The organism is Janthinobacterium pasteuri (assembly GCF_051380775.1).
In the GTDB taxonomy this organism is placed as follows: domain Bacteria; phylum Pseudomonadota; class Gammaproteobacteria; order Burkholderiales; family Burkholderiaceae_D; genus Janthinobacterium.
In genome coordinates this window covers 55,786-143,783 of sequence record NZ_JBNYXS010000015.1, presented here as the reverse complement: position 1 = coordinate 143,783, position 87,998 = coordinate 55,786, and the positions used below count along the sequence as shown (strand labels likewise).

At 63.7% G+C, this 87,998-nt stretch carries 71 protein-coding genes and 6 tRNA genes (1 of these 77 running past the window's edge); 43 read left to right on the top strand and 34 right to left on the bottom strand.

The annotated features are described in order from the left end of the window. On the bottom strand, nucleotides 1-216 hold a 216-nt coding region (locus tag ACQ4WN_RS16505), incomplete at its 3' end, for an IS1/IS1595 family N-terminal zinc-binding domain-containing protein (protein WP_436552516.1). Nucleotides 217-416: 200 nt separating this feature from the next. Between ACQ4WN_RS16505 and ACQ4WN_RS16500 the strand changes: the two genes are divergently transcribed. From ACQ4WN_RS16500 to aqpZ, 5 genes are all read left to right on the top strand, one after another. Continuing rightward, a complete protein-coding gene (locus tag ACQ4WN_RS16500) occupies nucleotides 417-1,592 on the top strand; it encodes an amidase family protein (protein ID WP_436552515.1) in 1,176 nt (391 codons plus the stop codon). Between the two features lie 35 nt (nucleotides 1,593-1,627). Continuing rightward, nucleotides 1,628-2,038, top strand: coding sequence for a hypothetical protein (locus ACQ4WN_RS16495; RefSeq protein WP_436552514.1), 411 nt, complete (start codon nucleotides 1,628-1,630; stop codon nucleotides 2,036-2,038). A gap of 65 nt (nucleotides 2,039-2,103) precedes the next feature. Then, nucleotides 2,104-2,559, top strand: coding sequence for an Ivy family c-type lysozyme inhibitor (locus ACQ4WN_RS16490; RefSeq protein ID WP_436552513.1), 456 nt, complete (start codon nucleotides 2,104-2,106; stop codon nucleotides 2,557-2,559). Continuing rightward, nucleotides 2,559-2,972 (top strand): GNAT family N-acetyltransferase, encoded by a 414-nt coding sequence (locus ACQ4WN_RS16485; RefSeq protein ID WP_436552512.1) that lies wholly within the window; start codon nucleotides 2,559-2,561, stop codon nucleotides 2,970-2,972. The genes ACQ4WN_RS16490 and ACQ4WN_RS16485 overlap by 1 nt, the downstream gene beginning before the upstream one ends. 150 nt (nucleotides 2,973-3,122) lie before the next feature. Continuing rightward, nucleotides 3,123-3,812, top strand: coding sequence for an aquaporin Z (gene aqpZ / locus ACQ4WN_RS16480; RefSeq protein ID WP_436552511.1), 690 nt, complete (start codon nucleotides 3,123-3,125; stop codon nucleotides 3,810-3,812). A gap of 42 nt (nucleotides 3,813-3,854) precedes the next feature. On the opposite strand, the gene ACQ4WN_RS16475 is transcribed toward aqpZ, so the two are convergent. After that, the gene (locus ACQ4WN_RS16475; protein WP_436552510.1) at nucleotides 3,855-4,685 is read right to left on the bottom strand and encodes an AraC family transcriptional regulator; all 831 of its coding nucleotides are present in this window, start codon (nucleotides 4,683-4,685) and stop codon (nucleotides 3,855-3,857) included. A gap of 127 nt (nucleotides 4,686-4,812) precedes the next feature. Between ACQ4WN_RS16475 and ACQ4WN_RS16470 the strand changes: the two genes are divergently transcribed. The 3 genes from ACQ4WN_RS16470 to ACQ4WN_RS16460 all read left to right on the top strand — a co-directional run bounded on the left by ACQ4WN_RS16470 (nucleotide 4,813) and on the right by ACQ4WN_RS16460 (nucleotide 8,347). After that, complete coding sequence (locus ACQ4WN_RS16470; protein WP_436552509.1) at nucleotides 4,813-6,054, top strand: MFS transporter; 1,242 nt, start codon at nucleotides 4,813-4,815, stop codon at nucleotides 6,052-6,054. Nucleotides 6,055-6,291: 237 nt separating this feature from the next. Beyond that, the gene (cysS, locus tag ACQ4WN_RS16465; RefSeq protein WP_436552508.1) at nucleotides 6,292-7,668 is read left to right on the top strand and encodes a cysteine--tRNA ligase; all 1,377 of its coding nucleotides are present in this window, start codon (nucleotides 6,292-6,294) and stop codon (nucleotides 7,666-7,668) included. A 127-nt stretch (nucleotides 7,669-7,795) separates the two neighbouring features. Continuing rightward, nucleotides 7,796-8,347 carry a hypothetical protein gene (locus ACQ4WN_RS16460; RefSeq protein WP_436552507.1) on the top strand — a complete coding sequence of 184 codons (552 nt, stop codon included), beginning with the start codon at nucleotides 7,796-7,798 and terminating at the stop codon, nucleotides 8,345-8,347. On the opposite strand, the gene dbpA is transcribed toward ACQ4WN_RS16460, so the two are convergent. The 6 genes from dbpA to ACQ4WN_RS16430 form a co-directional block, all read right to left on the bottom strand. After that, nucleotides 8,334-9,758 carry an ATP-dependent RNA helicase DbpA gene (gene dbpA / locus ACQ4WN_RS16455; RefSeq protein ID WP_436552506.1) on the bottom strand — a complete coding sequence of 475 codons (1,425 nt, stop codon included), beginning with the start codon at nucleotides 9,756-9,758 and terminating at the stop codon, nucleotides 8,334-8,336. The genes ACQ4WN_RS16460 and dbpA overlap by 14 nt on opposite strands. 109 nt (nucleotides 9,759-9,867) lie before the next feature. Further along, on the bottom strand, nucleotides 9,868-10,104 hold the full coding sequence (locus ACQ4WN_RS16450) for a hypothetical protein (protein ID WP_436552505.1): 237 nt from the start codon (nucleotides 10,102-10,104) through the stop codon (nucleotides 9,868-9,870). 205 nt (nucleotides 10,105-10,309) lie between these two features. Then, nucleotides 10,310-11,974 carry an acid phosphatase gene (locus tag ACQ4WN_RS16445; protein WP_436552504.1) on the bottom strand — a complete coding sequence of 555 codons (1,665 nt, stop codon included), beginning with the start codon at nucleotides 11,972-11,974 and terminating at the stop codon, nucleotides 10,310-10,312. A 116-nt stretch (nucleotides 11,975-12,090) separates the two neighbouring features. Then, complete coding sequence (locus ACQ4WN_RS16440) at nucleotides 12,091-14,547, bottom strand: TonB-dependent siderophore receptor (RefSeq protein WP_436552503.1); 2,457 nt, start codon at nucleotides 14,545-14,547, stop codon at nucleotides 12,091-12,093. A 153-nt stretch (nucleotides 14,548-14,700) separates the two neighbouring features. Continuing rightward, complete coding sequence (locus tag ACQ4WN_RS16435; RefSeq protein WP_436552502.1) at nucleotides 14,701-15,705, bottom strand: FecR domain-containing protein; 1,005 nt, start codon at nucleotides 15,703-15,705, stop codon at nucleotides 14,701-14,703. A 1-nt stretch (nucleotide 15,706) separates the two neighbouring features. Continuing rightward, nucleotides 15,707-16,225, bottom strand: a complete 519-nt coding sequence (locus ACQ4WN_RS16430; protein WP_436552501.1) for a sigma-70 family RNA polymerase sigma factor — start codon at nucleotides 16,223-16,225, stop codon at nucleotides 15,707-15,709. 218 nt (nucleotides 16,226-16,443) lie between these two features. Here ACQ4WN_RS16430 and ACQ4WN_RS16425 point away from each other — a divergent pair, with 218 nt between their 5' ends. Next, on the top strand, nucleotides 16,444-17,106 hold the full coding sequence (locus tag ACQ4WN_RS16425) for a hypothetical protein (protein WP_436552500.1): 663 nt from the start codon (nucleotides 16,444-16,446) through the stop codon (nucleotides 17,104-17,106). Between the two features lie 67 nt (nucleotides 17,107-17,173). Here the strand turns inward: ACQ4WN_RS16425 and ACQ4WN_RS16420 are convergent. The 5 genes from ACQ4WN_RS16420 to ACQ4WN_RS16400 form a co-directional block, all read right to left on the bottom strand. Continuing rightward, nucleotides 17,174-17,250, bottom strand: a tRNA-Met gene (locus tag ACQ4WN_RS16420). Between the two features lie 134 nt (nucleotides 17,251-17,384). Further along, nucleotides 17,385-17,461: transfer RNA gene (locus ACQ4WN_RS16415), tRNA-Met, on the bottom strand. A 56-nt stretch (nucleotides 17,462-17,517) separates the two neighbouring features. Further along, on the bottom strand, nucleotides 17,518-18,696 hold the full coding sequence (locus ACQ4WN_RS16410) for a methyltransferase (RefSeq protein ID WP_436552524.1): 1,179 nt from the start codon (nucleotides 18,694-18,696) through the stop codon (nucleotides 17,518-17,520). 58 nt (nucleotides 18,697-18,754) lie between these two features. Further along, on the bottom strand, nucleotides 18,755-19,609 hold the full coding sequence (locus ACQ4WN_RS16405) for a hypothetical protein (RefSeq protein ID WP_436552499.1): 855 nt from the start codon (nucleotides 19,607-19,609) through the stop codon (nucleotides 18,755-18,757). A 60-nt stretch (nucleotides 19,610-19,669) separates the two neighbouring features. Beyond that, the gene (locus ACQ4WN_RS16400; protein WP_034755039.1) at nucleotides 19,670-19,879 is read right to left on the bottom strand and encodes a hypothetical protein; all 210 of its coding nucleotides are present in this window, start codon (nucleotides 19,877-19,879) and stop codon (nucleotides 19,670-19,672) included. Between the two features lie 178 nt (nucleotides 19,880-20,057). On the opposite strand from ACQ4WN_RS16400, the gene ACQ4WN_RS16395 reads away from it, so the two are divergent. Continuing rightward, complete coding sequence (locus ACQ4WN_RS16395; RefSeq protein ID WP_436552498.1) at nucleotides 20,058-20,225, top strand: hypothetical protein; 168 nt, start codon at nucleotides 20,058-20,060, stop codon at nucleotides 20,223-20,225. Here ACQ4WN_RS16395 and ACQ4WN_RS16390 read toward each other — a convergent pair. The 3 genes from ACQ4WN_RS16390 to ACQ4WN_RS16380 form a co-directional block, all read right to left on the bottom strand. Continuing rightward, nucleotides 20,222-23,980 carry an AAA family ATPase gene (locus ACQ4WN_RS16390; RefSeq protein ID WP_436552497.1) on the bottom strand — a complete coding sequence of 1,253 codons (3,759 nt, stop codon included), beginning with the start codon at nucleotides 23,978-23,980 and terminating at the stop codon, nucleotides 20,222-20,224. The two genes, ACQ4WN_RS16395 and ACQ4WN_RS16390, sit on opposite strands and share 4 nt — an antisense overlap. Nucleotides 23,981-23,996: 16 nt before the next feature. Then, nucleotides 23,997-25,223, bottom strand: coding sequence for an exonuclease SbcCD subunit D C-terminal domain-containing protein (locus ACQ4WN_RS16385; RefSeq protein ID WP_436552523.1), 1,227 nt, complete (start codon nucleotides 25,221-25,223; stop codon nucleotides 23,997-23,999). A 67-nt stretch (nucleotides 25,224-25,290) separates the two neighbouring features. Then, entirely contained in the window at nucleotides 25,291-28,311 is a 3,021-nt protein-coding gene (locus ACQ4WN_RS16380; RefSeq protein WP_436552496.1) for a PAS domain-containing protein, read from the bottom strand. Between the two features lie 282 nt (nucleotides 28,312-28,593). Here ACQ4WN_RS16380 and ACQ4WN_RS16375 point away from each other — a divergent pair, with 282 nt between their 5' ends. The 10 genes from ACQ4WN_RS16375 to ACQ4WN_RS16330 all read left to right on the top strand — a co-directional run bounded on the left by ACQ4WN_RS16375 (nucleotide 28,594) and on the right by ACQ4WN_RS16330 (nucleotide 42,656). After that, complete coding sequence (locus ACQ4WN_RS16375) at nucleotides 28,594-28,965, top strand: YajD family HNH nuclease (protein ID WP_034755042.1); 372 nt, start codon at nucleotides 28,594-28,596, stop codon at nucleotides 28,963-28,965. A 138-nt stretch (nucleotides 28,966-29,103) separates the two neighbouring features. After that, nucleotides 29,104-29,421, top strand: a complete 318-nt coding sequence (locus ACQ4WN_RS16370; protein ID WP_436552495.1) for a hypothetical protein — start codon at nucleotides 29,104-29,106, stop codon at nucleotides 29,419-29,421. 158 nt (nucleotides 29,422-29,579) lie between these two features. Beyond that, entirely contained in the window at nucleotides 29,580-30,863 is a 1,284-nt protein-coding gene (locus ACQ4WN_RS16365; RefSeq protein ID WP_436552494.1) for a winged helix-turn-helix domain-containing protein, read from the top strand. Continuing rightward, a complete protein-coding gene (locus ACQ4WN_RS16360; RefSeq protein ID WP_436552493.1) occupies nucleotides 30,860-31,852 on the top strand; it encodes a DUF2804 domain-containing protein in 993 nt (330 codons plus the stop codon). The genes ACQ4WN_RS16365 and ACQ4WN_RS16360 overlap by 4 nt, the downstream gene beginning before the upstream one ends. 109 nt (nucleotides 31,853-31,961) lie before the next feature. Beyond that, a complete protein-coding gene (locus ACQ4WN_RS16355) occupies nucleotides 31,962-34,628 on the top strand; it encodes a bifunctional acetate--CoA ligase family protein/GNAT family N-acetyltransferase (RefSeq protein ID WP_436552492.1) in 2,667 nt (888 codons plus the stop codon). Nucleotides 34,629-34,733: 105 nt separating this feature from the next. Then, a complete protein-coding gene (locus ACQ4WN_RS16350; RefSeq protein ID WP_436552491.1) occupies nucleotides 34,734-35,408 on the top strand; it encodes a hypothetical protein in 675 nt (224 codons plus the stop codon). 178 nt (nucleotides 35,409-35,586) lie between these two features. Further along, the gene (locus ACQ4WN_RS16345; RefSeq protein WP_436552490.1) at nucleotides 35,587-38,166 is read left to right on the top strand and encodes a DUF349 domain-containing protein; all 2,580 of its coding nucleotides are present in this window, start codon (nucleotides 35,587-35,589) and stop codon (nucleotides 38,164-38,166) included. Continuing rightward, a complete protein-coding gene (gene moaE, locus ACQ4WN_RS16340; protein WP_436552489.1) occupies nucleotides 38,163-38,636 on the top strand; it encodes a molybdopterin synthase catalytic subunit MoaE in 474 nt (157 codons plus the stop codon). Before ACQ4WN_RS16345 ends, moaE begins: the two co-directional genes overlap by 4 nt. A gap of 121 nt (nucleotides 38,637-38,757) precedes the next feature. Beyond that, nucleotides 38,758-41,364: an ATP-dependent chaperone ClpB gene (gene clpB / locus ACQ4WN_RS16335; protein ID WP_436552488.1), complete on the top strand. Its 2,607-nt coding sequence runs from the start codon at nucleotides 38,758-38,760 to the stop codon at nucleotides 41,362-41,364. 170 nt (nucleotides 41,365-41,534) lie between these two features. Then, the gene (locus ACQ4WN_RS16330) at nucleotides 41,535-42,656 is read left to right on the top strand and encodes a polyamine ABC transporter substrate-binding protein (RefSeq protein WP_436552487.1); all 1,122 of its coding nucleotides are present in this window, start codon (nucleotides 41,535-41,537) and stop codon (nucleotides 42,654-42,656) included. A gap of 69 nt (nucleotides 42,657-42,725) precedes the next feature. Here ACQ4WN_RS16330 and ACQ4WN_RS16325 read toward each other — a convergent pair whose 3' ends face one another. From ACQ4WN_RS16325 to ppk1, 3 genes are all read right to left on the bottom strand, one after another. Continuing rightward, complete coding sequence (locus tag ACQ4WN_RS16325; RefSeq protein ID WP_436552486.1) at nucleotides 42,726-42,851, bottom strand: hypothetical protein; 126 nt, start codon at nucleotides 42,849-42,851, stop codon at nucleotides 42,726-42,728. Nucleotides 42,852-43,166: 315 nt separating this feature from the next. Further along, complete coding sequence (locus tag ACQ4WN_RS16320; RefSeq protein WP_436552485.1) at nucleotides 43,167-43,625, bottom strand: SixA phosphatase family protein; 459 nt, start codon at nucleotides 43,623-43,625, stop codon at nucleotides 43,167-43,169. 25 nt (nucleotides 43,626-43,650) lie between these two features. Further along, a complete protein-coding gene (ppk1, locus tag ACQ4WN_RS16315; RefSeq protein ID WP_436552484.1) occupies nucleotides 43,651-45,744 on the bottom strand; it encodes a polyphosphate kinase 1 in 2,094 nt (697 codons plus the stop codon). A gap of 271 nt (nucleotides 45,745-46,015) precedes the next feature. Between ppk1 and pstS the strand changes: the two genes are divergently transcribed. The 14 genes from pstS to ACQ4WN_RS16245 all read left to right on the top strand — a co-directional run bounded on the left by pstS (nucleotide 46,016) and on the right by ACQ4WN_RS16245 (nucleotide 60,522). Then, entirely contained in the window at nucleotides 46,016-47,065 is a 1,050-nt protein-coding gene (gene pstS, locus ACQ4WN_RS16310; RefSeq protein WP_436552483.1) for a phosphate ABC transporter substrate-binding protein PstS, read from the top strand. Between the two features lie 223 nt (nucleotides 47,066-47,288). After that, complete coding sequence (pstC, locus tag ACQ4WN_RS16305; RefSeq protein WP_436552482.1) at nucleotides 47,289-48,260, top strand: phosphate ABC transporter permease subunit PstC; 972 nt, start codon at nucleotides 47,289-47,291, stop codon at nucleotides 48,258-48,260. After that, on the top strand, nucleotides 48,257-49,153 hold the full coding sequence (gene pstA, locus ACQ4WN_RS16300) for a phosphate ABC transporter permease PstA (protein WP_436552481.1): 897 nt from the start codon (nucleotides 48,257-48,259) through the stop codon (nucleotides 49,151-49,153). Before pstC ends, pstA begins: the two co-directional genes overlap by 4 nt. 38 nt (nucleotides 49,154-49,191) lie before the next feature. Further along, complete coding sequence (gene pstB / locus ACQ4WN_RS16295; RefSeq protein WP_373629715.1) at nucleotides 49,192-49,974, top strand: phosphate ABC transporter ATP-binding protein PstB; 783 nt, start codon at nucleotides 49,192-49,194, stop codon at nucleotides 49,972-49,974. Between the two features lie 48 nt (nucleotides 49,975-50,022). Next, nucleotides 50,023-50,733, top strand: a complete 711-nt coding sequence (gene phoU / locus ACQ4WN_RS16290; protein WP_071078202.1) for a phosphate signaling complex protein PhoU — start codon at nucleotides 50,023-50,025, stop codon at nucleotides 50,731-50,733. A gap of 5 nt (nucleotides 50,734-50,738) precedes the next feature. Next, a complete protein-coding gene (locus tag ACQ4WN_RS16285; protein WP_034755074.1) occupies nucleotides 50,739-51,428 on the top strand; it encodes a response regulator in 690 nt (229 codons plus the stop codon). A gap of 11 nt (nucleotides 51,429-51,439) precedes the next feature. Further along, nucleotides 51,440-52,756: a phosphate regulon sensor histidine kinase PhoR gene (gene phoR, locus ACQ4WN_RS16280; protein ID WP_436552480.1), complete on the top strand. Its 1,317-nt coding sequence runs from the start codon at nucleotides 51,440-51,442 to the stop codon at nucleotides 52,754-52,756. Nucleotides 52,757-52,831: 75 nt separating this feature from the next. Beyond that, the gene (gene senA / locus ACQ4WN_RS16275) at nucleotides 52,832-54,028 is read left to right on the top strand and encodes a selenoneine synthase SenA (RefSeq protein ID WP_436552479.1); all 1,197 of its coding nucleotides are present in this window, start codon (nucleotides 52,832-52,834) and stop codon (nucleotides 54,026-54,028) included. 39 nt (nucleotides 54,029-54,067) lie between these two features. Next, complete coding sequence (locus tag ACQ4WN_RS16270) at nucleotides 54,068-56,014, top strand: UvrD-helicase domain-containing protein (RefSeq protein WP_436552478.1); 1,947 nt, start codon at nucleotides 54,068-54,070, stop codon at nucleotides 56,012-56,014. A gap of 228 nt (nucleotides 56,015-56,242) precedes the next feature. Beyond that, the gene (locus tag ACQ4WN_RS16265) at nucleotides 56,243-57,157 is read left to right on the top strand and encodes an NAD-dependent epimerase/dehydratase family protein (protein ID WP_436552477.1); all 915 of its coding nucleotides are present in this window, start codon (nucleotides 56,243-56,245) and stop codon (nucleotides 57,155-57,157) included. Nucleotides 57,158-57,510: 353 nt separating this feature from the next. Continuing rightward, a complete protein-coding gene (locus tag ACQ4WN_RS16260; protein WP_436552476.1) occupies nucleotides 57,511-57,894 on the top strand; it encodes a LiaF transmembrane domain-containing protein in 384 nt (127 codons plus the stop codon). Then, nucleotides 57,884-58,699 carry a LiaI-LiaF-like domain-containing protein gene (locus ACQ4WN_RS16255; RefSeq protein ID WP_436552475.1) on the top strand — a complete coding sequence of 272 codons (816 nt, stop codon included), beginning with the start codon at nucleotides 57,884-57,886 and terminating at the stop codon, nucleotides 58,697-58,699. Before ACQ4WN_RS16260 ends, ACQ4WN_RS16255 begins: the two co-directional genes overlap by 11 nt. Nucleotides 58,700-58,705: 6 nt before the next feature. Next, nucleotides 58,706-59,782 carry a sensor histidine kinase gene (locus ACQ4WN_RS16250; RefSeq protein ID WP_436552474.1) on the top strand — a complete coding sequence of 359 codons (1,077 nt, stop codon included), beginning with the start codon at nucleotides 58,706-58,708 and terminating at the stop codon, nucleotides 59,780-59,782. An 11-nt stretch (nucleotides 59,783-59,793) separates the two neighbouring features. Beyond that, nucleotides 59,794-60,522 (top strand): LytR/AlgR family response regulator transcription factor, encoded by a 729-nt coding sequence (locus ACQ4WN_RS16245; protein WP_436552522.1) that lies wholly within the window; start codon nucleotides 59,794-59,796, stop codon nucleotides 60,520-60,522. Here ACQ4WN_RS16245 and ACQ4WN_RS16240 read toward each other — a convergent pair. The 3 genes from ACQ4WN_RS16240 to ACQ4WN_RS16230 form a co-directional block, all read right to left on the bottom strand. Next, entirely contained in the window at nucleotides 60,511-62,799 is a 2,289-nt protein-coding gene (locus tag ACQ4WN_RS16240) for an ATP-dependent DNA helicase (protein WP_436552473.1), read from the bottom strand. The genes ACQ4WN_RS16245 and ACQ4WN_RS16240 overlap by 12 nt on opposite strands. Next, nucleotides 62,781-64,433 (bottom strand): VRR-NUC domain-containing protein, encoded by a 1,653-nt coding sequence (locus ACQ4WN_RS16235; RefSeq protein ID WP_436552472.1) that lies wholly within the window; start codon nucleotides 64,431-64,433, stop codon nucleotides 62,781-62,783. Before ACQ4WN_RS16235 ends, ACQ4WN_RS16240 begins: the two co-directional genes overlap by 19 nt. Before the next feature lie 94 nt (nucleotides 64,434-64,527). Next, nucleotides 64,528-65,232: an SMI1/KNR4 family protein gene (locus tag ACQ4WN_RS16230; RefSeq protein ID WP_436552471.1), complete on the bottom strand. Its 705-nt coding sequence runs from the start codon at nucleotides 65,230-65,232 to the stop codon at nucleotides 64,528-64,530. A gap of 148 nt (nucleotides 65,233-65,380) precedes the next feature. Between ACQ4WN_RS16230 and ACQ4WN_RS16225 the strand changes: the two genes are divergently transcribed. Together ACQ4WN_RS16225 and ACQ4WN_RS16220 are read left to right on the top strand one after the other, a co-directional pair. Next, nucleotides 65,381-66,598, top strand: coding sequence for an MFS transporter (locus tag ACQ4WN_RS16225; RefSeq protein ID WP_436552470.1), 1,218 nt, complete (start codon nucleotides 65,381-65,383; stop codon nucleotides 66,596-66,598). Beyond that, nucleotides 66,595-67,227 (top strand): helix-turn-helix transcriptional regulator, encoded by a 633-nt coding sequence (locus ACQ4WN_RS16220; protein WP_436552469.1) that lies wholly within the window; start codon nucleotides 66,595-66,597, stop codon nucleotides 67,225-67,227. The genes ACQ4WN_RS16225 and ACQ4WN_RS16220 overlap by 4 nt, the downstream gene beginning before the upstream one ends. A 26-nt stretch (nucleotides 67,228-67,253) precedes the next feature. On the opposite strand, the gene phaP is transcribed toward ACQ4WN_RS16220, so the two are convergent. The 4 genes from phaP to ACQ4WN_RS16200 all read right to left on the bottom strand — a co-directional run bounded on the left by phaP (nucleotide 67,254) and on the right by ACQ4WN_RS16200 (nucleotide 70,996). Beyond that, complete coding sequence (gene phaP / locus ACQ4WN_RS16215; protein ID WP_436552468.1) at nucleotides 67,254-67,865, bottom strand: TIGR01841 family phasin; 612 nt, start codon at nucleotides 67,863-67,865, stop codon at nucleotides 67,254-67,256. Between the two features lie 107 nt (nucleotides 67,866-67,972). Beyond that, nucleotides 67,973-68,167 carry a hypothetical protein gene (locus ACQ4WN_RS16210; RefSeq protein WP_436552467.1) on the bottom strand — a complete coding sequence of 65 codons (195 nt, stop codon included), beginning with the start codon at nucleotides 68,165-68,167 and terminating at the stop codon, nucleotides 67,973-67,975. A gap of 47 nt (nucleotides 68,168-68,214) precedes the next feature. Then, complete coding sequence (locus ACQ4WN_RS16205; RefSeq protein WP_436552466.1) at nucleotides 68,215-70,467, bottom strand: ATP-binding protein; 2,253 nt, start codon at nucleotides 70,465-70,467, stop codon at nucleotides 68,215-68,217. Between the two features lie 103 nt (nucleotides 70,468-70,570). Beyond that, nucleotides 70,571-70,996: a winged helix-turn-helix transcriptional regulator gene (locus ACQ4WN_RS16200; protein WP_436552465.1), complete on the bottom strand. Its 426-nt coding sequence runs from the start codon at nucleotides 70,994-70,996 to the stop codon at nucleotides 70,571-70,573. A 115-nt stretch (nucleotides 70,997-71,111) separates the two neighbouring features. On the opposite strand from ACQ4WN_RS16200, the gene ACQ4WN_RS16195 reads away from it, so the two are divergent. Beyond that, nucleotides 71,112-71,963, top strand: coding sequence for an SDR family oxidoreductase (locus ACQ4WN_RS16195; RefSeq protein ID WP_436552464.1), 852 nt, complete (start codon nucleotides 71,112-71,114; stop codon nucleotides 71,961-71,963). 75 nt (nucleotides 71,964-72,038) lie between these two features. On the opposite strand, the gene ACQ4WN_RS16190 is transcribed toward ACQ4WN_RS16195, so the two are convergent. From ACQ4WN_RS16190 to ACQ4WN_RS16175, 4 genes are all read right to left on the bottom strand, one after another. Continuing rightward, nucleotides 72,039-72,123: transfer RNA gene (locus ACQ4WN_RS16190), tRNA-Leu, on the bottom strand. Between the two features lie 70 nt (nucleotides 72,124-72,193). Then, nucleotides 72,194-72,278: transfer RNA gene (locus tag ACQ4WN_RS16185), tRNA-Leu, on the bottom strand. Between the two features lie 67 nt (nucleotides 72,279-72,345). After that, nucleotides 72,346-72,430: transfer RNA gene (locus tag ACQ4WN_RS16180), tRNA-Leu, on the bottom strand. Between the two features lie 327 nt (nucleotides 72,431-72,757). Then, nucleotides 72,758-72,842: transfer RNA gene (locus ACQ4WN_RS16175), tRNA-Leu, on the bottom strand. A gap of 387 nt (nucleotides 72,843-73,229) precedes the next feature. Here ACQ4WN_RS16175 and rnr point away from each other — a divergent pair. The 6 genes from rnr (at nucleotide 73,230) to udk (ending at nucleotide 79,449) form a co-directional block, all read left to right on the top strand. Continuing rightward, nucleotides 73,230-75,806 carry a ribonuclease R gene (gene rnr / locus ACQ4WN_RS16170; protein WP_436552463.1) on the top strand — a complete coding sequence of 859 codons (2,577 nt, stop codon included), beginning with the start codon at nucleotides 73,230-73,232 and terminating at the stop codon, nucleotides 75,804-75,806. A gap of 15 nt (nucleotides 75,807-75,821) precedes the next feature. Continuing rightward, the gene (gene rlmB / locus ACQ4WN_RS16165; protein ID WP_436552462.1) at nucleotides 75,822-76,565 is read left to right on the top strand and encodes a 23S rRNA (guanosine(2251)-2'-O)-methyltransferase RlmB; all 744 of its coding nucleotides are present in this window, start codon (nucleotides 75,822-75,824) and stop codon (nucleotides 76,563-76,565) included. Nucleotides 76,566-76,757: 192 nt separating this feature from the next. After that, nucleotides 76,758-77,507, top strand: coding sequence for a serine O-acetyltransferase (cysE, locus tag ACQ4WN_RS16160; protein ID WP_436552461.1), 750 nt, complete (start codon nucleotides 76,758-76,760; stop codon nucleotides 77,505-77,507). A 10-nt stretch (nucleotides 77,508-77,517) separates the two neighbouring features. Next, nucleotides 77,518-78,228: a YceH family protein gene (locus ACQ4WN_RS16155; RefSeq protein WP_436552460.1), complete on the top strand. Its 711-nt coding sequence runs from the start codon at nucleotides 77,518-77,520 to the stop codon at nucleotides 78,226-78,228. Nucleotides 78,229-78,241: 13 nt separating this feature from the next. Next, nucleotides 78,242-78,745, top strand: a complete 504-nt coding sequence (locus ACQ4WN_RS16150; RefSeq protein ID WP_436552459.1) for a DUF2199 domain-containing protein — start codon at nucleotides 78,242-78,244, stop codon at nucleotides 78,743-78,745. 59 nt (nucleotides 78,746-78,804) lie between these two features. After that, nucleotides 78,805-79,449, top strand: a complete 645-nt coding sequence (udk, locus tag ACQ4WN_RS16145) for a uridine kinase (protein WP_436552458.1) — start codon at nucleotides 78,805-78,807, stop codon at nucleotides 79,447-79,449. A 14-nt stretch (nucleotides 79,450-79,463) separates the two neighbouring features. Here udk and ACQ4WN_RS16140 read toward each other — a convergent pair whose 3' ends face one another. From ACQ4WN_RS16140 to ACQ4WN_RS16125, 4 genes are all read right to left on the bottom strand, one after another. After that, nucleotides 79,464-80,633 (bottom strand): HlyD family type I secretion periplasmic adaptor subunit, encoded by a 1,170-nt coding sequence (locus tag ACQ4WN_RS16140; protein WP_436552457.1) that lies wholly within the window; start codon nucleotides 80,631-80,633, stop codon nucleotides 79,464-79,466. After that, a complete protein-coding gene (locus ACQ4WN_RS16135) occupies nucleotides 80,630-82,768 on the bottom strand; it encodes an ATP-binding cassette domain-containing protein (protein ID WP_436552456.1) in 2,139 nt (712 codons plus the stop codon). Before ACQ4WN_RS16135 ends, ACQ4WN_RS16140 begins: the two co-directional genes overlap by 4 nt. A gap of 28 nt (nucleotides 82,769-82,796) precedes the next feature. After that, the gene (locus ACQ4WN_RS16130) at nucleotides 82,797-84,089 is read right to left on the bottom strand and encodes a TolC family protein (RefSeq protein WP_436552455.1); all 1,293 of its coding nucleotides are present in this window, start codon (nucleotides 84,087-84,089) and stop codon (nucleotides 82,797-82,799) included. A gap of 111 nt (nucleotides 84,090-84,200) precedes the next feature. Then, a protein-coding gene (locus tag ACQ4WN_RS16125) for a hypothetical protein (RefSeq protein WP_436552454.1) crosses the window boundary here: on the bottom strand, nucleotides 84,201-87,998 show its 3' portion. 3,318 nt of this gene lie beyond the right edge of the window; only the last 3,798 of its 7,116 coding nucleotides appear in the window; the start codon falls outside the window, past its right edge; the stop codon is at nucleotides 84,201-84,203.

The window sequence follows — 87,998 nt, the reverse complement described above, 5'->3', positions numbered from 1 at the left end:
GCGATAGCGCTGCAGTCCGTGCGCGTGGCCATGCCGGTGAGCATGGCTGCTGTTGCAGGCAGGACAGTGCAAGCGCTGCCGGGCCACGCTTTCGACGAGTGCCACGGCGGCGTCCTGGGACGCTGCCCCGCGCAGCAGGGCGATGCTCGCCAGGCGTTGACGCTGGCTCAGTGCGGTGAACTGGGCGATGAAGGTTTTCCACTGGGCTGACTGCATGGAAGACTCCCGTTTGTCTGTATGTACCGTCAGACAGCAGGGCCCCAGGAAAATTCTCGGAATTCCCCTACTTATCGGGGACAGAGCCTTTTTTTTTGCTTAAAAATTATTTCCCGTCGACAACAATTGAGTTGCAAGGGCTGCTATGCTATAGATAGTACATTATTGCGTTAGAAACACTGAAGTTTCCTGGAGATACCATGCAGCGTAGTCATATGGTGCGCAACAGCGCATATCGGGGCGCGACGCCTGCCACGACGGCCGGACCGGCGCGCGTGTCGCGCCCCGTACTGAGCCGTGCCACAGCGCCCGCCAGTCCCATGGCCCATCTGCTCGATGCGGGCGTGTTGCCGCAACAGCAGATGATGCAGGCAGGCAAGCTCAGTTCCCATGCGCTGACGTCACAGTACCTGGCCCGCATCCGTTCGCTGTCGAGCACCGGCGCGCGTGCTTATCCCGGCATTGAAATCAATCCCGATGCGCTGAAAATTGCCCTGGAAATGGACCGCGAGCGGCAGGTGCACAAGGTGCGCGGCCCCTTGCATGGCATCCCCATCGTCTTGCGCGACAATATCGCCACCGGCGACCGCATGAAGACGCGCACCCATGCGCCGCTGGCCACGCAGGCCACTTGCGATTCCTTTGTCGCGGCGCGCCTGCGCGCGGCCGGCGCCGTCATCATCGGCAAAAGCAATTTGCGCCAGTGGGCCGCCGTCAGCGTGCCGCATGCCAGTGCCAGCTGGGCCGGCCTGACCATTCTGGCCGTGGACAGCGCGGCGGACGGCTCCATCGTCGCTCCCGCATCGACGTGCGGCCTGGTCGCCATCAAACCCACTGGCAGGGCTGCCGCAGGGCAGGGCAGCGAGCCAGCCACGGCAGGACCGATGGCGCCCAGCGTGCGCGAGGCGGCCTGGCTGCTTGCTGCTCTGACCGGCGAGCGCCTGGCCGATGGCATGGTGCTCGATGTCGCCGGCTTGCATGGGCGCCGCATTGGCGTGGCGCGTCACCTGTTCGGCCAGTGTGCCGGGACAGATGCCGTGATCGAGCAGGCATTGCTGGTGCTGCGCGAACAGGGTGCGGAACTGATCGAGTCGCCGCCCGCGTCCGAGCCTGGCGGCATCGCAGCGTTGCTGTGCTCGCATGGACTCGATGCGCTGGTGGGACCCACATGCCATGGGGTAGTGCAGGCGCAGTCCGCCTTGCCGCATATCACGGTGCCTGCCGGCGTGGTTGGCGGCTTGCCCATCGGTTTGTCCTTCATCGGCCCTACCCACGGCGACATGCCGCTCATTACGATGGCATATGCCTACGAGCAGGCGACCTTGCACCGGCGCACACCCGCATTGCCGTCCAGCATCATACAGGCGCTGCGTTGACCATGATGATACTTTTCGCTTTCTTTCGATAAACTATGCTTGCAACCTTGCTGCTGAGTGCGGCCGTGGCCGCCACCCCGACTCCTTTTGATGCCGCGCAACTGTCTGGCAGCTGGTCCGACAGCGTGAATACCAGTAGTGTTTGCGAAGAAGCGCGGCACTTTACGCGCATGCAGCTGTCTGACGACCATCAGCGGCTGGCGATCTTCAACGACCGCACCTGGAAAAGCAAGCTGGGTGAGACCAACCGCTTTGCCGCGATCGTGGTGGCGGAGACGGAGCGCAGCCTGACCTTGCGCTATGACAATGAAACCCGCCTCAATGACGCTGGCAAGCTGGTGGAATGGCAGTTGATCATCGTCGCGCCCGGCGTGTACCGCTGGCGCGAGACGGGCTGGCCGGAAGGCAAGGTCAACGGGGTCGTCGGTATCCGCTGCTCTCCCTGATGCCGGTGTGCAAGCATGGCATTCTGCTATGCTGCCCGCATCACCCGATGTTTTTAGGAGATTGCATGGCCACACGTTTGCTGTTCCCCCTGTTCCTGGCCGCCGTGGCGCTGGGCGCCATGCCGGCGCAAGCGCGTACGCCCAAACTGTCGCTGATCGAGCAAGCGCAAAGCTGCGACGGTGGCCACACCTGCCCGTATTTCCCCGAGGTCTACAAGGCGGATTACGCCTTTCGCAAGGCCTTCAATGTGGGCTTGAAAAAGGCTGGCCTGAAGCGCCAGCGCTGGGTGCCGGATGGCGTGGCCAGTCCGCTCAAGCCCGTCGAGATCGATGGCAAGGCACGCCTGCTCAGCAGTGTCTGCGAACCGCACAATTGCGGCCACCACTACACCATCCTGTACGACCCGGTCGAGCGCAGCATGACGGGCGTGTATATGGGCAGCGATGCCAAGGGCGGCTTGCGCACGGTGTACTTCGGCGAGCCCAGCATCGCCGAAGCCGACCTGCTGTTCAAGAACTGATGCACGCGCCACTACGCATCTCCAGCGAACGCGGCGAGCTGGACGTGCCCATGATCCACCGCTACCTGAGCGAGCAGTCGTACTGGAAGCGTGGTGTGACGCTGGAAACGGTGCGCAAGGGGATCGCCAACGCGCTGTGTTTCGGCGGCTATGTGGATGGCCAGCAAGTGGCGTTCGCCAGGGTCATCACCGATTACACGGATTTTGCCTACCTGCGCGACGTGTTTGTGCTACCGCAATACCAGGGGTGCGGATATGGCAAGCAGATGGTTGCTGCCGTGCTCGGCGATACACGCTTGCGCGATGTCGTCTGGATGCTGGCGACCGATGATGCGCATGAGCTATACGCGAGCTTTGGTTTTGCGCCATTGGAGGTACCACAAAAATACATGCGCCGCCCCGCGCCTCAATAATTATCAAAAAAACCTTTAAGTAGCAAGAGAACTATTGGCATTATTATACGAAATAATGTTGCATTGATAATGTCATCGTGTCATTATTCGCGCTCTGCAGCTTGCGCTGCGTCCCTGGCACGTTTTCTTGTCACTGAAAAGGAATACATCATGAAACAATATGGCGCCGAATTCCTCGGTACGTTCTGGCTGGTGCTGGGCGGTTGCGGCAGCGCGGTGCTGGCCGCTGGCTTTCCCGGTCTTGGCATCGGTTTTGCCGGCGTTGCGCTGGCGTTTGGCCTGACGGTGCTGACCATGGCTTACGCTATCGGCCACATCTCGGGTTGCCACCTGAATCCCGCCGTCTCGATCGGCCTGTGGGCCGGAGGGCGCTTTCCTGCCAATCAGCTTTTGCCTTACATCATCGCGCAAGTGTTGGGCGCCATTGTGGCCGGCGGCGTGCTGTATCTGATCGCCAGCGGCCAGGCAGGTTTCGACGTCAGCAAGGGTTTTGCCTCGAATGGCTATGGCGCCCATTCGCCGGGCGGCTATTCGATGCTGTCGGCGCTGGTGATTGAAATCGTGCTGACGATGTTCTTCCTGATCGTGATCCTGGGCGCGACCGACAAGCGCGCTCCAGCCGGTTTTGCCCCGCTGCCTATCGGTCTGGCGCTGACCCTGATTCACCTGATCAGCATTCCCGTGACGAATACCTCGGTCAATCCGGCTCGCAGCACTGGCGTGGCCCTGTATGTGGGCGACTGGGCCACCAGCCAGCTGTGGCTGTTCTGGCTGGCACCGATCATCGGCGCCTTGCTTGGCGCGCTGGCCTACCGCTTGATTGCGGGCGAAAAAGCGTAAGGTGTAAAGATCAAAAAGCAGCCTGCGGGCTGCTTTCGGCGTTTACTCGGCGGCGCGCCACTCTCCCAGGTAGTGCTGCGGCGTACGGCCCAGGATGCGGCGGAACATGGCGCTGAAGGCGCTGGGGCTGGCATAGCCCAGCGCATGGGCGATGGTCGCCACGCCTTCGCCACGGTCCAGGCGGCAGAAGGCCTCGGCCAGATGCACTTGCTGCAGCCATTGGCGGTAGTGCAAGCCAGTTTCCTTGGGAAATAAGCGGATCAGGGTGCGCGCGCTGGCGCCCGCATCCTGCGCCCAGTCCTCGATGCTGCGCCTGCTGCCCGGGGCGTTCATGATGGCCGAGCACACGGCCACCAGGCGGCGGTCGCGGGGCCAGGGTATGGCGATGGGTACGGTATCGGCCGCCGTCAGTTCCGACAGGATCAGGTGCGCCAGCCAGTCGCCGCGACCCGCCAGCGCATATTCTATCGGTTCGGCCAGCAAGGCGAGGATTAGCTCGCGCAGCAGCCGGCTCACTTCCAGTACCTTGCAATCGGCGCCATACGGGGCCGCCACCTGCGCATCGATGTACACGGTGCGCATGCTCAGTTCGCTCAAGATGTGGACTTCATGCACGACACCCACGGGTATCAGCAGCGCGCGCCGGGGCGGCAGGATCCACACGCCGTGCTCGGTGGAGACGCGCATCACGCCTTGCGTCGCATACAGCAGCTGCGCCCGTACATGGCTGTGCGGCGCCGTGTAGTCTCCCGCCGCATATTGCCGGGACATGGCCGTCACGGGCCGCGGCACGTGCTGGTAATCGTGCGAGCTGGTGCTGCGGCTGAAGGGCACGCCGTCGGGGTGGGTCTGGGCGGGGTGGTGGGTGTACATGTGGGTCGCTGGATTGTCACTTGCTTGTCACTTAAGCGACGATTGTTGGAAGTTATCAGTTCAGTGACCATACTATACTGGCTTCTTTGCCGGGCCGCCCGCCGTGCCCGATTATTGCGGATGATACATGCACACAACCACACCTGCTCCAGCATTGGCCAAGTCCGTGCCGCCGGCCCCCTCGCTTCATCGTTCCCAACAACAATCTGGCCTGGCCATGCATATCCTGGGTGCTGTCGCCTTCGTGCATTTGCTCAATGACTTGATCCAGGCCTTGTTGCCGTCGATTTATCCGATGCTGAAAGCCGAGTTTTCACTCAGTTTTACCCAGGTCGGCCTTATAACCCTGACGTTCCAGTGCACGGCATCGTTGCTGCAGCCCTGGATCGGCTTATACACGGACCGCCGTCCGCTGCCATTCCTGCTGCCCATCGGCATGTGTTTTACCCTGGCCGGCGTGCTGATGCTGTCCATCGTCTCGACTTTCCCGACCCTGCTGATCGCCGCTGGCCTGATCGGCGTCGGCTCATCGACCTTCCACCCCGAGGCATCGCGCGTGGCGCGCATGGCCTCGGGCGGGCGCTACGGCTTTGCCCAGTCGCTGTTCCAGGTGGGCGGCAATGTGGGTTCCGCCCTGGGGCCACTGCTGGCGGCGGCCGTCATCGTGAATCGTGGCCACGGCAATATCGCATGGTTCAGCCTGCTGGCCGTGCTGGCCATCGGCGTGCTGTACAAGGTCAGCCATTGGTACAGCGGCCATCTGGCCAGCTTCAAGCCGAAGGCGGGCGGGCGTGGGCCGAACTTGTCGCGCAACAAGGTGATTGGCGCGCTGGGCGTGCTGGCCCTGCTGGTATTCTCGAAGTATATCTACATGGCCAGCCTGTCGAGCTATTACACTTTCTACCTGATCGACAAATTCCACCTGTCGCTCGGCGATGCCCAGCTCTACCTGTTCCTGTTCCTCGCCGCCGTAGCCGCCGGCACTTTCATGGGCGGCCCCATCGGCGACCGCATCGGCCGCAAGCGCGTGATCTGGATTTCCATCCTGGGCGCCGCCCCGTTCACCCTGCTGCTGCCGTATGTCGACCTGTTCTGGACGGCCGTCTTGACGGTGATCATCGGCTTCGTGATTTCCTCCGCGTTTTCCGCCATCGTCGTCTTCGCGCAGGAGCTGGTGCCGGGCAAGGTGGGCATGATCGCGGGGATCTTCTTTGGCCTGATGTTCGGTGTGTCCGGCATCGCCGCCGCCGCCATGGGCCACCTGGCCGACGTGTCGGGCATCGCCTATGTATATAAAATCTGCTCCTACCTGCCGCTGCTGGGCATCCTGACGGTGCTGCTGCCGCATATCGAGCAGGCGAAAAAATAGGCGGGCGACGCGGGAGGGCTTGACGGCTCGCCCGCGCGCATGCGATATTTGTCCCATGATCAATTCCATCCTCCCTCCAGTTCTTGCATCCGGCGCCGCTGCTGCGCTGTGTCCGTGTACCTGGCTTCGTGAGGATGCGGCCCGGCGCCGTTAAACTTTTTACTCCTCATTCGATGGCCGCAGTGTTGAAAAACCTGTGGCCATTTTCTTTTTCCGCAACGCGCATGAAAGTCCCGTATGACACTTCATCTGTACGACACGTATAGCCGCAGCCTGCGGCCGTTTGAACCCATCGCTCCGGGCCAGGCGGGCCTGTACGCCTGCGGTCCCACTGTCTACGATTACGCGCATATCGGCAACCTGCGCACCTACCTGTTCGTCGACGGCTTGCGCCGCGCGCTCGCGTTCAATGGCTTGCAGGTGCGCCACGTCATGAACATCACGGACGTGGGCCATTTGACGTCGGATGCGGACAGCGGCGACGACAAGGTCGAAGCGCGCAGCCGGCGCAGCGGCGAGTCGGCCTGGGACATCGCCGCCGCATTCACGCGCGCGTTTGAAGGCGATTTGCGCCAGCTCAATATCCTGCCGCCCACCGTCTGGTGCCGCGCCACGGACCACATTGCGGAACAGATCGCGTTCATTGGCGACCTGGAGGCCAAGGGCTATACCTACCGCACCGCCGACGGCATTTACTTCGACACCACGCGCCAGGACGATTATGGCAAGCTGGCGCGCCTGAAGCGCGATGGCCTGCAGGCGGGCAAGCGGGTGGACCTGGGAGAGAAGCGCGATATCTGCGACTTCGCGCTGTGGAAGTTCAGCGGCGTGCCGGGCCAGCGCCAGATGGAGTGGAACAGCCCCTGGGGCCTGGGTTTTCCCGGCTGGCACATCGAATGCTCGGCCATGGCGGAAAAGCACCTGGGCACGTATTTCGACATCCATTGCGGCGGCGAAGACCATGTGGCGGTCCACCATAGCAACGAAATCGCGCAAACGCAGGCACGCCACGGCACGCGCCTGGCCAACTTCTGGCTGCACGGCGCTTTCCTCAAGACGCAGGATGCGAAGATGTCGAAATCCTCGGGTGACTTCCTGCGCCTGCAAAGCCTGGTGGAGCAGGGAGTCGATCCGCTGGCCTACCGCTACCTGTGCCTGGGCGCCCATTACCGCACCAGCCTCAATTTCACGGACGACGCCCTGCGCGCCGCCGCCAGCGGCCTGGCGCGCCTGCGCGTGGCCGTGCATGGACTGGGGGAGACGGACCGCGAGGCAGATCCTGCATGGCTGGCGCGTTTTACGGGGTGCATCGACGATGACCTGAATTATCCGCGCGCGCTGGCCGTGGTCTGGGAGCTGCTGAAAAGCGGGCTGGCCGATGGCGTGAAAAAGGCCACCATGTCCCGCTTCGATGCAGCCCTGGGGCTCGATCTGCTGGCCTGGCAGCCGGCGCTGGTGGACGTGCCGCAGCCGGTGCAGGCATGGATGGCAGAGCGGGCCAGCGCCCGCGCGCAACGCCTGTGGGCCGAGGCGGACCGCTTGCGCGCACTGGCGCGTGCGGCTGGCTATGACATCGAGGATACGCCGCAGGGCCAGCAGGCGCGCGCCTTGTGAGTACCTTTTGCGTGCCGGCGAGGCATAATGTGCACCTGATGAACACTGGAGTCGCCGTGAAGCGTAGCGTGCTGTTAAATGGACAAGCCCGCACTGGGCGTGCGCAAAGTCTGCCAGGACGCTGCCGATGACTGAAGCCGACGCCTTTCCCGCGGCATTGGCGGAGACGCTGGCGCGGCTGCTGCCCGCGCTGTCCGCAGGCCAGCCGCACGCGCCGTCGGCACCGTTTGACGTGCATCAGGATGGCAGGCTGCTGCGCATTCCCGTGCGTACGTATTACCAGCGCGAGCAGCTGCTGGTCTGTACGCAGCTGGCAGGCGACGTGGGCGTGCTCGCCCTGTGCCTGGGCACGCGCCACCATGACGGCCATTTACGGGAAGCCTGTTTAAGACAGCTGCTGCTGCAGGAGCGGGCGTGGACGGTGCCGTTCGTCGTGCAGCTGTGCGGGGAATACGTGCTGGAGATTATCGCAGCAATTGGCGCGGCGCTGCCAGCCTGGAATGCCGATGCGCTGGCGTGCTATCTGCGGGAAAATCCCGCGTATGTGGAGACACTGGAGCGGCGCGCTGTCAGCTACTGGAACTGCTACTACCGCTGGCGCTATCCCGCATGGGAAGAATATCCGGGAGGCAGGGCCATGGCGGCCCTGCGTGCCTTGCAGGCGCTTACGCCTCGATAAAGCGCATCTTGAAGCTGCGGCCCTTGATGTTGCCGAAGTCGCGGCCCAGGGAGTTACCGGCGTTCAGGCGCTTGAAGGCTGCTTCTGCCACCGTACGATCGAGTGCCACGTAGGTCATGAACTCGAATACGTTGATCTTGCCCACTTGCTCCTTGGTCAGGCCCGCATCGCCCGTCAGCGCGCCCAGCAAGTCGCCCGGGCGCAGCTTGTCCTTCTTGCCGCCCATGATGCACAGGGTGACCATCGGCGCCGGCAGCGCCTCGATCCCGTCATCGTCAGCCAGTTCCTTCAGGTCGTGCCATTCGGCGGCGCTGTTCTGGTACTGCTCGATCAGCTTGACCCATTTTTTCTCGTTTGGCGCACACAGCGACAGGGCCAGGCCCTTCTTGCTGCCGCGGCCCGTGCGGCCGATGCGGTGGATGTGCACTTCCGTATCTTTCGAGACGTCGACGTTAATCACGGCGCCCAGGTCGGAAATGTCGAGCCCGCGCGCGGCGACGTCGGTGGCCACCAGCACGGAGCAGCTGCGGTTGGCGAACAGCACCAGGATTTCATCGCGCTCGCGCTGTTCCAGCTCGCCGTACAGGGCCAGCGCGGAAAAGCCTTGCTGGCGCAGTTCTTCGGCCAGTTCGCGGCAATGCACCTTGGTGTTGCAGAAGGCCAGGGTCGATTCCGGCTTGAAGTGTTTCAACAGCTTGCCGACGGCGCTATTGCGTTCGTCGAAGCCGATTTCATAGAAGCGCTGCTCGATCTTGTCGTTGTCATGCTGCGCCTCGACCGTCACTTCCAGCGGATTGACGAGGAACGATGCCGTGGCGCGGCGGATGTCTTCCGGATACGTGGCCGAGAAGAGCAGGGTCTGGCGGCGTGCGGGGCAGGCGCTGACGATGCCGGCGATTTCCTCGTAAAAGCCCATGTCCGTCATGCGGTCCGCTTCATCGAGCACCAGCGTTTGCACGTGGTTCAGATTGATGGTGCCGCGGCCCAGGTGGTCGCGCATGCGGCCCGGCGTGCCGACGACGATGTGGGCACCATGTTCCAGCGAGGCGATTTGCGGGCGCATTGGCGCGCCGCCCGTCAGGGTCAGGATCTTGATGTTGCCAGCCGCGCGGGCCAGGCGGCGCAGTTCATTGGCCACCTGGTCGGCCAGTTCGCGCGTGGGGCACAGCACCAGCCCCTGCACGGCAAACCAGGCCGGATTGAGCTTGTGCAAAATGCCGATGCCGAAGGCGGCGGTCTTGCCGCTGCCCGTTTTCGCCTGGGCGATCAGGTCGCGGCCATCGAGCACCGCCGGCAAGCTTTGCGCCTGGATGGTGGTCATCTCGTGGTAGCCGAGCGAGTCCAGGTTGGCCAAAAAGGCGGGCGTCAGCGGCAGGCTGGAAAAAGAATTGGTGGTAGTGGTGGTGTTCATAGGGGCGGAGCCGGTAAAAAGCGGGTGGATGGGCACAGTCTACAGGCGTTCTACGCCCTTGTGCGGATGGTGGTCTGGAAGCCGGCGGCAAACGGCCGCCGGCATGGGGTTAATTATCGGGCGCCCAGATAGGCAAGCCGGTGAGATCAAGGCCGGCGTCGCGCGTCCATACGGGCAAGCCAGTGGCATCGGTCGGCTCCAGCAATTCGAGCTGTACCTGCCTCAAAGCCACCTTGCGCACGCGCGTGCGGCGCTGCGGTTCCGGCGCCGGCTCTGGCGCCTCGTGCGCTGGCAGCGGGCCGAAGCCGGGCAGGTCGATGGTGGCGTTGTCTTTTTTATCTCTCATTTGCTAACCTCTGTCCTTGGCCTGCGAAAGCCAAGGGGCGGGCAACGTGCTGCCCGCCTATGTCTATACGCTTTAACTTCATCCACAAAACAAAAGCCCGGCTACTGGAGTCGGGCTCATTGTGAATATCATCGGCAGGAAAAGCAGACCTGCGGATTTAAGTGCGGCACGCAGTGTATCACAGGCGTGCCGCACTGTGTGGGGCTTAACGGAAGCTCAAGGCGCCAGTCAAGTCACCCGGCGGCAGCGCGCCGCGTGACGCAAACGCGTCGTTGCGCACTTTCAGGCCTTCGAGCAGCGGCAAGTCGTGCAGGCGCGTGATCAGGCGCAGGATCGACGTCGTGTCATAGAAGCTGTGGTCGACGGCGCCTTTTTTCGCGTACGGCGAGACGACGATGGCGGGAATGCGCGTGCCCGGACCCCAGCGGTCGCCCTTCGGCGGCGCCACGTGATCCCACCAGCCGCCGTTTTCGTCAAACGTGATCACCACGATCATGTCTTTCCACTGCGGCGATTCCTTCAGATGCTGGATGACGTTGGCCACGTGCTGGTCGCCCGACTCGATATCCGAGTAGCCCGCGTGCAGGTTCAGATTGCCCTGCGGCTTGTAGAACGTCACGGCGGGCAGCTTGCCCGCCACGGCGGCGGCGAGGAATTTGTTCGAGATCGGGCTGTCGCCCGTGCCGCCATCGCGCAGGTGCTCGGCGCGCGCGGCAGTGCCTGGGGCGAACTGCTTGAAGTAGTTCAGCGGCTGGTGGTGGAACTGGAAGTTCGGCTTGCTGCCGCCGCCTTTCTGGTCGAGCGCCGCTTGCCAGCCGCCGCCATACCACGCCCAGCTGACGCCCTTGCGCGACAGCAGGTCGCCGATGGTGTCATAGGTTTGCGGTGGCAGGGTGTTCGCGTCCGCCGGGTCGGCATGCAGCGGGTCGCCGTCGAAGGCGGGGCGGACATAGCTGGGCTGGTATGGCGGCGCCATAGTGTTGACGGCATAGCCGTCCGGCGTGAGGGCGCCGTCATTGACGTATTTTGGCTTGCCATCGAGCGCGGAGGCGGGGCACTCGGGCGAGATCGCCAGGCGCACGCCTTGCGGGCCGTCGGACAGCACGGAGATCTTTTTCTTCGCTGCCGTCTCGGCAGCATTGAAATATTCGTTGGCGCGCCCCGTGACGAGGAACTGATGGTTCATGTAGGAGCCGCCGAAGGCCGCCATGAAGAAGTTGTCGCACAGGGTGTACTGCTCGGCGATCTGCCACAGGTTCAGGTTTTTTGACGTTTCGCCGTAATGGCCCATCACCAGGCCGCCGCTGTCGGCCCACGCGGCAAAGCCGTCGTTCTTGCCGCCGTTGATTTGCATCTGGTTGTTATAGAAGCGGTGCACCAGGTCGCGCGTGATGATGCTCTCGGGCAGGGGCTTGCCGGCCGCGTCGCTCAATTTATAGGGCGCGTTCGGCAGGCCGGAAATCTGGTCTTCCTTGATCAGGTAATCGATGCCGCCGATGTTTTGCTGGTTCGGCACCAGGCCGCCCCAGATTTTCGGCAGGGTGGCCAGCGGCTTGCCGTCGCGGTCCAGCTGCTGCGCCTGTGCGGCCGTGACGGCGGACAGGGGCGCGCTGGTGCCAGGGAAATTGGCAAACAGGTTGTTGAAGCTGCGGTTTTCCAGGTAGATCACGACCACGTTCTTGACGTGGGCCTTGAGTTTCGCGTCGAGCGAGCCTTTGGCGATGGTCTTCTTCGCGGGCGCGGCGTCGGCCAGCGCTGGCAGGCTGGCGGCCAGGCCGACTGCGGAAGCAGCCTGGAAAATGCGCCGGCGCGAGGGATTGGCGGGTTGGTCGGCCGGATCGGCTGGCAGGGCGGGGGCGAGGTCCTTCACACATTCTCCTTGGGTGTTTCTATGGGCACGGGCGGTGGCGGCAATGGCCGGCAACGCCCGTGAAGCGGGAAAATTGTATCACCGGCCCCGCGCCCCTGTGAACTATTCAGCCCAGCCTAGAACTGATAACGCACGTTCAACGCCACCTTGCGCGCCGGACCATACATGCCCGAGTACCACCAGTCCGACACGGACGCCGTGTACTGCTTGTCGAACAGGTTGGCTACGTTCACGGTGGCAGACAGCTTGTCGTTGACGTCGTAGCGCGCCATCAGGCTGGCCACCGAGTACGCCTTCTGTTCCCAGTGCAGGGTGCTATTGATCTGCCACGCATCGATGTCGGAATACACGCGGCTCTGCCAGTTCATGCCGCCGCCCACCGTCAGGCGATGCAGCTCGCCAGGCAGCCGGTAACTGGTCCACAGTTTGACCAGGTGGCGCGGGAAGGTGCTCAGGATGGCCTTGCCGTCATTATTTTCCGTCTGGCTGTACGACCACGAGGCCGAGATGTTCCAGTCCGGCGTCAGTGCGCCCGTCGCTTCGAGGTCCACGCCCTGGGTTTTGGCGCCCTTGATGGTGCGGCTGGCGGAAATCTTTGTGCCAGGCACGTCGTAACCGGGATCCGACTCGGCCAGGTTTTTCTGGCGGATCAGATATAGCGCGGCGGCCGTGTTCAGGCGGCCATCGAACCAGCCGCTCTTGATGCCCGCTTCAAAAGTCTTGCCTTCGCGCGGCGCCAGCAGCTTGCCGTAGCGGTCTTGCGATGCTTGCGGCTGGTAGATGGTGGAGTAGCTGGCGTAGGCGCTGTGCGTGCCATCGATGTCGAACACCATGCCGCCATACGGCGTGATGACGCGGCTTTCCGAGGCTGGCGACGCGCTGTAAAAGGGCTCGGCAGGCGCGTCCGAGATGTAATTTTCGTCGTAGCGCAGCACCTTGGCGCCGGCGATCAATTTCAGACGCTCGGAAAGATGGAGGCGCGCGGCGGCATACACGCTGGCCTGGCGGCGCGTGCTGTCGTTGGTGGCATAGGTGTCGCCAAACACGGGCGTCGCCGTGTGATTCCAGCGGTACAGGTTGGCGGGGGTGCGCTCGATGCTCTTGTCGAAACGGCCATCCGTCGTGCTTTGAAATTCGTTGTAGTCCATGCCCAGCACCAGTTCGTGCTGGCGGCCGAATGCGCTGAACGGTCCGCGCACGTTGACATCCACGCTGTTGACCTGGAGCTGGTAATCGCGGTAATCGGCGTTCAAGCGCAGGCCATCGCCCGTGGCCCGGTCGGGCAAGCCGCCACTGACGTTCAGGTAGACGGCGCGCTCTTCCTGCGCGGACTGCACGCGGTTGGCCGATATTTTCAGCTTCCAGTCGTTTGCCAGCGCGTGTTCCAGGGTGGCGAAGAGGTCGGTCGAATTGGTGTCGAAACGGTTCGACTTGGCGGCCGGGCTGAAGGAGCGTGGCAGGTCCGTCATCACGCCATTACTGTAGAACAGGGGGAAGCCCAGGTAGGACAGCGAGCCCTTCGAACGCTGGCGCTGGTGCGTGACGCCGGCTGTCAACTTCGTGTCGCGTGACAGGTCCGCCTCGACCACGCCGTAGACCACTTTTTTGTCGCGGCTGTAGCCGTCGACGATGCTGTCGCCTTCCTCGTACAGCGCCACCAGGCGGCCGCGCACGGTGCCTGCCTCGTTGAGCGGACCCGAGATGTCGGCCATGGCGCGCCGCTCATCGTGGGAACCCAGCTCGCCCTCGACGGACGCCTCGAACTGCGCCATCGGCTTTTTGCGCACCATGTTGATGGCGCCCGAGGCGTCGCCCGCGCCCGTCATCAGGCCGGAGGCGCCGCGCAGCACTTCGATGCGGTCGTACAGCGCCATGTCGGCCAGGCTTTGCGACGGTATCGCATTGAGGCCCATGGTTTCCGAGTGCGTGCTGACGCCATCGAGCTGGTAATTGGTGATCGAATAGCCGCGCGAAGTAAAGCCCGTGCGCTCACTGCCCAGCGAGAAGAGGGTGATGCCCGGCGTTTGCGCCATCACTTGCGCGATGGTGCTCAAGCCCTGGTCCTGCATGCGCTGCTGCGTGATGACGCTGACCGACTGCGGCGTTTCCCGGATCGACAGGCCCAGCGGCGTGGCCGCGGCGATGGGCAGGGTGGAAACATACGCGCCCGAGCCTGCCGTCGCGTCCTGCTGCGCCTTGACCGATACTTCCGGCATCATCGACAGCGCCTCGCCACCCGCCGCGGCATCTGCCGGGCGCAGCACATAGCTGCCGTTGGCGCTGCGCTCGGCCTTCAGGCCCGTGCCGCGCAGCACGCCATTCAGGGCGGCCAGCACGTCGTGGCGGCCCGTGAGGCCAGAGGACGTTTTGCCGCGCGTCTGTTCCGGCGTGAAGCTGAGGATCACTCTGGAATGGCTGGCGACCTGGCGCAGCGCCGCTGCCAGGTCGCCAGCCGGCACCTGGAAGTCGAGGCTGGCCGCTGGCGCTGTAGCGCTTTCCTGTGCCAGGGCTGGCGCCTGCGCGTTCAGCAGCAGGGCCGAGCCGATGAAGACGAGTTCGATGGCATGCGCCATGCGCTTGATGCGTAGCCGTGACCGGGACCTGGAAGACATAACTGGAGACATGGTTACCTTGTGGTGTAGTCGTCAAAAAGAACGTTGCCTACACAGGTCACGCGAAAAGCGAAAGCGGGTACTGTTTTTTTATGCTGGCGTCAAAATAAATCTTCAACGCTGCTGGCGCGCTTCCACCTGGACCCAGTAGCGCGTGCGCAGGCGCACATCGACGGGCAGGGAGTCGGGCAGCGACAGCAGCACGGCGTCCAGGTCGGCCAGCGGGAAGACGCCGGAAATACGCAGCGCGGCGACGCCATCGTCGCAGCCCAGCAAGCCGTGGCGGTAGCGGCTCAGTTCATGCAGGAAGTCGCGCAGCGGCATGGCGTCGGCCAGCAGCAAGCCCCGGCGCCAGGCCCAGATGTCGGGCGAGACGGCGTGCGCGGGCAAGAGCTGTTGCGCCGTCATGCCACCGCCCTGGCCCGCCTGGATCACGCGGTTGCTGTCGCCATGGTGCGGCGTCAGTCGCACGGCGCCTTCTTCGACGGCGACCAGGGTGTTGCCGTCCGCCTGGCGCACCGAGTAGCGCGTACCCAGCGCCTGCGCCTGGCCTTGCGTGGTGTCGACGATGAAGGGGCGGTAGGGCAGGCCCGTTTCGCGGGCCGTGGCGATGAACACTTCGCCCTGCACCAGTTGCAGCAGGCGCTGCGTGCCCGTGTAGCGGATGTTCACGGCGCTGCCGCTGTTCAGGTGCACATGGCTGCCGTCGGGCAGCGTCAGCTCGCGGCGCTCGTTGACGCCCGTGGCAATGTCGGCCAGTGCGGCACGGGCCATGTCGGGTGCGTAGGGCGAGCGCGCGCCGAACCAGCCCGTGATGCCGATGGCCGTTCCCCACGCCAGCAGCTGCAGGCTGTTGCGGCGCGAGACGGGTGCTGCAGGACGCCGTGCCAGCGCCGTGCGGCACGCTTGCGCATCGAGTTCCCGCAAGCCGCCGCTGGCGCTTTCGATGTGTTTCCACGCCCGTTCATGATCGGGATGCGCCTGGCGCCACTGCTGCCAGGCCGATTTTTCCGCCGGGGTCGTTTCGCCACTCATCAGGGTGGCCAGCCATTCGGCTGCCTGCATGGCGATGGCCAGGTCGATGGGCTGGCCCTGTGCGTAGACGGTGGCGGTGCGCATGTCAGGCTGCGACAAAATCGGGCACGGCAAAAAAGCACAGCAGATTGGCCTTGCTCAGGTATTTTTTGACGGAATGCGTGGTGGTGTCCAGTTCGGTGGCGATCTCGGCGTAGCTCATGCCGTCCAGGTGGGCCAGCAGGAAGGCCGCCTTTGCCTTGGTGGACAGCTGGTCCAGCGCGCGGTCGATCAGTTGCAGCGATTCGAGCAGGATGAACATCGCTTCCGGCGAGGGCGCGCACGCTTGCGGCTGATGCAGCAGGGCGTCGAGGTAAGCCCGTTCGAGCTCTGCGCGCCGGCAGTGATTGGCCAGCAGGCGTTTGGCGATGGTGGCCAGGAAGGGGCGTGGCTGCGCGATCCCGGCACTGCTGCGCGCAACGAAAATGTTGATGAAGGTATCCTGCGCCAGATCGCCCGCCAGCCCCGCATCGTGCAGGCGGCGCTTCAGCCAGTGCAGCAGCCAGGAGTGGTGCTGGGCATACAGGGCCTGGAAATCGGACGGAGGTGAAGGGACGGACAGCATGCGGACGGGACGCCTTAATCTAAATGAGAATTGTTCGCATAATAGCCTGGCAGTGCGCGTCAGGCAATCAGGAAAACGCGGCGTTGCTGAAATGCGACTGCGCGCCCGGGCCGCGCACGGTGGTGGATTTGCGCTGCTGCACGGCAGATGTAAAAGTTTCCTTGGCGCAAGCTTTCATGTGAGAAAATGCGGGCTGTCGATGTGGTACGGAGCGAAAAATGATGTGGATGGTTGGCGGTGCCCTGATTCTTTTGGTCGCCAGATTTTTATGGTTGGCCTTTTTTCACCGGGTCAACGCGATGTCGCGCCAGGCGGAACTGATGAACTGGCTCGACATCGGCCGGGTGTCGAATGCTGATGGCGGCAAGGATATTTTATTGGCGAGAAATGAGCGCGGCGCCCGGATCGACTGGCGCACGGGCGAGGTCTGGTTGATGAATCCCAAGGTGGAGGAGCCGTTTGCCGATTTTCTCGCCGTCGAGCGCTGGCTCACCCTGCGCGACATGCCGAAGGCGGACAGGCCTGCGCCAGCCGCCCCGGAGGAGCCGGAACCGGAGCCGGCGCCTGAACCCGGACCGGTGCGCGATACCTTGCCGGCCTTCCAGCAAAAGGTCGACGATTGCCTGGCCAGGGCGCAGGGCGGCCAGGAATTGCTGGAAACGAAGCAGGCGTTCGAGGCGGGCAGCGAGCCTTACCTCGAGGCGTCGACGGAACTGAGCAAGACCGCGCTGGAGCTCGATGTCTCGCCGGCGATGGTGGCCACCTTTCATATCAGCGCGTTTGCCGCGCTGGCTGAAACGGCGGGCGCCGACAAGCTGGAAAGAGTGGCGGCCAGCCTGCATGCGGCGGCCAGGCAGATCAGGGCCAGCGTGACTGCGTAAAAGCATGGGCAAGCCCGGAATGAAAAAACCGCTGAATCCCTTGCAGGAGTCAGCGGTTTTTATGTATTGGTTGCGGGGACAGGATTTGAACCTGTGACCTTCGGGTTATGAGCCCGACGAGCTGCCAGACTGCTCCACCCCGCAGGCGAATTATAACCGAGTTTGTTGCATTGCGAAAGAGCGGATGGCATTTGCTTTGCATGATGCTCGCCGACATGGCGCGACGCAATGGAAAAAGCCGCTGATCCCTTTGCAAGAATCAGCGGCTTTCATGTATCTGGTTGCGGGGACAGGATTTGAACCTGTGACCTTCGGGTTATGAGCCCGACGAGCTGCCAGACTGCTCCACCCCGCAGACGAATTATAGCGGGGTTTGCTGCAATGCGCAATGGCCTTGCAGCAGATCTGTTATCAGGCTGCTGCGAGGCGCCACAACGACGTGATTTCCTTCGAGCGGGCCGCGTGCAGGCTGTCCGTGGCATCTTGCGCGCGCGGGTGCGTGGGTTTCACGTCCAGGCGGTCGACCACTTTCAAGCCCGCTTGCGCTATCCACTCGAGCAGTTGCGCGCGAGGGCGCAGGCCCAGGTGCTCGGCCAGGTCCGACAGGATCAGCCAGCCTTCGCCGTTTGCTTCCAGGTGCTCGGCCAGGCCGGCGAGGAAACCGCGCAGCATGCGGCTGTCCGGATCGTAGACGGCGTATTCGATGGGCGAGCTTGGGCGGGCCGGCAGCCACGGCGGATTGCACACGACCAGCGGCGCGCGGCCGGCAGGGAACAGGTCGGCCTGCACCACGTCGACTTTGTCGAGCAGATCGAAACGGGCCAGGTTTTCGCGCGCGCAGGACAGGGCGCGCGGGTCCTGGTCGGTGGCGACAATGCGTTGGATGCCGCGCTGCGCCAGCACGGCGGCCAGTACGCCCGTGCCGGTGCCGATGTCGAAGGCCAGGCTGGCGCGCGGGGGCAGGGGCGCGTCCGCCACCAGGCCCACGTATTCGCCGCGGATGGGCGCGAACACGCCGTAATGCGGGTGGATGCGCTGGCCCAGGGCCGGCAGTTCCACGCCCGTGCGGCGCCATTCGTGCGCGCCGATCAGGCCCAGCAGTTCGCGCAGCGAGGCGACGAACGCTTCTTCGCCACGGCCATACGCTTCATTGCACGCCAGTTTCACGTCCGGCGCGCGGCGCAGCGGGATCGTGTAATCGGCATCGAAGGGCAGCAGCAGCATGGCCAGGGTGCGGGCGCGTTGTGACTGGGCCTGGCGGTGCAAGTGAAACGCTTGCGTGGCGGATGGTTCAGGTTGCGCCAGCTTGGCGGCCTTGGCTTTTTTGCTGGGTTTGTCGTTTTTGTGGTCGGCGCGCCGCGCCAGCGCCTGCAGCAGCTGGCGTGCGTTCTGGAAGTCGCCGCGCCACAGCATGGCCGTGCCTTCGCAGGCCAGGCGGTAAGCCTGGTCGGCCGTCGTGCGGTCATCGGCGATGACGACGCGCTTGGGTGGCGGCATGCCGCTTTCCGAGCGCCAGCGGGCCGAATGCTCGGCGCCGTTTTCGCTCCAGTGGATCTGCGGATGAACGGTAGGTGAAGAGGTGTCGGACATGGGATTCAATCGATAGAAGGGGGCGCGCGGCATGGTCGCCTGCGCAGGCCGTCTTCCATTATACGTCGCTGGCCGTGCTGTCAGCGGTGTCCGTGCCATAGGCGAGTGCCAGTGCGCGGGCGCGCGCCTGGTCTTCGGGCGTGGATTCGGCAGCTTTCTTGCCGGCCTCGGCGGTATTGTCAGGCTGCACCAGCTTGAGCAAACGCAAGCTCAGCCTGCCCGCCAGGTCGCCATCCTTGCCACTGGCGCTGGCGCCATCGGATTGCTGATTGAAGATGCTGCTTTGCAATTGCTGGTCCAGCAGCTTGAACAGGTCGTGCAGATTGCCGGCGAAGTTCGTCGCAGGCAACTCTTTGGCGGGCAGGGTAGCGTCATCGGATGGCGGGACTTCCTGCGCATCGTCTTGCGTTTGCGCCAATGCGCCCGCGCTGATGTTCGATTGATATTGCACTTCCAGCTCGAAGTCGAAAGTCTGGCCATCGGCCGTGGTGATCTTGCCCTTGCCAATGAAATGGGCGTTTTCATCGAGGCTGAAGGCGGCCGCGCGGCTGCTGCCGCCAGCGCCCGAGACGCTGGCATTACCGCTGCTGAAGCTGGAACCGGCCTGCAGGTCGACCGAATCGAAGGCGATGCTGGCGCCGTCGCCGAACAACTGGCGCGTCATAGTGGAAAGGAAATCCTGCGCCACATCGACGGTGGCGTTGCCCAGCGCGTCCGTGCGCTGTTTCAGCCCCTTGGCCGACAGGTCCAGGCCGTTTTTCGACAGGGCTACCACGTCTTGCGCGGTACGCTGCATCAAGGGCGAAGCGGCCAGGCCGGCCGTGCCAAAGCCCGCTTTTTGCGGCGCTTGCCCTGCCAGGGGTGTGGCGGCAGGCTGGCGTGAACCGGAAACGAGAGCGGGAAGCTGGGACATGAACAAATTCCGAATGAGTAAGTACTCAGTTAACGGCAGTCGTGCCCCATTCTTTAACCATTAGTGGTGGTGCGACCAGCTACCGTCTGCCGACTCCAGGTAAGACTTGACGGCATCGGCCTGGCCCGTGGCGTGGCGCTTGAGTTCGCCGCATGCGCAAATGCCCTGATACGGCTGTATATGCGAGCAGGCGGAGACTTTTTGCAGGTAGACCTGCATGGATTTGTGACATTTTACGCACTTGAAGGTGAGGCTGCGGGCGGCTTTCATGGGTTTCCTTGAACTGTTGCGGGGCGTAGGCGGTGCCTGCGCGAAGGCGGCGATTTTAACGCACTCCGGCCATCGTTACACGTTGTTGCATCTGCGCCACGCGCAGGTCAACTGAATCCGCGCCATGACGTTGAACGTATACAGGAGGTCGTCTGACCGCCATTGAAGAGGTAGCACCATGGAAAAGCATGACAAGGAAAAGCCTGAACAGCCCGCCAAGGAGCTGGTCAGGAAGTGGTTGAAAACGGAGCTGGAACAGCGCCGCCCGCCGCCCGACCCCGAGCAGATCCGCCGCGAACTGGGCTGGGATTTGCTCAGGCTGGGACGGCAACCTGTGCCACGCTAGCGCACCGTTACCACGCTCTTACCGCCGGCGCCCGGCTGCACGAGGATACGGGTGGCGATGCGCTCCGTCATTTCCTGCACATGCGAGATGACGCCTACCTTGCGTCCCATCGCTTGCAAGCCGTCGAGCGCATCCATGGCCACGCGCAGGGTTTCCGTGTCCAGGCTGCCGAAGCCCTCGTCGATGAACAGCGATTCCACGCGCACCCGGTTCGAGGACAGCGAGGCCAGGCCCAGCGCCAGTGCCAGCGAGACGAGGAACGATTCGCCGCCCGACAGCGAGTGCACGGAGCGCAGCTCGCCGCCCATGTCCTGGTCGCGCACCATCAGGCCGAGAGACGGATTGTTCGGGTTGTCGATGCGTTCCAGCTGATAGCGGCGCGCCAGGTGGGCCAGATGCGCGTTGGCATAGCCGAGCAGCACTTCCAGCGTGAATTGCTGCGCATAGTTGCGAAATTTCTTGCCGTCGGCCGAGCCGATCAATTCATTCAGGCTGGCCCAGCGCCGCTCGATGACGGCCTGCGCCTCGATTTGCGCCAGCATAGCTTGCGCACTGTGGCGCCGTGCGTCATCTTGCGCGATGGCCAGGCGTAACCGCGTTGCCTCCTGGTTGGCCGCCTGGCGTTCCTGCACCAGTGCGTCGAGTGCCGAATGCAGCACGGCCACGTCCATTTCCAGTGCATCAGGCGGCTGTTGCACATGGGCCGCCAGTTGCTGCCGGCGTTCGGCCAGCACGGACAGCGCCGCCGTGTGGCGGTCGGCGATCAGTTGCAGGGCGTCCCGTTCGGCGCGCATGGCTTCCGGTGCGATGGCCAGATGCGCGCGCAAGCGGGCCATGTCGGCGGGTGCATGGGCCGGATGGGCAAGCTGGAACCGGTGCAGCCAGTCCTCCAGCGCTGCCCCGGCATCGCTGTCTTGCTGGCGCAAGGTATCGAGGCGCCGGGCAGTTTGCGCGCACGCTTCGTCGAGCCGCGCGCGCACCTGGCTGGCCGACTGCGCCGCCGCTTGCTGCTGCGCCAGCTGATCTTTTGCACGCGCGACGGCGCCTGCCAGCGCACCTTCCACCTCGGCCACGGGCAAGCCATCCCACAGCGCCGCGCGCTGCGCTTGCAGCGCCTTCAGCTGCGCGTCCAGGGCGGCGTATGCCGCATGCGCTTCCAGTGCCAGCTGCTGCGTCGTGTGCGCGGTCGCATTGGCCGCGTCCAGCTGCGCGGCCAGGGTCGCCAGCGCGTGGCCGCGGCTGTCCTGGTCCGCCTGCTGTTTCAGCCATTGCCGGCTTTCCGTTTCGCGCGCCGCGCGGAAGGCGGCAGGGCCGGCGCGCCAGCCATCTTTCCAGTCTTCGGCGCCATCCGTGTCGGCAAAGGCGCCATCGAGCTGCGCCAGCAAGCCATCGAGGGCGCTGCGCGACGTCTCCGCCTTGTCCTTGCTTGCCGCCTGCTGCGCCTGCAACTGCGCCAGCCGTGTTTGCGTCTCGGCGACGGCGGCCGTCAGGCGCGCGTGTTCGGCGCCGGCCAGTTCGTGCGCCGCCTGTGCCTGCTCGCGCAGCGCGCTGGCCTGGCGCAGCGCCGCCTCCTGCTGCGCCAGCGCCTGCAAGCCGGCCGCATTGGCCGCCAGTTGCTGTGTGAACCAGTCCGCGCGCTGGTTTGCCGGCGGCAGTTGCAGGGAGTCGGCATGCGGCTGCCACTGCGCGTTCAAGTTGTCGATGGCGGGTGGCAGGGCCGCCAGTTCGGCATCCGTTTGTGCCTGTTCACGCGCATAGCCGGCCAGTGCCGCCCTGTGCGTGGCCAGCCGCTCCAGTTTGCCGCGCGCCTGCGTGCGGCAGGCCTGCACTTCATCCTGCAAGCTGGCCAGCATCGCCTGCAAGGCGTGGTCGGCATGACTGTACGGGTGCTCCAGCGCGCCGCAGACGGGGCAGGGCTGGTCTTCCTGCAAATTGGCGCGCAGTTGCTCCACGCTGGCCGCGCATGCAGCTTCCGCGCCTTTCAATGACTTTTCCGCCTGCGCCAGGCGCGCTTCCAGCAGCGCCGTTTGTGCCGCTTGCGCCGCCAGCGCCGTGTTTTCCGCCTGCACAGCCTGGGCCAGTTGCGCGGCCCTGGCTTGCCCGTGCGCCAGTTCCTGCTGCTTGCGCGCCAGCTCCGTCCACGTCTTTTCCGCCGCATTCAACTGGCGCGCATGGTCTTCCATCTGGCCGCGCTGTTCCTGCAACAGCTGCCCATCGATGGCTTGCACGGCGACAGCCGCTGCGCGCCGCTCGGCATCGCGCACGGCCAGCGCTGATGCGGCAGCGGCCAGCGCGGCCTGCTCTTCACGCGCCGAATCGCTGGCGTGGCGCACCAGCTGCGCCGCTTCGGCCATGCTGGCGTCGGCCGCATCGGCTTGCGCGGCCGCTTGCCCGGCCTGGGCAAACAGCTGGTCCGACAATTGCCACGATGTGGCCAGCGCTTGCCATTGCTGGTGCGACGCCAGCCACAGGCGGCCCGTTTCCTGTTCCGCCTGCGCGGCGTGCTGGCGCTGTTGCAGTGCATGCAACGCGCTGCGCGCCGATTCGTTGGCCTGGTCGGCGCCTTGCGCGGCTTGCCTTGCCTGGCCATGCGCGGGCAGTTGCGCGAGGATGCCGGCGTCGAGCGCCTTGGCTTGATCGAGCAGGGGCGCCGCATCGCGCTGCACCGTTTCCTGCGTCTGCAAGGCGGCTGCCGCTTGCTGCACGCTGGCAGCCAGTTGCGTTTCGGCGGCGATGGCTTGCGCCGCCTGCATGCGCGACGCTTCCAGCGCGGCGCCGGTGCCGGCGATGTCGCTGGCCAGGCGCGCCACGTCGTCGACGAGGGCGCGCGCCGGCTGCAGCAATTCCCACTGCGCCAGCGCCGTGCGGCGTTCTTCTGCAGCGGCGCGCTCAAAGGCGGCGCTATCGAGCGCCTCTAGCGCGGCGCTCACCTGGCTTTGCAGCTTGTGCGTCTCCTGGTGCCAGCGCTGCTGCAGTTCCAGCACCGCCTTGCGCAAGTCGATGTGTTGCAGCGTGGTGTCGGCCGCGCTGCACAGCGCCTCGGTGTCGGTGCGCTCCTCCGGCGACAAGGGGCGCTGGTCGGCCAGTTTTTCGCCCAGGCGTTCGAGGGCCTGTTTTTCCTTTTTCGCCCGCTCGAAGGCGCGCATGGAAATATCGGTATAGATGCTGCTGCCCGTCAGGGTTTCCAGCAACTCACCCCGTTCATTGTCTTCCGTCTTGAGGAAAGTGGAAAACTCGTTTTGCGCCAGCAGCACGGCGCGCGTAAACTGGTCGAAGGACAGGCCGATGCGTTTTTCGATCTCTTCCTTGACCTCCGTCTTGGTGCCGCCGATGGGTTGCAGCGCTGGCAACTGGTGCAAGCTCATGGCGGTCGCTTGCAGCGCCCCTTCGGCCCGGGTGCGCGAGCGGCGCACGCTCCAGCGCGCGCGGTAGCATGCGCCGTCGTTGCCGACGAAATCGACTTGTGCGTAACCGTCCGGCGTGCCGCGGCGCAGCAGCGTGCGCGTATCCTGCGCGTTGACGGTTTCCTTGCCCACGTCGGGCAGGGCGCTGCCCCGGCCCAGCACTTTCAGCAGGCGCGGCGTGGCATCGTACAGGGCCAGGCACAGTGCGTCGAGCAGCGTGCTCTTGCCCGCGCCCGTGGGGCCGCTGATGGCAAACAGGCCGGCGGACGCCAGCGGCTCCTGCTGGAAGTCGACTTCAAATTCGCCGGCCAGCGAGGCCAGGTTCTTACCGCTGATTTTCAGGATTTTCATGGTTCTTCAGGAGCAGTCAGGCGTCGGGCAGCAGCAGTTCGGCCAGTGCCGACAGTTGTTCGGGCGGCGCGGGCCGGCCGTATTTTTGCAGATACAGGCGGCGGAAGATGTCGTCGGGTTGCAGCTGGCCCAGTTGGTCGAGCGTCATGCTTTCCGGCGCGCTGCTGCGCGCGGCGCTTGACGTTTCGATCTTTGCCAGGCGCACGCGCTTGCCCTCGAGCGCCGCCTCGATGCGCGTGCGCAGGCCCGGTTCGGGTGCGTCCAGGCGCACGCGCACTTCCAGGAAGGGGTGCGCTTCCGGTGGAGCAGCGGGCACGTCGAGGGCTGCCAGCTGCGCCAGCACCTCGTCTATCGGCGCCGGCGTGGCGGGTACGCGCAAGAGCGGCACGGCGCGCGGCACCTCGATGGCGCGCACCGACTGCAGCGTTTCGCCATCGATATCGAGGCACAGCACCTGGTGGCGGTAATTTACTTCGGCGAACGACAGGGGAATCGGGCTGCCGCAATAGCGGATATGTTCTTGCCCGCCGACGGCCTGCGCCTTGTGCAAATGGCCCAGTGCCGCATACGCGATGGCGGTATCAAAAATTCCCGACGGCAGCATCTCCGTGCCGCCGATGACGATGCGGCGTTCGGAGTCGTTCGACATTTCGCCGCCCACCATGTGGCAGTGGCCCATGGCAAGGATGGCTTGTCCGGGCTGGCGGCGCGCCAAGGCCAGATCCGTCAACTGGCGGTACAGCAGGGCGATGCCGCCCAGGTAGGCATCCTGGGTATCGCCGGCCGCCAGCTTCGGCACGTCGCCGGGGCGCAGGAAAGGCACGGCCAGGCACCAGGCTTGCACCTGCCCATCGGCGCCCGACAAGGGCAGCAGCAGGCGTTCCAGGTCGATATCGCCATCCTCGCTGCGTAACAAATGGCCGATGACGTGCGTGCCATGCGCGGCCAGCAGGGGGGCGGGTGCTTCCAGCCGGCCCGCCGAATCGTGGTTGCCGGCGACGACGACAAGCTGCAGCGCGGGCAGGCGCACGCGCGCCTGCTGCAGGAATACGTACAGCTGCTTTTGCGAGGCGGCCGACGGGTTGGCGTTGTCGAACACGTCGCCCGCCACCAGCAGCACGTCGACGCGTTCGGCCACGAGCGTGTCGAGCAGCCAGTCGAGGAAGCGCTGGTGTTCGTAGCCCCGTTCATAGTTGTGCAGGGTCTGGCCCAGATGCCAGTCGGAAGTGTGCAGCAGGCGCATGGTGTGACAAGGGTAGGGAAGACAGGCGCCAATATAGCAGGTATGGCGCGAGGCGCCATTGGCTGGATCAAAGCACTGCAGCACCCGCGCGATACGTGTTCCTGCCATCCTGCTTGGCCTGGTACAGCAGCACGTCGGCGCGCTGCAGCAGCACGGCAGGGGGGATGTCTTCGTCGCGGTAGAAGGCCAGGCCGATGCTGGCGGAAATGCGCACGGTGATGCCATCAAGTTCGAACGGCTGCTGCATGGCGGCGACGATTTTTTCCGCCAGCGCGGCCGCGTCGTCGGGCCGGGTGATCTGTTCCATGATGATGGTGAATTCGTCGCCGCCCAGGCGGGCGATGATGTCGGTGGCGCGCATGGTCTGCGTCAGGCGTTGGGCGAAGGCACGCAGCAGGGCGTCGCCGGTGCCGTGGCCATGTGTGTCGTTGACGGGCTTGAAGCGGTCGATATCCATGTACATGACAGCCATCAGGTGCTGTTGCTGGCGGCTCGCGTGCATGGCGTCGCTGAGTTTTTGCTGGAAGCCGGCGCGGTTCGACAAGCCGGTCAGCACGTCGACCTGGGCCAGCTTCAGCAGGCGCTGTTTTTCGCGCTTTTGCACGGTGATATCCTGGCGCATCACGTGAAAACCCGCCACCTGCAGCTTGTCTTCGCCGATCTGCGGAATGTAGATCACTTCCATGCAGCGCTCGATGCCTTCCTTTTCATCTTCTTCCTCGAAGCTCAAGGTTTCGCCCGCCAGCACTCTTTCGATATATGGCGCCACTGTGCGGTAGCGCGCCTCGCCGACGGTCTCGCGCACGCTGCAGCCCAGCGCCTGCCGGCCCGTCAGGTCGAATTCGCGCTCATAGGCGATGTTCAGGAAGCGGTAGACCTGCTCGGCGTCGATGTAGGCGATCATGGCCGGCAAGGTGTCGGCGATGGTGCGCAGGCGCGCTTCGCTTTCCCGTAGCGCCACTTCCGATTCGCGCAAGGTGGTGATGTCGTCCAGGCTGCCCACGTAGCCTTCGATCTGGCCATCGATGAGGATGGGGGCGATCTTCACGGAGACCCAGACCAGCCTGCCGTCGCGTTGCAGGCAGCGCAAGGTGGACTGGAACGGCGCGTGGCTGCGCAAGAGCTGTTCCAGCGCCACGTGCATCAGCGGATAGTCGTCCGGGTGCAGGGCACTGGTCCAGCCGGCGCCCAGGGCGGCGGCGCGCGGCAGGCCCGTGATCGATTCGAAGGTGCGGTTGACGTAGGTGCAGCGGCGCTGGCGGTCCAGGCGCACCAGCCCGAGCGGCGAGGCGTCGTTGACGGCGGCCAGTTCGGCCTGTTTCTGGCGCAGTTCCAGTTCCTGCTGGCGGCGCTGCGAGACATCTTCGGCGATGCACAGGATATGTTCGATCTGCTGGCGCTCGTCGAACACGGGCACGGAGACGGCGCGCACGTAGCGCAGGCTGCCATCACGCAGGCGCAGCGGCTTTTCCGTATGGTCGATGACGCCGCGCTCGGTCAGGATGGCGCGGTCGTCTTCGGCGTCGTGCAGGCCGAAGCCGGGTGGGAAGGCCTGGCAATCGGTCTTGCCGATAACGTCGGCGGCCAGGTGGCCGGTGATGTCCTGGGCAGCCTTGTTCCACACTTCCATCTGGCCGAAATTTTCCGGGCGCGCGCTTTTTACGTAGACCAGTACGGGCAAATGGTCGATCAGCGACTGCAGGAAGCTGCGGTTGTCCTGCAGCGCCAGTTCGTCGTGCTTGCGCGCGCTGATGTCGCGCGAGGTGACGGCCACGCCGTCGATGATCGGCACCACCTGGTGGCGCAGCCAGCGCGTGCCGCCCGAGGCCAGTGTCAGCTCGAATTCGTCCTCCAGCGGCTGGCCCGTTTCCATCACCAGCACGAAGCGCTTGAAAAAACGCTCGCCGCGCAGCAGCGGCACTTGCGGCAGCACGCGCTGGCCCAGCAATTCGGAGCGTGGCTTGCCCAGCATGTCGGCGGCCCGCTCGTTGACGTCGGCGAAGGTGAAGTCTTCCACCGGTTTGCCCGGTGCGGGGCGCCAGGCTTTCAGCAGCAGTACGGAGTCGAGGCTGCCGTGGTGCGCCGCGCGCAACAGTGCTTGCGTTTCCGTGGCCTGGCCGATGCTGCGGCGCAGGCGTGCGTTCTGGCGCATCAGCAGGGCTGTAAAGCCGGCAATGAGCACGCTGGCGGCGAGCAGCGCGCCGACATACGCCAGGCGGCGCTGTTCGAAGCGTGCCAGGGCCACGGCGCGGCTGACGCCTACCACGGCCAGCAGTGGGTAGCGCGGCAGTTCGCGGTAGCTGTAGATGCGCGCCGTCGTGTCGACGGGCGGCTCGATCAGCAGTTCTTCGGGGGCATGCTGGGGCGCCCCGGGCATGCGGAAGTCGATGCGGTCGCTGAGGATGCGCTGTTCGCCGATGCGCCCCACCGTCAGGCCGCTGTCGCGTGCCACCAGCATCAGCGCGCCCTGTGCGTCGAGGTCCAGGCGGTCATAATCGTCGACAAAATAGCTGGGGTCGATGTGGATGACGATGGCGCCGGCAAAGCGGCCCTGCGCATCGTTCAGGCGGCGCGCCAGGCGGATGGCCCAGTGCTTGCTGGCGGCGTCGAGCATGGGCGTGTCGACCATGGCCGTGTCGGATGCATTGGCGGCCAGCGCCCTGAAAAATGGCTGCGTGGCCAGGTTTTCCGGCAAATACGCGTTGGCGCTGTCGATCACATTGCCCTGCGCGTCGATGAGGGCGATCGGCAAGGCCAGCTTCGACGGCAGCACGCTGTCGAGCAGGCCCTGGCGGCGCATGAATTCATTCAGGCGCAGGCCGCCATCCAATTCCTCGTACTTGAGCTTGAACAATTGCGTGGCGTGGTCCGTCTGACGCAGGGTGAAACTGGTATGGTCGGCCAGGGTACGCGCCAGCGACTGGCTGACGGCCACGGCGTCGTGCACGGCGCTGGCGCGCTCCTGTCCCACCTGGTAAAAGACGGCCGTCCACAGCGCCAGCAGCAAGATGAGCGCGAACAGGGGCACCAGGCTGAGACGGTACAGGCGGCGGGCAAGGTGTTGCGGGAATCTTGTTATCGCTATCACGGGCGCTTGCAGGCTAGAGTCATGGTAAAGGGGAGGGGCGGCGTGGCGCGCATGATAGCCGAAATCTGCTGCCTTGCGCGTCACCCTGTTGCCACCGCTCTCATTGTCTGTTCACGGTCTGTCGCTAGGCTTATTCTGCGTTAAATCAGGTAGTTGTGGTGCCGCGCACGCTAAAAAAAGCACGCCGGCGACGACACGGGCTGGCGGCGTGGCAGAAAAAGTACAATTGCGCCCCCATCCTCATTAAAATGGGTGCTTCTACCTCCCATATCGAAAGTTGTCATGCAGAGTAAAAAGCCCGACGCGGCAAGATTGGACAAGATCGTGGCCGAAGCGCGCCGCGCCGCCGACCAGCGCGAGAGCGGCTACCGCGAGCGCTCGCTGAAGATGTATCCGTGGGTGTGTGGCCGCTGCATGCGCGAATTTACGCGTGCCAACGTACAGCAACTGACGGTGCACCACCGCGACCATAACCATGACAACAATCCGCCGGACGGCAGCAACTGGGAATTGCTGTGCCTGTATTGCCACGACAATGAGCACTCGCGCTACCTGGAAGCGGACCGTGGCGCCGGCCTGCTGTCTGCCGAGGTGGCGCCCGCCACGCACAATCCCTTCGCCGCACTGGCTGGGCTGATCAAGAAAAAGGACTGAGCGGGCCGCGGCGCTTCCCCCATGCGCATCCTGCTGACCGAAGACGCTCCGCAACTGGGTCGCGCCACGCAGGTCGGTCTGGAACAGGGCAGCTATGCCGTCGAATGAGTCACGAGCGCTGAACACGCGCACACGGCCGTGCGTCTGCACGACTATGGCTGCATCCGGCTCGACCTGGGCTTGCCGGGGCAGGACGGCATGCAGGCGCTGGGCGGGCTGGGCGAAATGGTGCCCGATATCGCGCACCGGCACGTGGCGCAAGGGGGCTTGCCCGTGACCTTGACGGTGAAGGAGTTCCGTATCCTGCCACTGCTGCTGGAATACGGTGGCCGTGTGCTGAGCCGGGATAGCTGGAAAAAACCTGTACAGCTGGGGCGGCGAAGTGAAGAGCAATGCCGTGCAAGTGCCTATCCACCACCTGCGCAAGAAGCTGGGGCGGAAATCGACCGTCGCTGACAGCCGCAGACGGCGACATGCTCCAGCACCTGCCATTCGTCTTCCACGAACCCTCGTCGGCGGCTGCGGCGTCGTGCGGCTGGCTTGCGTGCCGTTGCCGGGCAAGTCGATAGCGATAAAACGTGCAAGTGTCACGCGGAATGCGGTATCTTTCAGCTATGCACAGCCCAGACCAGCACATTTCTCCCGACCTCCCCCCTTTATCGCTGGCTGCCGCGCGCGCCTTGCACCTGGCCGCGCAAGGTTTGCTGCAGGCGCGCCGCAAGAAGGCCGTGAAGGCCGACGTGCTGGCCGCCGTGCGCCAGATGGGCGTGCTGGAGATCGACACCATCCACGTGGTGGCGCGCAGCCCTTACCTGGTGCTGTGGAGCCGGCTGGGCGATTATCCGCAGCCGTGGCTGGAGCAATTGCTGGCCGAGGGCGCGCTGTTCGAATACTGGGCGCATGAAGCCTGCTTCGTGCCCATCGAAGACTATGGCCTGTATCGCCACCGCATGCTGGACCCGGCGGCCATGGGCTGGAAATACTCGGTAAAGTGGATGGCCGAGCAGGGCGATGCCGTGGCTTCGGTGCTCGAACATATCCGCGCCAACGGCGCCGCGCGCTCGGCCGACTTTGAACGCACGGATGGCCAGGCGGGCGGCTGGTGGAGCTGGAAGCCCGAGAAACGCTCGCTGGAAGTGCTGTTTACGTCGGGCGTGCTGATGATCGCCAAGCGCCACAATTTCCAGCGCTATTACGACCTGGCCGAGCGCGTGCTGCCGGGCTGGCACGATGGCTTGCTGCCGCCCGAAGAGCAGGTGCGGCGGCGCCTGCTGCTGGCCAGCGTGAAGGCGCTGGGCCTGGCGCGTGCCGGCTGGATCAGCGATTACTTCCGCACGAAACAATCGCGCGCCAGCCTGGCGCAGGATTTGCAGGCGCTGGTGGACGAGGGTGCGTTGCTGCGCTGCGCTGTGGCTGGCTGGGATGATGCCGTGTATGTGCATGCCGGGCATGGCGAATTGCTGCGCGCGGCGGTGGCCGGCAAGCTGGTGCCCACCCTGACGACGATATTGTCGCCGTTCGACCCCGTCGTCTGGGACCGGCGCCGCGCGCTGGAATTGTTCGGCTTTGACTACCGGCTTGAATGCTATACGCCAGTTGCGAAGCGCCGCCACGGCTACTTCACTTTACCTGTCCTGCGCCGCGGCGCGCTGGTGGGGCGCCTGGATGCCAAGGCGCACCGCGCGCAGGGGCGCTTCGAGATCAAGTCGCTGGCGCTGGAAGACGGCGTGCGCCTCAGTGCCCGCCTGGTGCAGGACGTGGCTGGTGCCGTGCAGCGCCTGGCGCGCTGGCATGCGTGCCCGGATATTGATATTGCGCGAGCACAACCGGTGGCGTTCGGCGCGCAGCTGGCGGCCGCCCTGCAGGACGGCCGCGACGCGGCAAGGCGGGCCGCATGATGCTGCCACCGGCTCCGCCCGACCTGCTCGACGCCAATGGTGTTCCATGCTTTGGCCGCTACACGGGGCAATTGAACGCCTTCGACTGGGCTGCGCTGGCGCCACCGTACGCGCGCGGCGCCCTCTGGCGCTTATTCCACCACAAGCGCTGGCATTATGTGGCCTTGTCCACGCCCACCCTGTTCTGTGGCGTGGCCATCGTCGACCTGGGCTGGACCAGCACGGCCTTCGCGTATGCGTTCGACCGCCACAAGGGCAAGATCGTGGCTGCCTTTTCGCAGGATGGCCTTCCTGGCCTGTCCGCTGCCGTGGCGCCGCATGCGGGCGCCAGCAGTCGTTTCCGCTTCCTCTCGCACAGCATCGCCATCGAGGCCCAGCCGCAGCAGCGCTACCGTTTGCAGCTCGATTGCGGCCATTTCGGCATCGATGCGGAATTCGGCCCGCCCGTGGCGCCCACCTTGCTGGCCGTGGGGCCCGTGGGCGAGGGCGGCTCCGTGCACGCCACGCAAAAGTCGGGTGGCTTGCCCTTGTGGGGCAGCGTGCGTTGCGGCGCCATAGGCTACAGCTTAGACGACGGCGTGGCCAGCTTCGATTATTCGAACGGGCTGCTGGCGCGCGAGACGGAATGGCGCTGGGCTTCGGCGCACAGCCTGGACCTGGGTTTCAATCTGCAGGCCGGCTATTTTGGCGCGCATGAAAACGCGCTGTGGCTCGATGGCCAGCTGTACGCGCTGGGCCGCGCGCATTTTGACTTCAATCCCGACAACCCGCTGGCGCCGTGGCACGTGTGGACGGACGACGATCTGCTCGACCTTCACTTCAAGCCCGAGGGGGCGCGGCGCGAAGATAAAAACCTGTGGATCGCCGCCAGCCGCTACATCCAGCCCATCGGCACTTTCAGCGGCTGGGTGCGTACCAATGCTGCGTCTCCCAAGCGCATCGTGGCGCAGCTGGCGGGCGTGACGGAAAGCCACCGCTCGCGCTGGTAGGCGCGCGCGATTTTTTTGCGAAACGCGCCACAAGGTCAAGTTTTTTTGGCAGCGCATCCTATACACTTGGGCGTTACCAAGCCGCTCCGGCAATCCATGAGGCCAGAACATGAGTATCCGTAATCTCGACAAGCTGTTCAAGCCGGCCTCGGTGGCCCTGATCGGCGCCACCGCGCGCGACCACAAGCTGGGCGCCATCGCGCTGGCCAACCTGCTGGGGGGCGGCTATCAAGGGGACATTTGGCCCGTCAATCCCAAGTACGACGAGTTGATGGGACTGAAATGCTACCGCAAGCTGGCGCAACTGCCGAAAGCGCCGGACCTGGCCATTATCTGCACGCCGCCCGCCACGATTACCGGCCTGATCCGCGACCTGGGTGCGCTGGGCACGCGCGCGGCCATCGTCATGACGTCCGGCCTCGATCCCGTGCGCGAACAGTCGCTGCGCCTGGCCATGCTGAAAGCAGCCAAGCCGCATCTGCTGCGCATCCTGGGCCCCAACAGCATGGGGCTGCTGGTGCCGAAACTGGGCTTGAACGCCAGCTTCGCCCACCTGGGCGCGACCAGCGGCAAGATCGCCTTCGTGTCGCAATCGGGCGCGCTGGTGTCGGGCGTGCTCGATTGGGCCAACGCGCACGGCGTGGGCTTTTCCAAGTTCATTTCGCTGGGCGGCAGCTATGACATCGATTTCGGCGACCTGCTCGACTACCTGGCCGGCGACATCGACACGGCCGCCATCCTGCTGTACATGGAAGATATCCAGGCGGCGCGCAAATTCATGTCGGCGGCGCGGGCGGCCGCGCGCAGCAAGCCCGTCATCGTCTTGAAGGCGGGACGCGAGGCGGAAGGCGCGGCCGTGGCGGCCTGGCATACGGGCGCGCTGGCTGGTTCCGACGCCGTGTATGACGCGGCCATCCGCCGCGCCGGCATGCTGCGCGTGTATTCGGCCGAGGAACTCTTCGATGCCGTGGAAACGCTTACGCATATCCGCTCACAGCGCGGCGAGCGCCTGGCGATACTCTGCAACGGCGGCGGCCTGGGCGTGATGGCCACCGATGCGCTGGTGGGCAGCGGCGGCAAGCTGGCCGATTTGTCGCCGGACACCGTGATCGCGCTGGAAAAGGCCCTGCCACGCGGCTGGTCGCACGACAACCCCGTGGGCTTGCCCGGCGACGCGCCCGTGCAGCGCTATGTCGACGCCATCAAGCCGCTGCTCGACGAGCCGCAGGCGGACGCCTTGCTGCTGCTGCACGCGCCCACGGCCATGGTCTCGTCGATCGATATCGCCGAAGCCGTCACGCCGCTGATCAAGGCCACCTCGCGCACGGTGCTGTCGTGCCTGCTTGGCGGCACCACGGTGGCGCCCGCGCGCCAGGTCTTCAACCGGGCCGGCATTCCCACCTACGACACGCCGGAAAAGGCCGTGCATGGCTTCATGCAGATCGTGCAGTACCGGCGCAACCAGGAAACCCTGATGCAGGTGCCGGCGCAGCTGCCCATGTCGGCCACGCCGCGCCGCGCGCGCGTGCGCGAAATCGTCGCCGCCGCGCTGGCGGCTGGCCAGACGGTGCTGGGCGAGTGCCGCTCGAAGGAGATTCTGGCCGCTTACGGCATTCCCGTGGCGATGACGCGCATGGCGGCCGATGTGGAAGAGGCGCTGGCCGTGGCGGCGGACATCGGCTACCCGGTGGCGCTGAAAATCCATTCGCCCGACATCGCCCACAAATCCGACGTGGGTGGCGTGGCGCTCGATCTCGACACGCCCGACATCCTGCGCACGGCCGCTGCCGCCATGCTCAAGCGCGTGCGCCGCATGCGCCCCGATGCGCTGATCGACGGCTTCACGGTGCAGCAGATGGCGCGCCGGCCGCAATCGCATGAATTGATCGTCGGCGTCACCACGGACGCCGCCTTCGGCCCCGTGATACTGGTGGGGCAGGGCGGCATCGCCGTGGAAGTGACGGCCGACCATTCCATCGGCCTGCCGCCGCTGAACATGGTGCTGGCGCGCGACATGCTGGCGCGCACGCGCGTGTCGAAACTGCTGGCTGGCTACCGCAACCAGCCGCCGGCCGACATCGACGCCATCTGCTACACCCTGATCCAGGTGGCCGAACTGGTGGCCGATATCGGCGAGCTGGCCGAACTCGACATCAACCCGCTGGTGGCCGACGCGGACGGCGTGATCGCCCTCGACGCGCGCATCCGTTTGCAACCGGGCCAGAAGAGCGACCGCCTGGCCATCCGCCCGTATCCGCAAGAGCTGGAAGAGCAGGTGACGTGGTTGGGGCAATCCATTTTGCTGCGCCCCATCCGCCCGGAAGACGCGCCGCAGCACCTGGACCTGTTCAATGCGCTGGACCCCGACGATGTGCGCCTGCGCTTCTTTACCTCCATGCGCGAGCTGCCCGTGTCGCAGCTGGCGCGCCTGACGCAGATCGATTACGACCGCGCCATGGCCTTCATCGCCACGCACACGGGCCCGGACGGCAAGCCGGAAACCCTGGGCGTGGTGCGCGCCGTGGCCGATCCGGACAATATCCACGCCGATTTCGCCATCGCCGTGCGCTCGGCCCTGAAGGCCAAGGGCCTGGGCCATATCCTGTTTGAAAAGCTGGTCGACTACTTCCGTAGCCGCGGCACGGAAGCGCTGGTGGGCGAGGCGATGGCGCGCAACAAGGGCATGCAGCGGCTGGTAAAAAGTTTTGGCGGCGAAGTCACGCCATCGGAAGAGCCGGGCGTGGTCAACCTGCATATCGGCTTGCGCGCACCCTGAAAAAAGCCGGGTCGGGTTTGTGCAGGATCAAACCTGCCCTTGTCGGTAGTCTTTACACTTTCACTTCCAGGATCAGACATCCAGCGCGTTTTCGGGAGTGAGTACATGCTTACGGCAACATATATATTGGTTTCCCTGTCGGTGGAACAAGCCAGTATCCGCATGAGTTTGCTGGCATTTCAACAATACATGCAGGTGCAACTGCGCCAGCAAAGCAGGCTGAGCCTGGCGCAATTGCAGACCACGGGCGACTGGCTGAACCGGCTGTACCAGGGCGATTACTGGCGCAAGGTGGAGATGTATCTGATCCCCGCCATTCGCCGGGCCACGCCGCATGCCGATGGCTTGCTCAACGGTTTGCTCAATGAGCTGAACGGCTTGAACCACGCGGCGCTGGAAAGTATCAATGTCGTGCAGCAGCGCGCAGGCGCCGCCCTCGACAGCTCCGAGCAGCAGGCCGAGCAGCTGTGCGCCGCCATCGACGCCTTTTGCGCGGCCTTGCTGCAGCGCCTGGAAAAAGAAGAGCGCGAACTGTTCGCGCTGGCGCGCAAGGTCATCGTGGGCGAAGCGTGGTTTGCCATCGCCTACCAGTTCCTCGCCCACGATGCGCGCGCGCAGGAAGCGCGCCGTGGCAAGGCGCAAGTGCTGCCCTTTGTTTTGCCAGTGCCTGTGCCGGCACCGGGTACGCCCGGCGGTGCCACTGAAACCACGGGCATTGCCGGCACCTCGGCGGCAGAGGCCTTGCCTGGCGTGTCACAGACCCAGCGTGCGCGGGCTTGAACGGGGAGCGAGCGCCCACCCCGTCCGCCCGTTTGCGCCGGCTCCACGCCCCTGATTTTGCGCGGGCGTCAGCATGGGAGATATGTTGCGTTACTCATTTGGTAACTTGCACAGACCTGTCCGATGCAATACTCCGGGCTTTGTTATGATGGTGGTTTTGATTCACGCGAAACCCGTCATGTTCGAATTTCTTTTCAAGCGTTCTGCCAGCAAGCCTTCCGCACCAGACCCTGTCGTGGCAGAACAGGCCGCCGCTACGGCGCAGAGCGCATCGCGCCGCGCCGAACAGGTTGCGCGTGCCCGCGCCGTGGCGGGCGACGAAGTCGCCGCCTTTGAATTCATTGTGTCCAGCGAATTTGCCGACGCCCGTCTGATCGCGGCCGAACACGTCCATGCCTTGCCGCTGCTGGAAAAAGTCCACCAGGCCATGCGCAACACGGACCGCCGCGTCGCCAAGCTGATGCAGGGCCGCATCGACCTGATCCGCCACCAGGCGGCGGAAACCCAGCGCGCCCAGGCCAGCATCGATACCGCCCAGCGCCTGCTGAACGATGACAAGCTGAGCCCGAATCAGGTAGCCGAGCTGGACCGCCAATGGCAAGTCATCAAGGCCACGCCCGAACTGGCGACCGCCTTCACCGCCGCGCGCGCCGCGCTGGCGGCCCGCCTGGAAGCGCAAGTGGTGTTGCAGCGCGCCGTGATCGACGCCGTCGCCGCCGCGCGCGCGCTGGCCAGCGATGGCCAGTGCGCCGGCGAACTGGCGCAGGCGCTGGCCCGCCTGGATGCGGAACATGCGCAGCATGCACATTCGCCCGAGCGCGCTTCGTTGCCGAAACACCTGGAAAGCGATTTCATCCAGGCGCGCGAACAGGCGCAGTCCGCCTTGCAAGCCTTGCAGCAGCACCAGGCCGTGTTCGACGCGCGCCAGGCTGCACTGGCCGAATGGCAGGCGCAGGACGCCGCTACACTCGACGCGGAGACCCTGAAACGCGCGTGGCAAGCCCTGCCGCGCCTGCCCGACTCGCCACTGTCCGACAGCTTGCAGCAGCAATTTGCAGCCGTGCTGGCCAGCGCCCCGGCACCTGCCGTCACCGCCGCGGCCGTGGCTACGCCAGCGCATGCCGAACCGGCGCCGCGCAAGCCGCGCCAGGAGGCCGCTCACGTGTCGAAAGAAGCGACCGAGCAGTTCTTCAAGGTACTCGACGCCATGGAAGCGGCGCTGCAGGATGGTTTGTTGCACGTAGCTTCCGAGCATGACAAGACCTTGCGCGATAGCAAACACGGGCGCCTGACGCCTGCGCAAGTTGATCGCCTGGCCCATGTGCGCGGAGAATTCAAGCGCCTGGCCGACTGGGCGCGCTGGGGCGGCAACGTGTCGCGCGAGGAACTGGTCAAGGCGGGCGAGGAATTGCCGGCGCAAAAACTGCCGATGGCCGAACTGGCCAAGAAAGTGGGCAGCCTGCGCGAGCGCTGGAAATCGCTCGACACCTTGTCCGGCCCCGCGCCGAAATCCCTGTGGGAGCGTTTCGATGCCGCCTGCAGCCTGGCGTACGCGCCGGCGGCCCAGCATTTCAAGCAACTGGCCGAAGAGCGCCACGGCAATGCGGCCAAGGCCCAGGAATTGATCGCGGAAACGGTAGCCCTGGCAGCCGAAGAAAGTACCGATTGGAAACACGTCGCCTCCGCCTCGCAGCGCTTGCGCCAGGCGTGGACGCGCCTGGGCACCATTGACCGCAAGGAAAAGAAGCGCCTGGATACGCAATTTGGCGCCGCACTGGACGCCCTGTCGAAGCCGCTGGATACGCAGCGCCAGATCGAGACGGCGCGCCGCGAACAATTGATCGTCGAAGTGGGCTTGCTCAAACCATCGGAGCGCAACACGGTCGATATGCTGAAAGCCTTGCAGGATAAATGGCAGGAACTGGCGAAAGCCCTGCCGCTGGAGCGCCGCGCGGAACAGGCGCTGTGGCAGCGCTTCCGCGCCGCCTGCGATGATATCTTTGCCAAGCGCAAGGAAACGGCCCATGCGGCCGACCACGAGCGCCGCGAACACCTGCATGCGCGCGTAGCGCTGTGCGCCAGCCTGGAAACTGCCGTCGTGCCCGAGGGCGACGACAAGGCCCGCAGTGCCTTCATCCACCACTTGCTGCGCGACACGCGTGCCGCCTGGAACGCCACCGGCCCCGTGCCGCGCGCCAGCGAAGCGAAGATCGAGCAGCGCTACCAGGCGGCTGTTGCAGGCGTGCAAGCGCAAGCCGATGCCATCGCCGAGCGCGCCGGTGCGGCCCAGGCCAACGCCCTGCGCGACAAGCTGCGCCTGACGCAGGCATTGGAAACGGCCTTGGTCGAAGGCGATGCCGGCGCGGATGTGGAGACTTGGGTTCAGCGCTGGAGCGCCTTGCCAGCGCTGGACACGCAATATGAACGCAGCCTGCAGCAGCGCTTTGCAGCCGCCCAGGCCGCATTGGGCGGGGGTAGCGCCGCCTACGTGCAGCAATTGCAGGCCAACCAGGAGCGCTTGCGTGATGAAGTGTTGCGCCTTGAAATCGTCGCCGGCGTCGACAGCGGCGCCGAATTTGCCCGCGACCGTCTGAAAATGCAGGTGGAAGTGTTGCAATCGTCGCTCAAGTCAGGCCAGAAGCCGCTCACGCAAGTGTCGCAGCTGATGCAGCTGTGCGCGATTGCCGCCGCCACCGATGCGCGCACGGCCAGCCGTATCGAAACCTTGCTGCGCCGCATCGGAGGCCTCGCAAAATGAGTACAACCGTGCGCGTCCAGCAAGCTGATTTTGACCTCAGTCAAGAAATTGCACAATTGCGTGCAGGCAACCCCAAGGTAGGCGCCGTCGTCGGCTTCGTCGGCACGGTGCGCGACATGAACGAGGGGCTGGACGTGGCCGCCATGGAACTCGAGCACTATCCTGGCATGACGGAAAAGTCCATCGAGGCGATCGTCGAGCAGGCGCGGGGCCGCTGGCCCCTGTCGGGCGCGCTGGTGATCCACCGCGTGGGCCCTTTGCTGCCGCAGGAGCAGATCGTGCTGGTGGCGGTCTCGTCCGCCCACCGGGGCGAGGCCTTTGCCGCCTGCGAGTTCATCATCGATTACCTGAAGACGGAAGCGCCGTTCTGGAAGAAGGAAGACACGCCGGAAGGCGCGCGCTGGGTCGATGCGCGCGACAGCGACGAGACGGCGCTGGACAAATGGACGGCAAAAGCCAGCGTTATTTGAGGCGTATTTGCCGCGCACGCCAGCATTTGCAAGAATGCATCCGTTTTCCGCTTTGTGACTGCTTGAAAAGTACGGCCTCACCCCAATTTGGTTAACAACTAATTAACCGGGAGCGCTTTTCATGCGACAAGACAAACTCACTACCAAATTACAGGAAGCCCTGGCCGATGCGCAAAGCTTGGCCGTGGGCAACGACAACCCGTATATCGAACCGGTCCACCTGCTGACGGCCCTGTTGAACCAGGATGACGGTGGTGCCCGCTCGCTCTTGCAGCGGGCCGGCGTCAATGTGGGGGCACTGTCCAAGGCCCTGGGCGCCTCGCTTGAACGCCTGCCGAAAGTGTCGGGCACGGGCGGCGACGTGCAGGTCAGCCGCGAATTCGTGGCCCTGTTGAACCTGGCCGACAAGGAATCGCAAAAGGCGGGCGACCAATTCGTGTCCAGTGAAATGGTCTTGCTGGCCATGACGGACGACAAGTCCGACTGCGGCAAACTGGCGCGCGAAAACGGCCTGACCCGCAAGGCCCTGGAAGCGGCCATCGGCGCCGTGCGCGGTGGCAACAAGGTGGACTCGCAAGAAGCCGAAGGCCAGCGCGAAGCCTTGAAAAAATACACCCTGGACCTCACGGAGCGGGCGCGCAAGGGCAAGCTCGACCCTGTGATCGGCCGCGACGATGAAATTCGCCGCACCATCCAGATCCTGCAGCGCCGCAGCAAGAACAACCCCGTGCTGATCGGCGAACCGGGCGTGGGCAAGACGGCCATCGTCGAAGGCCTGGCGCAGCGCATCGTCAATGGTGAAGTGCCGGAATCGCTGAAAGGCAAGCGCGTACTGTCGCTGGACATGGCCGCCTTGCTGGCCGGCGCGAAATTCCGTGGCGAATTCGAGGAGCGCCTGAAATCCGTGCTGAAGGAACTGGCCATGGATGAGGGGCAAACCATCGTCTTCATCGACGAAATGCACACCATGGTGGGTGCGGGCAAGGCCGAAGGCGCGATGGATGCCGGCAATATGCTTAAACCGGCGCTGGCGCGCGGCGAGCTCCATTGCGTGGGCGCAACCACCCTCGACGAGTACCGCAAGTACATCGAGAAGGATGCCGCGCTGGAACGCCGCTTCCAGAAAGTGCTGGTCGACGAGCCGACCGTGGAAGCGACGATTGCCATCCTGCGCGGCTTGCAGGACAAATATGCGCTGCACCACAAGGTGGAAATCACGGACGCGGCCATCATCGCTGCTGCCGAGCTGTCGCACCGCTATATCACGGACCGTTTCCTGCCCGACAAGGCGATCGACCTGATCGATGAAGCGGCGGCGAAGATCAAGATCGAGATCGATTCGAAGCCGGAAGTGATGGACAAGCTGGAACGCCGCTTGATCCAGCTGAAGATCGAGCGCGAAGCCGTCAAGAAGGAAAAGGACGAAGCTTCGTTGCGCCGCCTGGCCCTGATCGAAGAAGAAATCGTCAAGCTGCAGCGAGAATACAATGATTTCGAGGAAATCCTGAAGGCGGAAAAAGCCGTGGTGCAGGGCAGTACGCACATCAAGGAAGAGATTGAGCAAGTCAAGTTGCAGATGGAGCAGGCCACGCGCGAGAGCAACTGGCAGAAAGTGTCGGAATTGCAATACGGCAAGCTGCCGCAGCTGGAAGCCCAGCTCAAGCAGGCTGACAGCGGCATCCCGAAACGCGACCCCGACCAGCCGAAATTGCTGCGCACGGAAGTGGGTGCCGAGGAAATCGCCGAAGTGGTGTCGCGCGCGACGGGCATACCCGTGTCGCGCATGATGCAGGGCGAGCGCGACAAGCTGCTGCACATCGAAGAGAAGCTGCATGAGCGCGTCGTGGGCCAGGATGAAGCGATCACGGCCGTGGCTGACGCCATCCGCCGCTCGCGCGCCGGTTTGAGCGATCCGAACCGTCCCTATGGTTCATTCATGTTCCTGGGACCGACGGGCGTGGGCAAGACCGAGCTGAGCAAGGCGCTGGCGACCTTCCTGTTCGATACGGAAGAATCGATGATCCGCATCGACATGAGCGAGTTCATGGAGAAGCATTCCGTGGCCCGCCTGATCGGCGCGCCGCCCGGCTATGTGGGTTACGACGAGGGCGGCTACCTGACGGAAGCCGTGCGCCGCAAGCCGTACAGCGTGATCCTGCTCGACGAAGTGGAAAAGGCGCATGCCGACGTCTTCAATGTGCTGCTGCAAGTGCTCGACGATGGACGCATGACGGATGGCCAGGGCCGCACGGTGGACTTCAAGAATACCGTCATCATCATGACCTCGAACCTGGGTTCGCACAAAATCCAGGCCATGGAAAGCGATGATCCCGGTGTCGTGAAGCTGGCCGTGATGGCCGAGGTACGCTCGCACTTCCGTCCCGAATTCGTCAACCGCATCGACGAAATCGTGGTGTTCCACGGCCTCGACGAGAAAAACATCGGCGCGATCGCGAAGATCCAGCTGAAAATTCTCGAAGAACGCCTGGCGCGCATGGACATGCAGCTGAGCTTGACGGACGCGGCCTTGCAGCAAATCGCCGAAGCGGGCTACGACCCGGTGTATGGTGCCCGTCCTTTGAAGCGGGCGATCCAGCAGCAGATCGAAAATCCGCTGTCGAAGCTGATCCTGGAAGGCAAGTTTGGCCCCAAAGACGAGATCCGCATCGACGCCCGGAACGGCAACCTGGTGTTTTCGGGTGCCCAAGTGGGGCTGGACAAGGTGTAATGTCGCAAAGGCCGGGGTCAGACCCCCGTCATTGTCAGCGCTGAATTTTGCGTTGGCGGTGTTGGGGGTCTGACCCCAGCGGTGAAAGCAGGGCGGTATCAGGCTAGACCTGATGCCGCCCTTCTTGCTATCATCGTCACTATTTTCTGACTAATTCCGGAGGCGGTACGATGGCAAACACATGGCAAGCAGGGCGGCGCATTGGAGTGGGATTGACCTTGGCGGCAGCCGTTCTGGCATTGCCTGCCCAGGCTCAGGCGCAGGAAGAAAAAGTACTGAATATCTATAACTGGTCGGACTATATCGGCGACGATACGATCAAGAATTTTGAGAAGGAAACGGGCATCAAGGTACGCTACGACGTTTTCGATAACAACGAAATCCTCAATGCGAAACTGGTGGCGGGCAAGTCCGGCTACGATATCGTCGTGCCGACGGCCCAGTGGGCGCGCCTGCAGATCGATGCGGGCCTGCTGCGCAAACTCGACAAGAGCAAGCTGACGAACCTGGGCAACCTGGACCCCGGCTTGCAGGCCAAGCTGTCAAAGATCGACCCGAACAACGATTACCTGGTCGACTGGCTGTGGGGCTATACGACGGTGGGCATCAACGTCAACAAGGTCAAGGCCGCGCTGGGCGGCATGCCCATGCCCGAGAATGCCTGGGACTTGATCTTCGACCCGAAGTATGCAGCAAAGCTGAAATCGTGCGGCGTGTCTTTCCTCGACTCGCCGTCGGAAGTGCTGCCGGCCGCCCTGCAATACATGGGCAAGCCCGCGTACTCGAAAACGGCTGGCGACTACCAGGAAGCGGGCAAGGTGCTGCAAGCCATCCGCCCTTACGTGACCCTGTTCAGTTCGTCAGGCTACATCAATGACATGGCCAACGGTTCCGTCTGCGTCGCGCTGGGCTGGTCGGGCGATATCAATATCGCGCGCCAGCGTGCCATCGACGCGAAAAACGGCAATGTGATCCAGGTGTTGGTGCCGAAGACGGCCGCCCTGATGTTCGACACCATGGCTATCCCCGCCGACGCGCCGCACCCGAACAATGCGCACCTGTTCATCAACTATATCCTGCGCCCGCAAGTGCATGCCAGCCTGAGCAACAAGGTGTTCTACGCGAATCCGAATCCGGCCAGCATCAAGTATGTACGCAAGGACATCGGCGAGAACAAGGCCATCTTCCTGTCGGACGCCGACAAGCAGCGCATGGCCGCACCGGAAGCGACCACGGCCGATATCCGCCGCCTGATGACGCGCATCTATACGAAGTTTAAAACGGGAGTGTAAATATAATGATGGCGCGAGGGACGGGCTGGTGGCCGTCGCTGGCGCCATGCGATAGTGCCAAGGTGAACACTACTCGTGGTAGCGGTCCATCAGCTTGTGGTGACTGCCGCGCATTTCTTCGATCAGTTCAAAGGCGACGAAGCCGATGATGGCGGCGAAGATGGCGATGAAGAGAAAAACGAGGAAGATTAACATGGTCTTTCAGCCGCCGTTGGACGGCTGTCCGCTGGGTTGCTCAAGGTGCCAGAGCAGCGCTCCAGCACGTCGTTGATGCAATTAAACTCTAGCAGATCGGCAGCGCTTTGCAAGGCTGCTGAGTTGTAATTCCTGCCAGTATTTGTCGCAGCGCACTTTTTGTGCCTTAAGCTGTTTCACCCACCCCTCTTATTTCACCACCAGGTCATGCGCCATCACGGCTTTCAAGTAGACGCTGATGGCGTCGCCCGGCTCTCGCTGGGAGAACCTGTCCATTCTTGCGCTGGCCTTGCGCATTTCCCTGCTTGATCACCGTTATTTCACCACCAAGTCATGCGCCATCACGGCTTTCAAGTAGACGCTGATGGGGTCGCCCGGCTCGCGCTGCGAAAACCACCACGCGCTAGCCTTGCGCATTTCCCATTCCTGCTCCTCGCCCGTCAGCATCAGGGCGGCCGCCTGGCCCAGCGTGGGCTGGTGACCGACGATGAGCACGGTTTCCTTGCCGCCGGGCCAGTTGGCCGCCTTGAGGATGTCTTCCGCCTCGGCACCAGGCGCAAGTTCCGGCATCAGCTTGAACTTGCGTCCCAGCGCTTCCGCCGTTTGCAAGGTGCGCAGGGCGGGGCTGACGAGGATGCGGCAATTTTCCGGTAGTTGCGAAGCCAGCCATTCCCCCATGCGGCGCGCCTGTTTCTGGCCTTTGACGGTCAGGGCGCGTTCAAGGTCGGGCAGGCCCGGCTCCGCTTCTGCGTGTCGCCACAAGATGAGATCCATGCTGTGCTCCTCTGTGTAGAATTGCCTATTCGCCGACCTCCGCGCCCGGCGTCCCCAGTGTGCGCATCAAATACTGCTGGGCGCTGAACGGCGTTTGCTTGCCGCGCGGCTTGCGGCGCGCGTAGTGCCCTGTCGGCTCCAGTTCCCATGCATTTGTATTATCCTTCAAATACGGATTCAGGCCCTCGGCGATCACGCGCCGCTTCAGCGCCCGGTCCAGCACGGGGAAGGCTACTTCCACGCGGCGGAACAGGTTGCGGCTCATCCAGTCGGCGCTGGCCAGGTAGACATCGTGCGCCAGGTCGTTACGGAAGTAATAAATGCGGCTGTGCTCAAGGAAACGGCCGATCACGGAACGCACCTTGATGTTTTCCGACAAGCCAGGCACGCCTGGCTTCAGGGTGCAGGCGCCGCGCACGATCAGGTCGATCTTCACGCCATCGGTCGAGGCCGCATACAGGGCGCGGATCACGGATTCATCGACGAGTGCGTTGACTTTGACGATGATGCGTCCGCGCTGGCCTGAGCGGGCGATCTTCGCCTCGTTGCGGATGGCCTTGATGATTTCGCTTTGCAGGCCGAACGGCGCCAGCCACAGATGGTTCAGGTTGTGCGGCTTGGTCAGGCTGGTCAGGTGGATGAAGACTTCGTTCACTTCCACGGCCAGGTCCTGGTTAGCCGTCAGCAAGCCAAAATCCGTGTACAGCTTGGTGGTGGTGGGGTGGTAGTTGCCGGTGCCCAGGTGGGCGTAGAAGCGCAGCGTGCCTTCTTCGCGGCGGATGACGAGCGCCACCTTGGCGTGGGTCTTCAGGCCCACCACGCCATACACGACTTGCGCGCCGGCCTGTTCCAGCTTGTCGGCCCAGTTGATATTGGCTTCTTCGTCGAAGCGTGCCATCAATTCCACGATGACGGTCACTTCCTTGCCCATCTTCGCCGCCGTGATCAGCGACTCCATCAAGTCCGAGTTCATGCCCGTGCGGTAGATCGTCTGCTTGATGGCGACGACGGATGGATCGTAGGCGGCGCTGCGGATGAAGTCGATCACCGTCTGAAACGACTGGTAGGGGTGGTGCAGCAGGATGTCGTGCTTGTTGAGCGCGGCAAAAATGTCGTTGCCGATGGCTTTATGCGCGAGGCCGGGGAAGAAGGGGGGGAAGCGCAGTGCGGGCTGCTTGACGTGGTCGATCATTTCCGACAGGCGCACCAGGTTCACGGGGCCGTTGACACGGTACAGCCGGCTTTGATCCAGGCTGAACTGGTCGAGCAGGAACTGTGACAGTTCTGGCGGGCAATTACGCGCCACTTCCAGGCGCACGGAGGTGCCGAACTGGCGCCCCACCAGTTCGCCCTTCAAGGCCTGGCGCAGGTTTTTGACTTCGTCTTCGTCCACCCACAGGTCGCTGTCGCGCGTGACCCGGAATTGAGAATAAGCAATCACCTCGCGCCCGGCGAACAAGTCCGAGATGTGGGCATGGATGACGGAGGACAATAAACAGAAGGACACGCCATCGCCGGATATCTCGTCCGGCAACTTGATGACACGCGGCAAGACGCGTGGTGCCTTGACGATGGCGATCGCCGTGCCGCGCCCGAACGCATCCTTGCCGCTCAGCGAAACGATGAAATTGAGGCTTTTATTGATCACTTGCGGGAACGGGTGGGCCGGGTCAAGGCCGATTGGCGTGAGCAGGGGGCGCACTTCGCGGTCGAAATACTGCTTGACCCAGGCGCGCTGCGCCTCGTTGCGGTCGCTGTCGCGCAGCAAATGCACGCCCGCTTCGCGCAGGGCTGGCAAGACGTCGCTATTTAATATCTCGTACTGGCGTTCCACCAGCGCATGGCATTCCTTGCCGATGCGTTCCAGGTTGGCCGCCAGGGCAGGGTGGCCCGCCAGCGTACCGCCGATGCTGCCGACCGCCAGCAGGCTGGCCACGCGCACCTCGAAGAACTCATCCATATTGCTGCTGACGATGCACAGGTAGCGCAGGCGCTCGAGCAGCGGAATGTTCGGGTCTTCCGCCTGGGCCATCACGCGCCGGTTGAAAGTCAGTTGCGACAGTTCACGGTCAAGCAGGATGCCCGATTTGGTCACTTCCATGTGCAGTTCAGGTTTCATATTCTTTTGTCTTTGCAGATAGTTAATTCTAGCCGTATTTGATCATGTATGACGTCTCGTGAGTGTAATCATGAAATATGACGTAAGCGTGACATAGGCTGTCATAAAGCGTCGCCAGTCTTGTCATTTTTCGCCCCGGAAATGGCAGTTCTCGGGGCGTAGGCAAATATTTCATGAAATTTGGTGCATGTCATAAAGCTGTCATATTCGCTTGCTAGACTGCGCAGCATTCAACCGGGACTTTGCGCCCTAACAACCCTGAGGACTTGATATGCAAATGAAGCAAATGTTCAAATTTATCGTCGTGGGTGCTTCGGCAGCGATGGCATTTTCTTCCGCTTCCGTCATGGCGGCAGATATGACAGGTGCTGGTGCAACCTTCCCGTACCCGATCTACGCCAAATGGGCCGAGACTTACAAAGCCAATACCGGCAACGGCCTGAACTACCAGTCCGTCGGTTCCGGCGCTGGCATCAAGCAAATCAAGGCCAAGACTGTTGAATTCGGCGCCTCGGACATGCCTTTGAAGGCAGAAGAGCTGGAAGAAGCAGGCCTGATGCAGTTCCCTGCCATCATGGGCGGCGTGGTCACCATCGTCAACCTGGACGGCGTGAAACCTGGCCAGCTGAAGATGACGGGCAAGGTTGTTGCTGACATCTACCTGGGCAAGATCACCAAGTGGAGCGCTCCTGAGATCGCCGCACTGAACACGGGCGTCAAGCTGCCGGACACGGAAATCACCGTGGTGCACCGCGCCGACGGTTCGGGTACGTCCTTCCTGTTCACCGACTACCTGTCGAAAACCAATCCGGAATTCAAATCGAAAATCGGCGCTGGCTCGGCTGTGAAATGGGCCGTGGGCGTGGGCGGCAAGGGTAACGAAGGCGTCGCCGCCAACGTACAGCGTATCAAGGGTTCGATCGGCTACGTCGAGTGGGCTTATGCCAAGAAAAACAGCATGTCGCACACCCAGCTGCAAAACAAGGACGGCAATTTCCTGCAGCCTGACGACGACAACTTCAAGGCAGCAGCCGCTTCGGCACCATGGACGCAAACCCCAGGCTTCGGCGTGGTACTGACCGACCAGGCTGGCAAGAACAGCTGGCCTATCACCGGCGTGTCGTTCATCCTGATGCACAAAGTCCAGGCTGACGCAGCCAAGGCAAAAGAAGTCCTGAAATTCTTCGACTGGGCCTACAAGAACGGCGGCGCCGCTGCTGTTGAACTGGACTACGTGCCGATGCCAGCATCGGTCGTGAAACTGGTGCAAGAGTCGTGGAAAGCCAACCTGAAAGACGCTTCGGGCAAAGCCATCTATTAATCTGATAGCTTGATCATATAAGTACTCATCCTTGCCCCTCCGCCAGCAGCACGGCGGGGCAGGGAGTTAGCCAGGACCGCCCGCAAGCCCTTGCAGGCGGTCCTGGCTAAAAAAGCAAGATAAAACAAGAGTTTAAAAATAAGCAATACCTGCAGTACCACCCACATGGCACATTATGAGCGCACAATCTACCTCTTCCACGATCCCCATGCCAGGCGGCACCATGACCGATTCCATCAGTCACGCGCAAATGCTTTCCACCATGCGCAAGCAGCGCATCCAGGATTTCCTGTTCCACAAGGTGACGATGCTGTTCGCCCTGTCGGTGCTGATCGTCCTGGTCGGCATCATCATTTCGCTGATCATGGAATCGATACCGGCCTTCAAGACCTTCGGCCTGCATTTCATCGTGTCGGCAGAATGGGACCCCGTCAATGACCAGTACGGTGCCCTGATCCCCATCATCGGCACCCTGGTGACGTCGGTGATTGCCCTGCTGATCGCCTTTCCCGTCAGCTTTGGCATCGCCCTGTTCCTCACGGAAATCTGCCCGGCCTGGCTGCGCCGCCCGCTGGGCACGGCTGTCGAGCTGCTGGCCGGCGTGCCATCGATCATCTACGGCATCTGGGGCCTGTTTGTCTTTGCCCCCCTGTTTGCCGACCACGTCCAGCCTATCCTGAAAGCCAGCCTCGGCAACGTACCCGTCATCGGCCAGCTGTTCAGCGGCCCCATGATGGGCATCGGCTTGCTGACGGCCGGCCTGGTGCTGGCCATCATGATCATCCCCTTCATCGCTTCCGTGATGCGCGACGTGTTTGAAATCGTCCCCGCCGTGCTGAAGGAATCGGCCTACGGCCTGGGCTGCACGCGCTGGGAAGTGGTGCGCAAGATCGTCTTGCCTTACACCAAGACCGGCGTCGTCGGCGGCGTCATGCTGGGCCTGGGCCGCGCACTGGGCGAGACCATGGCCGTCACCTTCGTCATCGGTAACGCCAACAAGCTGTCGTGGTCGCTGTTTGCCGCCGGTAACAGCATCACTTCCTTGCTGGCCAATGAATTCGGCGAAGCGCAATCGGCGCTGCACGTGTCCTCGCTGTTCTCGCTGGCACTGATCCTGTTTGTCATCACCTTTATCGTCTTATCCGCCGCCAAGCTGATGCTGGCTGGCATGTCCCGCAAGGAAGGCACGAAATGAGCCAGCTCAGCCAAGTTAGCACCCACGACGCTCCGGCCAAGCCGGCCATGAACCCTGTCTACCGCAAGCGCCTGCTGATGCACCGCATCGGCATCGCCCTGTCGGTGGCTGCCATGGCCCTGGGCCTGGCCGTGCTCGTATGGATACTGTTCACGCTGGTGATCAAGGGTTTCGGCGCACTGTCCGTCGACCTGTTCACACAAACGACGCCGGCCCCCGGCAGCGAAGGCGGCGGCCTGATCAATGCCATCGTCGGCAGCGCCCTGATGGTGGGCCTGGCCACCGTGGTCAGCACCCCGATCGGCATCCTGGCCGGCATCTACCTGGCCGAATACGGCGAAGAAAACAAGTTTGCGCAAGTGACGCGCTTCGTTACCGACATCATGCTGTCGGCGCCATCGATCGTCATCGGCCTGTTCGTGTACGCGCTGTACGTGGCGCACGTCAAACATTTCTCCGGTTACGCCGGTGCCATCGCCCTGTCGCTGATCGCCGTGCCGGTGGTGGTGCGCACGACGGACAACATGCTGCGCCTGGTGCCGAACAGCCTGCTGGAAGCGGCGTTTGCCCTGGGCGCACCGCGCTGGAAAGTCGCCACTCTGGTGCGCTTGCGCGCCGTCAAGGCCGGTGTCATCACCGGTGTTCTGCTGGCATTGGCCCGCATCGCCGGCGAAACGGCGCCGCTGCTGTTCACGGCCCTGAATAACCAGTTTCAAAGCTTCAACATGAATGCGCCGATGGCCAACTTGCCGTCCGTCATCGCATCGTTTGCAATGAGCCCGTACGATAACTGGCGCTCGCTGGCCTGGGGTGGCGCACTGCTGATCACCTTCAGCGTGCTGGCCTTGAATATCCTGTCGCGCACCGTGTTCAGCCAAAAAGTCCCACATTAAACAGATACCGAGCGAAGCGAACCCATATGAATACGCAAATGAATCCAGCCCAAGACCTGGCACCAAAGAAAAAAACCATCGAGATTTCGGGCCTGAACTTTTTTTACGGCAAAACGCAAAGCTTGCACAACGTCAACCTGGACATCCACGAGAAGAAGGTCACGGCTTTCATCGGCCCGTCCGGTTGCGGCAAGTCAACCCTGTTGCGCACCCTGAACCGCATGTACGACCTGTATCCGGGCCAGCGCGCGGAAGGCTCGATCCTGTACCGCGGCCGCAATGTGCTCGATGCCGACCAGGACGTCAACATGCTGCGCGCCAAGGTCGGCATGGTGTTCCAGAAGCCGACGCCGTTCCCCATGTCCGTCTACGATAACATCGCCTTCGGCGTGCGTCTGTATGAAGACTTGTCGAAGGGCGAGATGGACGAGCGCGTCGAGTGGGCCCTGAAAAAAGCGGCCCTCTGGGGTGAGGTCAAGGATAAGCTGAACAAGAGCGGCCTGTCGCTGTCGGGCGGCCAGCAGCAGCGTTTATGCATCGCACGCGGCGTGGCCGTGAAGCCGGACGTCTTGCTGCTCGATGAGCCGACCTCGGCGCTGGACCCGATTTCGACCTCGAAAGTGGAAGAACTGATCAGCGAACTGAAACAGGATTACACGATCGCCATCGTGACGCACAATATGCAGCAGGCGGCGCGCTGCTCCGACTACACGGCCTATATGTACCTGGGCGAACTGGTGGAATTCGGCGAAACGGACCAGATTTTCATGAATCCGGCCCGCAAGGAAACGCAGGATTACATCACGGGCCGCTTCGGCTGATCTGCCCAGAATAACGACATATAAGACAACTGAATACGGAGAGACAGCATGTTAGGCGAACATTCATCCAAGCAATACGACAACGAACTCGAAGCGATCCGCTCGAAAGTGCTCCTGATGGGCGGCATCGTTGAAACCCAGTTCCTCGACGCGATGACGTGCTTTCGCATCGGCAATCCGGAACGCGCCGACCGCGTGATGCGCGAAGACGACGTCGTCAACCAGCTCGAAGTGTCGCTGGACGACGCCTGCAGCCATTTGATCGTGCGCCGCCAGCCGGCCGCCAACGATTTGCGCACCATCATGGCCACCATCAAGGTGATTACCGACCTCGAGCGCGTGGGCGACGAGGCGACCAAAATCGCCCGCGTGGCGAAGAATCTGCACAAGCGGGGCAACGGCGTCGTCAACCATTACGAGATGGTGCGCGGCATTGCCAACACGGCCACCGACATGCTGCACGACGCGCTCGACGCGTTTGCGCGCAACGATGGCAAGCAGGCCTTACAATTAATTGCACAAGATGCCATCATCGACCATGAGTTTCGGTCTATCATGCGCAACTTGATCACCTTTATGATGGAAGACCCGCGCACGATTTCGGCGGCGCTCGATACCCTGTGGGTGGCCAAAGCCATCGAACGGATCGGCGACCATGCGAAAAACATCGCCGAATACGTGATTTACGTGGTTGAAGGCAAGGATATCCGCCACACCAAGGTGGCTGCTCCCGCCATTTCCGAGGAGCTCCCTGAGTAAGCTTTATGGCATCTGATAAAACCACGGTATTGATTGTTGAAGATGAGCCGGCCATCGTTGAACTGGTGACCTATTCGCTGCGCGAATCCGGCTGGAATTGCTGTTCTGTACAAAACGTTGCCGATGCCTGGGAATTCATCCAGCACCGCACGCCGCACCTGATTCTGCTGGACTGGATGCTGCCGGACCAGACGGGCTTGCGCCTGCTGTCGCGCATCCGCGCCGACCGCAATTTCGCCGCCATCCCCGTCATCATGCTCACCGCCAAGAGCATGGAAGAAGACAAGCTGGCCGGCCTGAACAGCGGGGCCGACGATTACGTCACCAAGCCGTTCTCGCCGCGCGAGCTGCTGGCGCGCGCCAAAGCGTTGTTGCGCCGCAAGAGTCCGGAACACGCGCAGGCGCCCATGCGCGCCGGCAACGTGGCGCTGGATCCCGTCAGCTGCACCGTGATGATGGATGAACAGAAGATCGATATCGGCCACGCTGAATACAAGCTGCTGAAATTCCTGCTGGCCCATCCGGAGCGCGTGTTTTCGCGCAGCCAGCTGCTCGACAAGGTGTGGGGCGACCATGTGGTGATCGAGGAACGCACGGTCGATGTCCACGTATTGCGCTTGCGCAAAGCCTTGAAAGAGGCGGAAAGCCTGATCAAGACGGTGCGCAGCGTCGGCTACATGTTGTCTGAAAAATAAAGCTAGCCTCTATGAATCCGAAATTGCTGTTCTGGGTACCGGCCGCCTTGCGCATGGTGCTGGCGCTGCTGGGCGTGGCCATCGTCTGGTATCTGTTTGGCGCGACGTATGCGCTGGGCATCGCCTTCGTGCTGATGGCCATGATGGTGTTCGTGCAGCTGTCGTATCTGTTCCAGCTCAGTGACTGGCTGGACAATCCGCAAAGCGCCAAGCTGCCCGACGGCTGGGGCGCCTGGACCAGCATCTTCGCGCGCCTGTACCGCATGCGCCGCGACGACGAGAAAAACCAGGCCGAACTGACGGAATGGCTGGCGCGTTTCCGCCAGGCCATGCATCTGCTGCCCGACGGCGTCGTCATCATGGACGACGTGCTGTTCCTCGAATGGTGCAATCCGGCCGCCGAGAAGCACCTGGGCCTCACGCACGAGCGCGACAAGGGCATGCGCGTCACTAACCTGATCCGCAGCCCCGAGTTCATGGATTACATCATCCTGGGCCGCTACGACCAGCCGCTGACGATCACCTTCCGCAACCGCAAGCTGATCGTGCAGATCATTCCGTTTGAAAACCGCCGCCAGATCCTCGTCACGCACGATGTGACGGAGACAGAACGCATCGAAATGATGCGCCGCGACTTCATCGCCAATGCCTCGCACGAACTGCGCACGCCGCTGACGGTCATCGTGGGCTTCCTGGAAATCGCTTCTGCCGAGCTGGACCTGGACGCCACCACGCGCGCTGCCCACCTCAAGCTGATGACGGAGCAGGGCCACCGCATGCAGCATTTGATCGAGGACATGCTGACCCTGTCACGCCTGGAATCGGTCGACTATCCGCTGCGTCCCGAGCCGGTGGATATCAAAAAGCTCATGCAGCAAGTCTTGCGCGACGCCAAGGGGCTGTCGGCCGGCAAGCATGAAGTGACCATGGAATGCAATGGCCCGGACGTGCTGGGCAGTTACGACGAGCTGTATAGCGCGTTTGGCAACCTGGCCTCGAACGCCGTGCGCTATACGCCGGCTGGCGGCAGCATCACGCTGCGCTGGCAAGATGGCCCGACCGGCCCGCAATTCATCGCGCAAGATACGGGCATCGGCATCAGCCAGGAACATATCTCGCGCCTGACAGAGCGTTTCTACCGCGTCGACAAGAGCCGTTCGCGCGAAACCCAAGGTACGGGTCTGGGCCTGGCCATCGTCAAACACGTGTTGCTGCGCCATGGCGGGACTTTGGCCATCCAGTCCGTGGCCGACAAGGGCAGCAGCTTCATCGTCAGCATGCCCAAGTCCGTCGTCACGCCGCTGCAGGGCGAGCTGCTGGTCAAGTAGTCCGGGGGAGGGTAGTCCCCTCCCTGTTTCCTCGGCGGCTGGTGCAATGTTGGCATAAGTCGTTACAATCAGGCCATGACTTTAATCAACGCCTCTTTTCGCCACGCCGGCGCGCAGCAACTGGCCCAGTCGCTGCAGGCTGCACGCCAGGACACCTTGTCCCTGTTCGACTGTTATGTCAGTGCCGGCCTGGACGTGGTGGCGGGCCTGCCCCGTCATCCACGCCTCAATCCACCGTTATGGCAACTCGCGCATATCGCCTGGTTCGCCGAGTGGTACATCCTGCGCGAAGCCGCTTCCAGCCACCCGGCCGACGCCATCTACAATTCCCTGCTGACGCGCGGCGACGACCTGTTCGACGCCAACATGGTCGAACACCGTGCGCGCTGGAAGCTGGAATTGCCCAGTCCGGGTGCCGTGAAAACGTATTGCCACGAAGTGCTCGACCGGGTCCTGGACAAGCTGTCGCGCGAACCCGATGTCGACACCGCGCTGGCGCCGTACCGGCTGGCGCTGGCGCATGAGGATTTGTGCGGCGAAGAAATGCTGGCCGGCTTGCAATGGCTGGGCCTGGAAGCCCCGGAGTTCCTCGCTGCCAGTCCCGCCTTGCCGGCAGCGGCGGGCGAGATCGCTTTTCCTGGCGCTAGCATCGAACTGGGCTCGCCGCGCGGGGCCGGGTTTGCCTTCGACAATGAATCGCCACCTTATCCTTGCTACGTGCCGGCGTTTTCCATCGATGCTTGCGCCGTATCCAACGCCCAGTTTGCCGATTTCGTCGCCGATGGCGGCTACCAGAACCGCCAGTTCTGGAGCGCGGCCGGCAGCGCCTGGCTGATGCAGCAGGAGCGCTCGTCGCCTTTGTACTGGTTGCGTGAAGCGACGCAGTGGCGCACCATGCGCTTCGGCCAGCGCACGACCTTGCCGCCGAATGAAGCCGTGCGCCACATCAATCTGTATGAAGCGCAAGCGTACTGCGCCTGGGCGGGGCGCCGCCTGGCGACCGAGGCGGAATGGGAGTATGCTGCGCTGTCCGGCCATCCGCGCTTTCACTGGGGCCAGGTGTGGGAGTGGACGGCGACGCCGTTCGAGCCGTATCCGGGCTTTGCGCCCGATGCCTGGCGCGAATATTCAGCGCCGTATTTCATGCAGCACCAGGTGCTGCGCGGCGCCGCCTTCGCCACGCCGCCGCGCCTGCATTCTGCCCGCATGCGCGCCTTCCACGCGCCCGAGCGCGGCGATATCTTTGCCGGCCTGCGCACCTGCGCCTGGTAAGTCCGAGACAGCCAGCTGCTACCCTTTTCAGGAATACTTTTGAGTACAGATAACGCCCCGCAGTTCATTCCCAAACGCATCACGCCCACGCCAGAGCAGATCGCCATCCAGACGGCGCAAAAGAAAGTGGTCTTGATCGATGCCAACGCCGGCGCGGCCAAGACGACGACCCTGGCCCTGCGCCTGGCCGAGGCGCTGCACCGGGGCCGCGCGCCCGAGCGCATGCTGGCCCTCGTGTTTACCGAGGCGGCGCGCGTGGCCCTGCGCCAGCGCCTGCTGGAAGTGGGCGTGCCGCTGGGCGTCGTCAAGCGCCTCGTCATCGACACCTTCGACGCCTTTGCCGCCAAGGTGCTGCTGCAGCTGGAAAACATGCAGGTGGCGTTCATGCGCAGCGATGAAGAGCTGCGGCCCGTGGCCTGGGAAGCACTGGAAGTGGTCTGCGAAAAATATGCCGACCGTTACCCGCTGGAAATCAACACGACGAATGGGGCGATTGCCGAATTTCTGAAACTGCAATTGCGCACCAAGGCGCGCATGGATTTTCAGCATCCCGACTTCGAGAGCAACTCGCTGGATGACAACCTGGAAATGCTGGGAATGTCGCGCACGCATTATCTGTGGCTGCGCGAATATGAAGGCTTGCGTGGCGCCGACACGGGCGATATCCAGTTCCGCGCACCGTTCGACGCCACCTACGACCTGGTGCGCATGCTCGACGGCGACGAGCCGCTGCGCCAGCAATTGCCGGCCTTCCAGATCATCGTGGCCGATGAATTGCACGACTTGAACGAAGCGTCGTTCCGCCTGCTGACCATGCTGATACGCCGTGGCAACGCGTTTTTCTGCGGCGCCGGCGACAAGGATCAAGTGATCTACACGTGGTCGGGCGCCGACCACCGCTTTTTGCGCCAGCGCTTTGAGCAGGAATTCCCGGCCTTGCAGCGCTTGCCGCTGACGGCATCCTACCGTTATGGCCCGCAACTGGCGCAGGCCGTGGGCGTGCTGAAAAACAAGGCCAGCGTGTCGGCCCTGTCGCGTGCCACCCACATCGAGCTGCTGGAGTATGAGCATGCGCAGCCGCAAGCGTGCAGCGCGCAGCTGATCGCCGCGCTCGAACACGCGCATGCGGGCACGACGGCCATTTTGCTGCGCGACCGCGATCAGGCCATCCGCGTGGAAACGGCGTTGTTCCAGAGCGGCATCGCGTATGGCCTGGTAGACATGAACAGCTATCTGCAGAGTCTGGAAGTGCTGATGCTGCGTGGTATGGTCGCCATCGCCCGCAAGGATTTGCACGCCATCAAGAGCGGCCCGCGCCGCGGCGAGATCCTCGAAGCCCTGGTGGCGTTTGCGGAAATCCCGTTTACGCGCGATGAGCTCCAGCAAGCCAAGGCCGACGTGGCCAACTATCCCGACTTGCTGGAAGGCTTTTTGACGAACCAGCTGGCCAAGTCGCACAACCAGGACAAGGCGGCGCTGACCCTGGCCGCCGTCGATTACCTGCGTGCGCTGCCGCCCGATGCTTTGGCGGGCGACGCCTTGCAGCACATCTTCGGCCTGATGCAGCTGGAACAGACGGCGCGCCGCATCTATGTCGACCCGGCCCAGGCGCGGGTCGTGGCCCGTTCCCTGCACGGCTTCATTGCCGTATGCAGCGAAGCGGGCGTGGCGCTGGGCGGCTTTGCCGGCTGGCTGGGCGAGATGGAAGAGGCCGTGACGGTCTCGACCGGCAAGGCCAGGCTGGTCATCGCCTGCATCGACCAGATCAAGGGCCTCGAGTATAACCACGTGATTTTGCCTTACCTGGCCGTCGATGAATTCCCGCGCAGCAAGACTGACCCGCTGGAAGAGGAAAACCGTTTTTATGTGGCCGCCACGCGCGCGCGCGACAGGCTGACCTTGCTGACGCCGGAAGACCCCGCCTACCGGAGCCGCTATATCGCCGCCCTGCAGCTGAAAAACAAGATTGTTGCGCCCAAGGCATAGATCTTTTGCTCGGCGGCTGCTTTTTGTGAAAGATGAAAGCGGGCATACTTTGTTCATGTGATCGCTTTTGATCTGAATTAACAAAGCTAATCAAGGAGAAACGACGCCTAACAAAACCGTAGCGAGCGGCGATGATTTGTGGCTAAGAAGCGCAACCGTGCTAGAGCACGGTGAGCATCGCAGGCCGCAAAGCGCGACGCGCAGTAGGTTTTGTTTGGCGTCCACGGTATGAAAGTATTTTTGACAGGTGCAGCGGGATTTATTGGCAGTTCCATCGCGGCGGGCCTCGTGCGCGCCGGCCATCAGGTCACGGGCCTGGTGCGCAAACCGGAACAGGTGGCCGAGCTGGTCACCATCGGCGTGCACGGTATCGTCGGCACCTTGAACGACCGCGAGCTGCTCATCGAGCAGGCGAAGGCGGCAGATGCCGTCATCAATGCTGCCAGCAGCGACCACCGGGGTGCGGTCGAAGCGATCCTCGATGCGCTGGCAGGCACGAACAAAGTGTTCCTGCATACGAGCGGCTCGTCCATCGTGGGCGACGCCTCGGGCGGCGAGGGGGCGCAACAGATTTATTACGAAGACAAGTTGCCGGCGCCCACGGCCGACAAGGCCGCCAGGGTCGCCATCGATGACCTGGTTCTGGCCGGCGCAGGCAAGGGCGTGCGTGCGAGCGTGTTGTGCAATACCCTGATCTACGGCCACGGCGCCTTGCCGCGCGACAGCGTGCAATTGCCCCGTTTGCTCAAGCAGGCGCGCAAGAGCGGTATCGTGCGCCACGTGGGGCCGGGCCGCAATAGTTGGTCCAATGTGCATATTGACGATGTCGTCAGCCTGTATCTGCTGGCGCTGGAACAGTCGCCCGCCGGCAGTTTTTACTTTGTCGAGTCGGGTGAAGCGGCCTTCCGCGACATGACGGCCGCCATCGCCCAGGCACTGGATCTGGGGCCTGCGCAGGATTGGCCGCTGCCCGAGGCGATAGCCGAATGGGGCTACGAGATGGCTTCCTACGGTCTCGGTTCCAACAGCCGCGTGCGCGGCGCACGGGCGCGTACCCTGCTGGGCTGGCAGCCGCAGGGACCGTCCGTGCTGGAGTGGATCGAGAACGACATGCTGCAGCCGCCGCATGCCAACGCCGTTTAATGCAGCTCAGCAAAGCCGCATCTGTGTGCGCTAGCGAACGGTGCTATGTGAGGATCAGGAGTATGATCGCTTTGCTTGGTTGAGACGCACTGCCGTGAAGTTGGCGGCATGTTCGATCTTCCAGCAGGTCAGCCGGTCGCCTCAAGGATCGGCACCAGATTTCTGCCCGCGTTTGCGCCCTGCGCCACGCGGCTGTGCACTGCGCACCCCTTCGAAGCCGGCGCTAGCCGGTCTTGCCTGTCGTTTCCGCCGCTGCGCCATTCACCGCTGCCTGTCCGCCATTCGCCGAAACGGTGTTTTCCCCTCCCCGAAATCCGCGTATCTTTACGATCAACCAACTCAAAGGGGGGACCGTGAAACCTGAACCAGCTTATAGCCGCCGTACCCAGCTGCTGTGGGGCGTGCTGCTGATCGCCATCGGCGCCATCATCTTGCTGGACCGGCTCGATGTGATCTATCTCCACGATTACTATGCACTATGGCATTATTGGCCGCTGATACTGGTCGTCTTCGGCCTCAACAAGTTGCTCACGCCCGTGTCCGCCAAGCAGGTGTTGAGCGGCCTGTGGCTGATCTTTTTCGCTGCCTGGTGGTATGTGTCGTACGAAGAACTGTGGAATCTGAATTTTTACAATAGCTGGCCGGCCTTGCTGATCGCCTGGGGCGTGGGCCTCGTGCTGGAACCGCTGTTGAACAAACATTTTATTGCCTATCGGGAGTCCGAGCATGAAAAATAAGCCGCCGCTGCACTCGCCATCGCAGATCGTGCTGGGCGTCATCGTCATCGGCCTGGGGCTGTTATTCCTGCTCGATAATCTCGGCTTCATCAATGTGCGCTACACCTTCCGCTTCTGGCCCACGGCGCTGATCGTGTTTGGCTTGCTGAAACTGTCGCAAAGCCGCAGCGCGAACGGCTATTTGTTGGGCGGCATGCTGGTGCTGCTGGGCGTAGTCTGGACGCTCAAGCACATGGGCATCTTCTACCTGAACTGGGACTTGCTGTGGCCCTTGCTGATCATCGGCCTGGGCGTGGGCGTGGTGTCGAAGTCCTTGCCCGGCGCGCAGCAACGCCAGCGGCGCCGGCGCTTTGCTGCGCAGCAAGACAGTACGCCAGCGCCTGACGCGTTTGGCCAGGCCAGGAATGGCGCCGTGTCGCTGGACAAGGACGCAGCCGATACCAGTGCAGCGCCCGGCACCGACGGGCAGGTGGACGATGACAGCATCATCGAAGTGACGGCTATCCTGGGCGGCTATGTGCGGCGCGTGTCGTCGCAGCGTTTCAGGGGCGGCGATATCAATGTCATCATGGCCGGCTGCGAAATCGATTTGCGCCAGGCATCGATCGAAGGCGAAGCCGTGCTCAACGTGTTTGCCCTGTGCGGCGGCGTCACCATCAAGATTCCGCCCGACTGGAGCGTGGTACTGCAAGGTACGCCCATCCTCGGCGGCTTCGAAGAAAAGACCATCGTGCCACCGAACCAGAACAAACGTTTGTACGTGACGGGCTACGCCATCATGGGCGGCCTGGAAATCCGCAACTAGGCGCGCATGTCGGGGCCCCTGTCGAAGCGGCGCGGCGCCGTGGTGGTATTTCTGGTCTGCATCGCGCTGGGCCTGGCCCTGGCGTTCGTGCTGGCCAGGGTGGCCCACGCGCCCAGGCTCAACGCCGTCCTGCTGGTGGTGCCCGCCACGCTCGTGTATGCGATCGGTTCGGGTTTTTCCGCGTTTTACCTGTGCCGCGCCTATCCCTTGCACGCCCGCCATCCGCTCGCCATCGCGGGCGTGATGGGCGTGGCCGCCCTGTTTGCGGGCTTGTTGTGGGCCACCCTGCTGCAATTTTTGAACAGCGTCAGCCTGTTGATGGCGCTGCGCTGGCTGGGCGTGGACTTGACGCAATCGCTGCTGGCCCTGTTTTTCGGCCTGGGCGTGCTGCTGTATTGCCTGGCCGCCGCCGTGCATTATCTGTTGCTGGAATTCGTGCGCGCCAGGATGGCCGAGCAGCGGGGCCTGGAAGCGCAGTTGATGGCGCAGGAAGCGCAATTGCGCATGCTGCGCACGCAAATCGATCCGCATTTCCTGTTCAACAGCCTGAACTCCATCAGCGCCCTGACGTCGATCGATGCGGCGGGCGCGCGCCAGATGACGGTGCAGCTGGCCAGTTTCTTCCGCCAGAGCCTGAGCCTGGAAGCGCACAAGCACATTACCGTGGAACAGGAGCTGGTGCTGATCCGTCATTTTCTCGCCATCGAGCAAGTGCGTTTCGGCGCGCGCCTGCAAGTGGCGGAAAGCATCGACACTGCTGCGCTGGCGTGCCTGCTGCCGCCCATGCTGATACAGCCGCTGGTGGAAAATGCCGTCAAGCACGGTATTTGCGGCTTGACGGAGGGCGGCTTGATCGATATCGAGGTGCGGCGCGCGGGCAGCCTGCTGCAGATTGCCGTGCGCAATGCTGTTGATGTGGATCAAGGACCGGCCCGCGGCAAGGGCGTTGGGCTGGAGAACGTGCGCCAGCGCCTGGCCTGCGCCTATGGCCACGAAGCGGGCGTGCACTGGGTGCGGCGCGCTGCGACGTTTGAAGTGACGCTATCGATGCCGGCGCAGACCGGCGACACGGAGGAAGCATGATGCAGGAAAGAATGCGGGTGGCCATCGTCGATGACGAATTGCTGGCGCGCAGCGTGCTGCGCGAATACCTGGCGCGCCATGACGATATCGACATCGTGGCCGAATGCGCCAACGGCTTCGAGGCCGTCAAGGCCATCGCGGACCTGGAGCCGGAACTGGTGTTTCTCGACATCCAGATGCCGCGTCTGGACGGTTTTGAAGTGGCGGAGCTGATCGGCGCGAAGACAAAGCTGATCTTTGTCACGGCCTACGACCAGTATGCCTTGAAAGCGTTCGAGTGCCATGCCCTGGATTATCTGTTGAAACCGTTCAGCGAACAGCGCTTCGAGCAGGCGCTGGCCCATGCGCGCGCCAACCGCAGCACGCCCGAGACTGTGCTGACGCTGGCGCGCGAGGCGGCCACGCGCGCAGCACCCCTGGACCGCGTGCTGATACGCGATGGCGCCAAGGTCCACGTGATCGCCAGCGCGCGCATCGATTACATCGAAGCGCAGGACGATTACATCAGCATCCGTTCCGAGGGCAAGTCCTACCTGAAAAGCCAGACCTTGGCGGAGCTGGAAGCCCAGCTCGATCCCGCCAAGTTCCTGCGCGTGCACCGCTCGTATCTGCTCAATATCGACGGCATCCGCCGCATCGAGGCAGCCACCAAAGACAGCCACGTGGCTATCCTGCGCGACGATACGAGGATACCCGTGAGCAAGGCGGGGTATCAAAAACTGAAAGCATTAGTCGGCTAGCTGCACATCCCACCAGGTGGGCAAGAGTTGCCGGATTTCCGGGCGCGAAAAACGGTCGTCGATCAGATACACGACACCCTTGTCCGACTGCGTGCGGATGACCCTGCCGGCCGCTTGTACCACCTTTTGCATGCCCGGATACAGATACGTGTAGTCGTAGCCGGCGCCGAAGATATCGCCCATGCGCTGGCGGATTTGCTCGTTGACGGGATTGATCTGCGGCAAACCCAGGGTGGCGATGAAGGCGCCGATCAGGCGCGCGCCCGGCAAGTCGATGCCTTCGCCAAATGCGCCGCCCAGCACGGCAAAGCCGATGCCGCACGTGTCCAGCCCGAAACGGCCCAGGAATTGCGCGCGCGCACCATCATCCATGCGGCGCGGCTGCTGCCAGATGGGCACGTCCGGGTAATGCTGGGCAAACAGGGTGGCCGTCTTTTTCATGTAGTCGAAGCTGCTGAAAAACGCCAGATAGTTGCCCGGCGTTTCTGCGTACTGGCGCGCCATCAGCTGGGCGATGGGCAGCAAGGACGCGGCGCGGTGCTGGTAGCGCGTGGAAATGGCGTCGGCCACGCGTACGGACAGCTGTTCCGCCTGGAACGGCGATTCCACGTCGACCCAGGCCGTGTCGGCCGGCATGCCCAGGGTGTCGCTGTAGTAATTCCACGGACTCAGGGTGGCGGAAAACAGGGCCGTGCTGTGGCTGGCCGCGAAGCGTTCTTTCAAAAAGGGCGCGGGAACGATATTGCGGATGCAGACGGTGGAGCCAGCAGTGGATCCCGTATTTGTCTTGCTGACGTCGAACAATGAATGCTCGCCAAAACTTTCTGCCAGACGGTTGATCAGCAGCACGTCGAAATAAAAGCGCTGCAAATCCTCGTCCAGCGCCGCCGCGTGCTCGGCCAGGTAGTCGCCAATGGCCGTCGCCACGCCTTGCAGGGCGCCAAAGAATTTGTCCGGCAAGGCTGCATGCACGTGGTAGTCGCCATCCTGTTCCTTGAGCAAGGCCGTCCACTGGCGCGCGAGGCGGTCCAGCGGCTTTTTCAAGGCATCGGGCGCGAACTTGCGCAGCCGCTTCAGATTGATCTGCTCCAGTTCGGCCGAATACATGCTGCGCGCGCGCGACACCATATTGTGCGCTTCGTCGACCAGCACATTGACTTTCCAGTCGTGGGCCAGGGTCATGCCGTACAGCATGGCGCTGAGGTCGAAGTAATAATTGTAGTCGCCGATGACGACATCGCTCCAGCGCGCCAGCTCCATGCCCAGATAGTAGGGGCAGATCCCCTGCTGCAAGGCGATGGCGCGCACGGCTTCCTTGTCCAGGATCAAACCGCTGGCCAGCGCCACTTCGCGGGCCAGCGGCAAGCGATCATAGAAGCCGCGCGCCAGCGGACACGATTCACCGTGACAGGCCTTGTCAGGATGTTCGCAGGCACTGGTCTTGGCGCTCAGTTCCAGCACGCGCAGGGGCAGCAGCGGGGCGCTATCCTTGAGGATGGCGCAGGCGTCGAGCGCCATTTGCCGGCCCGGCACCTTGGCGGCCAGGAAAAACAGTTTATCGAGGCCATGCGCGGCCGTGGCTTTCAGCATGGGGAACAGGCTGCCCACCGTCTTGCCGATGCCTGTGGGCGCCTGCGCCAGCAAGCCGCAGCCGCGGCTGCTGGCCTTGTACATGGCCTCTGCCAGCTGGCGCTGGCCCGGACGAAAGTCGGCATGGGGAAAGGTCATGTTCGTGAGCTGCGCGTCACGGCTGGCCCGGTGCGCCATTTCCTGCCCGGCCCAGTCGAGGAACAGCGCGCAATGCTGTTCGAAGAACAGACGCAGCGCCTCGGCCGTGCATTCCTCATGCATGATGCTTTCCTTCTGGCTGGCGATGTCGAAATACACGAGCGCCACGCGCAGCATGGGCAGGTTCAGCTGCTGGCACAGCAAATGGCCGTAGATGCGTGCCTGCGCCCAGTGCAACTGGCGGTGGTTGGCTGGCATGGCGTCCAGGTCGCCCCGGTAGGTCTTGATTTCTTCCAGCTGGCGCCGCGCCGGGTCGTAGCCATCGGCGCGGCCCCGCACATGCAGGGGACCGAAGTGGCCGGAAAGACTGATTTCGCGCTGGTAATCGTCGTCGCGCCGGCTAGTGACGGTGACGTGGCCGGCCATGCCTTCCTGCGCCGTGGGCGATGGCGTAAAACGCAAGTCCAGGTCGCCCACCTTGGCCGTGAATTCGCACAGAGCGCGCACGGCTATCGTGTAATTTTTGCGGTTCACGCGGCCACCTGCCATTGCAGGTAGCACACGCTGACGGGCATGGCGTGCTCGGCGCAATACGCGATCCAGCGCAGCTGGTTGTCTTGCAGGCGGTCGCCCGGACCCTTGACTTCGATCATGCGGTAGCGCTGCTCTGCCGGCCAGAACTGGATCAGGTCGGGCAGGCCGCTGCGGTTGCTTTTGATATCGAGCAAGATGCGCTCGAACGCCTTTTTCAGATGAAAGGCCGGGATGCAGGCCAGTGCCAGGTCCAGCAAGCCGCCGTCCAGCACTTCCCAGCTGACGAAGGGCGAGACGATGCCGTGCTTGGCGGCAAGCGTGGCGCGGATGGCGGCCTGATAGCTGCCGTCGTCCAATTGCGCCAGGCAGGCGGCGAAGTCCGTGCTGCGGCGCTGGTAAAAATCGGCGCTGTGCAAGTCGGTCGGGCCACGGTGGAATGGGTGGAAAAAGGCGCCCGGCATGGCTTTAAAAATGGCGGGCCAGCACAGCAAGCCGAACAGCGAGTTGATCAGGGTGTTTTCCACGTAGTACACGGGCGCGTCTTCCTGCATCAGGTGCTGCAGCACCACGCCTTCCACGTAGCACGCTTGCGCCGGATACGGCAGCAGCAGGTCGATGCGGTCCACGCTGGCCGCCGCGCTGGCCGCCTGTTTTGCGTGGCCCAGCTTGCGCCGCAAACGGGGCGCCATGCGCAGCAGCAATTGCTGTTCCGCTTCGCTTTCCGGCGCGGCCAGGGCGATCAGCAGGCGCTCGTAGGCAGCTTGTGGCTGTTCATCTTTTTCCAGCACGCGGATGGCGCGGCCCCGGGCGCCCGGATAGCGGCAATCGGCGTAGGCGCGGTAGGCGGCGGGCCAATCCTGGCATTTCTCCAGGTGCCGGGCGATCTGGAAGCGCAGCTTGTCGCGCCGGCTGGCCAGCCAGGTATTGTCCTGCGATAAGGGGAGCGCGGCCAGCTCCTGCAGCACCTCGTCCGCCGGCGCGCTGTCGTTGTAGCGTTCGCGGCACTGGTGCAGCACTTCATAGTGCTCGATATCCTGGCGCGTGCGAAAGCCCCGCGATTGTGGCGAGAATTCCACTTTTTCGTATTGATACACACCGAGGTCGGACAGCACGAATTCCGACCAGTCCTGGTGATAGTTGCCAAAATAAATCAGGCGCAGGCGGTCGCACAGGGGCTGCAAGCCGATGCGGTACAGCACATCGGTGCAGGCCGGATACCATGCGGAAAACGGTTTCTCATCCGCATGCTGTGCGCGCAAGGCGTCCAATTGCTCGGCCTTGCGCGCCGCCTTCAGGGGCGCGGCGAGGCTGAAGGCCTGGACGATTTCCCCTTTCAGCAGTTGTTCGAACAGTGTATCGAGCGAGATGGCAGGATCGGCCACCACCCAGCCCGTGGCCAGCAAGGGCAGGGCGGCCGCACGCGTGTCGCCGATTTCCGGGTAATTGAGCTTGCTGGCACGAAACAGACAGCCCTTGCGCATGACCAGGCGCACGAACAGGGCACGCGATGGCTGCGGCAGTGCGCCGAATGCAGTGATGAATTGCGTTTCTTCAAGACTCAGCAGATCGGCGTAACGCGCGCCTATCCAGCTCAGCACATCCTGGAAATTATCCAGATAATACAGGGGATTTTCCAGGACTCTCAGCATGGTGATGGCAATAAGGCAAGATGCAAGGTGATAGGTTTCACTGTGTTTATATACAGTTTAAACCTTCAGCCCCCGCTTGCCCAGCGAATTATGTTCAGCCAGCCGTGCTGTAGGCAAAATAGCTGTCGAACTTTTCGTAGGGAATGAATTCCGAGCGCAGGCTGGCCAGTTCGATATCGGTCAGCAAGCCCCGATGCGCCTCTTTTCTTCCTTTGGGCAGCACGACCTCGTAATCGACGATGTCCCTGGCCAGCAGCGCGGACAGGACCTGCGCCTGTTCCGGCGTCAGGTAGCGCGCATGCGTGCCCAGGGTTTTTGCCAGTTGATCCCTGAACTCCTCGTCGCTGACCTCGTTGTACGTATCCTGGTCCGCCATGCTGTTCAACAGCATGTAAAACATGAAATCTTGCAGGTTTTTCGCCAGGTACTGGGCTTCATTCTGGTCGTGCCACAGCAGCACGATGGGTAGCTCGCCATCGTGCTGGCCGGATGCGAAAAAGCAGTAGTAGTCGCCTGCACCCGTTTGCGCAAACGGAATGAACTGGAACGCGGGATCGATTTTCCGATAGTCGTCCGCGTCCAGCAGCCTCGCCACGGCGTCGGCAACGGACTCGATATTGAGTAATTCGACATCGTCTGCGTGCAGCAGCAGGGTGGGACGATCCTTTAATGTGGGAAACACCTGCTTGTACCAGTCGGGGCCATATTCGCCCACGGCCAGCATGCCGTCGCGCTCCAGCTGGCGGTACAGTGCAGGATAGCTGAAGCCGTATTGCTGTTCAATTGCTGACAGTGTCATGTTTGCCCTGTTAAACGTGGATCATGGGGCAATGATAGCCGAGGCGATGGCGTGCACGGCAGCGATGATGGGCATAATTAATAAACACTTTAGTTTACTTATGTGACATGGCCACGTATGCTTGCCAGACACAATCCGCCGAGCCCGCATGAAAAACATCATTTTAATTTCCGCCGCCTGTTTGCTGGCGCTGCTGTCGACCATCGGCGCCTCGCTGCCATACCCGATTCTGCCACCTTTGTTCGCCGCCGAGGCGCCGAACGCCTTCAACCATTTCCTCGGCTTGCCGTCGAAACTGTTGTTCGGCCTGGCGCTGACCATCAATCCGTTGGGCTTGCTGATCGGCTCGGCCGTGCTGGGCCCCTTGTCGGACCGCTATGGCCGCCGCCCCTTGCTGATGCGCACGGCCGTGGGCGCCGCCATCGGCCACGCCATCACGGCCTGGGCGCTGGTGATCCAGTCCTATCCGCTGTTCATCGTCGCCCGTTTCATCACCGGTTTGCTGGAAGGAAACGGCGCCGTGGCGCGCGCCATGCTGGCCGATCAGTTGACGGGACCGTTGCGCCTGCGCGCCATGTCGTGGCTGAATGGCGCGTTTTACCTGGGCTGGCTGGTAGGTCCGATCCTGGCGGGCGCCACCCTGCATTGGGGCGTGACGGTGCCGTTCTGGATCGCCGCCGCCGCCCTGATGCTCGTCGCCGTGCTGGTGGCCGCCGGCTTGCCGCGCGAAACGCCCTCGCTATTGACGACGTCGTGGTGGCAAGTGGCGCGCGACCGTCATTCGCTGAACCTGCTGCGCCATGAAGAGCTGCGCACCCTGTTCATCGTGCAGCTGGCGCTGACCTGCGGCGTGGCCAGTTTTTACGAGTTTTATCCGCTGTGGCTGGTCGAGACGGCCAGTTACCATGCGCAGGAGATTGCCTGGGTGAATGTGGGCCTGTGCGGCACGATGACCATCACTTCGCTGCTGGCGGGAGGTCCCAGCCGCCATGCTCCGCTGCTGCGTGCCAGCTGGTATGGGTGCGGCGTGGCGCTGGCCGTAGGGATATTGGCGCTGGGCAATATATGGGTGGGCATCGCCGCCATCGTGCTGTTCGGCATTCCGAATGCCTTGTACAACACGGTGATCCAGGGCTGGTGCGCGGAACGCTTCAGCGCGCACGGGCAGGGTGCCGTAATGGGCTTGCTGGCCACCACTTTCTGCATCGCCAACATCGTCGTGGCCCTGAGCGGCTCCGTGCTGACCCTGATCGACACGCGGCTGATTCTCGTCGCGGGCGCCTTGTCCGCCGCCTGGGCTGCCTGGCGCATGGCGGCCTGGCGCCGCCAGCTGGACGGCGCCGTCGACGCCAAGGCGGTGGCATGAGCGCGAGTACGTCCGAGCAGACCTTGTTCCTGCTGAAGTTGCGCGGGCCGCAGACGGCGCAACAACTGGCGGCCTTGCTCGAGATCACCTCCATGGGCGCGCGGCGCCAGCTGGAAGCGGCGCAGGACAAGGGTCTGGTGGCCTTCGAGGACGTGGCCGACAAGGTGGGGCGCCCGTCGCGGCGCTGGGCGCTGACGCGCGAGGGCCATGCGCGCTACCCCGACCGCCATGCCGAGCTGACCCTGGAATTGATTACCCAAGTGAAAGCCCTGTTCGGCGACGAGGGGCTGGACAAATTGATCGGTGCGCGCGAGCGCAGCAGCGAGCTGGCCTACGGCAGGCTGGTCGACCCGCAGCTTGCGCTGGCGCACAGAGTGGACAGCCTGGCGCGGGCGCGCGATGGCGAGGGCTACATGGCCCATGCCGAGCGGCAGGACGATGGCAGTGTCTTGCTGGTGGAAAACCATTGCCCGATTTGCGCGGCGGCCACGGCGTGCCAGAATTTCTGCCGCTCGGAGCTGGCCATCTTTCAGCGGGTATTGGGGGACGATTGCACTGTGGAACGCAGCGAATATCTGCTGGAGGGGGGGAGGCGCTGCGTGTATCGGATCATGCCTATCGGAACCTGAGGACTCAGGCCCCGATAGTTACGGACTTACTTCTTGGCAGCCTTCGGCTTGGCAGCCGGCGCCGCCTTGTCAGCCGCAGCTTGTGCGCCGGCCGTGGCCTGTTCCGTTGCCTGCGCCACTTGCGCGCTGGCCTTGGTAATTTGATCTTCTACGGTTTTCACGGCCTGTTTCGTGGCCTTGGTCACTTGTTCGTAACCGAGGAATGCATTGTCGATGGCGGCCTTGACGATGGCCACGGCGTTTTCCGAGCCTGGCGGCACGTTTTTCGTGACGTCGTAGATCAGGGCGCTCAAATTGCTTTTCGCTTCGGCCACATGGGCTTCGGCAGCCGTGGTGAATTCCGTGTGGATTTCCTTGATGATGTCGTCGAGTTGCTGTTTATACGCTTTCGCGCCGGCCACACCCGGTTGCAGCTGGGCGGCGGCGGCGGCCATGGCGGCCTTCGGATCCTTGGCCTGGCTGATTTCCTTGCTGGCGGCAAGGCCATCCTCCATGCCGGACTTGGCGGTGGCCATGTTCAGTGCCAGCACCTGTTCCACGCCTTGCACTGCCTTGGAGGTAAGGGTGTTGAAGGTCATCAGCTGGAATTCAAACAGGGCCTTGGTGGCCGATGCGAATTGTTCGGGATTCGTAAACATGTGGTCTCCTCGGTTTGAATAGATACGTTCTTATCGTTCCATACTCTTTCGACGCCGCAATGCCATCGCTTGATCTCAAGCCGGTGCCCCGTGTGGTCATACCCCCATTATTTAACAAGCGCCGGTTTTTCGCAACGGCTATCTTTGTAGGGGCCAGAGGCCAGTTCCCAGCCAAATCCCAAGGTCGATTGGGCACACGACAGGGTGCCGTCGACCTTGCTGCGCCACTGGTACCAGGGCGCCGGTCCGGCCGAGGCGCAGGCGCAGGCGGCCAGCAGGGCCGTGGCGATCAGGTATTTCATAAGTGCTCCGAAATGAAGGCCTGCGGGCATTGTAGCGCGCTTGCCGTTCAGGGCGCGGGCGATTGCGGCGCCGCAGCGGGCAGTTGCAGGGTGAAGGTGGTGCCGCTGCCGACGCCGGTGCTGCTGGTGGCGTCGATATGGCCGCCCAGCACGCCCGTGACGATGTTGTGCGCCACGTGCAGGCCCAGGCCCGAGCCGCCGGAACCGAGTTTGGTCGTGAAGAAGGGGTCGTAGACATGCGCCAGGTCGTCGGCGGCGATGCCCACGCCCGTGTCGCTGATGGACAGGATGATCGTCTGCCCATCGTCGCTGCCGCGCGCGGTGATGGCGATATTGCCGCCGCTGCGGCCCTCGAAGGCGTGGCGCAGGCAGTTTTCCAGCAGGTTGCTCAGCACCTGGCCCAGCGGACCGGGGTAGCTGTCCATGGCCAGGCCGTCCGGCACGTCCTGTGTCAGGCTCAGGCCGGCGGCCTTGAGCGGCGTTGACATGGGCAGCATCAGTTCGGCGATGAACTGGCGCAGCAGGAAGTGGCGGCGCTGCGAGCTGGCGCGGTCGACAGCGATCTGCTTGAAGCTGGAGACCAGGTCGGCGGCGCGCTGCAGGTTGCGCAGCATGATGGCGTCGGCCTCGCTGGCCTGGGTCAAATACGCGCCCAGTTCCGAGCGGCGCAAGCCACCCTGGAAGCTGGCCTGGATTTCGCGCGTGCGTTCGGCCATGGTGGTGGCGACCACCAGGCCGTTGCCGATCGGCGTATTGAGTTCATGCGCGATGCCGGCCACCAGCGCACCGAGCGCGGCCAGCTTGTCGCGGCGCACCAGTTCTTCCTGCGTAATGGACAGGTTTTCCAGCGCTGCGGCCAGTTCGCGGTTCGCCTGTTCGGAGTGTTCCTTGGCCTGCGTCAGGGCGGCCGTGCGTTCGTCCACCAGCTCTTCCAGGTGGGTGCGGTGACGCTGCAGCTCGCGTTCATGGCGCATGCGGCCGATGGCGATGCCGGCCAGGTCGGTGGCCGTGTCGATCAGCTCCAGGTCGCGCGCATCGGGCTTGCGCACTTCGCGGTAATACATGGCGAACGAGCCGAGGACGGCGCCATCCTGGCCGAAGATGGGGCGCGACCAGCAGGCACGCAGGCCGAACGGCGCCGCCAGCTCGCGGTAGGGCGCCCACAGGGGATCGCGCATGATGTCGCTCACTACCACCGGTTCGCGCAGGAACATGGCCGTGCCGCAGGAACCCACGCCGGGGCCGATGGCCACGCCTTCGAGCAGTGCCATGTACTCGGACGGCAGGCTGGGGCCGGCCGCGCTGTGCATGTGGATGCCGTCATCGTCGAGCAGCATGATGGAGCAGAGCACGCCGCGCGACTGGCCTTCGATCAGCAGCAGCAGCTGGTTCAGGGTGGGGATCAGGGGCGCGCCCTTGGCGACCATTTCCAGCAGGGTGCTCTGGCCCGCGCGCATGGCTTCGGCGAGGTTGCGTTCGGTCAAGTCGATGATGCGCGCATGCACGAGTTGCCGGCCTGGCACGGATAAGCGCATCAGGCGGATTTCGCAGGCGATCGGGTGGCTGTCGCGGTGGCAGCAGCTGGTGCGGAAGACGACGATCTTGCCTTGCAAGGTATCGCGGATCTTTTCTTCCAGCAATTGCTGCGAGGCGAGGTCATCGCCATGATGCCTTGGGAACAGCGGCTCCATGCCGCCTTGCAGCAGCTCGGCCAGCGGCATGCCGAACAATTCTTCGGCCAGGTGGTTGGCGTCGATCAGCAGGCGGTTGTCGATATCGAACAGCAGCACGGCGTCGGGCGAGCCGGCCAGGATGGAATGGTAATTGACTTCCAGCGTCTGCGGATGCAGGGGGCGCGGTGGCGTGGCCGGAGTGTCGAAGGGGCGGGCGGCGGGCGCCTCGGCCTTGTGCAACGCCAGTTCCATGAGGATTTTTTCCGCCACGTCGCGCGCATTGAAGGGCATCTTGATGTAGTCGCTGGCGCCGGCGCCCACGCTGCGGCCCTGCTCCTCGGCGCTGGGGGTGGCCGACATCAGCAGCAGGGGCACGCCATGGCGTCCGCCCGCATTGCGCAGGCGCATGCAGGTGGCGCCGATATTCGTGCCGGCCAGGGCCGCGTCGAGCAGGATCAGGTCCGTGCCGCCAGCCGCCAGTTCCACGCCTTCGTCGATATCGCCCGCCAGTCCTGTGCCCAGGTTATGCCGGTCCAGCACATACAGCAGTTCGCGCACATCGTTAGGTGAATTGCTCACCAGTAGCACTTTGGCCCGCTCGGCGATGGAAGAAATCAACTGATTCATGGTGTCGCGCCTTTACGCGTTTTGTGAGGCTAGTATTACATCAAGGCAAGTAGGAGTAAACGATAATTCTTGATGACCAAAAGCAATGCGTTTGCGCGCTGTTTTACGCTGCGCTCTTCGCGTTCTGCGGCGTCAGTTCGGCGCGCGCCTGTTCGATGCGCGGGTAATTATCCTCGATCCAGTCGACCAGCACGGCCAGGCGTTCGGCCGCTTCGCGTCCCAGCGGCGTGAGGCTGTATTCCACCTTGGGCGGTATCACCAGATACGCCTGGCGCAGCACGAAGCCGTCGCCCGCCAGCGCTTCCAGGGTCTGTGCCAGCATTTTTTCGCTGACCCCGCCCACTTCGCGGCGCAGTTCGCTGAAGCGCCGTGTGCCGCTCAGCAGCAGTACCAGTACCAGCACGGCCCAGCGGCTGGTCAGGTGGCTGAGCACGGCGCGCGACGGGCAGGCGGCCGCCAGCAGGTGCGCTCCCTGGTTTTGCCGGGCCAGGGAGGTGCGCAGGCTGGCGCCGGGAGTGTCTGTGGACATGATAGTTGACCTTCAATTTGCGCGTTGATTAATACTTACCAAAAGGTACGTACTTACAATAAGTAAGTAATAGTCCTATTATAGGGTTTTACCACCCACCCTCCAAGGAAAAATCATGATCGTCATCACCGGCGCCACAGGTAATCTGGGCCAGCACGTCATCGCCAGCCTGCTCACTTCCGTACCCGCCGCCAGCATCATCGCCGCCGTGCGCAATCCGGCCAAGGCCGCCAACCTGGCTGCACTGGGCGTGCAAGTGCGCCAGGCCGATTACAACGATGGCGCCAGCCTCGATGCGGCGTTCAAGGGGGCAACGAAGATTTTGCTGATTTCGTCGAGCGAAGTGGGGCAGCGCGCGCAGCAGCACCAGAATGTCATCGATGCGGCCAAGCGCGCCGGCGTGGCCCTGCTGGCCTACACCAGCGTCTTGCACGCCGACACGTCGCCGCTGGGCCTGGCTGCCGAGCACGTCATCACGGAAGCGGCCATCCGCGCCTCCAGCCTGCCGTACACTTTCCTGCGCAACGGCTGGTATCTGGAAAACCATACGGAACACCTGGCGCCTGTGCTCGAGCATGGCGTGGTGCTGGGCGCGGCGCAGGATGGCCGTTTCTCGTCGGCCGCGCGTCTTGACTACGCCGCCGCCGCCGCTGCCGTGCTGACGGCGGCCCGGCCGCAAGCCATCTATGAACTCGCTGGCGACCAGGGTTTTACCCTGGCCGAGTATGCGGCCGAAGTGGCGCGCCAGTCGGGCAAGGCGATTGTGTATAAAGATTTGCCGCAGGCGGACTTCAAGGCGGCGCTGGTGGGTGTGGGCGTGCCGGAAGGCTTTGCCGATCTGCTGGCCGACTCCGATGCGGGCGCGGCCAGGGGCGCACTGGAAGACCATGGCAAGCAATTGAGCGCGCTGATTGGCCGTCCGACGACGACCCTGTTTGACGCCGTGAAGGTAGCGCTGGAAAAATAAGGGGAGTGGTGGCATCCGGAAATGAAAAAAGCCGCAAACTCGTGAAAGTTTGCGGCTTTTTTGCGAATTAGGTAATGGTGCCCACGAAGGGACTCGAACCCCTACACCCGAAGGCACATGGACCTGAACCATGCGCGTCTACCAATTCCGCCACGTGGGCACTGATGCTGCTACTTACTGCTCTATCTCACTACTGTACTGCGGACTACAACGAAAACATCCGTTGCTGGTGGTGCCCACGAAGGGACTCGAACCCCTACACCCGAAGGCACATGGACCTGAACCATGCGCGTCTACCAATTCCGCCACGTGGGCATTGTGCTGCTTACATCAACTACTGACTGCTTTACTGCGGATCACAACGAAAACAACTCGTTGCTGGTGGTGCCCACGAAGGGACTCGAACCCCTACACCCGAAGGCACATGGACCTGAACCATGCGCGTCTACCAATTCCGCCACGTGGGCATTGTTACTGCTTGCTGCTTGTCGCTGCGTGTTCTGCAGCGAGGACAAAATCATAAGGGCTGGCGCGCATTCGGTCAATCAACATTTTGCACTTTTCTTCAAGAAACATGTTTTTTCGCCTGAAAATGGTTGTTCCCTATGGAAAAAGGTTAAATCTGCCTATTTTTTCAGCGTTTTCCGCAGGCTTCTGTCCCTGGACGCGCCGTGCAGCCCGGCTGCCGCAGTGCTGCCGACTTGCTGGAGGGAGGGGCGGGAGGGCTTTTCGTCGCAGGAATGAAAAAAGCCGCAAACTCGTGAAAGTTTGCGGCTTTTTTGCGAATTAGGTAATGGTGCCCACGAAGGGACTCGAACCCCTACACCCGAAGGCACATGGACCTGAACCATGCGCGTCTACCAATTCCGCCACGTGGGCACTGATGCTGCTTTATTACTTGCTGCAAAATAACTTAGCAACAATTCTGCTATTATAGCGGCTAGAAGAGTTTTGCGCCAGATGAGCTTTCGCTCCATACTGCACATCAACCCTGTACCGCTTTCCTGCAACTGCATTCCCGTGAAGGTTTGTCGCTGCAAGAGACCGAGATTATAGAGCAATATTTGCCGAAGTCAAATGCATTGCGCAGCTTTTCTTCTTTTTTTCATCGGCGGGGTACTTGTTCAGTTTTCGCTACGCTGTCCGTTAGGCAAACCAAGGCGTCCTCCGGTACACTACCGGACATCACCGTGTCAATATTGACGGTGATGTCATCGGTCTTTGTATTCCGTTTGATCACTGTCAATAACAACTATAGAAATACTTTTGAGCCAAAATACCCACACCATCCCCAGCCGGGAGGACATTCTCGGCATATTCCGCAGCGTCAGCGCGCCTCTCGATCCGCAGTCTCTCGGGAAAACGCTGCAAGTGCATGCCGATTCCATGGATGTCCTGGTCCGTCGCCTGAAGGCGATGGAGCGCGACGGCCAGCTGAAGTCTGATGCCAGCGGTGTTTTCAGCCTGGCCGACCAGAGTGCGCTTGTCGCCGGTCGCGTCACCAGCCACCGCGATGGCTTCGGTTTCGTCATTCCCGACGACGCCAGCGCCGACCTGTTCCTGCCTGAGAAAGAAATGCAGAAAGTCCTGCATGGCGACAAGGTCATGGCCCGCATCGTCGGCACGGACCGCCGCGGCCGCCCGGAAGGCACGATCGTGGAAGTCACTTACCGTGCCAATAGCCACGTCATCGGCCGTTTGATTCAGGAAAACGGCACCTGGGTCGTGGCGCCGGAAGACCAGCGCATCGGCCAGGACATCCTGGTGACCGGTTCGGTAGGCAAGGCGAAGGCCGGCCAGATCGTCAGCGTCGAGCTGACCGAGCAACCGATGCGTTTCAAGCAGCCTGTCGGCAAGATCGTCGAAGTGCTCGGTGCGCTCGATGATCCCGGCATGGAAATTGAAATCGCCGTACGTAAATTCAACGTGCCGCACATCTTTTCCGCCGCCGCCCTCAAGCAAGCTGAAAAACTGCCGTTCGAAGTGCGTGACGCCGACCTGAAAGAGCGTGTTGACTTGCGCGACGTGCCACTCGTCACCATCGACGGCGAAGATGCGCGCGATTTCGACGATGCCGTGTATTGCGAACCCGTCAAGATCGGCCGCGCCAACTGCTTCCGCCTGATCGTGGCAATTGCCGACGTCAGCCATTACGTGAAACCGAACGACGCGCTCGATATCGATGCGCTCGAACGCAGCACGTCTGTCTACTTCCCGCGTCGCGTGATCCCGATGCTGCCGGAAAAATTATCGAATGGCCTGTGTTCCTTGAACCCGGCCGTCGACCGCCTGACCCTCGTGTGCGACGCCGTCGTCAGTGACAAGGGCGAGCTGAAGGCGTACCAGTTCTACCCGGCCGTGATCCATTCGGCAGCGCGCCTCACGTATGACGAAGTCGCTGCCGTGCTGGGCAATACCAAGGGACCCGAAGCGGCACGCCGCGCGGACATCCTGCCGCACCTGCAAAACCTGGAAGCCGTCTACCGCGCCCTGCTGAAAGCACGCACGGAGCGTGGCGCCATCGATTTCGAGACGACGGAAACGTATATCGTCTGCAATAGCGCGGGCAAGATCGAAAAGATCATCCCCCGCACGCGCAACGAAGCGCACAAGATCATCGAAGAGTGCATGCTGGCGGCCAACGTCTGCGCGGCCGATTTGTTGCTGCGCAACAAGCACCCGGGCACTTACCGCATCCACGCCAGCCCGACCAAGGAAAAGCTCACGCAAGTGCGCACCTTCCTCAAGCAGGTCGGCCTGAACCTGACGGGCGGCGACACGCCATCGGCATCGGATTACCAGACCTTGATGCAGCAGATCAAGCTGCGTCCCGATGCGGCCCTGCTGCAAACGATGCTGCTGCGCTCGATGCAGCAAGCCGTCTACAGCCCGGACAATATCGGCCACTTCGGCCTGGCCTACGAGGCGTATGCCCACTTCACCAGCCCGATCCGCCGCTATCCCGACTTGCTGACGCACCGCGCCATCAAGGCTATTTTGCAAGGCAAGAAATACGAGCCGAAGCTGTCCGATAAAGTCGTGTTGAACACCAACGTATCGAACGCCACGCGCAAGCAGCAAGCCAAGGACAAGGCCGACGGCAAGCCGAAGAAGACCGATCTGACCATCTGGGACGCGCTGGGCGTGCATTGCTCGGCCAACGAGCGCCGCGCCGACGAAGCGTCGCGCGACGTGGAAGCGTGGCTGAAGTGCTACTTCATGCAAGACAAGCTGGGCGAAGAATTCACCGGCACCATCACCGGCGTGACCACCTTTGGCGTGTTCGTGCAGCTCGACACCCTGTTTGTCGAAGGCCTGGTGCACGTCACCGAGCTGGGCACCGACTACTTCCAGTACGACGATGCGCGCCATGAATTGCGCGGCGAACGCACGGGCAAGCGCTACCAGCTGACCGACCGTCTGACGGTACAAGTGGCACGTGTCGACCTGGAAACGCGCAAGATCGACCTGCGCCTGGTGACCGATGCGGAACTGGCGGGCGAAGAAGTGCCGGCCAAGCCGAACGGCGGCGGCAAGCGCAAGGGCGAGAAGAAGTCCATGGTCAAGCCCGGTCCCGCGACCGAGCAGCGCCACGAGATCAAGGCCAGCGGCAACAACGGCGGCAAGGCCGCTAATGGTTCAGGCGGCCGTTCCAACGGCGCCAAGGCGCAAGCCAAGCCTGCAGCCAAGGTGCAAGCCAAGGCAGTCCTGAAGGAAGCCCCTAAGGCGGCAGCTCCCAAGGCCGCCGCGCCGAAGCGCAGCAAAAAACCAGCCGCGGCACCCGCCGCGGCGGCACCACGTGCAGCAAAAACTGTATCAAAAACAAGCAAAAGCAAGCGTTAAAAGAAGCGATAACACATGAAGAATAAAATGATTTTCGGCTTCCACGCCGTCACCTCGCGCCTGCGTCACGAAGCGTCGTCCGTGGAAGAAATTTTCGTCGATGCCAGCCGCGTCGACGGCCGCATGAAAGACATGATCGCCGCCGCCAAGGCTGCCAACGTGCGCGTCATGCCCGTCGATTCGTCGCGCCTGGACAAGATCGTCGGCACGCGCCGCCACCAGGGCGTGATCGCCTTTGCGTCGCAGCTGTCGCTGGCGCGCAATCTCGATGAGCTGCTGGACGCCATCGATGGCCCGCCACTGCTGTTGATACTCGACGGCATCACCGATCCGCACAACCTGGGCGCCTGCCTGCGCGTAGCCGACGGCGTCGGCGCACATGCCGTCATCGTGCCGAAGGACCGCGCCGTGGGTTTGAATACCACTGCCGCCAAGGTCGCCAGCGGCGCCGCCGAAACCGTGCCGTACATCACCGTGACGAATCTGGCGCGCACCATGCGTGAACTGAAGGACCGCGGCATCTGGCTGATCGGTACTTCGGACGACGGCGAAAAAGGATTGTACGAAGCCGATTTCACGGGCCCGACGGCCCTGGTCATGGGTTCCGAAGGCGAAGGCATGCGCCGCCTGACGCGCGACACCTGCGATATCCTCGTCAGCATCCCGATGTTTGGCTCCGTCGAGAGTCTGAACGTGTCGGTCGCTTCCGGCGTGTGCTTGTACGAAGCCCGCCGCCAGCGCATCGCGAAAGAAGGCTAAAAAACGTCCAGGGCGGCGTTGCATTGCCTCGCCGTACTATTCGTACTGTCTTCGGCAATGCGCCTTGCCCTGAACGTTTTGTAGCGCTTCTTTATATACCGCCGCCCTTGAGGCGGCGGTTGTTTATCTGCCTCTCCGGCAGCACGCCGCCGAATACGCTACCATTTGCGTTCCACCTTATCCGTTTTCATTATGTTCCACCACCTGCGCGAAGACATCAACAGCATCATCGAACGTGACCCCGCCGCCCGCAATGGCTGGGAGGTACTGACCTGTTACCCGGGCTTGCACGCCATCGTCATGCACGGCTGGGCGCACTGGTGCTGGACGCGGCACATGAAGTGGGTGGGGCGCTTCATTTCGTATATCGCCCGCATCATCACGGGCATTGAAATCCACCCGGGCGCGGTTATCGGCCGGCGCGTCTTCATCGACCATGGCTTCGGCGTGGTGATCGGCGAGACGGCCATCGTCGGCGACGATTGCACCATTTACCAGGGCGTGACCCTGGGCGGCACCTCGCTGCATAGCGGCAGCAAACGCCATCCGACCCTGGGGCGGGGCGTCATCGTCGGCGCCGGCGCCCAGGTGCTGGGCAGCTTCACGGTGGGCGAGTACGCCAAGGTGGGCTCGAATGCCGTGGTGCTCAAACCCGTGCCATCCGGCGCCACGGCCGTGGGCAACCCGGCGCACATCGTGCAAAAGGATGTCAACGCCTTGCGCGAGGGCAGCACGGCCCACCTGTTCGCCGCGTATGGCGTCACGCCCAACGGCGACGATCCGCTGTCGAAAGCCCTGCAAGGCTTGATCACGCATGCCGTTGCGCAGGAACAGCGTATCGAAACCATCCTCGCCACCCTGAAGGCGGCGGGCATATGCTGCCAGGCTGTGCCTGAGTGTGATAAATTTGATTCCGAGCAAATGAATAAGCTGGTTGATTAAGGATACAGGCATGACTACAGACGTAAACATAGCTGAAAACGCAGCAGAAAAAGGCAGTGACAATCCGAATCTGCTCGACCCCTTCGAGATCCGCGTGCTGGCCGTGCTGGCCGAAAAGGAAGCGCTGACGCCGGACAGCTACCCCTTGTCCTTGAATGCCCTGACCAACGGCTGCAACCAGCTGTCCAGCCGCGATCCCGTCATGGCCCTGTCCGAGGAAACAGTCTACGATGTCCTGCAGCGTCTGATGCAGCGTAAATTCGTCAATGGCATCACGCAGGCTGGCGCGCGTGTCGCCAAGTACGAACACCGCATGCGCATCAAATGGTCGCTGGAACAGGACAAACTGGCCATCCTGACGATATTGATGCTGCGCGGCTTGCAGACGGCGGGCGAAATCCGCAGCCGCAGTGGCCGCGTGCATGAATTCAAGTCGGTGGCGGAAGTGGAAGCTGGCCTGCAGTTCCTGATCGATAAATACCCGCCGCTGGTGGCCAGGCTGGCCGTCGCCCCCGGTGCCAAGGAACCGCGCTACGGCCACTTGCTGGGCGGCGAAGAAGCGCTGGCGCAGATCGAGACGGCGGCCGGTTTTGCCGGTGCCGTCAGCGCGCCGCAACAAGGCAGTCGCGTGGCCCAGCTGGAACAGGAAGTGCTGCAATTGCGCAGCGACTTCGATGGCCTGGCGGCGCAGTTCGAGGCGTTCCGCAAGCAGTTCGAATAACGTCACTGCACGCATGACGTTTTCCTTCCTTTGCCGCTCCTGCGGCGAGACCCACACGGGCATGCCCAGCTTTGGCGCCAATGCGCCGTGGCTATATGAGCAGATGGCGCCTGCCGAGCGCGAAGCGCGCTGCCATCTCGACAGCGACGCCTGCATCGTCGACGAAGCGCACTGCTTCGTGCGCGCCACCATCGACATCCCCGTGCATGGCTCGGAAGAGCCGTTCAGCTGGGGCGTGTGGGTGTCGCTGAGCGGCGAGAGCTTCGACGCCTGGGACGCCTGCTTCAATGACGCGCAGCGGGCGCACATCGGCCCCTTCTTCGGCTGGCTCAGCACACAGCTGCCCGTGTACCCGGCCACCCTGAACCTGAAAACCCGCGTCCACCTGCGCGACGATGGCGTGCGCCCATTCATCGAGCTGGAACCGACGGAGCATCCGCTGGCGCTGGAGCAGCGCGACGGCATCACCGCAGAGCGGGTGGCCGAGCTGTATGCGCGGCTGGTGCATGGCGCGTGACAGGCCCGGCTTTGCAGCCGCTCCCTGTCAGTCCGGTCGCGTTTCCGGTATCATTCGGCATGAATAAGATTTCTTTCCAACCGTTTATCATTGGTGTCGCTGGCGGAAGCGGCAGTGGCAAGTCCACCGTATCACAACAAGTGCTGGCGTCGTTTGGCGCCGACATGGTCTCGGTCGTGATGCAGGACGATTACTACTGCGACCAGACGCACCTCTCCCCTGAAGTTCGCCGCCAGCAGAATTACGACCATCCGCAGGCGTTCGAATGGCCATTGCTGGTGCAGCACATCCAGGCCTTGCGCAATGGTGTCGCGATCGACATGCCCGAGTACGACTTCACGCTGCACAATCGCTCCAGCAGGACCATTCCCGTCAAACCGGCCCCGGTGATCGTCATCGAAGGCCTGTTTGCCTTGTATGACGAAGACTTGCGCGACATGATGTCGCTGAAGATCTTTGTCGACACGGCCTCCGACGTGCGCTTCATCCGCCGCATGCAACGCGATATTACGGAACGTGGCCGCTCGGTGGAAAGTGTCATCGAGCAGTATCTGGAAACCGTGCGCCCGATGCACAAGCAATTCATCGAACCCACCAAGCGCAATGCCGATGTCATTTTGCCGCACGGCGCCAATGGCCCCGCGGTCGACATGATTACCGCCAAGGTGGCCAGCGTCATTGGTCAATTGAAACCGACCGCCTGACATCGCCCGCTAGATCACCGCTCCCCCATCGATTCAGAAAACGTCTTGGTGATCGGTTTCATCAGGTAGCGCAAGACCGTTTTGCGGCCCGTGTTGATTTCCACGGTGGCCGTCATGCCCGGCTGGATCAGGATCGGCTCGCCATTCTTGCCCACCAGTTTGCGCCCGCTGGTCTTGATCTGCACGCGGTAGTACGGCTGTTCGTTGCCCTTGTTGTCTTCACTTAAGGTATCGGCGCTGATGTAGCTGACGGTGCCGCGCAGGCGCCCGTAGATGCCGTAGTCGTAGGCATCGAGTTTGACGGCCGTGGGCAGGCCGGGCTTGATGAAGGCGATGTCGGCCGGCTTGACTTTTGCCTCGATGATCAGGTCATCGTCCGTCGGCACGATTTGCAGGATTTCCTCGCCCGGCTTGGCCACGCCGCCCAGGGTGGTGAGCCGCACATTGCGCACGATGCCGTCGGTGGGTGCGTAAATGTCCGTCGAACCCAGCTGCTCCTTGCGCTGCGTCACCGTCTGTAGCACGCCGGCCAGGTCTTCCTGGGCTTTTACCAGGTCCGTCTGGCTGTCTTGCAGGTATTTGTTGCGCCGGTTGGTGATCTGCGCCTGGATGTCGACCACCTGGCGCCGCAGTTTCAGTACTTCCGCGCGGCTGACGTCCCCCGTTTCCAGCAGCGGCAGATTCATTTCCAGCTCTTCCCTGATCAGCTTCATGGCGCTGTCCAGCGAACTCACTTCCGCTTGCACGGCGCCCTGGCGCTTGCTGAACAGGGCCAGCTGGTTGGCGCGAAATTCCGGAAACGCCTGCAGTTCGGGCGGGAATTTCGGCGCGCCGCCAAACACTTCCGCCTGCAGGCGCGCCACGGCCGCCTTCAGCCCGGCTGCCTTGGCCGTGCTTTCCAGGTAGCTCGTCTCGGCCCGCGTGCGGTCGAAGCGGGCCAGCAGTTCGCCCTTTTTTACCACGCTGCCTTCGTGCACGCGCAGTTCGGCCAGCACGCCGCCATCGGCCACCTGGATGATCTGGTTGCGCGAACTGGCGATCACCTGGCCGTTGGCGCGCGTCACCTGGTCCAGCTCCGCCCACGAAGCCCAGGCGATGACGCCAGCGAGCGCCGCCGTGCAGCTCCAGATCAGCAGCCGGCCCCGTTTCGCTTCTTCCCGCGTTTCCACTGTTGCCAGTTTCATGCCACCGCTCCTTGCGCCACTGGCGCAGTTGCGGCTACCGGCGTGGGCACGGCCTGCGGCTTGCCCGACAGCTTGGCCAGGACAAAGTCGCGCGGGCCGTCGAGCAGCACCCGTCCCGCCTGCAGCACCACCAGGCGGTCAAGCAGCGGCAAGAGGGCATTCTTGTGCGTGGTGGCGACCATGGTCACGCCGTCGGCCGCCAGTTCGCCCAGGAGCCCGACGATGCGCGCTTCCGTCTTCGCATCCATGGCGCCCGTCGGTTCATCGAGCAGCCAGATGCGCGGCTTGGCCAGCAGCAGGCGCGTGACGGCGATCAACTGGCGCTGGCCGCCCGACACACCCCGTCCGCCTTCGGTAATGGCCAGCGCAAGTCCCCGTGGCTGGCCCAGTATCAGCTCGATCAAGCCCGTGCGTTTTGCCGCGGCCAGGATCGCTTCCTCGCCCGGGTCGGCTAGTCCCAGCAGCAGGTTGTCGCGCAGGCTGCCGCTGAACAGCCGCGTTTCCTGCGGCAGATAGCCGATCATCTCGCGCACCACGGCCGGCGCCAGCAGGGCCATGTCGACGTCGCCCAGATATACCTTGCCTTCGGCCGGCTGGTACAGGCCCGAGGCCAGTTTCAGCAGGGTGCTCTTGCCCGAGCCGATGGCGCCCACCAGGCCGACCCGTTCGCCGGGGCGGATGGACAGGCTTTCCACTTCCAGCGCCACCTTTTGCGCGCCGCCATACGTAAAGCCGATACGTTCGAAGCGCAGTCCCGTATCGAGGCTGCGCGGCGTCAGCGCGAACTGCGCGTTGTCCGCCTCGTTGGGCAGGCTGATGACCTGTTCCAGGCCATCGATCGAGGCGCGCGCGTGCGCCCACTGCACCATCACGGCGGGCAGCTGCACGATGGGCATCAGGGCGCGGTTGCTGATGATGGTGCACGCCATCAGCGCGCCCATGGTCATCTGGTTCTCCGCCACGAACCACGCACCCATGGAGATCAGCGCCACGTTGGTCAGCTGCTGGAAGGCGGCCGTGATGTTTTGCGACAGGGCTGCATAGTCGCGGATATTCTGCTCCGCGTGGCTGCTCTCGGCCACCAGTTCGGCCCAGCGCGCCTGCATCATCCATTCGGCGCTGCTGCCCTTGAGCGTTTCGACGCCATCGACGGCTTCCACCAGCAAGCCCGCCTTGCGGTTGCTGGCGTTGAGGTTCTTGCGCGTGTGGCCCTGGATGGCGCGCTGGAACATCAACCCGCACACAAGGGCCAGCGGCAAGGCCACCAGCGGCACCACCACCAGCGGCCCGCCGATGATGGTGATCATGGCGAGAAAAATCAGAGCGAAGGGCACGTCCGTCAGCACGAACAGGGAGGTCGAGGTGAGCACGCCGCGCACCATTTCAAAGCCCTTCACTTGCGCCGCCAGGGTGCCGACCGAGGAGGGGCGCGCTTCCATGCGGATGCCCAGCATGCGCTGGAAAAACCACTCTGACAGCTCATGGTCGACATCGTTGCACGAATGGTCGACGATGCGGCTACGCACCTGCTTGAGGATGAATTCCAGGCCGATCGACAGGGCCACTCCCACCACCAGCACCCACAGGGTGCTGAAGCTCTGGTTCGGAATCACGCGGTCGTACACCTGCATGGAAAACAGCGAGGTGGCCATGGTCAGCAGGGTCACCAGCGCGGTGGCCAGCACGGCGTCGACAAACACGCTCTTTTTCAGCCACAGGGCGTTGCGCACCAGGCCCAGGGCGCCGGGGCGGGCACCGCTTTTTTCGCTGCGCCGCGGCAAGGCCACGCAAGCCAGGCCCGCCAGCGAGTCCAGTTGCAAGGCGCGTCCATCGATGCCTTCGCCGTGCCAGACGCCGTCGGCGCCGCGCGACTGCAGCAAGCCCCAGCCCGTGCTGGTGCTGTAGACGGCGAACGGCAGCTCGCCCGGCGACGGCTCGTGCAGCACCCGCGCAGCGCCTTCCAGTCCGCCCGCTTGCCAGGCGGTGGTGAGGACCACGCTGGGCGCGCCGTTGTCATCAACCTGTTCCAGCTGGCGCTGCAGGTCGGCAAGGCGGGCGGCGGGCAGGTGCTGACCTGTCAGGCGCGCGGCCCTGTCGATGAGTGTCAGCAAGCCATGTTTGATGGAGGTATCCACGCTGTCTCCTGTTGGCATCATGTCGGTATCACTTCGGGCGCGCCAGGCCTGCCGGTGCCGTGCGCCCGGCCAGCGTGCCCGTTTGCGCGGCCAGGCGCAGGCTGGCGGCAATCGCCTGCGCGCGCGTGTCTTCCAGTGAAAACTGCGCCTGGGTCGCTTCGCGCACGGCGTTGAGCACATCGTTCCAGCTCTTGCGGCCGATCACGTACTGGCGCGCATACGATTCGAACACCTGCGTCGATGAGGTGCTGGCCTCGCCCGCATTGCCCAGGCGCTGGCGGCTCGCTTCGGCCTCGTTCCAGTCCAGCGTGAAACGCTCGCGCACCTCGCGTTCGGCCACATCGTGCGCGGCGCGCGCGCCTTCGCGCCGGGCGACTGCGGCGTCCACGCCAGCCTTGGCCGACAAGCCGGCGCCCGGCTGCGCCTGCAGCACCAGCATGGCACGCGTGCGATTGTCGGCATTGATGCCGCCCGTGGGCTTTTCCATGCGCAGCACGAGCTTCGGCATGTAGGCCGAGCGCTGCAGGGTGATCTCGGAATCGGCTGCCTGCGCCTCGAAATCGAGGCGTTGCAGGGTAGGGGAGTAGGCTATGGCCTGGCGCATGACCCTTTCCAGGCTGGCGTCGGGCTGCGGTTCGCCCACGCCGATGCCCGTGCTGCTGACCAGGCGCACGGGCTTGCCGGCCAGTTGCGATAGCTGCGCCAGCGCGTTTTCCAGCGCCTGTCGTGCATTCGACACGTCGTTGGCCGCCTGGTAGCTGCGCGACTCGGCCAGGCGCTGGTCGGTCTGCGAACTGACCGACTGCACCACGCGGCGTTTGATCATGTCCAGCAGGCGCTGGTGTTCGGCCAGGCCTTCTTCCGCCGAGCGCACGCGCGCCGTCTGGCGCAGCGCCTCGGTGTAGGCGGCGATCACGCGCAGGGACAGGGTCAGGCGTTCTTCCTCGATGGCCGCGCCGGCTGCGTCGACCCGGCTGCCGGCGGCATCGATACCGGCGTCGATGCGGCCACCGCTCCACAGCGGCTGCTCGATGCGCACCACGCCACCCGTTTCCTGCGAACCGGTGGGCACTTCGGCCGACAGGCTGGGAAAGCGCTGCCACTGCGCGCCATCGAGGTCGGCGCGCGCGGCCGCCTGCGCGGAGCGCTTGCCCTGGACGGCCGGGTGGCTTTGCAACGCCTGCTGCAAGACCTGGTCGAAGCTCCAGGCCGTGGCGCCCTGGGCGCTGGCGAAAGACGATACCGACGCCATGGCCACGGCCGCCAGCAAGGCCGCGATGCGTGGCAGTAAGGACAATGCTGGGAAACCGCGTAATTTCATCCCGTTTTTTTCCGGCACGAGGCCTGACGCATTTCAAGGTGTGGCGGGAGCGCGCTGTGCTGCGCTCCCGCTGCCGTGCCAGGCGCGACGCCTGGCGTGGGTGCCCCTGCTTCAGACGACGAAGTTGGCCGCCGTCAGTTGCGTGATGTTTACCCCGCTCAGCAGCACCAGCGCCGTGTCGATGGCGTTGGCGTTGCTCAGGTCACTCGAGTGATACACCGTCACGGCGCCGCTGTTTTGCGCATCGGCGATGACGATGTAGCCCTGGCCCGACAAGACGCTGCTGTCGGCCGCGATGGCGCTGGCCGCCGCGCCAATCGACACGGACGTGCCGTCGAAGATGAACAGGTTGTCGTTGCCAAAGTCCGTGCTCAGATTGACGCCGACGGCCACCGCTGCCGTCAGGTCGGCGATGGCGGACATGTCGATCACGTCACCGCCGGCGGCTGGCAGGCCGGTGCTGAAGTCGGTCACCGTCAGCGGGTTGTGCAGGGCATTCTGGCTCAGCACGAAGAGCTGGCTCGCGTCCGTCAGGTTGGCCAGCGCCTGGGCTGCCGCCGCTGCTGCGGCATCGGCATTTGCCGCCACCGTCAGCGAGCTGGCGTCCGTCAGGTCAGCCTGCGCCTGCGCTTGCATGGCCGCCGCCGCTGCAGCATCGGCGGCCAGGTGCAGGGCGCTGGCGTCCGTCAGGGCGGCCGTTTGCGCCGCTGCCAGCGCCGCCGCCGCCGCCGCATCGGCCGCCTGCGTGAGTGCTGTGGCATCGGTCTGGTCGGCGATGGCTTGCACGGCGGCGGCTTGGGCCGCATCCGCATTTGCCACGACGGCCAGGGCGCTGGCGTCGGTCTGCGCGGCGATGGTGTTCGCTTGCGCCAGGGCTGCGTCGGCTGCCTGCGCGTCGGCATTGGCCTGGGCTGCCGCCGCGTCGTCCGCATACGCGGCATTCGCATTGGCGTGCGCTTGCGCCGCTGCTGCCGCTGCGCTGGCGGCTACGGCATCGTCGGCTTGCGCCGCTTGCAGGGCCAGCAGGGAAGCGGCGGCCTGCGCCTGCGCCAGCGGCGCGGCCGCATCGGCGGCATGGGCGGCCAGCGCGGCTGCCGCCGCGTTGTTGGCGTTGAGGGTGGCCGCAGCAGCCGCCGCATCGTCGGCCTGTGCCGCCTGCGTGAGTGCCAGCGAGATAGCGGCAGTGGCGGCCGCGGCCGCTGCTGCGTTGTCGTCGTTCTGTGCGGCGGTGGCGGCCGCCAGTGCGCTGGCGGCCGTTGCCGCCGTGCTGACTGCCAGCGCATCGGCGGCGATGGCGGCCGTGTGCGCGGCGGCGGCGGCAGCGGCATTCGCCGCTGCCTGATTGGCGGCCGTGTCGTCGGCTTGTGCTGCTTGTGCGGCGAGCAGTGCGGATGCCGCTGCGGCGGCGCTGGCGGCCGCTGCGGCATCGGCTGCTGCAGCGGCCGTGGCAGCCGTTTGCGCCAGCGCCGCTGCTGCTGCGGCGTCTGCTGCGGCCTGGTCGTCGGCGACGGCGGCGTTGTGCGCTGCCTGGGCGTTGGCCGCGTTGGCCGCTGCCAGGGCGGCGGCCGCGTCGTCTGCCTGCGCCGCTTGCGTGGCTGCCAGGGTAATGGCGGCCGCGACGGCCGCTGCTGCGGCTGCCGCATCGGCGTCATGCGCGTTTTGCGCTGCCAGCTGGGCGGCGGCTGCCGCGGCGGCGGTGGCGGCGACGCTGGCGTCGGCGGCCAGGGCTGCGTCCAGCGCAGCCTGCGCGCTGGCTGCTGCCGTGGCGGCTGCTGCTGCCGTGGCATCGTCCGCCTGGGCATTGAGGGTGGCCGCCAGCGAAGTTGCCGCTTGCGCCGCTGCCGTTGCTGCCGCGGCATCGGCGTTTTGCGCCGCGACCGCCGCCGCATGCGCAGCTGTTGCATTGGCGGCGGCGGTGGCCGCCGCCATGTCGTCGGCCTGGGCCGCCGCCAGCGCCGCATGGGCGGCCGCCGCGTTGGCATTGGCCTGGGCCGCGTCGTCGGCCGCTCCCTTGGCGGCGAGGAGGAGGTTCAGTTTCAGCGTCTTGTCATTGTCGGCATCCGTGGCGTTCAGATCGGCCGTCACTGCGGCGTTCAGGTTGAGGATGGCAGCGTTGAGCGCGGCATGGGCATTCAGGGCTGCCGTGTCGGCCAGTTGCGCCGCCAGTGTAGCGGCCGCCGAGAGCGCCGCCGTGTGCGCGGCATTGGCGGCGGCATCGTCGGCAGCCAGCGCTGCACTGGCTGCTGCCAGAGCATTGTTGGCTGCCGTCGCGAGCGCGGCCAGCCCTGCATCGGCCAGCAGAGCGGCGTCGGCAAGGACCTGTGCGGCGGCTGCAGCGGCCGCCGTGCTGGCCGCCGTGGCGTCGGCGCCCAAGGCGGCATTGGTAGCGGCGAGCGAGGCGCTGGCAGACAGGATTGCCGCGTTGAGTGTGGTCGTGGCCGCACTCAGGGCTGCCTGGGCGTTGGCCGCCGCCGTGGCTGCAGTGGCGGCGAGGCTGTCGTGGTTCAGGGCCAGGTTCAGTGCAGCCAGTGCGTTCGCTGCCGCCGTCGCGGTCGTGCCGACGGCAAGGTCGGCAGCTTGCGCTGCCTGCGTGGCTGCCAGCGAGATGGATGCCGTGAGGGCGGCTGAGGCTGCCGCAATATCGTCCGCTTGCGCGTGCTGCGTGGCGGCGGCCGACATGGCTGCCACGGCGGCTGCTGCCGCAGCAGCCGTGTCGGCGGCGGTAGCGGCGACGGCGGCGGCCGTGGCGTTGGTGGAGTTCAGTACAGCCGCAGCGGCTGCTACATCGTCGGCCTTGGCCGCATTCAGGGAGGCCAGCGCATTGGCGGCGATGGTGGCAGCGCTGGCGGCGGCGTTGTCGGCCGTTTGTGCTGCCTGCGCAGCGGCCAGCGAGGTGGCCGCCAGGGTGGCGGCCGTCGCTGCGGCAAGGTCGTCGGCGATGGCGGCAGCGGTGGCCGCGCTCGCCGTCACGGCGGCGGCGGCCGTGGCGGCCGCATTCGCGTCCGCTTGCAGAGCAGCATTCAGGGCTGCCAGGGCACTGGCCGCCGTCGCTGCCGTCGTGGCGGCGGCTGTATCGGCCGCCTGCGCCGCCTGGGCCGCTGCCAGCGAGGTGGCTGCCACGCCGGCGGCGGTGGCCGCTGCGGTATCGTCCAGCTGCGCCGCTGTGGCTGCCGCCTGGGACGTCAGGGCCAGGGTGGCAGCGGCGGTGGCGGCATTGTCGGCCGCCAGCGCATTGTTCAGGGCGGTCAGGGATGCAGCAGCCGTGGCTGCTGTCGAGGCGGCCGCCGCGTCGTCTGCTTGCGCCGATTGTGCGGCGGCGAGCGACAAGGATGCCTTGGTGGCGGCGAGGGTGGCTGCCAGTGCCGCTCCCACGTCGAACGGATGGGCCGTGGAATAGGCAGCCAGGGCGGTGGCATTGGCGGCGTCGTTGTTGGCGACGGTGGTCAGGGCGGCGGCATCCGTCAAGGCGGCTTTGGTGGCTGCCACGGTGGCGGCCGTGACGTCGAGCGTGTGGGCGGTACCCAGCAGGACGGCATCGGTGAGGCCGGCAACGGTGGCGGCCGCCGTGGCGGCGGTGGCATTCACGGTCGCCGCCAGGCCCAGGGCGACGGCATCCGTCAGGTTGGCCGTCGTTTGTGCGGCGGTGGCGGCGGCCGCATCGACGGTGGCCGTCAAGCCCAGGGCCACGGCGTCGGTCAGGGCGGCTGTGGCCGCTGCCGTATTGGCGGCGGCCGTGGCGGCTGTCGAGACGGTGCCCAGTGCCACGGCATCGGTCAGGCTGGCGACGGCGGCAGCGGTGCTGGCGGCCGTGTTGGCGACCGTCGAGACGAGGCCCAGTGCCACCGCGTCGGTCAGGTTGGCCGTCGTTTGCAGGGCGGCAGCGGCAGCCGCGTCGGCCGTGGCCACCAG

Excerpts from the sequence above, each read along its gene's own strand:
- ACQ4WN_RS16500 (WP_436552515.1), top strand. The coding sequence starts at position 417 with ATGCAGCGTAGTCATATGGTGCGCAACAGCGCATATCGGGGCGCGACG.
- ACQ4WN_RS16495 (WP_436552514.1), top strand. The coding sequence starts at position 1,628 with ATGCTTGCAACCTTGCTGCTGAGTGCGGCCGTGGCCGCCACCCCGACT.
- ACQ4WN_RS16490 (WP_436552513.1), top strand. The coding sequence starts at position 2,104 with ATGGCCACACGTTTGCTGTTCCCCCTGTTCCTGGCCGCCGTGGCGCTG.
- ACQ4WN_RS16485 (WP_436552512.1), top strand. The coding sequence starts at position 2,559 with ATGCACGCGCCACTACGCATCTCCAGCGAACGCGGCGAGCTGGACGTG.
- aqpZ (WP_436552511.1), top strand. The coding sequence starts at position 3,123 with ATGAAACAATATGGCGCCGAATTCCTCGGTACGTTCTGGCTGGTGCTG.
- ACQ4WN_RS16475 (WP_436552510.1), bottom strand. The coding sequence starts at position 4,685 with ATGTACACCCACCACCCCGCCCAGACCCACCCCGACGGCGTGCCCTTC.
- ACQ4WN_RS16470 (WP_436552509.1), top strand. The coding sequence starts at position 4,813 with ATGCACACAACCACACCTGCTCCAGCATTGGCCAAGTCCGTGCCGCCG.
- cysS (WP_436552508.1), top strand. The coding sequence starts at position 6,292 with ATGACACTTCATCTGTACGACACGTATAGCCGCAGCCTGCGGCCGTTT.
- ACQ4WN_RS16460 (WP_436552507.1), top strand. The coding sequence starts at position 7,796 with ATGACTGAAGCCGACGCCTTTCCCGCGGCATTGGCGGAGACGCTGGCG.
- dbpA (WP_436552506.1), bottom strand. The coding sequence starts at position 9,758 with ATGAACACCACCACTACCACCAATTCTTTTTCCAGCCTGCCGCTGACG.
- ACQ4WN_RS16450 (WP_436552505.1), bottom strand. The coding sequence starts at position 10,104 with ATGAGAGATAAAAAAGACAACGCCACCATCGACCTGCCCGGCTTCGGC.
- ACQ4WN_RS16440 (WP_436552503.1), bottom strand. The coding sequence starts at position 14,547 with ATGGCGCATGCCATCGAACTCGTCTTCATCGGCTCGGCCCTGCTGCTG.
- ACQ4WN_RS16435 (WP_436552502.1), bottom strand. The coding sequence starts at position 15,705 with ATGCGCACCGCCACCGTCTACGCACAGGGCCAGCCCATCGACCTGGCC.
- ACQ4WN_RS16430 (WP_436552501.1), bottom strand. The coding sequence starts at position 16,225 with ATGCTGTCCGTCCCTTCACCTCCGTCCGATTTCCAGGCCCTGTATGCC.
- ACQ4WN_RS16425 (WP_436552500.1), top strand. The coding sequence starts at position 16,444 with ATGATGTGGATGGTTGGCGGTGCCCTGATTCTTTTGGTCGCCAGATTT.
- ACQ4WN_RS16410 (WP_436552524.1), bottom strand. The coding sequence starts at position 18,696 with ATGTCCGACACCTCTTCACCTACCGTTCATCCGCAGATCCACTGGAGC.
- ACQ4WN_RS16405 (WP_436552499.1), bottom strand. The coding sequence starts at position 19,609 with ATGTCCCAGCTTCCCGCTCTCGTTTCCGGTTCACGCCAGCCTGCCGCC.
- ACQ4WN_RS16400 (WP_034755039.1), bottom strand. The coding sequence starts at position 19,879 with ATGAAAGCCGCCCGCAGCCTCACCTTCAAGTGCGTAAAATGTCACAAA.
- ACQ4WN_RS16395 (WP_436552498.1), top strand. The coding sequence starts at position 20,058 with ATGGAAAAGCATGACAAGGAAAAGCCTGAACAGCCCGCCAAGGAGCTG.
- ACQ4WN_RS16390 (WP_436552497.1), bottom strand. The coding sequence starts at position 23,980 with ATGAAAATCCTGAAAATCAGCGGTAAGAACCTGGCCTCGCTGGCCGGC.
- ACQ4WN_RS16385 (WP_436552523.1), bottom strand. The coding sequence starts at position 25,223 with ATGCGCCTGCTGCACACTTCCGACTGGCATCTGGGCCAGACCCTGCAC.
- ACQ4WN_RS16375 (WP_034755042.1), top strand. The coding sequence starts at position 28,594 with ATGCAGAGTAAAAAGCCCGACGCGGCAAGATTGGACAAGATCGTGGCC.
- ACQ4WN_RS16365 (WP_436552494.1), top strand. The coding sequence starts at position 29,580 with ATGCACAGCCCAGACCAGCACATTTCTCCCGACCTCCCCCCTTTATCG.
- ACQ4WN_RS16360 (WP_436552493.1), top strand. The coding sequence starts at position 30,860 with ATGATGCTGCCACCGGCTCCGCCCGACCTGCTCGACGCCAATGGTGTT.
- ACQ4WN_RS16355 (WP_436552492.1), top strand. The coding sequence starts at position 31,962 with ATGAGTATCCGTAATCTCGACAAGCTGTTCAAGCCGGCCTCGGTGGCC.
- ACQ4WN_RS16350 (WP_436552491.1), top strand. The coding sequence starts at position 34,734 with ATGCTTACGGCAACATATATATTGGTTTCCCTGTCGGTGGAACAAGCC.
- ACQ4WN_RS16345 (WP_436552490.1), top strand. The coding sequence starts at position 35,587 with ATGTTCGAATTTCTTTTCAAGCGTTCTGCCAGCAAGCCTTCCGCACCA.
- moaE (WP_436552489.1), top strand. The coding sequence starts at position 38,163 with ATGAGTACAACCGTGCGCGTCCAGCAAGCTGATTTTGACCTCAGTCAA.
- clpB (WP_436552488.1), top strand. The coding sequence starts at position 38,758 with ATGCGACAAGACAAACTCACTACCAAATTACAGGAAGCCCTGGCCGAT.
- ACQ4WN_RS16330 (WP_436552487.1), top strand. The coding sequence starts at position 41,535 with ATGGCAAACACATGGCAAGCAGGGCGGCGCATTGGAGTGGGATTGACC.
- ACQ4WN_RS16325 (WP_436552486.1), bottom strand. The coding sequence starts at position 42,851 with ATGTTAATCTTCCTCGTTTTTCTCTTCATCGCCATCTTCGCCGCCATC.
- ACQ4WN_RS16320 (WP_436552485.1), bottom strand. The coding sequence starts at position 43,625 with ATGGATCTCATCTTGTGGCGACACGCAGAAGCGGAGCCGGGCCTGCCC.
- ppk1 (WP_436552484.1), bottom strand. The coding sequence starts at position 45,744 with ATGAAACCTGAACTGCACATGGAAGTGACCAAATCGGGCATCCTGCTT.
- pstS (WP_436552483.1), top strand. The coding sequence starts at position 46,016 with ATGCAAATGAAGCAAATGTTCAAATTTATCGTCGTGGGTGCTTCGGCA.
- pstC (WP_436552482.1), top strand. The coding sequence starts at position 47,289 with ATGACCGATTCCATCAGTCACGCGCAAATGCTTTCCACCATGCGCAAG.
- pstA (WP_436552481.1), top strand. The coding sequence starts at position 48,257 with ATGAGCCAGCTCAGCCAAGTTAGCACCCACGACGCTCCGGCCAAGCCG.
- pstB (WP_373629715.1), top strand. The coding sequence starts at position 49,192 with ATGAATCCAGCCCAAGACCTGGCACCAAAGAAAAAAACCATCGAGATT.
- phoU (WP_071078202.1), top strand. The coding sequence starts at position 50,023 with ATGTTAGGCGAACATTCATCCAAGCAATACGACAACGAACTCGAAGCG.
- ACQ4WN_RS16285 (WP_034755074.1), top strand. The coding sequence starts at position 50,739 with ATGGCATCTGATAAAACCACGGTATTGATTGTTGAAGATGAGCCGGCC.
- phoR (WP_436552480.1), top strand. The coding sequence starts at position 51,440 with ATGAATCCGAAATTGCTGTTCTGGGTACCGGCCGCCTTGCGCATGGTG.
- senA (WP_436552479.1), top strand. The coding sequence starts at position 52,832 with ATGACTTTAATCAACGCCTCTTTTCGCCACGCCGGCGCGCAGCAACTG.
- ACQ4WN_RS16265 (WP_436552477.1), top strand. The coding sequence starts at position 56,243 with ATGAAAGTATTTTTGACAGGTGCAGCGGGATTTATTGGCAGTTCCATC.
- ACQ4WN_RS16255 (WP_436552475.1), top strand. The coding sequence starts at position 57,884 with ATGAAAAATAAGCCGCCGCTGCACTCGCCATCGCAGATCGTGCTGGGC.
- ACQ4WN_RS16250 (WP_436552474.1), top strand. The coding sequence starts at position 58,706 with ATGTCGGGGCCCCTGTCGAAGCGGCGCGGCGCCGTGGTGGTATTTCTG.
- ACQ4WN_RS16245 (WP_436552522.1), top strand. The coding sequence starts at position 59,794 with ATGCGGGTGGCCATCGTCGATGACGAATTGCTGGCGCGCAGCGTGCTG.
- ACQ4WN_RS16240 (WP_436552473.1), bottom strand. The coding sequence starts at position 62,799 with ATGGCAGGTGGCCGCGTGAACCGCAAAAATTACACGATAGCCGTGCGC.
- ACQ4WN_RS16235 (WP_436552472.1), bottom strand. The coding sequence starts at position 64,433 with ATGCTGAGAGTCCTGGAAAATCCCCTGTATTATCTGGATAATTTCCAG.
- ACQ4WN_RS16230 (WP_436552471.1), bottom strand. The coding sequence starts at position 65,232 with ATGACACTGTCAGCAATTGAACAGCAATACGGCTTCAGCTATCCTGCA.
- ACQ4WN_RS16225 (WP_436552470.1), top strand. The coding sequence starts at position 65,381 with ATGAAAAACATCATTTTAATTTCCGCCGCCTGTTTGCTGGCGCTGCTG.
- ACQ4WN_RS16220 (WP_436552469.1), top strand. The coding sequence starts at position 66,595 with ATGAGCGCGAGTACGTCCGAGCAGACCTTGTTCCTGCTGAAGTTGCGC.
- phaP (WP_436552468.1), bottom strand. The coding sequence starts at position 67,865 with ATGTTTACGAATCCCGAACAATTCGCATCGGCCACCAAGGCCCTGTTT.
- ACQ4WN_RS16210 (WP_436552467.1), bottom strand. The coding sequence starts at position 68,167 with ATGAAATACCTGATCGCCACGGCCCTGCTGGCCGCCTGCGCCTGCGCC.
- ACQ4WN_RS16205 (WP_436552466.1), bottom strand. The coding sequence starts at position 70,467 with ATGAATCAGTTGATTTCTTCCATCGCCGAGCGGGCCAAAGTGCTACTG.
- ACQ4WN_RS16200 (WP_436552465.1), bottom strand. The coding sequence starts at position 70,996 with ATGTCCACAGACACTCCCGGCGCCAGCCTGCGCACCTCCCTGGCCCGG.
- ACQ4WN_RS16195 (WP_436552464.1), top strand. The coding sequence starts at position 71,112 with ATGATCGTCATCACCGGCGCCACAGGTAATCTGGGCCAGCACGTCATC.
- rlmB (WP_436552462.1), top strand. The coding sequence starts at position 75,822 with ATGAAGAATAAAATGATTTTCGGCTTCCACGCCGTCACCTCGCGCCTG.
- cysE (WP_436552461.1), top strand. The coding sequence starts at position 76,758 with ATGTTCCACCACCTGCGCGAAGACATCAACAGCATCATCGAACGTGAC.
- ACQ4WN_RS16155 (WP_436552460.1), top strand. The coding sequence starts at position 77,518 with ATGACTACAGACGTAAACATAGCTGAAAACGCAGCAGAAAAAGGCAGT.
- ACQ4WN_RS16150 (WP_436552459.1), top strand. The coding sequence starts at position 78,242 with ATGACGTTTTCCTTCCTTTGCCGCTCCTGCGGCGAGACCCACACGGGC.
- udk (WP_436552458.1), top strand. The coding sequence starts at position 78,805 with ATGAATAAGATTTCTTTCCAACCGTTTATCATTGGTGTCGCTGGCGGA.
- ACQ4WN_RS16140 (WP_436552457.1), bottom strand. The coding sequence starts at position 80,633 with ATGAAACTGGCAACAGTGGAAACGCGGGAAGAAGCGAAACGGGGCCGG.
- ACQ4WN_RS16130 (WP_436552455.1), bottom strand. The coding sequence starts at position 84,089 with ATGAAATTACGCGGTTTCCCAGCATTGTCCTTACTGCCACGCATCGCG.